The 112,911-nt window shown below is 33.6% G+C and carries 93 protein-coding genes and 2 riboswitches (1 of these 95 cut by a window edge); of the genes, 55 read left to right on the forward strand and 38 right to left on the reverse strand.

The features are described 5' to 3' along the window. On the reverse strand, window positions 1–281 hold the start of the coding sequence (surE, locus tag FLP_RS09175; protein WP_065449231.1) for a 5'/3'-nucleotidase SurE. Its footprint begins 499 nt before the window's first position; the window shows 281 of its 780 coding nt (coding positions 1–281); its start codon is at window positions 279–281; its stop codon lies off the left edge, out of view. A gap of 212 nt (window positions 282–493) precedes the next feature. Between surE and FLP_RS09180 the strand changes: the two genes are divergently transcribed. After that, the gene (locus tag FLP_RS09180; protein WP_065449232.1) at window positions 494–2,683 is read left to right on the forward strand and encodes a carboxy terminal-processing peptidase; all 2,190 of its coding nucleotides are present in this window, start codon (window positions 494–496) and stop codon (window positions 2,681–2,683) included. A gap of 146 nt (window positions 2,684–2,829) precedes the next feature. Further along, window positions 2,830–3,612: a DNA/RNA non-specific endonuclease gene (locus tag FLP_RS09185; RefSeq protein ID WP_065449233.1), complete on the forward strand. Its 783-nt coding sequence runs from the start codon at window positions 2,830–2,832 to the stop codon at window positions 3,610–3,612. A 124-nt stretch (window positions 3,613–3,736) separates the two neighbouring features. On the opposite strand, the gene FLP_RS09190 is transcribed toward FLP_RS09185, so the two are convergent. Then, on the reverse strand, window positions 3,737–5,272 hold the full coding sequence (locus FLP_RS09190; RefSeq protein ID WP_065449234.1) for an MFS transporter: 1,536 nt from the start codon (window positions 5,270–5,272) through the stop codon (window positions 3,737–3,739). Between the two features lie 84 nt (window positions 5,273–5,356). Between FLP_RS09190 and FLP_RS09195 the strand changes: the two genes are divergently transcribed. Continuing rightward, the gene (locus tag FLP_RS09195; protein WP_174548790.1) at window positions 5,357–6,196 is read left to right on the forward strand and encodes a helix-turn-helix domain-containing protein; all 840 of its coding nucleotides are present in this window, start codon (window positions 5,357–5,359) and stop codon (window positions 6,194–6,196) included. A gap of 128 nt (window positions 6,197–6,324) precedes the next feature. On the opposite strand, the gene rpe is transcribed toward FLP_RS09195, so the two are convergent. The 7 genes from rpe to FLP_RS09235 all read right to left on the reverse strand — a co-directional run bounded on the left by rpe (window position 6,325) and on the right by FLP_RS09235 (window position 13,080). Further along, window positions 6,325–6,987 carry a ribulose-phosphate 3-epimerase gene (rpe, locus tag FLP_RS09200; RefSeq protein ID WP_065449235.1) on the reverse strand — a complete coding sequence of 221 codons (663 nt, stop codon included), beginning with the start codon at window positions 6,985–6,987 and terminating at the stop codon, window positions 6,325–6,327. Window positions 6,988–7,404: 417 nt separating this feature from the next. Beyond that, window positions 7,405–8,268, reverse strand: a complete 864-nt coding sequence (locus FLP_RS09210) for a sigma-70 family RNA polymerase sigma factor (protein WP_007804760.1) — start codon at window positions 8,266–8,268, stop codon at window positions 7,405–7,407. A 157-nt stretch (window positions 8,269–8,425) separates the two neighbouring features. After that, on the reverse strand, window positions 8,426–8,677 hold the full coding sequence (locus FLP_RS09215; RefSeq protein ID WP_065449237.1) for a hypothetical protein: 252 nt from the start codon (window positions 8,675–8,677) through the stop codon (window positions 8,426–8,428). Between the two features lie 190 nt (window positions 8,678–8,867). Beyond that, window positions 8,868–9,614 carry a LytR/AlgR family response regulator transcription factor gene (locus FLP_RS09220; RefSeq protein ID WP_065449238.1) on the reverse strand — a complete coding sequence of 249 codons (747 nt, stop codon included), beginning with the start codon at window positions 9,612–9,614 and terminating at the stop codon, window positions 8,868–8,870. Then, complete coding sequence (locus tag FLP_RS09225) at window positions 9,607–11,145, reverse strand: tetratricopeptide repeat-containing sensor histidine kinase (RefSeq protein ID WP_083195841.1); 1,539 nt, start codon at window positions 11,143–11,145, stop codon at window positions 9,607–9,609. The genes FLP_RS09220 and FLP_RS09225 overlap by 8 nt, the downstream gene beginning before the upstream one ends. A gap of 314 nt (window positions 11,146–11,459) precedes the next feature. Continuing rightward, window positions 11,460–11,888 (reverse strand): hypothetical protein, encoded by a 429-nt coding sequence (locus tag FLP_RS09230; protein WP_065449240.1) that lies wholly within the window; start codon window positions 11,886–11,888, stop codon window positions 11,460–11,462. 229 nt (window positions 11,889–12,117) lie between these two features. Beyond that, the gene (locus FLP_RS09235; RefSeq protein WP_065449241.1) at window positions 12,118–13,080 is read right to left on the reverse strand and encodes a hypothetical protein; all 963 of its coding nucleotides are present in this window, start codon (window positions 13,078–13,080) and stop codon (window positions 12,118–12,120) included. A gap of 103 nt (window positions 13,081–13,183) precedes the next feature. Here FLP_RS09235 and FLP_RS09240 point away from each other — a divergent pair, with 103 nt between their 5' ends. Together FLP_RS09240 and FLP_RS09245 are read left to right on the forward strand one after the other, a co-directional pair. Further along, window positions 13,184–14,017 (forward strand): LA_2272 family surface repeat-containing protein, encoded by an 834-nt coding sequence (locus FLP_RS09240; protein ID WP_065449242.1) that lies wholly within the window; start codon window positions 13,184–13,186, stop codon window positions 14,015–14,017. A gap of 4 nt (window positions 14,018–14,021) precedes the next feature. Beyond that, window positions 14,022–14,621 carry a CDP-alcohol phosphatidyltransferase family protein gene (locus tag FLP_RS09245; protein ID WP_065449313.1) on the forward strand — a complete coding sequence of 200 codons (600 nt, stop codon included), beginning with the start codon at window positions 14,022–14,024 and terminating at the stop codon, window positions 14,619–14,621. A gap of 92 nt (window positions 14,622–14,713) precedes the next feature. Here the strand turns inward: FLP_RS09245 and FLP_RS09250 are convergent, their stop codons facing one another. The 4 genes from FLP_RS09250 to FLP_RS09265 all read right to left on the reverse strand — a co-directional run bounded on the left by FLP_RS09250 (window position 14,714) and on the right by FLP_RS09265 (window position 18,864). After that, window positions 14,714–16,849: a polyribonucleotide nucleotidyltransferase gene (locus FLP_RS09250; RefSeq protein WP_065449243.1), complete on the reverse strand. Its 2,136-nt coding sequence runs from the start codon at window positions 16,847–16,849 to the stop codon at window positions 14,714–14,716. A 221-nt stretch (window positions 16,850–17,070) separates the two neighbouring features. Then, a complete protein-coding gene (gene rpsO, locus FLP_RS09255; protein ID WP_041516556.1) occupies window positions 17,071–17,337 on the reverse strand; it encodes a 30S ribosomal protein S15 in 267 nt (88 codons plus the stop codon). Between the two features lie 88 nt (window positions 17,338–17,425). Then, window positions 17,426–18,370 carry an energy transducer TonB gene (locus FLP_RS09260; RefSeq protein ID WP_065449244.1) on the reverse strand — a complete coding sequence of 315 codons (945 nt, stop codon included), beginning with the start codon at window positions 18,368–18,370 and terminating at the stop codon, window positions 17,426–17,428. A 38-nt stretch (window positions 18,371–18,408) separates the two neighbouring features. Continuing rightward, window positions 18,409–18,864: a GAF domain-containing protein gene (locus FLP_RS09265; protein WP_065449245.1), complete on the reverse strand. Its 456-nt coding sequence runs from the start codon at window positions 18,862–18,864 to the stop codon at window positions 18,409–18,411. Window positions 18,865–18,934: 70 nt separating this feature from the next. Here FLP_RS09265 and xrtF point away from each other — a divergent pair, with 70 nt between their 5' ends. The 6 genes from xrtF to FLP_RS09295 all read left to right on the forward strand — a co-directional run bounded on the left by xrtF (window position 18,935) and on the right by FLP_RS09295 (window position 23,697). Further along, window positions 18,935–19,471 carry an exosortase family protein XrtF gene (gene xrtF, locus FLP_RS09270; RefSeq protein ID WP_065449246.1) on the forward strand — a complete coding sequence of 179 codons (537 nt, stop codon included), beginning with the start codon at window positions 18,935–18,937 and terminating at the stop codon, window positions 19,469–19,471. After that, the gene (locus FLP_RS09275; protein ID WP_065449247.1) at window positions 19,461–19,907 is read left to right on the forward strand and encodes an exosortase F system-associated membrane protein; all 447 of its coding nucleotides are present in this window, start codon (window positions 19,461–19,463) and stop codon (window positions 19,905–19,907) included. Before xrtF ends, FLP_RS09275 begins: the two co-directional genes overlap by 11 nt. A gap of 46 nt (window positions 19,908–19,953) precedes the next feature. Beyond that, complete coding sequence (locus tag FLP_RS09280; RefSeq protein WP_065449248.1) at window positions 19,954–20,352, forward strand: HYC_CC_PP family protein; 399 nt, start codon at window positions 19,954–19,956, stop codon at window positions 20,350–20,352. A gap of 106 nt (window positions 20,353–20,458) precedes the next feature. Next, complete coding sequence (locus tag FLP_RS09285) at window positions 20,459–22,465, forward strand: TonB-dependent receptor plug domain-containing protein (protein WP_065449314.1); 2,007 nt, start codon at window positions 20,459–20,461, stop codon at window positions 22,463–22,465. Between the two features lie 79 nt (window positions 22,466–22,544). Next, complete coding sequence (locus FLP_RS09290; protein WP_065449249.1) at window positions 22,545–22,886, forward strand: heavy-metal-associated domain-containing protein; 342 nt, start codon at window positions 22,545–22,547, stop codon at window positions 22,884–22,886. A 130-nt stretch (window positions 22,887–23,016) separates the two neighbouring features. Further along, the gene (locus FLP_RS09295; RefSeq protein ID WP_065449250.1) at window positions 23,017–23,697 is read left to right on the forward strand and encodes a DedA family protein; all 681 of its coding nucleotides are present in this window, start codon (window positions 23,017–23,019) and stop codon (window positions 23,695–23,697) included. 308 nt (window positions 23,698–24,005) lie between these two features. Here FLP_RS09295 and rodA read toward each other — a convergent pair whose 3' ends face one another. The 6 genes from rodA to purH all read right to left on the reverse strand — a co-directional run bounded on the left by rodA (window position 24,006) and on the right by purH (window position 31,243). Then, window positions 24,006–25,241: a rod shape-determining protein RodA gene (gene rodA / locus FLP_RS09300; RefSeq protein ID WP_065449251.1), complete on the reverse strand. Its 1,236-nt coding sequence runs from the start codon at window positions 25,239–25,241 to the stop codon at window positions 24,006–24,008. 14 nt (window positions 25,242–25,255) lie between these two features. After that, entirely contained in the window at window positions 25,256–27,205 is a 1,950-nt protein-coding gene (mrdA, locus tag FLP_RS09305; RefSeq protein ID WP_065449252.1) for a penicillin-binding protein 2, read from the reverse strand. Beyond that, a complete protein-coding gene (locus FLP_RS09310) occupies window positions 27,202–27,708 on the reverse strand; it encodes a rod shape-determining protein MreD (protein WP_065449253.1) in 507 nt (168 codons plus the stop codon). The genes mrdA and FLP_RS09310 overlap by 4 nt, the downstream gene beginning before the upstream one ends. Further along, a complete protein-coding gene (gene mreC / locus FLP_RS09315) occupies window positions 27,701–28,525 on the reverse strand; it encodes a rod shape-determining protein MreC (RefSeq protein ID WP_065449254.1) in 825 nt (274 codons plus the stop codon). Before mreC ends, FLP_RS09310 begins: the two co-directional genes overlap by 8 nt. 108 nt (window positions 28,526–28,633) lie before the next feature. Further along, the gene (locus FLP_RS09320) at window positions 28,634–29,662 is read right to left on the reverse strand and encodes a rod shape-determining protein (protein WP_007804822.1); all 1,029 of its coding nucleotides are present in this window, start codon (window positions 29,660–29,662) and stop codon (window positions 28,634–28,636) included. A gap of 54 nt (window positions 29,663–29,716) precedes the next feature. After that, window positions 29,717–31,243, reverse strand: coding sequence for a bifunctional phosphoribosylaminoimidazolecarboxamide formyltransferase/IMP cyclohydrolase (purH, locus tag FLP_RS09325; protein ID WP_065449255.1), 1,527 nt, complete (start codon window positions 31,241–31,243; stop codon window positions 29,717–29,719). Window positions 31,244–31,408: 165 nt separating this feature from the next. Here purH and FLP_RS09330 point away from each other — a divergent pair, with 165 nt between their 5' ends. Then, window positions 31,409–32,656, forward strand: a complete 1,248-nt coding sequence (locus tag FLP_RS09330) for an ABC transporter permease (RefSeq protein WP_065449256.1) — start codon at window positions 31,409–31,411, stop codon at window positions 32,654–32,656. A gap of 297 nt (window positions 32,657–32,953) precedes the next feature. Here the strand turns inward: FLP_RS09330 and FLP_RS09335 are convergent, their stop codons facing one another. The 4 genes from FLP_RS09335 to tamL form a co-directional block, all read right to left on the reverse strand. Next, a complete protein-coding gene (locus tag FLP_RS09335; protein ID WP_065449257.1) occupies window positions 32,954–33,556 on the reverse strand; it encodes a hypothetical protein in 603 nt (200 codons plus the stop codon). An 88-nt stretch (window positions 33,557–33,644) separates the two neighbouring features. After that, window positions 33,645–34,499 carry an acetyl-CoA carboxylase, carboxyltransferase subunit beta gene (gene accD / locus FLP_RS09340; RefSeq protein WP_056190173.1) on the reverse strand — a complete coding sequence of 285 codons (855 nt, stop codon included), beginning with the start codon at window positions 34,497–34,499 and terminating at the stop codon, window positions 33,645–33,647. A 74-nt stretch (window positions 34,500–34,573) separates the two neighbouring features. Beyond that, window positions 34,574–35,641: a class II fructose-bisphosphate aldolase gene (gene fbaA / locus FLP_RS09345; protein ID WP_065449258.1), complete on the reverse strand. Its 1,068-nt coding sequence runs from the start codon at window positions 35,639–35,641 to the stop codon at window positions 34,574–34,576. 59 nt (window positions 35,642–35,700) lie between these two features. Further along, window positions 35,701–38,262 carry a translocation and assembly module lipoprotein TamL gene (tamL, locus tag FLP_RS09350; RefSeq protein ID WP_078006310.1) on the reverse strand — a complete coding sequence of 854 codons (2,562 nt, stop codon included), beginning with the start codon at window positions 38,260–38,262 and terminating at the stop codon, window positions 35,701–35,703. A 37-nt stretch (window positions 38,263–38,299) separates the two neighbouring features. On the opposite strand from tamL, the gene FLP_RS09355 reads away from it, so the two are divergent. Continuing rightward, window positions 38,300–39,028 (forward strand): TrmH family RNA methyltransferase, encoded by a 729-nt coding sequence (locus FLP_RS09355; RefSeq protein WP_065449259.1) that lies wholly within the window; start codon window positions 38,300–38,302, stop codon window positions 39,026–39,028. 9 nt (window positions 39,029–39,037) lie between these two features. Here FLP_RS09355 and porT read toward each other — a convergent pair whose 3' ends face one another. The 4 genes from porT to FLP_RS09375 form a co-directional block, all read right to left on the reverse strand. Beyond that, a complete protein-coding gene (porT, locus tag FLP_RS09360) occupies window positions 39,038–39,748 on the reverse strand; it encodes a type IX secretion/gliding motility protein PorT/SprT (RefSeq protein ID WP_065449260.1) in 711 nt (236 codons plus the stop codon). A gap of 1 nt (window position 39,749) precedes the next feature. Next, on the reverse strand, window positions 39,750–40,481 hold the full coding sequence (gene ubiE, locus FLP_RS09365; RefSeq protein WP_065449261.1) for a bifunctional demethylmenaquinone methyltransferase/2-methoxy-6-polyprenyl-1,4-benzoquinol methylase UbiE: 732 nt from the start codon (window positions 40,479–40,481) through the stop codon (window positions 39,750–39,752). Window positions 40,482–41,061: 580 nt separating this feature from the next. After that, entirely contained in the window at window positions 41,062–41,544 is a 483-nt protein-coding gene (locus FLP_RS09370) for a dihydrofolate reductase (RefSeq protein WP_065449262.1), read from the reverse strand. Window positions 41,545–41,557: 13 nt separating this feature from the next. Then, the gene (locus FLP_RS09375; RefSeq protein WP_065449263.1) at window positions 41,558–41,902 is read right to left on the reverse strand and encodes a 2TM domain-containing protein; all 345 of its coding nucleotides are present in this window, start codon (window positions 41,900–41,902) and stop codon (window positions 41,558–41,560) included. A 236-nt stretch (window positions 41,903–42,138) separates the two neighbouring features. On the opposite strand from FLP_RS09375, the gene FLP_RS09380 reads away from it, so the two are divergent. Continuing rightward, a complete protein-coding gene (locus FLP_RS09380; protein ID WP_065449264.1) occupies window positions 42,139–42,435 on the forward strand; it encodes an isoamylase early set domain-containing protein in 297 nt (98 codons plus the stop codon). A gap of 53 nt (window positions 42,436–42,488) precedes the next feature. Here FLP_RS09380 and FLP_RS09385 read toward each other — a convergent pair whose 3' ends face one another. The 5 genes from FLP_RS09385 to FLP_RS09405 all read right to left on the reverse strand — a co-directional run bounded on the left by FLP_RS09385 (window position 42,489) and on the right by FLP_RS09405 (window position 46,553). Beyond that, the gene (locus FLP_RS09385; protein WP_065449265.1) at window positions 42,489–43,340 is read right to left on the reverse strand and encodes a thymidylate synthase; all 852 of its coding nucleotides are present in this window, start codon (window positions 43,338–43,340) and stop codon (window positions 42,489–42,491) included. A 5-nt stretch (window positions 43,341–43,345) separates the two neighbouring features. Further along, window positions 43,346–43,936: a hypothetical protein gene (locus FLP_RS09390; RefSeq protein WP_123921658.1), complete on the reverse strand. Its 591-nt coding sequence runs from the start codon at window positions 43,934–43,936 to the stop codon at window positions 43,346–43,348. Between the two features lie 38 nt (window positions 43,937–43,974). Further along, the gene (locus FLP_RS09395; RefSeq protein ID WP_042566126.1) at window positions 43,975–44,598 is read right to left on the reverse strand and encodes a bifunctional nuclease family protein; all 624 of its coding nucleotides are present in this window, start codon (window positions 44,596–44,598) and stop codon (window positions 43,975–43,977) included. A 165-nt stretch (window positions 44,599–44,763) separates the two neighbouring features. Next, the gene (locus FLP_RS09400; protein WP_065449267.1) at window positions 44,764–45,732 is read right to left on the reverse strand and encodes an electron transfer flavoprotein subunit alpha/FixB family protein; all 969 of its coding nucleotides are present in this window, start codon (window positions 45,730–45,732) and stop codon (window positions 44,764–44,766) included. A gap of 74 nt (window positions 45,733–45,806) precedes the next feature. Continuing rightward, window positions 45,807–46,553, reverse strand: a complete 747-nt coding sequence (locus FLP_RS09405) for an electron transfer flavoprotein subunit beta/FixA family protein (protein ID WP_065449268.1) — start codon at window positions 46,551–46,553, stop codon at window positions 45,807–45,809. Window positions 46,554–47,044: 491 nt separating this feature from the next. Here FLP_RS09405 and FLP_RS09410 point away from each other — a divergent pair, with 491 nt between their 5' ends. The 5 genes from FLP_RS09410 (at window position 47,045) to FLP_RS09430 (ending at window position 54,720) form a co-directional block, all read left to right on the forward strand. After that, window positions 47,045–48,025, forward strand: coding sequence for a pyruvate dehydrogenase complex E1 component subunit beta (locus FLP_RS09410; protein WP_065449269.1), 981 nt, complete (start codon window positions 47,045–47,047; stop codon window positions 48,023–48,025). Between the two features lie 77 nt (window positions 48,026–48,102). Then, on the forward strand, window positions 48,103–50,604 hold the full coding sequence (locus FLP_RS09415) for a DUF5686 and carboxypeptidase-like regulatory domain-containing protein (RefSeq protein WP_065449270.1): 2,502 nt from the start codon (window positions 48,103–48,105) through the stop codon (window positions 50,602–50,604). 211 nt (window positions 50,605–50,815) lie between these two features. Then, a complete protein-coding gene (locus FLP_RS09420; protein WP_065449316.1) occupies window positions 50,816–51,415 on the forward strand; it encodes a DNA-3-methyladenine glycosylase family protein in 600 nt (199 codons plus the stop codon). Between the two features lie 110 nt (window positions 51,416–51,525). After that, window positions 51,526–52,056, forward strand: coding sequence for an inorganic diphosphatase (locus tag FLP_RS09425; RefSeq protein WP_065449271.1), 531 nt, complete (start codon window positions 51,526–51,528; stop codon window positions 52,054–52,056). Window positions 52,057–52,170: 114 nt separating this feature from the next. Continuing rightward, window positions 52,171–54,720: a sodium-translocating pyrophosphatase gene (locus tag FLP_RS09430; RefSeq protein WP_065449272.1), complete on the forward strand. Its 2,550-nt coding sequence runs from the start codon at window positions 52,171–52,173 to the stop codon at window positions 54,718–54,720. A 203-nt stretch (window positions 54,721–54,923) separates the two neighbouring features. On the opposite strand, the gene FLP_RS09435 is transcribed toward FLP_RS09430, so the two are convergent. After that, a complete protein-coding gene (locus FLP_RS09435) occupies window positions 54,924–55,538 on the reverse strand; it encodes a deoxynucleoside kinase (protein WP_065449273.1) in 615 nt (204 codons plus the stop codon). After that, entirely contained in the window at window positions 55,538–56,353 is an 816-nt protein-coding gene (locus tag FLP_RS09440; protein ID WP_065449274.1) for a hypothetical protein, read from the reverse strand. The genes FLP_RS09435 and FLP_RS09440 overlap by 1 nt, the downstream gene beginning before the upstream one ends. Window positions 56,354–56,575: 222 nt before the next feature. Here FLP_RS09440 and FLP_RS09445 point away from each other — a divergent pair, with 222 nt between their 5' ends. The 3 genes from FLP_RS09445 (at window position 56,576) to FLP_RS09455 (ending at window position 62,514) form a co-directional block, all read left to right on the forward strand. Next, window positions 56,576–57,463, forward strand: a complete 888-nt coding sequence (locus tag FLP_RS09445) for a GLPGLI family protein (RefSeq protein WP_065449275.1) — start codon at window positions 56,576–56,578, stop codon at window positions 57,461–57,463. 39 nt (window positions 57,464–57,502) lie between these two features. Beyond that, a complete protein-coding gene (locus FLP_RS09450) occupies window positions 57,503–60,190 on the forward strand; it encodes a carboxypeptidase-like regulatory domain-containing protein (protein WP_065449276.1) in 2,688 nt (895 codons plus the stop codon). 92 nt (window positions 60,191–60,282) lie between these two features. After that, complete coding sequence (locus FLP_RS09455; RefSeq protein WP_065449317.1) at window positions 60,283–62,514, forward strand: hypothetical protein; 2,232 nt, start codon at window positions 60,283–60,285, stop codon at window positions 62,512–62,514. Window positions 62,515–62,572: 58 nt separating this feature from the next. Here FLP_RS09455 and FLP_RS09460 read toward each other — a convergent pair whose 3' ends face one another. Next, window positions 62,573–64,354 (reverse strand): DUF4153 domain-containing protein, encoded by a 1,782-nt coding sequence (locus FLP_RS09460; protein WP_065449277.1) that lies wholly within the window; start codon window positions 64,352–64,354, stop codon window positions 62,573–62,575. 181 nt (window positions 64,355–64,535) lie between these two features. Here FLP_RS09460 and FLP_RS09465 point away from each other — a divergent pair, with 181 nt between their 5' ends. Next, on the forward strand, window positions 64,536–66,002 hold the full coding sequence (locus FLP_RS09465) for a M28 family metallopeptidase (protein WP_065449278.1): 1,467 nt from the start codon (window positions 64,536–64,538) through the stop codon (window positions 66,000–66,002). Window positions 66,003–66,127: 125 nt separating this feature from the next. Here the strand turns inward: FLP_RS09465 and metK are convergent, their stop codons facing one another. Then, window positions 66,128–67,378, reverse strand: a complete 1,251-nt coding sequence (gene metK / locus FLP_RS09470; RefSeq protein ID WP_065449279.1) for a methionine adenosyltransferase — start codon at window positions 67,376–67,378, stop codon at window positions 66,128–66,130. 530 nt (window positions 67,379–67,908) lie between these two features. Here metK and FLP_RS09475 point away from each other — a divergent pair. From FLP_RS09475 to FLP_RS09535, 13 genes are all read left to right on the forward strand, one after another. Then, the gene (locus FLP_RS09475) at window positions 67,909–70,755 is read left to right on the forward strand and encodes a TonB-dependent receptor plug domain-containing protein (RefSeq protein WP_065449280.1); all 2,847 of its coding nucleotides are present in this window, start codon (window positions 67,909–67,911) and stop codon (window positions 70,753–70,755) included. A gap of 570 nt (window positions 70,756–71,325) precedes the next feature. Next, window positions 71,326–71,520, forward strand: coding sequence for a hypothetical protein (locus FLP_RS09480; protein ID WP_065449281.1), 195 nt, complete (start codon window positions 71,326–71,328; stop codon window positions 71,518–71,520). Window positions 71,521–71,663: 143 nt separating this feature from the next. Beyond that, window positions 71,664–72,968, forward strand: a complete 1,305-nt coding sequence (locus tag FLP_RS09485; protein WP_065449282.1) for an O-acetylhomoserine aminocarboxypropyltransferase/cysteine synthase family protein — start codon at window positions 71,664–71,666, stop codon at window positions 72,966–72,968. Between the two features lie 163 nt (window positions 72,969–73,131). Continuing rightward, window positions 73,132–74,220 carry a homoserine dehydrogenase family protein gene (locus FLP_RS09490; protein ID WP_065449283.1) on the forward strand — a complete coding sequence of 363 codons (1,089 nt, stop codon included), beginning with the start codon at window positions 73,132–73,134 and terminating at the stop codon, window positions 74,218–74,220. 616 nt (window positions 74,221–74,836) lie between these two features. Then, window positions 74,837–75,040, forward strand: coding sequence for a hypothetical protein (locus FLP_RS09495; protein ID WP_065449284.1), 204 nt, complete (start codon window positions 74,837–74,839; stop codon window positions 75,038–75,040). A 188-nt stretch (window positions 75,041–75,228) separates the two neighbouring features. Then, a riboswitch (SAM riboswitch) is annotated at window positions 75,229–75,337 on the forward strand. Between the two features lie 77 nt (window positions 75,338–75,414). Then, on the forward strand, window positions 75,415–76,398 hold the full coding sequence (locus FLP_RS09500; protein WP_243397519.1) for an alpha/beta fold hydrolase: 984 nt from the start codon (window positions 75,415–75,417) through the stop codon (window positions 76,396–76,398). A gap of 1 nt (window position 76,399) precedes the next feature. Next, entirely contained in the window at window positions 76,400–78,814 is a 2,415-nt protein-coding gene (thrA, locus tag FLP_RS09505) for a bifunctional aspartate kinase/homoserine dehydrogenase I (RefSeq protein ID WP_065449286.1), read from the forward strand. Window positions 78,815–78,868: 54 nt separating this feature from the next. Next, entirely contained in the window at window positions 78,869–79,564 is a 696-nt protein-coding gene (locus FLP_RS09510) for a hypothetical protein (protein WP_123921659.1), read from the forward strand. A gap of 33 nt (window positions 79,565–79,597) precedes the next feature. Continuing rightward, window positions 79,598–80,155, forward strand: a complete 558-nt coding sequence (locus FLP_RS09515) for a hypothetical protein (RefSeq protein ID WP_065449288.1) — start codon at window positions 79,598–79,600, stop codon at window positions 80,153–80,155. A 17-nt stretch (window positions 80,156–80,172) separates the two neighbouring features. Then, window positions 80,173–80,598, forward strand: coding sequence for an OsmC family protein (locus tag FLP_RS09520; protein ID WP_065449289.1), 426 nt, complete (start codon window positions 80,173–80,175; stop codon window positions 80,596–80,598). Window positions 80,599–80,766: 168 nt separating this feature from the next. Then, the gene (locus FLP_RS09525) at window positions 80,767–81,939 is read left to right on the forward strand and encodes a trans-sulfuration enzyme family protein (RefSeq protein ID WP_065449318.1); all 1,173 of its coding nucleotides are present in this window, start codon (window positions 80,767–80,769) and stop codon (window positions 81,937–81,939) included. A gap of 94 nt (window positions 81,940–82,033) precedes the next feature. Beyond that, the gene (locus FLP_RS09530) at window positions 82,034–82,573 is read left to right on the forward strand and encodes a hypothetical protein (RefSeq protein WP_065449290.1); all 540 of its coding nucleotides are present in this window, start codon (window positions 82,034–82,036) and stop codon (window positions 82,571–82,573) included. A gap of 179 nt (window positions 82,574–82,752) precedes the next feature. Further along, window positions 82,753–83,163 (forward strand): RrF2 family transcriptional regulator, encoded by a 411-nt coding sequence (locus FLP_RS09535; RefSeq protein WP_055097114.1) that lies wholly within the window; start codon window positions 82,753–82,755, stop codon window positions 83,161–83,163. A 105-nt stretch (window positions 83,164–83,268) separates the two neighbouring features. On the opposite strand, the gene FLP_RS09540 is transcribed toward FLP_RS09535, so the two are convergent. After that, window positions 83,269–84,051 (reverse strand): sulfite exporter TauE/SafE family protein, encoded by a 783-nt coding sequence (locus FLP_RS09540; RefSeq protein WP_065449291.1) that lies wholly within the window; start codon window positions 84,049–84,051, stop codon window positions 83,269–83,271. A gap of 314 nt (window positions 84,052–84,365) precedes the next feature. Here FLP_RS09540 and FLP_RS09545 point away from each other — a divergent pair, with 314 nt between their 5' ends. The 19 genes from FLP_RS09545 (at window position 84,366) to FLP_RS09630 (ending at window position 109,848) form a co-directional block, all read left to right on the forward strand. Beyond that, window positions 84,366–85,268, forward strand: coding sequence for a sulfite exporter TauE/SafE family protein (locus FLP_RS09545; protein WP_065449292.1), 903 nt, complete (start codon window positions 84,366–84,368; stop codon window positions 85,266–85,268). 25 nt (window positions 85,269–85,293) lie between these two features. Continuing rightward, window positions 85,294–86,004 (forward strand): phosphoadenylyl-sulfate reductase, encoded by a 711-nt coding sequence (locus tag FLP_RS09550; RefSeq protein ID WP_065449293.1) that lies wholly within the window; start codon window positions 85,294–85,296, stop codon window positions 86,002–86,004. Between the two features lie 241 nt (window positions 86,005–86,245). Further along, on the forward strand, window positions 86,246–87,151 hold the full coding sequence (gene cysD / locus FLP_RS09555) for a sulfate adenylyltransferase subunit CysD (RefSeq protein ID WP_065449294.1): 906 nt from the start codon (window positions 86,246–86,248) through the stop codon (window positions 87,149–87,151). Window positions 87,152–87,306: 155 nt separating this feature from the next. Then, complete coding sequence (locus tag FLP_RS09560) at window positions 87,307–88,551, forward strand: sulfate adenylyltransferase subunit 1 (RefSeq protein ID WP_065449295.1); 1,245 nt, start codon at window positions 87,307–87,309, stop codon at window positions 88,549–88,551. Window positions 88,552–88,635: 84 nt separating this feature from the next. After that, window positions 88,636–90,726, forward strand: coding sequence for a HEPN domain-containing protein (locus tag FLP_RS09565; RefSeq protein WP_065449296.1), 2,091 nt, complete (start codon window positions 88,636–88,638; stop codon window positions 90,724–90,726). Next, entirely contained in the window at window positions 90,719–91,495 is a 777-nt protein-coding gene (gene cobA, locus FLP_RS09570; RefSeq protein WP_065449297.1) for a uroporphyrinogen-III C-methyltransferase, read from the forward strand. Before FLP_RS09565 ends, cobA begins: the two co-directional genes overlap by 8 nt. Before the next feature lie 165 nt (window positions 91,496–91,660). Further along, window positions 91,661–92,242, forward strand: a complete 582-nt coding sequence (locus tag FLP_RS09575; protein ID WP_065449298.1) for a precorrin-2 dehydrogenase/sirohydrochlorin ferrochelatase family protein — start codon at window positions 91,661–91,663, stop codon at window positions 92,240–92,242. Window positions 92,243–92,404: 162 nt separating this feature from the next. Further along, window positions 92,405–93,457, forward strand: coding sequence for an NAD(P)/FAD-dependent oxidoreductase (locus FLP_RS09580; protein ID WP_065449299.1), 1,053 nt, complete (start codon window positions 92,405–92,407; stop codon window positions 93,455–93,457). A 1,058-nt stretch (window positions 93,458–94,515) separates the two neighbouring features. Beyond that, a riboswitch (SAM riboswitch) is annotated at window positions 94,516–94,630 on the forward strand. A 316-nt stretch (window positions 94,631–94,946) separates the two neighbouring features. Further along, entirely contained in the window at window positions 94,947–95,951 is a 1,005-nt protein-coding gene (locus tag FLP_RS09585; RefSeq protein WP_065449300.1) for a homocysteine S-methyltransferase family protein, read from the forward strand. 65 nt (window positions 95,952–96,016) lie between these two features. Beyond that, on the forward strand, window positions 96,017–96,619 hold the full coding sequence (locus FLP_RS09590; RefSeq protein WP_065449301.1) for a hypothetical protein: 603 nt from the start codon (window positions 96,017–96,019) through the stop codon (window positions 96,617–96,619). A 22-nt stretch (window positions 96,620–96,641) separates the two neighbouring features. Beyond that, window positions 96,642–96,845 (forward strand): hypothetical protein, encoded by a 204-nt coding sequence (locus FLP_RS25255; protein ID WP_123921660.1) that lies wholly within the window; start codon window positions 96,642–96,644, stop codon window positions 96,843–96,845. 14 nt (window positions 96,846–96,859) lie between these two features. Beyond that, the gene (gene metH / locus FLP_RS09595; RefSeq protein WP_083195839.1) at window positions 96,860–99,535 is read left to right on the forward strand and encodes a methionine synthase; all 2,676 of its coding nucleotides are present in this window, start codon (window positions 96,860–96,862) and stop codon (window positions 99,533–99,535) included. A 155-nt stretch (window positions 99,536–99,690) separates the two neighbouring features. Further along, a complete protein-coding gene (metF, locus tag FLP_RS09600) occupies window positions 99,691–100,647 on the forward strand; it encodes a methylenetetrahydrofolate reductase [NAD(P)H] (protein WP_065449302.1) in 957 nt (318 codons plus the stop codon). 242 nt (window positions 100,648–100,889) lie between these two features. Next, window positions 100,890–101,543 (forward strand): class I SAM-dependent methyltransferase, encoded by a 654-nt coding sequence (locus FLP_RS09605; RefSeq protein ID WP_065449303.1) that lies wholly within the window; start codon window positions 100,890–100,892, stop codon window positions 101,541–101,543. Between the two features lie 299 nt (window positions 101,544–101,842). Next, window positions 101,843–103,066 (forward strand): dicarboxylate/amino acid:cation symporter, encoded by a 1,224-nt coding sequence (locus FLP_RS09610; RefSeq protein ID WP_065449304.1) that lies wholly within the window; start codon window positions 101,843–101,845, stop codon window positions 103,064–103,066. A 129-nt stretch (window positions 103,067–103,195) separates the two neighbouring features. Further along, a complete protein-coding gene (locus FLP_RS09615; RefSeq protein WP_065449305.1) occupies window positions 103,196–104,605 on the forward strand; it encodes a pyridoxal phosphate-dependent decarboxylase family protein in 1,410 nt (469 codons plus the stop codon). Window positions 104,606–104,877: 272 nt separating this feature from the next. Continuing rightward, a complete protein-coding gene (locus FLP_RS09620) occupies window positions 104,878–107,247 on the forward strand; it encodes a TonB-dependent receptor (protein WP_065449306.1) in 2,370 nt (789 codons plus the stop codon). Between the two features lie 74 nt (window positions 107,248–107,321). Next, window positions 107,322–108,560 (forward strand): DUF4374 domain-containing protein, encoded by a 1,239-nt coding sequence (locus FLP_RS09625; RefSeq protein ID WP_065449307.1) that lies wholly within the window; start codon window positions 107,322–107,324, stop codon window positions 108,558–108,560. Window positions 108,561–108,681: 121 nt separating this feature from the next. Continuing rightward, window positions 108,682–109,848: a PepSY-associated TM helix domain-containing protein gene (locus tag FLP_RS09630; RefSeq protein ID WP_065449308.1), complete on the forward strand. Its 1,167-nt coding sequence runs from the start codon at window positions 108,682–108,684 to the stop codon at window positions 109,846–109,848. Between the two features lie 384 nt (window positions 109,849–110,232). On the opposite strand, the gene FLP_RS09635 is transcribed toward FLP_RS09630, so the two are convergent. After that, window positions 110,233–112,356 carry an outer membrane beta-barrel family protein gene (locus FLP_RS09635; RefSeq protein ID WP_065449309.1) on the reverse strand — a complete coding sequence of 708 codons (2,124 nt, stop codon included), beginning with the start codon at window positions 112,354–112,356 and terminating at the stop codon, window positions 110,233–110,235. Window positions 112,357–112,911: the final 555 nt, after the last annotated feature.

Genomic DNA, 112,911 nt, shown 5'->3' on the forward strand with positions numbered 1-112,911 from the left:
TCCGGTTTTCTTTTTAAAATTTCATTTACGGCCAGTTTTACACAGTCAACAGGAGTTCCGGAGCAGCTATATTCTGTTATAATATCTTCTTCTTTCGAAATTTTGTCAAGAAATAAAGTATTGTTTATGGTAATGGCGTGACCCATTGCGCTTTGAGGCTTGTCTGGTGCTACTACTATAACGTCTCCAATGGTTTCCATAACGCTGATTAAAGCCCTAATTCCCGGTGCAAGAATTCCGTCATCATTGGTGACTAATATTAAAGGTTTTTCATTTTCCATGCTGTGGTTCTTATCTCAATTTATCAAAATTAAAGCTTGTAAAAGCAAATGTAGTAACTGATTTTGGTAGAATACTAACAAATAAGCAAAAATTATAAACTTAATTCAAGAAGACTTTTGAGGTTCAAACATTTTTATATCTTTAACAAAAAATTATAGCGAACTTGGCAAGTTGGCACAATTTTTACCGTTAACTTAGATTAAAAAATTTGATGAATGCTATTATTAAGTTTATGAAAAGAAATTATAAAATACTTATAGCCGTATTATGCTTGTCTTTAACCTTATTTGCTTTTAAAATTAATGCAGATAAGTCAGTTGATCCGGACCCGAACAGAGATAAAACACTTTTAGAATTATTGGCATTTGTTATTGAAAAAGGACATTATAGTCCGGCAGAAATAAATGACGAGTTTTCTAAAGGAATTTTTAAAGATTATGTTGATGCATTAGATCCTTCAAAAAGATTCTTTTTGCAGTCTGATATTGATGAATTCAAACAATATGAGCTGCAATTAGACGATCAGTTTTTGAATAAGGATTTAACGTTTTTCAATCTTACTTATACAAGATTGATGAAACGTATGGAGGAAAGCAAAAAACGTTATAAGACTATTTTAGCACAGCCATTCAACTATGATGTTGATGAAACTTTCAATGCTGATTATGATAAGTTGCCTTATGCAAAAAATGCAACAGAAATCAATGAAAGATGGAGAAAACAAATTAAGTTATCTACCCTTTCTTCGCTCGTAACAAAGCAAAAGTTAGAAGAGGATAAAAAGAAAGCAGATTCTAACTATAAAGTAAAATCTTTTGAAACTTTAGAAAAAGAAACACGCGACAGTTCTCTAAAATCGCTGGATGATAACTTTAGTTTGATTAAAGATCTAAATAAAGAAGATTGGTTTTCTGTATATGTAAACTCAATCATGACTCGTTTTGACCCGCATACAAGTTATTTTGCCCCTGAGGAAAAAGATCGTTTTGATGTAAACATCAGTGGAAAACTGGAAGGTATTGGAGCACGATTAACGAAGAAAAATGATTTTACTCAAATTGATGAGTTAATTTCTGGTGGACCAGCCTGGAAAGGAAAACAACTTGAAGCCGGAGATTTAATTTTGAAAGTAGCACAAGGAAACGAAGAACCTGTAGATGTTGTAGGGATGCGTTTAGACGATGTTGTGAAAAAAATTAAAGGTCACAAAGGAACTGAAGTAAAACTTACAGTTAAAAAAGTAGACGGAACGATTAAAGTGATTTCGATTGTTAGAGATATCGTTGAAATTGAAGAAACATACGCTAAATCAAGTATTGTAGAAAGAAACGGTTTGAAATACGGAGTAATTTATTTACCGAAATTTTATATCGATTTTGAAAATAAAGATGGTCGTGATGCCGGAAAAGATATTGCGCTTGAAGTAGAAAGACTGAAAAAAGAAGATATCAATGGTATTGTACTTGACGTTCGTGATGATGGAGGTGGATCTTTATCTACAGTAGTGGACATCGCTGGTTTATTTATAGAAGAAGGACCAATTGTTCAGGTAAAATCAGCAGGTAAAAAGAAAGAAGTTTTATACGATAAAGATAAAAAAATTGAGTGGGACGGACCATTAGTAATTATGGTAAACAGCTTCTCGGCTTCGGCATCAGAGATTTTGGCTGCTGCAATTCAGGATTACAAACGTGGTGTTATCATTGGTAGTAAACAAACTTATGGTAAAGGAACAGTTCAAAACGTTTTAGACTTAAATCAGTTTGTTCGTAATGCAAATTATGGTGATTTAGGAGCTTTGAAAATTACAGGACAAAAGTTCTACAGAATCAACGGAGGTTCGACTCAGTTAGAAGGTGTTCATAGTGATGTGGTGATGCCGGATCGTTACGCTTACCTAAAAATGGGAGAACGCGATATCGACAATGCTATGCCGTGGGATAAAATAGATCCTGCAGATTATAGCACTTGGAAATCGAACGAGAATTTTACGAAAGCAATTGCAAATAGTAAAGATAGAATCGCTCAAAATGCACAATTCAAATTGATTGAAGACAATGCAAAATGGATTGATGTTAAAAATAAAGAAAACACCTATAGCTTAAATATTAATAGTTTTAAAGCTACTCAGGAACAAGTTGAAAATGAAGGTAAAAAATACAAGCCAATTTCTGATTATAAAAATAGTCTGGTTTTTAAATCTTTACCTTATGAAGAACTTGAAATGAAAAGCGATGCTACCTTAAAAGAGAAAAGAGATGCATGGCATCAGGCATTATCTAAAGACGTTTATGTTGAAGAAGCATTGAATGTTTTAGATGATTTGCAATCTAATAAAGGTGGTGTAGTAAAAGGATCTGTTTCTCCTAAAATGAAAAAGGATAAATTAGTAAAATCTTAGTTCTTTAAATAGAATTAATTTGTTAGAAAACGCTTCAGAAAATGTAATTTTTTGGAGCGTTTTTTTTTACCCTCTTAGGTTGTATTTTTGTAAGAACTGACTTTTTGCTGAAGTTGAATTTTAGAAGAAAAATAAATAGTAAAAGAATGAAGAATTATATTGTTTTAGGTTTAATTGGCTTTGCTTTATTGTCATGTAAAAAAGAAATCAGCAACGATAATGAATTAGGTCAGGAAGCACAAACTTCTCTTGCCTCTAATCAAAGCAGTACAGATTCGTTATATACTTATGCCTATTTACCCACTTCGACAACAAAACAAATTGTAAAACATCAATATTACACACTTTCTTATAATGAAAAGTTTGAGCAGGCAGAATGGGTGGCTTATGAATTAAAGAAAGAATACCTAAAAAACGGAAATTATAAACGTCCTTATTTTATTGAAGATCCAAGTGTAACGACGGGTTCTGCAGATTGGAGAAATTATAAAAAGTCAGGTTATGATAAAGGGCATCTTTGTCCTGCCGGAGATATGGAATTTGATCAAAAGGCATATAACGATACTTTTTATACCTCGAACATTTCGCCACAGGATCACGATTTTAATAGCGGAATCTGGAACAGATTAGAACAAAAAACACGTTATTGGGCTGATAAATACAATGACATTTATGTGGTAACAGGAGGAATCCTGAACGATTCAGATAAAAAAATAGGAACAGAAAAAGTAGCTGTTCCTAAATATTTTTATAAAATTATTTTGGCTAAAACAGGGAAAGAACATAAAGCAATCGCTTTTCTGGTTCCGAATCAGGATAGTGATCAATCATTGTATGATTTTGTAGTTCCTATTGAAACTTTAGAACAAATGACCGGAATTGATTTCTTTCCCAATTTAAAAAACTTAAAAAGCAGTAAGGATTTTTAGTTGCTAAAAAATAGATTTATAAATACTAGTCAAGAGTTGAGATGTGCCGTTAGGTACTAAATATTGGTAGAAAACAGGAATAGCAATATTTAGTGCTTAACGGCACAAATTATAGACCTTTCAATCATAACTTATTTTGCTTTTTTCGAGGATTAAACAATATAAAACTCATAATAGCTAAAATCCAGACACCAATTCCGCCGTAAAGTAATATCATTTCAAAACCATGAGCCAGTGCCGCATGTAAAATGGATTGAGACGAATCTAATGTTGCTAGCTGAGGAAAATCTTGGTTAAGGGATGAAAAGTTTCCTGCTGCAATTTTTTCTGAAAGAGATTGTAATGTTTTTGTATCGATAGCTGCTGAAAAGGCATTATTTAAATAGAAGAAAATTCCTTTTACCAGAATAAATCCCATTAAAGCAATATTGATAGATAAAGTAATCAATCGGGCACTCATGTCTATTCCTGATGCCATGCCCGAACGATTAGAAGGGACTGAGCCTGTAGTTGTGTTCGTGACGGGTGTATTCGTTAAGCCTAAGCCAATTCCTGCCAGTAAAGAACCAGGAAGCATCGTGAGCCAGCTGGCATGTTCTGCAATGCTGCCATATCTCATAACAATAAAGCCCAATCCTATTACAAACAAACCTAACGGAATTACAATTCCTGCGCGATAACGAACCGAAAGATATTCGGCAAAAGGCGGAATTATTAAGGTAGGAAGGGTATAAGCAAGTAAAGAAAGTCCGACTGTCACGACATCATATCCTAAACAACTTTGGAAATAAATAGGAAGATAAATGATAAAAGGCCAAAAGCTAAAATTCATACCAATTGATCCTAAAATAGCACCTGAAAAATTACGGATTTTAAATACCGTAAAATCAAACATAGGATAAGGATTGGTTTTTTCGACCCATAAAAACAACACAAAACTTAGTATTGTAATGGCTAAAATACCCAAAGCTATAAAGCTCGTAAAACCAAGATCAGGTCCTTGCGTAATATAATATGTTAATCCAAACACAGCTGCAGATAATGTGATCATACCCCAGAGGTCTATTTTTTTAGCATCAGGATCTTTAGATTCGTCTACATAACCGTAAACCAGAATCACGGCAAGAACAGCAATTGGTACATGGATTAAAAATACCCATTGCCAGGATAATATTGCTATAATCGAACCGCCTATTATGGGCCCAAATCCGAGTCCGACACCAAGGATAATTCCCCAGATACTAAAAGCCCTGCTGCGTTCTTTTCCTTCCTGAAATTGATGGGATAAAGTAGCGACCTGACAAATTAACATTGCGCCTCCGCTTATTCCCTGAAAGAAACGACTTATTACTAATAAAGTTACATCCTCTGCTAAACCGCAAATTAATGATGAAATACCAAATAAAATTAAAGTAATAATCAAAATACGCTTTCGGCCGTATCGGTCGGCCAGAGTTCCTGCTGCCATCAAAACAGTGGTGCATCCTATGGTGTAGATATTCATGATCCATTGCATGTCTTTGAGATTAGCGTTCAGTACATTTTCGAGTGTTGGAAGGATGACAGGAACACTTGAAATTTCAAGAGAGAACATTAAGGTTGCCAGACAAATAGCGATTAAAGCGATATTGTTTTTGCTGGAGTAAAATTTTTGCTTCATTTTTATATTTTATTTTTAGCAAAATTAAACTGAGTATTATTGTTTTTTCGGTACAATTAAATGATAAAAAAGTACTTTTGTGTTATGAGAAAAGAAAACATGCATCAGTCGGTAGAAGTGCTTTATAAAAAAGTAGATGAATGCCCAATTGTAAATTCGCAATTCAGTTTTTTTCAGATGGTTTATGTTATTTCAGGAAATGGATTTCTTAAGATCAATGGCAATTGTATTTCTTATCAAACGGGAAATTTGATGTTATTGACACCCAATGATTATCATAATTTTGATATTTTAACTACAACAGAATTTTTGTTGGTTAAGATTAATAGCGAGTATGTAAAAGAATACAAATCAAAAAGTATCGATCATATAGGATGTTTGCTGCATTATGCAACACATTTATCGGGTTGTATTTTAAAACGAAAAGCAGATGAATTTCTGGTAAAATCAATTTCAGATTCCTTGATTCATGCGATCGATAATAAAGATATTTACGATGAAGATTTAATTACGCATTATGTAAACGCGCTTATTGTAATTGCTGCCAGGAATATTGCAAAAATAAAACCAACAGGAGTAAAAGAAAGTGCCGATAAAAGAATTCTGGAAATCATCAATTACATTCAGGCTCATATTTTTTGTCCTGAAAAATTAAAAGCTTCGGCTGTAGCAAAAGAATTTGATATATCTGATACTTATTTGGGGAGTTATTTTAAAAATCATTCCGGAGAAACAATTCAGTCTTTTATTTCAAATTATAAAATAAGATTAATAGAACACCGATTGCGTTTTAGCGACATGAGAATCAATGAAATTGTAGAAGAATTTGGTTTTTCGGACGAAAGTCATTTGAATAAATTTTTTAAAAAGCACAGAAATATTAGTTTGACCGGATATAGAAAAGCCAACATTTTTCAGAATTGATTAAAGGATTATAAAGGTCTTTTTTCACGCAGATCTTGCAGATTAGAGCAAATTTAATTTTGAAAATTGAATCACATAAAAACAGCCGAAGATTTCTCTTCGGCTGTTTTTTTATTTCTTTTTAAAATTTAAAAAGTTGTCAAAGCTTTTAATTCTGCAATAGTCTGAGTTGGGTTTTCAGCTTTAAAAACAAAGCTTCCGGCAACCAAAACATCAGCTCCGGCTTCTACTAATTGTTTTGCATTTTTACTGGTTACACCACCGTCAATCTCAATAATTGTCGAAGCATTTTTACGAGTAATTAAATCTTTTAGTTTTTTTACTTTAGCATAAGTATTCTCGATAAAGGATTGTCCTCCAAAACCTGGATTCACACTCATGATACAAACTAAGTCAATATCGTTGATAACATCTTCTAATAAATCGATATTAGTATGAGGATTAATCGCAACTCCAGCTTTCATTCCTTCGGCTTTAATGGCCTGAAGTGTTCTGTGAAGGTGTGTACAAGCTTCGTAATGTACGCTCAGGATATTTGCACCTAAATCTGCAAAAGTCTTAATGTATCTGTCCGGATCGACAATCATCAAATGTACATCGATTGTTTTTTTAGCATGTCTTGAAATTGCTTCTAAAACTGGCATTCCAAAAGAAATATTCGGAACAAAAACACCATCCATAATATCAATATGAAACCAATCAGCCTGACTGTTGTTGATCATTTCGATATCACGTTGTAAATTGGCAAAATCAGCTGCAAGAACAGAAGGAGCGATAAGTGTATTCTTCATTGTGTAGTTGTGTGTAGTGTTATTTTTTGCAAAGATAGATTTTTTATGACTTACATTGAAATTTAACCGCAAAGTCCGCAAAGATTTACGCAAAGGTCACAAAGTTTTATGCTGAAGGTTTTGATGAATTTACAAAGTTCGCAAAGTTTGATCAACGCAAAGCTTTGCGAACTTTATGTTTTTACAAGATCCAAAAGATAAAAAACCTTTGCGGACTTTGCGGGTAAATGAATTTTCAATTAAGGCCAATAAAAAACTCCGGTAATCAGCCGGAGTTTCAATCATCAATCAAAAAACGAACAGTCAATCAAACTGTTGTTTGCTTTAAAGTCCAATATAAGCACTTTCGCAATAAATTCCAAATCCCAACAATAATTGGAATTTGGAATTCAAAAATATTGGAACTTATTTTTTATATTAACCTAAGTAAGTTTTAAGAATTTTACTTCTTGAAGTATGTTTTAATCTGCGGATTGCTTTTTCTTTAATCTGACGAACACGCTCACGAGTTAAGTCGAAAGTTTCTCCAATTTCTTCTAAAGTCATTGGGTGCTGATCGCCAAGACCAAAATACAAACGAACAACATCTGCCTCTCTTGGAGTTAATGTTTCTAATGAACGCTCGATTTCAGTACGTAATGATTCGTGAATTAACTCTCTGTCAGGGTTTGGAGATTCTCCGGAACGTAAAACGTCATAAAGGTTAGAATCTTCACCTTCAACAAGAGGTGCATCCATAGATAAGTGACGACCAGAGTTTTTCATAGACTCTTTTACGTCATTTACAGTCATGTCAAGTTCTTTTGCAATTTCCTCAGCAGAAGGCGGACGCTCGTTAGATTGCTCTAATAACGCATACATTTTGTTGATTTTATTGATAGAACCAATTTTGTTTAATGGTAAACGAACAATACGTGATTGTTCTGCCAAAGCCTGAAGAATCGATTGACGAATCCACCATACAGCATAAGAGATGAATTTGAAACCACGAGTTTCATCAAAACGTTGAGCCGCTTTAATTAAACCTAAGTTTCCTTCATTAATTAAATCCGGAAGAGTTAATCCTTGATTTTGATATTGTTTAGCAACCGATACAACGAAACGTAGGTTGGCTTTTGTTAATTTTTCTAAAGCTCTTTGATCACCAGCCTTTATTCTTTGTGCTAATTCTACCTCTTCATCAGCGGTAATTAGGTCAACTTTTCCAATTTCTTGTAGGTATTTGTCTAACGATGCAGTTTCACGATTGGTTACCTGCTTGGTGATTTTAAGTTGTCTCATGTTTTTTGTCTCCTCAATTTTTAAGTGTACAAGTAGTTATACGTAAAGAGATGCGAAAAAGTTACAAAAAAATAAATTTTTATTTAAAATAAAAAAACACCCAGACTTAAAAGCTTAAGTGTGAAGTGTTTTTTGTTGAAAAAGGGGCAAACTTTTTTTATTCAGATATGTCATCATAGACATCAAGCATATCGTCGAATATTTTTTTTAGCGATTTTATGTATAAAGGAAATGCTATAATCAATAAGATGTATTCCTTTCGTAATACTGTAACGTCATCAAGAATTTCGTATAAACTCGGAATTATTAAAGTCAGAGAAACAGCAATACCAATCCAAGGGTTGTTTTTTATTTTTTTTAAAATGGATAAAATTTTCATGTCTGGTGGTGTATTTACGGCAAGTCTCATTTATGTCTATAGCTTTTGGGTTCTGGCGTAAAAGTAATTTTGATTTACCTGTTTGAAATCAAAAATGTCACGAAAGCCATTTTTCTTGTCATGAAATTTGCTGAAGCTCTACGTACTTGGGATATTTCCTTCAAAAACAAAAAAATCCTCCCGGGATAGAGAAGATTTATACGGTTTTGACTTAATTGCCTTAAGACAGAATATTCATCTTTTTTAGGAAATCTTTATAAGTATCACTCAGGTTTATGTTGTGGTCTCCTTTTAAGATAATAAGATTGTCGGCCAAAATAATTTCTTCAATTTTATCTTTATTGACAATCGTATTGCGATGTGTTTTCACGAATTTATTTTTATCCAATAAATTACTGATTTTGGTGAGAGAGATCTGAATAACGAATTTCTCCTTTTCGGTAATAATATTGCAATAGCGTTCTTCGACTTCGATATATAAAATGTCGTTTATGGCGACTTTTTTTAGTGAGTTTTTCTTCTTTATAAACAAATAATCATTACTAACTACAGTATCTTGTTCTTCGCTCATAAAAACATTGATTTGAGCGTAGAATTTCTCAACAGCCATTTCTATAGCGTAGAGAATTTCGAGTTCATTAAAAGGTTTCATCAAAAAACTAAAAGGCTTGGTAAGTTTTGCTCTTTCAAAAATTTGACGATCCTGCGAACTGGTCAAAAACACAAATGGTTTCGAAGCGTTTGGAATTATATTAATAGATTCAGCAAAGGTAATTCCGTCTGGTTTTCCGTCCAGAAAAACATCTATAATAATGATATCTACCGTGTTCTCATAAAAAAGTTTTAATGCATCGGTAAAGTTGGCAGCAACGCCTGTAATGTTGTAATTGTTCTCTACCAGAACTTTAACAAGTGCATCGCTTTGTTCTGGAGTATCTTCTATAATTAAAACATTAATATTATCCATTTGTTTTTGTTTTCGGGAAGCTTAATATCATTTTAGTTCCCTTGTTAATTTCACTTTCTATAACTAAAGTTCCGCTATTTTTTTTGATCATTTGTTTGCACAACTGCAAGCCTAAACCGGTTCCTATAATTTCTGAGTTGCTTTTTTTGGCTAAAAGCTCTCCTTCTTGTAGTAACTCTTTAATAGTGTTTTCACTCATTCCAATTCCGTTATCTTCGATTATAAGATCGCAAAAATCAGGATTGGTTTCCTGGGTGTAAAAACTTATTTTGCCATTTTCATTAGAAAATTTAATAGCATTATCTAATAAATTTCGAAGTACAATTTTTAAAGAATCAAGATCTACAAAAATAAAAATATTTTTCGATACCGAATTTTCAAAAGTAATCGCTTTATCCAAAAGCAAAGGTTTGTAGTTGTATTCGATTTGCTGTACAATAGAATATAAATGAATAGATTCCTTATGAAAGTACAATTGTTTGGTTTGCAGCATCGCCCAATGCAGTAAATTGTCTAATAAACTGTAAGCGCCATTGGCAATAGTGCTATTTTGGATGATAAGCTGATGGAGCTCATCATAATTTTTAGTTTCGAGTGTTGCTGATAATTTAGCATTACTTGTTTTTAATGCATTTACAGACGATCTTAAATCATGACTTACAATAGAAAATAACTGATCTTTAGTAGCATTAAGTTCATCGAGTTTATTTTTTTGAAGTAAAATGGTTTTTGCATTTTTTACTTTTTGACCGTATAGATAAACTCCTCCCGTTAAAATTAATAGTAAGCCTATTGCTGCAAAAAACAAACTGTTACGTTGAGTGTCTTTTAACTTGTTTTCGACTTCTAATACTTTAATTTGTTTTTGTTTTTGAGCAACAGCAAACTTCTTTTCGAAATCAGCGACAGCCCATATTTTGTTTTGGTTGTTTAAGGAGTCTTTCCATTGAGTTGATTCTTTTCTATAGGCTAGTGCTCTCTTGTAATCACCTCTATTCTCTTCTACAACCGCCATGTTGAATGCTGTTGTATGTTTTAGGTCGAAATCATTTATATTTTTAGATAAATTGTAAGCTTTTAGGAAGTAATATATGGCTTGTTGATCTTTATATTGTAGATAATATAGGTTTGCAATGTTTATAATAGACTGAACGACACTTTTGTTAATTTGACTGGGATTTAAAAGGGCATCTTTTTTTAAATAAAATTCTGCTTTTGTATATTGATTTAAGTGTAAATAACAGATTCCAATATTGGTATATAAACTTGCTATTTCACTTTCGTCTTTATGATTTAATATTTCTTTTTCAGCTTTTAGATAGTAAATAATGGCTTTTTCGAAATTCTTTTCATAATAAAATAATAATCCAATATTATTATCAACCAGATAATAATATTGGAAAGATTTGTTTATTAATCGAAATTCAATGTGTGCTTGTTTGTAAAGTTCTTTTTTTCTCAGGGAATAAGCTCTAAAATAATGGCAATATTCTTTCGTTTCTTGGTCAGTATTCGAGTTTAGTTGCTTCATCGAATATACCAATGTAGAGTCCCATTCTTTTTTTAAAAAAAAATATTGCGCTTTGTTAAAGTTAATTTCACTTTTTAACTTATTTGATTTTTTTTTTACAGCTAATTCAAAATAATTAAGACCTTTTTCTTGTTGTGAAAAAGCTACTACAGGAAAAAAGAAAAAAAATATAATAAAAATATGTACTTTTTTTATCATTAAAGATATTTTGTGAAATTATCAGATCTAAACATATAATATTTATTGATTGTAGATTTAAAAACTACCGAATTTAAGATAATCTAAATCTATAGATTAACGCAGTTTTTTTTAGATTAATCTTTTGCGCTTGTCTTTGTTCCTCTTGAAGTTACAGGGTCTTCTCCTAAACCACCGCCTACAATTATTGTTGAATTTAAATTTTTCAAATAAGAGATAACTTGTGTTATATTTCCAACGGTTGTAGAAGTATAGTCAATTTCTACATACCAAACATCGTAAGTTTCAGGTGAAGCGTCATCCCAATCGTAGTCAAAATAAACTTCGAAAACATTACCATCTTCTGATAAACTTCCAACAACCGGAGTTTTTGAATCTTTAGAATTAATGTATATAGTAGCACATATTTTTAATGTGTCTACTCCGTTATTTGTGAAATGGTTTGCCGAAGCTAAAGGAGGAACCGGTAAAGTAAGATTTTCTGTGTCAGTGAATTTGAAATCTACGGTATTAATTTTTGTAATTTGGACAACTTTAAATTCCATAATAGGGGGGTTAGGGTTAATACGTTTATTTTTGGTAGGCTAAAGATATTTTTTTTCTTTGAATAAAAGAGTGAAAAAGATATGTTTTTTTAGTTTAATTCCCGTTAAAAATAAGGTTTGTTGATTTTTTTGTGATTTTCATTAATAGTACTGTTTGGTAATAAAATAAAAGCCCCAGTTCAAGTAAATGAATTAGGGTATTCTATGAAAGTCTTTGACAGAATTGGCGTTAAAAAAAGAGATCAACTTGCGAATTTATCTTTTCAATGTAATAATCTATCTTTCTGTTTGCTCTGTTAAAAAACAAATTTTGCTCTTTAATACCGGATTGTCCTAATGGTTTTGAGTTGCTAATTTGCTGCTTAAAAAACTGATGCACATTTTTGCAGCTGTCATCATTATCAGTAATAAAATAACCAAGTAAAGTATAAGGCACAAACATGGTCAATTTTTCATTGGTTTCAATGAGCATATTGTTGTTGAGTAAGATCAATTCATTGTAATAAATGGCAAAATTGGTGTTGGGTTTGTTGCATTTTTCCTGTATTAAATTGATGATTCTTTTTAGGTCTTTGCAAAGCGCATTCGCACTTTTTAAGTCCAGTAAACCAGCTTCGTAAAAATAAAGAATCTGCTGCAGGCTGCTGTTTATAGTAGTGTCATTCCAGATTTCATTTACAAAAGTGTTCTCATACGCTTTTTTTAGTTTTTGCATAAACTCGGTAAACGATTCTTCGATAATAAAATTCTCAAAAGAAACTTTTTTCTGATTGGAATTTAAGAGGTTCAGCCACACAAAAGCTTTGAATTTTGACAGAATGGTTCCATCCATAAAATAAAACAGCGGAATATCTTTTGCTGAATAATACAATATCGTTTCCGGATTCTTTGTGAGTATCTCCACTTGTTCTGCCGAGGATTTAAAGTACTGAAGCATATCTTTTAACGTCTCGATTTCGATTGTTTTTTCTACAATAACTTTTTCTTTTTTCGAAAAGAGATTGTCTAACGAGATATTAAAATGATTGGCGAGTTTAATGGCTTCATCGATAGAGAATTTACTTTTTTGAGATATTCTCCGGTGCGAAGCATCATAACTAATTTCTAAAATAGCTGCTATTTCATCTATTAAAGAAACCGAAGAAGAAACTTTAAGTCGAATGGCTTTTAATAATGATTCCTGATACTTCATAATTTGCGATAATCACAAATATAGAAAATAATTTTATTGATTTATGCAAATCCATATGTGATAATTGCAATAAGTTTGGTTTGTAATTTTAAAGAAAAATAATATGAAAATTATAAATCAGATTATGAATGTCAAATATTTTGGCAATTTTTACAGAGTACAGCTTATAGGTGTTTTATTGTTTAATGGCATTTGCTTTGGGCAGCATAATGTGCCAAAAGAAACAGATACTTTGGTAAACAATCTTCTTGCAGGTTCTTCAATAATATTTGGAGGTAATGATGTTGATCTGCATTATTTTAGATGGAAATCGAATAATAATTTAAGGAATGATAGTATAAAGATTTTTAGTTTATCTCCAATATCTAAAAGAGTCAATAAAGTAAATGGCTTTGCGTTGGGAGTAGGGCATTATGAAAACAAAAATATTAAGCTTCAAACCATTAATGGATTAAATGTTGAAGCCAGTCCTCTTTCAGTGGCTTTATTCACAATTTCAATTAATGTTCCTTTTGAATCTTTGGTTGTTGGGATTAATGACAATGCTATTAGTAATGTAGCTTTTTTTGATGATTGCACAGCTACTTATATTAGGATAAATGGTTTGAATATTAGTTCAGGCGGATTTACGGGTGGAGCAGAATTAAGAGGGATGAATATTTCGATAATTTCGGGAATGAATAAAATGAATGGATTCTCTGTTGGAGGAATATTAAGTACTAAGAGTTTTTCTGGTGTAAGTATTTCAGGTTTGGCTAACATATCTGATTCAGGTAATGGAATTCAGATTGGGACATCGAATGTTTCCAGGCGACATAACGGAATTCAAATTGGATTGTTTAATAATTCTAAAGAATTAAGAGGAATGCAATTTGGTCTTTGGAATACAAATGGAAAACGCAAACTTCCTTTTTTTAACTGGCAATTCAAAAAATAAACAAATGAAAAATATACCAATTTTGCTTATTGCTTTCAGGCTTTTATTAGGGCCTGTTTTAATAACTCTAACCTATAATTATGGTAGTGAAATTAGAAAAGAATTGATTGTTTTAATCTTTCTTGGATTATTGTCTGATATTTTTGACGGAATTATGGCGCGAAGATTAGGAACTTCATCAGAAAAACTTAGAAGAATGGACAGTCAGACCGATTTGGTTTTTTGGCTTTGTGTTGCGTGGTGTTCCTGGTTGTTGAATCCTGAAATAATAATAAATAATGCCTGGCCAATTACTTTGATTTTCATAATGGAGGCTTTAACGTATGTTTTTAGTTTTTGGAAATTTGGAAAAGAAACTTGTACACATGCGTTGTTGTCTAAATTATGGGGAATAACGCTATTGCTTGCTTTTGTTGGGATGATTGGTTTTGGTTATTCCGGGATTACTTTTTCGTTGGCCATTATTTTTGGAATTATCGGTCATATTGATGTGTTGCTTATTATCCTGATTCTCCCAAAATGGACTTTTGATGTGCCAAGTTGTTACCATGCTTATTTAATTCGAAGTAAAATTCCCTTCAAGAAGAATAAACTTTTTAATTGATTTAATGTTTAAGTATTTTAAACGAAAAACCCCAATTCAAGCAAATGAATTGGGGTTTTCTATGAATAAACCTTTAGTAAACTAAGATCTGATTACTCTTTTTTCTCCTCACGTGGAGGTCTTGGTAAAAGTGCTTTTCTTGACACTTTTTCTTTTCTTGTTTTAGGATCAAGACCTAAATATTTAACCTGAAATACATCTCCCATGTTTACTACATCAGTAACATTTTCTGTACGTTCCCAAGCTAATTCAGATACGTGAAGTAAAACTTCGTTTCCTGGTGCAGCAGTATATTCTACTACAGCTCCAAAATCAAGCATTTTAATTACTTTAACTTCGTAAGCTTCGCCCATTTGAGGTTTGAAAGTAATAGATTGAATTTTAGCTAATACTGCTTCAATTCCTGCAGGATCTGTACCTAAGATTTCGATAACACCTTGCTCATCAACTTCGTTGATTACAATAGTTGTTCCTGTAGCTTTTTGTAATTCCTGAATTACTTTTCCACCAGGTCCAATTAATGCTCCAATAAAGTTTCCAGGAATAGTTCTGGTGATGATTTTTGGAGAATGCGCTTTAACGTCTGCTCTTGGAGCAGCAATAGTTTCAGTCAGTTTTCCTAAAATATGTAAACGTCCTTCACGTGCTTGCCCTAAAGCCTGCTCCATAATGTCGTAACGTAAACCATCAATTTTAATGTCCATTTGACAAGCTGTAATACCGTCAGCAGTTCCGGTTACTTTAAAGTCCATGTCTCCTAAGTGATCTTCATCACCTAAAATGTCTGACAGTACAGCAAATTTCTCACCATCAGTAATCAATCCCATAGCAATTCCAGAAACTGGTTTTACCATTTGAACTCCAGCATCCATCAAAGCCATTGTTCCAGCACAAACTGTTGCCATAGAAGAAGAACCGTTAGATTCTAAAACTTCAGATACAATACGAATTGTGTAAGGACAATCAGCAGGAATCATGTTTTTTAAAGCTCTTTGAGCTAAGTTACCGTGACCAACTTCTCTTCTTGAAGTTCCTCTTAATGGTTTTGCTTCACCAGTTGAGAAAGGAGGGAAGTTATAATGTAAGTAGAATTTCTCTTCACCTTGTTCAGATGGAGAATCAATTTGATTCGCTTCTCTTGAAGTTCCTAAAGTTACTGTAGCTAAAGCCTGAGTTTCTCCACGTGTAAATAAAGAAGAACCGTGAACTCTTGGTAAATAATCAGTTTCACACCAGATTGGTCTGATGTCTGTAGTTTTTCTACCATCTAAACGAATACCTAATTCTAATACTACATTACGAACAGCTTCTTTGTTTGTTTTGTAGAAATATTTAGAAACTAAATCTCCGTCAGCAGCTAATTCTTCTTCAGTAAATAAAGCTTTTACTTCTTCTTTTACTTCAGCAAATGAAGCTGTTCTTTCGTGCTTAGCCGATCCAACTTTTGCAATAGCATAAATTTTATCGTAAGCTGCAGCTTTTACTTTTTTGTAAATTTCTTCGTTTTCTTTCTCACCTTCGTAAGTACGAGTTTCTTTTTTACCAAAAGCAGCTTGTAAACGTAATTGAGCCTGAATTTGAACTTTTATAGCTTCGTGAGCAAATTTGATAGCTTCTACCATTTCTGCTTCTGAGATTTCTTTCATTTCTCCTTCAACCATGGCAACTGAATCCATAGAAGCACCAATCATCATGTCGATGTCAGATTTTGCTAAGTCTTCTCTGCTTGGGTTAATTACAAATTTACCGTCGATACGTGCAACACGTACTTCAGAGATTAAGTTGTAAAAAGGAATATCCGAAACAGCTAATGCAGCAGATGCAGCTAAACCAGCTAAAGCATCAGGCATAACTTCTTCGTCATGAGACATTAATTGAATCATAACTTGTGTTTCAGCGTGGTAATCGTCTGGGAAAAGCGGACGTAAAACACGGTCTACTAATCTCATTGTTAATACTTCGCTATCGCTAGGGCGAGCTTCTCTCTTAAAGAAACCACCTGGAAAACGACCAGCTGCTGCAAATTTTTCGCGATAATCTACCGTTAATGGTAAAAAATCAACATTTGGGTTAGCGCTACGTGCAGATACTGCTGTTGCAAGTATCATCGTATCGCCCATTCTTACTACTACAGAACCATCAGCTTGTTTGGCTAAACGTCCTGTCTCGATTGTGATGCTTCTGCCATCACCTAAATCGATTTTTTCTACAAATAATTGTGGAATCATAATTTTTCCTTATTGGTTATACAATGGGTTTTAGTTGTGTTGTAGTTGTTGTGTGTGTAGTTGTTGTTAATCTAAAACCCAATGAAAAACCAAACTTTTTTTAATGTCAATATCAATTTCAAAAATCAATATTTAAGCGTTTGTAAAGTTAAAAATCTAAAAATCTGATTTTTAATTTAAAATAAAAAAAGAGGCACTTTCGCACCTCTTTCCTATATTGATTATTTTCTGATATTCAATACTTTGATAATCTCACGATATCTGTTGATCTCTTTCTTTTTCAAGTAATCAAGCAACGATCTTCTTTTACCTACTAATAGTACTAATGAACGCTCAGTATTATAATCATGACGATTTTTTTTCAAGTGCTCAGTTAAGTGACTAATTCTGTAAGTAAACAATGCGATTTGAGCTTCTGCTTTTCCAGTGTTTGTTGCTTCACCGTGTTGTGCAAAAATCTCTTCTTTCTTCTCTTTAGTTAAATACATTCCAATATTATTTAATGATTTTTATGTATGTCATACATCTTTTGTAAGACGGGTGCAAAATTAGAACTTTTTTTTGGAAAAACGAATTTTATTGATTGTTTTTTACAATTCTGATAGGTATTGTATAGCTCCCCTGTGCCGGTATGCCTCTTATTAGTCCCGGATTCCATTTTCCAGCATTTATTATTGTAGTTATCGCTCTTTCGTTTATAACGGTAGTAAGTCCTTTTAAAACTCTTAGTTCAATCAGGTTTCCTTCTTTATTGATGATAAAATAAATATACACACTTCCAAATGTTTTGTTTTCAGGAAGATATAAATTTTGGGAGATGTTCCTGTAAAAAGATTGCATGCCGGATTTTGGTTCGGCTTTCTGAAATATAATTTTATAATGATGACCAATGTTTAAAGAGTCAATGCTTATGCCGGATATTAGTTTTCCGTTTTCATAATTCTCTGTAAATGCGCATTGAGTCTCTATGCCTTTTCCTTTCCAGATTCCATCAGGGAAACCATCTTTTATTTTTCCGCTTTGTTCAACTTCCTCGTTTACTTCTTTAAGGTGCCCGTTACCATTAATTACCGTTTGTTCTTTTTCTGGATTCCAAAAGCTATTTACTTTAAAAACGACTTCGCCTTTTTTCTCAAAATATTCAAGTTCAGATTTTGGGTTTCCATCTTCATACCAATTAAACTCTTTTCCGGTTTTCTTACTATTTGAATAACTGACCGCTAGTTTTTTATTGCCATTTTCGTAATAATACACAAAAGGCCCTTCTTCTTTAAGAATGTCCCTATCGGATGATGTACCAATCATCTGTAATTTTTGTGATTTAAAGTAATCCTTAACCGTATAAGTTTTTTTATTACTGGAATAATATTCTTTAATTACCCTTATGTATTTGTAGTCTTCATCTGTTGTTTCTATAGAGCTAGAATCTAGATAAATAACTTTGTCTGAAGTGACAGTATTTTGAGAAAATAATTTTGCTGAAATGATGAAGAAAAGAAAAACGCGTAAAATTAGTTTCATGAAATGGTTAAAAGTAAAGTTACGCGAATGTATTATTTTTAGTACAATTTAGCAACTTCTTGATTTACAAATTCTAAAAAGCGTTCGTCAGCTTCTGTAAAAGGATCTATAACGTGACTGTCAATGTCAATTTGACCAATATTTTGTCCGTTTACAAATAAAGGAACTACGATTTCAGACTTTACCGTAAAACTACAGGCGATATAATTATCTTGAGCTGCAACGTCCGGCACTACAAAATTAGCATTGCTTTCTGCAACTTGTCCGCAAATTCCTTTTCCAAACGGAATTACGGTATGATCTGTTTCTGCGCCTACGTATGGGCCCAAATGCAAAGTTTTGGCTTCGTGATTGGCAAAATAAAAACCAACCCAGTTATAGTATTCTACATTTGCATTTAAAAGTTGGCAAATGGCTAATAATTTTTCGTTTCTAACTAATTTTGTGTCAGCTACAATAGCACTTATTTTTGGTTCTAATTCCTGAAATGTCATAATCTTAAAATTTTATACAAAAGTATTTAAAGCTAATCTCAAAAATACATAAATTTGAAAAAAAATTCTGTTGAAAAAATACCTCATTCAATTTAAGCCTTTCCTTATATTTATAAGCACTTTTTTTGCTGCTTATATTGTACTTACATTAATTTATAAATTATATCTCAATACTTTTGAAGCAATTGATGTTGATGGGATAACAAACATTGTAGGTAAAAATGTGGCGCAATTAATGGATTTATTTAATTGTGACATTAAAATTTATAAAAGCATTACCGATTCATGGTTAGAGGTTTGGTATAATAAAAAATATCTTGTTCGAATTGTTGAAGGTTGTAATGCTGTGAGCGTTATTATTTTGTTTGTTGCTTTTGTAATTGCTTTTTCAGGCAAACTTAAAACAACACTACTTTATATATTGTTTGGTATTTTGTTTATTTATACTCTCAATGTTATTCGAATCGCTTTGCTGGTTGTGCTGTTGTTTTATTTTCCGCAGTATAATCATTTTTTGCACGGTACTTTATTTCCGCTAATTATTTATGGTGCAGTTTTTATTTTGTGGATTATTTGGGTAAATAAATTTTCAAAATATGCTAAATAAATTACTTCAAAATAAAACTAAAATTCTAATTGCAATCTTTATTATATTGTGTTTCGGGATAATACGGACTTTTGAAAGCAAATTGTTTTATGATCCTTTTTTGGTTTATTTTGAATCTGATTTTAAAGATGCACCTTTTCCCCACATAGATTCTTTTAAACTTTTTTCAGGGCTTTTGTTACGTTACTTATTAAATGCTGTTTTGTCGCTAATTCTTATTTATGTACTGTTTCAGGAAGTTGATATTTTGAAGTTTAGCTTATTTTTGTATGCATTTTTTTTGATATTGCTTTTAGGGATGTTTGTCGTAATAATTAATTATTTTCAGGATTGGAACTGGCTTCTTTTTTATGTAAGAAGATTTATTATTCAGCCCATCTTTGTATTGTTATTTATACCCGCATTTTATTATCAGCAGCAAAATCTTAAAAAATAACATTTCATTAGATCTTTTTTTAACTCTTTTTTGGTAGTTTTGCATCATGAATCTAAAAAAGTGCACAGGATTATTTTTAGCGTTCCTATTGTTGGTTTCCAACATTGGGTTTGCTTTTGATGTGCACTATTGCGGTGGCGAAATTGCTTCTGTTTCATTAAATACTTCAGTTACTGCATCGCCCGAAAAAAAATGTTGTGGTGCATCTGAAAAAAAATCTTCCTGTTGTAAAGACAAAGTAGTTCATTTTGAGAAAAAATCTGATAATGCTACTATTAAGTTTTTCTTTTTTCAATTTGCTTTTCCGGCTGTAATTCAGGAATTTAAACCAGTTGCTTTTTTATCAATTCCAAATTTTAAAAGCAATCAGATTATTTCGTATTATTCTGATGCGAATGCACCCCCTTTATTTAAGCTGTATAGCCAATATATTTTTTATTCCTGATTTTAATGTTTAGAATCAAGCCTTTTATGGTTTGTACTATGCTGTTTTTTATTTAGAAAAAATTCTACAAAACAGCCTTTTTCTAATTACATTAAAATCTTTTTTTATGAAAAAAAATATCATGCTTTTGGGTATGGTTTTACTTTCTGTTGCCGCTTTTTCGCAAGAAGATCTGGAGGAAGTAAAAATCACCAAAAAGCAAAAAGGAATTAAAAAATCCTATACTCTTACTGCCAATACAAGTGTTATTACAAGCAAAGAATTGCTTAAAGCCGCCTGCTGTAATCTGGCTGAAAGTTTTGAGACAAACCCATCAATCGATGTGAACTTTTCTGATGCTTTAACCGGGACGAAGCAAATAAAAATGCTGGGTCTAACGAGTCCTTATTTAATGATTACCGAAGAAAATATTCCTTCGGTTCGTGGGGCTTCTCAGGCTTATGGATTATCATTTACGCCTGGAACCTGGATCGAAAGTGTCCAGATTACCAAAGGTGCCGGAAGCGTTATCAATGGTTACGAAAGTATTTCGGGCCAAATCAATACAGAACTTTTAAAACCTCTAAACGACATTCCGTTCTTTTTGAATGTTTACGGTTCTACCGATGCGCGTTTTGAGGTAAATACTCATTTTAATAGAAAGTTGTCAGACAAATGGGCGACAAGTTTGTTTGTGCACGGAAATGCCCGTGTTGCTAAAAACGACATGAACGATGATGGATTTCTGGATAATCCGCTAGGGAAACAAATCAACGTTTTAAACCGTTATCAATATTATAATCCTGAAAGTGGTTTGGTTAGTTTTATAAATTTCAGGTACATGAATGATAAAAAACAAACCGGAGAAGTTGATTTTGATAAAGACAGAGATCGCGGAACAACCAATTATTGGGGTTCAGAAATCAATACAGAACGTTTTGATGTTTCTACAAAAATTGGCTATGTTTTTAAAGATATGCCTTATCAAAGTATAGGATTTCAGAATGCTTTTAACAGTCATAACCAAAACTCCTATTTTGGTTTGAACTTGTATGATATTAAGCAGAATAGCTTTTATTCGAATTTAATTTTCAATTCGATTATCAATAATACCATGCACAAGTTCTCAACCGGTTTAAATTTTACATATGATCAGTATCAGGAATTCGTAAATGTGAATGACTACAGCAGAATTGATAATTCGGTTGGGGCATTCTTTGAATATACTTACGACAATACCGATAATTTCAGTTTAATTTTAGGAGGAAGGGTAGACAATCATAATCGTTTGGGATTTTTTGTAACGCCTCGTTTGCATATGAGATATAATCCTTGGAAAGATGGAGTAATTCGTTTTTCTGCAGGAAGAGGAAAACGTTCTGCGAATATTTTTGCAGAGAACCAGCAGCTTTTTGCTAGTTCAAGAACGTTCTCTATTTTAGACACAAACGGAAAGATTTACGGACTGAATCCGGAAATTGCCTGGAATTATGGTGTGAGTTTTTCTCAGAAGTTCAAACTTTTTAATAAAAATGCCGAAGCCGGATTTGATTTCTATCGTACCGATTTTCAAAATCAGGCCGTTGTAGATTTAATGCAAAGTCCGCAGGAAGTTTCTTTTTACAATCTTAAAGGAAGTTCTTTTGCGAATAGTTTGCAGGTCGAGTTCAATTATGAACTTATTCATAATTTCAATCTTAGAACGGCATATAAGTATTATGACATTCAAACCGATTATTTAACAGGCACTTTTCAACGTCCGTTACAGGCCAAGCATCGTTTTTTAGGAAACCTGGAATACGAAACAAATTTAAACGATGGTAAACAATGGAAGTTTGATTATACTTTTAACTGGTCAGGAAAACAGCAATTGCCTTACACAGCATCGAATCCTGTAGAAGATCAGTTTCCTGATTTTTCACCTTCATATGCTGTTATGAATGTTCAGGTTACAAGAGTTGTTTCTCCTGTTTTAGAAGTCTATGTAGGTGGAGAAAACATAGGGAATTATAAACAACAAAAAGCGATTTTAGGTTCTGAAGATCCTTTTGGTCCTAACTTTGATGCTTCTATTGCATATGCACCAATTTTTGGACAAATGTATTATGCAGGATTACGATTTAAAATAAAATAAAATCAATATCAATTTCAAAAAACAATTTCAAAAAACAATTTCAAAAGTCAATTTTAATAACAATAAATAATAGATAAAAATGAAAAATATAATTTTAATTGCATTAGTAACTTTTTTAGGATTTTCGGCTCAGGCTCAAACTAAAAAAAATAAGAATTTAAAATATACTACAGAGGTAAACGGTAATTGTGAGCAATGTAAAAAACGAATCGAAAAAGCAGCTTTTGCTGTTCCCGGTGTTAAGTCAGCAACATGGGATATTAGCTCACATCAGCTTGCCGTGATTTTAAATGAAGAAAAGTCATCTCCTGAAGATTTAAATAAAGCGATTGCTAAAGTAGGGCATGATACTAAGGATGTTAAAGCAACAGATACTGATTATGAAAATTTACATTCTTGCTGCAAGTATGTAAGAGAATAATTATCTTACGAGCCCAAGTGTAATCTTGGGCTTTTAAATAGTTAATTTATCTTTAAAATATAGCAATTTATTGGTGTTGAAGCAAATTATTGTTAATTTCACGAACTTATAAATATAACCAAAAGCATTTATGAATAATTTTGATTGGAGTCAATTAATTAACCCTGAATTTTACATTACATTAAGCATCGGAGGTGTTCAAATTGGTTTATTTATTGTTTTGTTTATAGTTTTTGCTGAAACAGGACTTTTCGCGGGTTTTTTCCTTCCGGGAGACAGTTTACTTTTTTTGGCGGGTATTTATAGCCGTGATCTAATGTTGAATGTAGTTGATATTCCAGCTGATTTTATAAATGTATTTGTGCTTTCTACTCTTGTTGCCATAATGGGGGTTTTGGGAAATATGACAGGATATTGGTTTGGAGCTAAAAGCGGATATTATTTGTTTAAAAAAGAAGATTCATTTTGGTTTAAGAAAAAATATCTTTTACAATCTAAAGATTTCTTTGAAAAGTATGGTGGTAAAGCGATTATTTATGCGCGTTTTCTTCCAATTTTCAGAACATTTGCTCCAATCATTGCGGGTATAGTTTCTATGGATAAAAAGAAGTTCATGTTTTATAATGTCCTGAGTTCTTTTTTATGGTCCTTTATCCTAATTTTTGCAGGTCATTATTTATATGGAGTGTTTTTAAAGCAAGGAATCGATTTAAAGCACCATATCGAATATATCATTATCATAATTGTTATTATCTCTACGTTCCCGGTTTTAGTAAAGCTTTTAAAGAAAAGACCAAGCGAAAAGATATAATTAATATATAAATACAAAAAAGTCCGAAGTTCTGAACTTCGGACTTTTTTTATGCCTGAATATGATTTTTAAACATTGTCAACATTGAAGTGATTTGAAATGCACGATTATCTTATTATGATACTTAATCCTAGGTTGAAGCTTTGCACAGCTCACAGCTATATTTAAAATTATTCTTTTTTTAATTTAAGTTAATGTGTTTTTTAGGCGTGAATGTATTAAATGCTATAGAAACGACTTAACTTAAAATCCTAAATTTTCAATTGGAATTTGGAATTTTTGTATTGAATTTTTTCAAAAAAAAAAGCCTACCATTCATTTACCTTATTAGCATCCATTTTTAAGAAGATAAACAATAAAATGGTGAATCCCCAAAGTCCGGAACCTCCATATGAAAAGAAGGGAAGAGGAACCCCAATAGTTGGAAAAATCCCTATAACCATTGCAATGTTTACAAAAAAGTGCGTAAATAAAATTCCTGCAACACAATACCCGTAAACTCTGCTGAATTTTGTTTTTTGTCTTTCGGCCAAGTAAATTACTCTTAGTAATAAACCAACAAAAAGCGCAATAACAACAATTGAACCTGCAAAACCCCATTCTTCACCAACAGTTGTAAAAATATAATCTGTATGTTGCTCAGGAACAAATCCTCCTTTGGTTTGTGTTCCTTCTAAGAAACCTTTTCCAATCCATCCTCCGGATCCAATAGCAATTTCTGATTGGTTGGTGTTATATCCAATACCTTTCATATCGACTGTTTTTCCTAATAATATATTAAAACGGTCACGGTGGTGCTGTTTAAAGATATTATCAAAAACATAATCTACAGATAGTACAAAAGCCGAGATGACAGCGAGTAATATAGCACTTAAAATAATGTTTCGGTCAACGGCCCGGCCTTTAAAATGTATGATAATTAAAACCCCCAGCGCAATTAATATAACCGCGTAAGGTTCTAAGATAAGCGTTAAAACGAATAATATAATAGTTATAAAACCAGTCCAGACATACCATGATGGTAATCCTTCTCTGTAAAGAACCACAATAAAAATACTGTAGATCAAAGCACTTCCGGGATCGGGTTGAGGTAAGATCAATAATACTGGTAGAAAAACAATAGCCAAAGCCTGAACCTGTCTGTTTACTTCTTTGAGGTTAATCTGTGTATCACTTAAATATTTTGCTAATGCCAATGCTGTAGCGGCTTTTGCAAACTCGGAAGGCTGTATTGTAAAACTCCCTATTGCATACCAGCATCTTTGGCCGGCAATGGTTTTTCCAAAAAGAAACAAACCGGCTAACGAAAGTAAAGAAACCCCAAAAATGATACTGGCGTATTTTTCGTAAAATTTTCCGTCGACAAAAAGTACAATAAAAATCAAAGGAATTGTACAGCCAATAAAAATTAATTGTTTTTGATAGGTTCCGTCTGTTGATAATAATGATGACGAATAGATATTTAACCACCCTAGTATTACTAACGCACTGTAGATAAAAACACTTATCCAGTCAATGTTATTTTTTACACTTTGATTTCTCATTTGAAATAATATTGTTAGTTTTCTTTAGTGGTGTCTACAGGCGTAGATTTAATTTCTACTTTTTGTTTGATCATTTTAGCTTTCATCACAGAGTCTTTAGGAGTAGATTCAATGGCGCTGGCTTCATTCATTCCACCTAATTTTGCATATTCACTTACAAGACTTTTGTTTAAAACCCTGATTTCTAAATCTGTTCTTGTGATTTTTTTTCTTAAATATTTTTCAATCATCAAACTTGCAATTGGTCCGGCAACTGTGGCACCAAAACCTCCATTTTCAATCATAATTGCAATAGCAATTTTGGGATTGTCTTTTGGGGCAAAAGCAACAAATATCGAGTGATCTTTAAGCTGTGTTCTTTTTCCGTTAATTTTGGCAAAGTTTTCTGCCGTACCTGTTTTTCCGCAAATATCAATTCCTTCTACTCTAAGAGCATAAGCCGTTCCTTTATTATAAACATCAAATAAACCGCTAATTACTGGTGGAAAATATTTTTGATCAACAGTTGTAACGTGTTTATTGGTGAATTTAGCATCAATTTTTTTTCCTTCAATTTTTTTAATGATATGAGGGGTGTAATAATAACCCTGATTGGCAACTGTAGCCATCATGTTCGCTAACTGAATTGGGGTCATTAAAACCTCTCCCTGACCAATAGCGTTAGAAACGATTGTTGTACTTCTCCATCCGCCGTTAGGATATATTTTTTTGTAGGTTTTAGATGTCGGTATGTTTCCTCTTTTACCAGTTGGTAAATCATAACCCATAAACTGACCTAACCCAAAACTTTTAATGTGATCACTCCAAACATCAACTGCCTTGCCAGGATTTGCATATTTATTAATTGTAAGCATATAAGCTTGCGCAAAATAGGTATTGCATGAATTATAAATTCCATTATGCAATTGATGAGGTCCAAAACCGTGACATTTCATAAAACGGCCTCTACCATAACTAAATCCGTGGTGACACATAAAAGTCGTTTGCTCATTGATAACACCTTCTTGTAAAGCTACTAAGCCAGTTAAGATTTTAAACGGAGATCCTGGAGGATATTCTGCTAAAAGTCCTCTGTCGTATAATGGTTTTGCTATAGAATCATGATATAAAAGTGTATAGTTTTTTGATCTTTGTCTTCCAACTAAAATACCCGGATCATATGATGGGGCGGTAACTAATGCTAATATTTCACCTGTTTTAGGTTCGATGGCAACAATTCCTCCTCTTTTGTTGATCATCAATTCTTCACCGTATTTTTGAAGTTCGGCATCAATAGTTAAATTAATGTCCTCTCCGGCAACTGCAATGGTATCATATTTCCCATCTTTATAAGATCCAATTTCACGATTGTATTTATCTTTCTGAATATATTTCACGCCTTTTATTCCTCGTAAAATATTCTCGTAGCTTTCTTCAACTCCTTGTTTTCCAATTAAATCTCCACTATTGTAGTAAGGGTTTTTTTTAATTAAGTTTTCGTTTACCTGAGTAATAAAACCAAAGATATTGGCACCGTAGTCTACTTCATAATCACGAAGAGAACGTTTTTGAAAATAAAAACCTTCATATTTTCTGATTTTTTCCTGAAAAGCGGCAAATTCATTTTTGTTTAATTGCGGTAAAAATACAGAAGGTAATCTTGGGCTGAATACTTTAGCTTTAGCAATTCTTTTATCGTAATCCTCCTTTGTGATATTTAGTAAAGTGCAAAATTCATCAACATTAAGGTCTTCTTTGATTTCTCTCGGAATTACCATGATATCGTAAGAAGCCTGATTGGCAACTAATAATTTTCCGTTTCGGTCGTAAATATAGCCTCTTTCAGGATAGTCATACAGCTTTTTTATTGCATTATTATCTGATTTTAATTTAAAAGAATCATCTATAATTTGCAAATAAAATACCCTCATCACAAGCAAAGATGCTGCAATAATAATTAAAGAGGGCAGCAGAATTTTTCTCATCGTTTATTGGGCTTAATAAGGTAAATTATGATAATTGAGGTGATTATTGTAAATATTGAACTAAATAATGTTCGGAGTAAAATATCCCAAATAAATTTAAACTGAAAGGCTTCTAGTATAAACAATACGATATGATGTAATAAAACAGATACCAGAATAAAAGAAAATCTTTCAGGTGTTAATGAGTCGTTTAGCTTAATGGTCTGGTATTCATAACTCAGTCCAAATGAGAATTTAAAAATGTAAGGTCTGTAATAGGCGAGGATAACGCAGGCCGTTGCATGAATTCCTCCTGAATTACAAAACATATCCATTGTAAGTCCCAGCAAAAAACTGGAAAATATTAATCCGGCTCTATTGCTGTTTACCGGATACAAAATAATGTATAAGATGTATGGGAAGGGACTTATGTACCCTAAAAAATTCATATTATTAAAAATAACAATCTGAATTGCTAGTAAAATAATAAATCGAAAAATATTGACTAACAAAGCGCTATTCATCTTTTTTCTTTTTTTCTAAATTAATAAGTTCTTCTCTGTCCTTACTCTTAATAATATAAACGTGACCTAAATTTGTCATATCATTAAATAGCTTAACATTTATGACATAATAGCTGGTGCCTGATTTAACATATATATTGTTTACTGTACCAATATTAATTCCTTCTGGAAAAATTACAGATTGGCCGCCGGTAACAATTGTATCGCCTTTTCTAATAGAAGCTAGTCTGGGAACATCTTCAAGCTGAACAAATCCTGTGCTTTTTCCATCCCATGTTAATGAACCAAAATGATTTGACTTTTTTAGTTTTGCATTAATGTGCGATTTCATGTTCAAAATACTTACTACTGTTGAGTATCTTGGCGATGTATTATCAATAACCCCTATAATCCCTAAACTATTGATTACTCCCATATCCTGTTTGATTCCGTCATTTGATCCGGAATTTAAAGTAATGTAGTTTTCGTGCGTACTGTATGAGTTATGAATTACTTTTGAAACTATGATATCTGCAGGTTTTACTCCTTTTACACTATCTGCTAAAGGAACTTTTGTAGTGTCTTCCTTATTGAATAAAAGACTTTTTAATCTTGCGTTTTCAAGTACAAGTTCGTCGTTTTCAGTTCTTAAATTCAAATATTCATTTACATGATTGATTCTTTCATAAACACCTCCGCTTAAAAAATTAGCTGAACTGATTACTTTACTTCTATGAAAAGAATGCGATTGAATTGTGAGAGCCAACGAAATACCTAAAAGCAGCAAAAACAGCAATCGATTACTGTTTCTTATAATAAAATTAAAAATTTGCTGCATTTCTTGTTTGGTTATTTTGTTTCAGGATATGCTATTAAGTTTCAAATTTTATAAGAGTCAGATAAATTAAATCTGACTCTTATAAAAACATATTGATTATTTTGAATCTTATTTAATTAAGATACTTTTAAATTTTGCAATATTTTTAAGTGCCATTCCGGTTCCACGAACTACAGCTCTTAACGGGTCTTCAGCAATATAAACAGGTAAATCTGTTTTTTGCGAAATACGTTTGTCAAGACCTCTTAACATAGATCCACCACCGGCTAAATAAATACCAGTGTTGTAAATGTCTGCCGCTAATTCAGGAGGAGTTTGAGATAATGTTTCCATTACAGCATCTTCAATACGCTGAATTGATTTGTCTAATGCTTTAGCAATTTCACGGTAAGAAACATCAACTTGTTTTGGTTTACCGGTAAGTAAATCTCTACCCTGAACTGACATATCCTCAGGAGGACCATCTAAATCTTCGATAGCAGCTCCAATTTGAATTTTTATTTTCTCTGCAGTACTTTCTCCCACAAAAAGATTGTGTTGAGTACGCATATAGTAAACGATATCATTTGTAAAAACGTCACCTGCAATTTTTACAGATTTGTCGCATACAATACCGCCTAATGCAATTACAGCAATTTCTGTTGTACCACCTCCAATATCAACAATCATGTTTCCTTTTGGCTGCATGATATCAATACCAATACCAATTGCTGCTGCCATTGGCTCATGAATTAAGTAAACTTCTTTTCCGTTTACTCTTTCACAAGATTCTTTTACAGCTCTCATCTCAACCTCAGTAATTCCAGACGGAATACATACTACCATTCTTAAAGCTGGAGTAAACATTCTTTTCTTTAATGCAGGAATACTTTTGATGAACATGTTGATCATCTTTTCCGAAGCATCAAAATCTGCAATTACACCATCTTTCAAAGGCCTTATGGTCTTGATGTTTTCATGCGTTTTACCTTGCATCATATTGGCTTCTTTACCAACAGCAATGATTTTGCCTGATATTCTGTCACGTGCAACGATTGACGGACTATCAATAACAACTTTATCATTATGTATGATTAAAGTGTTTGCGGTACCAAGGTCTATCGCAATATCCTCGGTCATGAAATCAAAAAATCCCATAAGTTTTTTAGGGGTTTAAAATGTTATAAATTATTTTGAACAAAGTTAAACAAATTAATGTTTAAAATGACGTGTTCCTGTAAATACCATTGCAACATTATTTTCGTTGCAATAATTTATGCTTAATTCGTCTTTTATCGAACCTCCGGGCTGAATTACAGCTGTTATTCCTGCTTTTTTAGCTAATTCTACACAATCCGGAAAAGGGAAAAATGCATCACTTGCCATAGAAGCGCCGGTTAAATCAAAACCAAAAGCTTTTGCTTTATCTACAGCTTGTACCAAAGCATCAACTCTTGATGTCTGGCCGGTTCCTGAAGAAATTAATGTTCCGTTTTTTGCAAAAACAATCGTGTTTGATTTGGTGTTTTTACAAATTTTTGAAGCAAATATCAAGTCTTCTATTTCCTGAGCAGTCGGCTCAGTGATAGTAACGGTTTTTAAATGCTCTTTAGTATCTGTAATATTATTTCTGTCCTGAATTAACAAACCGTTAAGACATGTTCTTACTTGTCTTGAAGGTAATTCAACTTCATTTTGAACTAATATAATTCTGTTTTTCTTTTCTTGTAAAACGGCAATTGTATCATCATCATAACTTGGAGCAATTACTACTTCGCAGAATAATTTATTGATTTCCTGTGCTGTAGCCAAATCAATTTTAGTGTTTGCAATCAAAACTCCACCAAAAGCAGATGTTGGATCGCAAGCCAATGCTGCTAAATAAGCTTCGCTGATTGTTTTTCTTGAAGCTAAACCACAAGCATTATTATGTTTTAAAATAGCAAATGTTGGTCCGTCAGTTTTAAACTCATTAATTAAGTTTACTGCCGCGTCAACATCTAACAAATTGTTATATGATAATTCTTTTCCGTGAACCTTTTTAAACATCGCATCAAAATCTCCAAAAAAGAAACCTTTTTGATGTGGGTTTTCACCATATCTTAAAACCTGGCCACCTGCAATACTTTCTTTGTAGATAGTTTCGTCAGTATTAAAATAATTAAAAATAGCACCGTCATAATGAGAGGAAACGTGGAATGCTTTTGTAGCAAACAATCTTCTGTTTTCAAGAGTTGTTGCTCCGTTTTGTTCTGTAATTAAATCCAAAAGCAAACTGTATTCATTAACAGAAGCTACAATTACAGTGTCTTTGAAGTTTTTTGCACCGGCACGAATCAATGAAATTCCGCCAATATCAATTTTTTCAATAATATCCTGTTCGCTTGCGCCAGAAGCAACCGTTTTTTCAAATGGGTACAAATCAACAATAACCAGATCAATTTGAGGAATATCAAATTCCTTCATTTGCTGAACGTCACTTTCGTTATCCTGACGGTTTAAGATTCCGCCAAAAATTTTCGGGTGCAAAGTTTTTACCCTTCCGCCAAGAATTTCCGGGAATGAAGTAATATCTTCAACAGGAACTACAGGAATTCCAAGGTTTTTTATAAAATCTTCGGTTCCTCCAGTCGAATAAAGCGTTACGTTTTGTTCGTGTAATTTTCTAACGATTGGCTCTAAGCCATCTTTCGAAAAAACAGAAATTAATGCTGATTGTATTGTTTTAGTTGTGCTCATTGTGTAGTTATGATTTTCAGACTGCAAAAGTAGTTTTTTTAAATATTATTTTAAAGAAAATTAATGTAACATTATGCTAAAAAAATCTACTGATGAGTAAGTTAACTTTTATTAGGATTTTGATTTTAATTTATTGAATTTTACTTTTATGAAAAATACACGTATATGCTGGTTTATCTAAGGTTATTAAAAGAAAGTTTCCGCTTTGCCATAAACGCTTTGCGAAATAATAAACTGCGTACCTTATTGTCGCTGTTAGGTGTTACGATTGGTATTTTTTCGATTATTGCTGTTTTGGCAGCGGTAGATTCTTTAGATCGAAAGATTTCAAAAGATTTGAGCAGCTTAGATAAAAATACGATTTATTTAATGAAATATTGTTTTGGTCCTTCTGAAATTCCACAATGGAAAAGAGAGCAATTTCCAAATGTAAAATATGATGAATACATCAGTTTAAAAAATTCCCTTAATAATACAGATCAGGTCGCTTATCAGCTTTTTGTAAATCATGAAACTTTAAAATATGATTCAAAAACTGTTAGTGATGTTAATATAGTTCCTTCGTCCAGCGAAATGGTCGATATTGAAGGATTAAGTTTCGATAAAGGAAGATTTTATAATGAATCTGAATCCAATTCCGGAAGCGCAGTTATTGTTCTGGGATACGATATTGCTGAGGGACTTTTTGAAACTAGCGATCCTATTGGTAAAAATATTCGTTTATACGGACAGCGTTTTACCGTAATTGGTGTAATAAAAAAACAGGGTGCGGGTTTTTTTGGCGATAGTAATGATACATCGGTTTATTTACCAACGAACTTTTTGCGCAGAATGTATGGTGATAATGATGCAATGACACCGGTTATTGTTTTAAAACCTGTAAAAGGAGTAGATATGGAGGCGTATAAAGCCGAAGTTGCCCAAAAACTAAGAGCAATTCGCGGAATGAAAGCAGGCGAGTCTGATAATTTCTTTATTAATGTACTTTCTGGTTTTACTGATTTTGTAGATGGAATTCTGGGAAGTTTAAGGTTTGGAGGTATATTTATTAGTTTCTTTTCTTTTTTGGTTGGAGGTTTTGGTGTGGCAAATATTATGTTTGTTTCGGTAAAAGAGCGAACTAATTTAATAGGGATTCAAAAATCTTTAGGCGCAAAAAATCGTTTTATATTGTTTCAGTTTTTGTTCGAAGCCGTTATTCTTTGTTTGATAGGCGGAATAATTGGTTTGTTGATTGTTTGGTTGATGTCCCTGCTTTTAACTAATTTATTAGATTTCGAATTCGTATTAAGTTTCTGGAATGTTATTATCGGGGCAGGATTATCGATTCTGGTTGGTATAATATCCGGAATTTTACCGGCAATTTCGGCAGCAAAATTAGATCCGGTTGAAGCGATTAGAACGGGAATGTAATTTTAAGGATCTAAGATGCTGAGTTGCTAAGGTCCTGAGATTTTTTTTTTTTTTTTTTTGAAGGTGAAAAGAAACAAACATTGGAGTTCGTTGGTGATAAAGTTCCAGGGAAACAATTTCTGTTGTAGATATGGAATTATTCCGTTGAATATAAAATTTATTCTTTTGAATAGCCTCCAGCTTTAGCTGGAGATTTAAATAAAGATTAGAAATTAGGCTTTAGCCAAATAATTAATGCTTAGTAAACTTGCGAAAGGTTTCTAAAAAAAATCCGAAGAAATATTCTTCGGTTTTTTTTTAGTTCTTATTTGGGAATTTAATTTTAGTTCGATCCCATTTAATAGAATCAGAATAATAGTAATCATTATTGGTTTTGTATTTCAAAACAGTATCCTCTTCTTGAGTGGTTCTTCTGATTGCATAAGCCTGTAATTGATTTTTGTTTAGGAACTTGAAAAAGGATGTGTTTTTTATAGTGTCATTTTGAGACGCAATAATTAATATTCGTCTGTTTTTCTCTTTACTTAGAATGTTTTCTGATAAAAAATCATTTAAGCTTACTTCTGGAATTTTAACAATATCTTTTGGTTGTAGGTCAAGAAAATGGGGAAGTGTATCTTTTTCACTGCCGTAACTACATAATTCAAGGAAATATCTTTTTTGATAAAAATAGAAACTTCCTTTTTTGTCAATTAATAACTGATGCTCTGCATAAAAACCTTTTCTTGGAGGAGGAGCAAATCTGTCCGTATGTTTTTTTATGGAATCGTAATATTTTTCAAGTTTTTCATCTTCATATGAGATGATGTAGGTTTTGTTTCTCTCAATAATTTTTTCTTCTTTCTTAGTACAATTCAAAAGAAACAAACAAATTGCAAAACCAACTAAAACTCTTTTCATAAAACTAAGATTTCAAATAAAGATATAAAAAAATCTCACCTGCAAATTAAGCGGATGAGATTTTATATGTTTAAGAAAGTTTTTAAAACTATCTAATTGTATTGTTTTGAATCAAATCGATATATAAGTTAATCTTATCTTTCAATTCTTTTCTTGGCGTGATAAAGTCAAGGAAACCATGCTCTAAAAGAAATTCGGCAGTTTGAAAACCTTCTGGTAAATCTTTTCCTGTAGTATCGCGAACAACACGAGGACCTGCAAAACCAATTAAAGCCCCAGGTTCAGAGATGTTGATGTCTCCTAACATTGCATATGATGCAGTTGTTCCTCCTGTAGTTGGGTCAGTACAAAGCGAGATGTATGGTAATTTAGCTTCAGCTAACTGAGCTAATTTTACTGATGTTTTAGCTAATTGCATTAATGAATAAGCAGCTTCCATCATACGAGCTCCACCTGACTTAGAAATCATTACAAAAGGTAGTTTGTTTTTGATCGCGTGATCAATACCTCTGGCAATTTTTTCTCCAACAACCGCTCCCATAGATCCGCCAATAAAGGCAAAATCCATACAGCAGATAACAAGTTCTTTTCCTTTAGATTTCCCCACTCCTGTACGCACAGCGTCTTTCAGGTGAGTTTTCTCCATTACATCCTTCAATCTTTCTGCATATTTTTTTGTATCCACAAAATGCAAAGGGTCTTTTGATGTCATGTTTTTATCCAATTCAACAAATTCGTTATTGTCGAATAAAATTTCAAAATAGGTTGCGCTTCCAATTCTAACATGAAAATCATCTTCAGGACTAACAAATAAGTTTCTGGCTAATTCATCAGCATCAATAATTTTTCCTGTAGGAGATTTGTACCACAATCCTTTAGGAACGTCCATTTTATCTTCGGTCGCAGTCGTAATCCCTTTTTCTTGTCTTTTAAACCAAGCCATATTTTTTGTTTTTTTTGTTTCAGGTTTAAAGTTTGAAGTTGAGAAACTTGAAACCTGAAACTTTAAACTTTTAATTATAGAGTATTCACATTATTCAAGTCAGCAAAAGCTTGCTCAAGTCTTGTATTGAATGTCACTTCACTTTCACGTACCCATTTTCTTGGGTCATAATATTTTTTGTTAGGAACATCAGCACCTTCTGGGTTACCAATTTGAGATTTTAAATAGTCAATGTTTTTAACCATGTAATCACGAATTCCTTCAGTAAATGCAAATTGCAAATCTGTATCAATATTCATTTTGATAACTCCGTAGCTAATTCCTTCTCTGATTTCTTCAAGTGTAGAACCTGAACCTCCGTGGAAAACGAAATCTACTGGGTTAGGACCTGTTTTGAATTTGTTTTGAACGAAATCCTGAGAATTTTTTAAGATTTTTGGAGTCAATTTTACGTTTCCTGGTTTGTAAACACCGTGAACGTTTCCAAAAGCGGCAGCAATTGTAAATTTAGGACTAATTTTAGATAATTCTTCGTAAGCGTAAGCTACTTCTTCTGGCTGAGTGTATAATTTTGAACTATCAACATCAGAGTTGTCAACACCATCTTCTTCACCACCTGTAATACCAAGTTCGATTTCTAATGTCATTCCCATTTTGCTCATTCTTGCCAAATACTGTTTACAGATCTCAATGTTTTCTTCGATTGGCTCTTCAGACAAATCGATCATATGAGAACTAAATAATGGTTTTCCTGTTTCTGCAAAATGTTTTTCAGAAGCATCTAATAAACCATCAATCCAAGGTAATAATTTTTTTGCACAGTGGTCAGTGTGTAGAATTACGGTAGCACCGTAAGCCTCTGCCAAAGTATGAATGTGTTTTGCTCCGGCGATTCCTCCAGCAATTGCTGATTTCTCGTTAGCGTTAGATAATCCTTTTCCAGCGTTAAATTGTGCTCCTCCGTTTGAAAATTGAATAATAACTGGCGCATTTAGTTTCGCTGCAGTTTCAAGAACTCCATTGATTGTGCTAGACCCCGTAACATTTACTGCTGGTAAAGCAAAACCTTTTTCTTTTGCATAATTAAAAATTTCCTGTACTTGATCTCCTGTAGCTACTCCGGGTTTAATATTGTGTGCCATTGTAATTTTTTTTTAGTTGTTTTTAGTTTTTAGGTTGCAAAAATAAGAATTAATTAGCATTAGAACGGATAATTTATCCCAAAATTTAAAACCGAATGGCCAAAATTGTATTCTTTGAACCAGCGGTCTCCCTTCTCATGCGCCGGATTATAAGTCTTGAAGCCTAAATCTAACCGAATCACAAAAAAGCTTAAATCGTAACGCAAACCAAATCCTGAACCCAAAGCAATTTCAGCTAAATCGTTTACGCCAGAGAATTTTGCCTTCTCATCGATGACATTATCGAGTACATTCCAGATATTTCCGGCGTCTGCAAAGACTGCTCCCTTGACATCGCCAAAAACTTTAAAACGGAATTCGGCACTCAATGCAATCTTCATATTGGCCTCATTAAAATCATTCGCTGCATTTGTACTTCCCGGACCCAAAGAGTAAGGTTGCCATGCACGGTTGTCGTTTGAGCCTCCTGAATAATAACTTCGTGAGAACGGAATGTAATTTGAATTTCCAAAAGGAATAGCTATACCAAAGAAACTTCTCACCGCTAATACCTTTTCTTTTCCAAAATCCCAGTGTTTGATGTAATCAAATTCTGTTTTAATGTACTCTGAATATTCTAAATTGAAAATTTCATAATTGCCATTTGAATTTTTAGGTAAACTGGCAATACCTGAAATGGCAGTTAATAAGGTTCCTGCAGATTCTATTTTAGTTTTAAACTGATAAAAAGTATTGTCAGCAAGATCTTTTTTGGTGGTTTTTGTAAAGGTGTAACTTGTTGCTAAAATAAAGTCATTTTCGGTCAAACGAATCCTTCTTTCTTCGATACTTTCTACATCTTTATATTGAGGATCTCCTGGAAGTAAGTCGGTTTGGTTAGTTAATACATCGTTGGTAAAACCTGTGGTTCCTGTTGGTATAGTAAGGTTTTTATTAAAAGAATTATCGAAATAGGATTCGTTTGTATTGTGATCTTTACCAATATTATTTAATTCGTTATAAGAAGAAGTATAAACGTTAAAATAATTATTAGGATTTAAATTTCGTACAAACTGAGCATTAAGTAATTCAAGTTTGGCAGTATTATATCTTTTTGGAGACCAATTATAGGCAAGACCTCCTGTAAAATTTTCTTTATCCAAACCGATGTTTCTTTGTTTTGAGAAACCCGCGGTAATGCTGGTAGAAGGAATCATTCTTTTTGGAATAATTTTTTCAGTACCAAAAGGCAATAAAATTCTCGGAAAATTTAATTTTAAATCAAGACCATATTCAGAAACATTAAAGAAATTATCATTAGGGTTAGCCATGTCTTTAGACGAACCTACGTTTAAACGTGCAGAAATTTCCAACGTTTCGGCTCTGTTAAATACATTTCGGATAGTTTCAGAAACACTGGCTCCAATACCAAAATCCTGAATGTTAGAATGGGTTACGTCAAGAGAGGCACCAAAACTATATTTCTTTCTGGGAGTCAGGTACACATTCGCAATTAAGGATTGTGCAGTTGAGTCGCGTTTGTCAACTTCATATTGAATCGAAGGATAATTAAAGATTTTTAAATTATTTAGATATCTTGAAGAGAGAGTAGTTCTCGTATCAGAAAAATAATTTCCTTTGGTGATAAAAATGGCGTCAGTAATGGCTCGCGGTTTGTATTTTAATTTTTTGTGACTGTACAGATTAAAGTTGTTGTACGTTGTACTGTCTGTTATTTTTGTTTTTGCATTGGCAGGAGAATAATCCGTATAAATGTTAACATCGCTTATTTTATATAATTTAAAAGGCTCTGTTCTGCTGGAGTCTCTTTCCTGAATATTATTATTGTTGATGATTAAAGTTACATCAGCCTTATTCTTTTTGCCTATCGTGTCAATATCAAAAGTAACATAAGTGGGTTGAAAGAAATAAGCACCATGGTTTCTAAAATAAGTAGTAAGACGATTTTTTTCATCCTCAAAATCAGCAGTTTTGTATTGTTTTCCGGATTTTAAAAATGAAGGTTCATTGTTAGTTTTGTATAATGAATCCAAAGCAGGAGTCTTGATATTGGTGTTAATAGTGTCCAGGGTATAAGCAGGACCTGTGGTAATGAGGTAATTAATTTTAGCTTTTTTTCTGGCAACACTATCAATGCTGTAATCTGTTGCTACATTAAAATATCCATTATTAAAATAATAAAACTTTAAACGCAAAAGAGATTTTTTTGTCTTAGCAGTATCAATAACAACAGGAGGTTCGCCTGTGCTTTTTAAGAATTCATGAATACCTTTGTACAGAAAAGATTGTCCAAGTCGGTCAACTTGCTTTGCTGATAATATTTTAGCCTGACGCTCATATAAACCAGGGTGATTTTTAAATTTAGCCTGATAAGTAGAATCCGGATTTAAGTTGGCTAAGTTGTATAAATTTAAGCGTAAACGATATCCTAACAAAGTACCATTTGGTTTTTGATACATCTGGTTAGAAGCTATTTCGTCGTTCGTAGCCTTTCCATTTACAAGAATAGTATTTTTTACAAGAAGGTTTTTTCCATCTGGAACTCTTTTTACAGCATTACAACCGCAAATAAATATTGCTATTAGAATAAATGCTGTTATTTTTGTGGAATTCTTTTTCAAGTGTTCTTAAATATTTAATTCAAAAGTACATTATTTTATGGTTAGTAAAAACCAAATAAAACTTATATCAAGTTTACATCAAAAAAAGCAACGTTTTGCAAATCAATTATTTTTCGCCGAGGGAGTAAAAGTAATTCAAGAATTGTTGTTATCCAACTTTGAATTAGAGCATTTATACACGACTCTAAATGATTTTGAAGAAGTCCATTCTTCAAAACGTACGCTTATTTATGAGCAGGAACTTAAAAAAATTAGTGCCTTATCAACTCCAAATTCATGTTTAGCGGTTTTTAAAATTCCGTCCGAGAATGAAATAACCAACTCTGGTTTGATTTTAGCTCTTGACGATATTCGCGATCCCGGAAATTTAGGGACGATTTTACGTCTTTGTGACTGGTTTGGTATCAAACAAATTATTTGTTCTAAAGAAACTGTCGATATTTATAATCCAAAAGTAGTTCAGGCAACGATGGGGTCTATCGCCAGAGTAAATGTGAATTATGTTGATTTGAAAACTTTTATTACCGAAGCTAATATTCCTGTTTTTGGAACTTTTATGGATGGCGCGAATATTTATCAATCTAATTTACCTCAAAGCGGAATCATCATCATGGGTAATGAAGCCAATGGAATATCATCAGAGATTGAAAAAATAGTTACAAGCCGACTCACAATTCCAAGATTTGGAGAACTGCAAAAAACCGAAAGTTTAAACGTAGCTACTGCAACAGCAATTATTCTTAGTGAGTTTAAACGAAATAGTTAGGAATTTGTTTTAATGAAAAGTGAAATTAATCAAAATAGCCCTCGATTTCATAGAATCAATGTTGTCTGTCCATGGGCTAGGGCCTTTTGCCGGATTGTCGCGAATTAATTCATCTGTAATACCAAACATACCTCTTATCGAAGGAGAAAAGATAAAGTATTCAGAGAAAAAGTCAATTCCAAAACCTACTTCATAAGCGGCAGTCCATTGTTTTGTTCTGAATTTGCCTTCAAAATTGTCATCTTTTGATTTTGAGTTGCTCGATAAATTCAATGTTGTAGACATTCCTCCAACCAAATACGGGCGAATGTTTCCTGTGCGCAGTGAAGAAAATTTCAATAGTAATGGAAAATGAATATAAGTACTGTTTACTTCTCGTAAATAATCTTTTTCTAAAGGTAAATTTGGATAATACAAATCGCGTTTAGAATAATATAATCCTGGCTCAAAACGCAAGTTGATATATTCCTGTAGTCTTAAGTCAGCCACAACCCCCACATTAAAACCGGTAGTTTTTTTTACCTGAATGTCCCGGCCCGGAGTTTTGTAGTCAAATTTAAAATCGAAACTATTAAATCCAAGATAATAACCAAAATACAGGCGTTGTTTTTGCCAGTTTTCAAGATTTATAATAGGATCCTTGCTAAACATACTTTTAGCAAATTGAGAATATCCGTTTGTCGTTAAGACTAGTAAAAGTAAGACTACAGTTTTTTTCATACTATTTTTTAGATGCAGAATAAATGGTGGCAACCCCAAAAGTTTGAGGCATGGATACAACATCTATAAACCCAATTTTTCTCAAAATATTGTTTAATGCTTCTCCATAAGGAAAAACAGCAGCAGATTCAGACAAGTAACCATAAGCGGCATTGTCTTTAGAAAATAATTTACCAATGATAGGAAGTATGTTTTTGCTGTAAAATTTATAGCCTTGTTTGTAAGGTGTTTTATCAGGAACCGAAGTTTCCAGAATTACAAAAACACCATTAGGTTTTAGAACTCTCAAAATTTCAGCAAAACCTTTTTCTAGATTTTCAAAATTTCGAACACCAAAACCAACAGTTATAGCATCGAAATAGTTGTCTTCAAAAGGAATTTTTTCAGAATCGCCCAAAACCATATCAATCAAATTTGATAATCCTTTTTCTGCGATTTTCTTTTTTCCAACTTCCAGCATGCCTGCAGAAATATCCAGTCCAATTATTTTTTCGGCATTTGTTTGCGCCATTAAAATAGCCAGGTCGCCAGTACCTGTTGCGATATCAAGAATAACTTTGGGTTTTTTATCCGAAACTATTTTTAATACTTTCTTTCGCCATTTAATATCGATTCCAAATGAAATTACGCGATTCAAATTGTCGTAGTTCCCCGAGATGTTATCAAACATTTGGGCAACCTGCTCTTTTTTACCTAAAGAAGAGTCTTTATATGGGGTTATTTTTTCAGACATTTTTTTTATTTACGCAAATATAATACAATCTGACTTAACTGTAATTGAGTTTTTGAATTTGTAAATTAATTGTTTTAGCAGAAGGCTTTTAATTGATATTGTATGTTGGGTTTTTGCTATCACCAAAAGTGGGTATTTTGATAAAATCACTAAAAGTGGGTATTGTGGGACATGGATTTTATGGCCAACTTTGCTACAGTTAAAAAGATAGAATTTTAATGATTGATTGAATTTTTGACTTAATCAGATGAAGATTTTTTTCGCACTGGTAATTTCATTTGTTCTTGTAAGTAGTTTTGAAAGTATTGTTCTTGGGGCCAATACTCTTTAAAGTGCGAAATACGTTCTTAGGATTAAATTTGTTTTTGGAAATTTTAATTTTCTTGCCTTTAATATCTTAGTGGTATTTGTTATTAAAGGCTCTTTGAGATTCGTTCTCATTTAACAGTAAATGTTATTCAGTTATTCAAATGTTTTATAACATTTGTGATTTTTTTTCCAAAACTATTACTCGAATGAGTCAAATCTAATCAATCGTTTTAAAAAACATCCTTCACAAGAGGATGTTTTTTTTGTTTTCTTATTTTCTAATGTATGTTTCGTAAGTATAATCAAAAAGATGTTTCTCGTCCTTAAAATTTTCTTCAGATTCTACCAGTTGCCACTCACTTTTACTGATTTTAGGAAAAAAAGCATCAGCTTCAAAAGTATGGTGAACTTTGGTTATCTCAATAATATCGGTATAAGGTAAGGCCAGATTATAAATTTCGCCTCCGCCAATGATATAAGAATCTTCGTTTTCAGGGCATGCGGCAATTGCTTTTTCGATACTGTCAACTATGATGCATCCTTCCGGATGATAATCTTTTTGTCGTGTTATTACAACATGAACTCTGTTTGGGAGAGGTTTCGGAAAACTTTCAAAAGTTTTTCTGCCCATAATAATATGATGATTCGTTGTAAGCGATTTGAATCTTTTAAAATCATTTGGTAAATGCCAAACTAATTCATTGTTTTTTCCAAGTGCGTTATTTTCGGCAACAGCCGCTATCATTATAATCATAGCAATCTAGTAACTAAAATTTATTTTCGGTATCCTCAATTATTCTGGATTCTAATTGACTAATTCTTTTTTGCTGCAAGCCAACAAGTCGGTCAATTTGTTCTCTTTCCCATTTTTTATTCATGAACCTGTCTGTAATGTACACCTTTATAAAATGTAAAATAAAGATAAAGAACCATATCGTAATTCCCCAAACACACCAATTTTGTTCTGTGTTAGCACCTAAATCGAAAAATCTATTAGCAATAAATAAAAATAAACTTCCCAGTAGAAAAAGTACAAAATGAAAATATAAGATCTTTTTTTGTCTAAGTCTTCTTCGGGCGTATTCGTATTGTTCGTGAACTTCTTTTTCCATATGATATAAATGAGGTTATAAAGTTAAAATTTATTTTGTAACGACCCTATTTAGATACTGGAATATTTCTTTTAAAATCCGCTGAGAGTTTGAATTCCAAAATTTTATGCAGATTAAATTGCTAAATAGATAAAAAAATATTCGGTTTTTGATATTATCATAAATCGGTTCTGAAGGTATCGAAAATTCAGCTGAATTTGTGTAATTTCGTCTATAAATCTAAAAACTAAACAGTTATGTCTCTAAAGAAACAATTTATAAAAACGAAGCCTGTAGTAAAAGTTACATTTTCTATAGATGCTAAAGATGCAAATTCTGCAGCGGTTGTTGGTGATTTTAACAACTGGAATGTTGAGGAAGGAACTTTAAGTAAATTGAAAAATGGTACTTTTAAAGCTACCTATGACTTAGTTAAAGATGCAATTTACGAGTTTAAGTACGTAATTGATGGAAGTTATGTTAATGATCCGGAAGCAGATTCTTATAAATGGAATGATTTTGCAGGAAGTGAAAATAGTGTTTTAGTAGTATAAAATATAAGTATAAAAAAATCCGCTTAAAAAACTTAAGCGGATTTTTTTATACTTTATACGGCAACACTACCTTTTATTCCCGCATGCGGTTCATAATCTAAAAGAGTAAAGTCATTATAATCAAAATCAAAAATGTTTTTTATCTCTGGATTTAAGATCATTTTTGGTAATGGTTTTGGCTCACGTGTTAATTGCAATTCTAATTGTTCGAAGTGATTGTTGTAAATATGTGCATCTCCAAAAGTGTGAATAAATTCACCATACTCCAGATCACATACCTGAGCAATCATCATGGTTAACAATGCGTAAGAAGCAATATTAAAAGGAACTCCTAAAAATATATCAGCACTTCGTTGGTACAATTGGCAGGATAATTTTCCTTTTGTTTCTCCTTTTTCAGGATCAGGGCTGGTTACATAAAACTGAAAAAAAGCATGGCAAGGAGGTAATGCAGCCTTATTATTCGCAACATTTTCTTCAAATGACTTTTTTGTATCTGGTAAAACCGATGGATTCCATGCTGAAACCAACATTCTTCGACTGTTAGGATTTGTTTTTAGTTCTGTAATCAATTCAGAAATCTGATCGATTTCTTCACTGTTCCAATTGCGCCATTGGTGTCCGTAAACAGGTCCTAAATCTCCATTAGAATCTGCCCAGGCATCCCAAATTTTTACTCCGTTTTCTTGAAGGTACTGTATGTTGGTATCACCTTTTAAGAACCAAAGAAGTTCATAAATAATAGATTTTAAGTGTAGTTTTTTGGTAGTAACCATTGGGAAACCTTCACTTAAATCAAAACGCATTTGGTAACCAAAAACACTTTTGGTTCCCGTTCCTGTTCGGTCTCCTTTTTGATTGCCGTTTTCTAAAACGTGTTTTACCAGGTCTAAATATTGTTTCATGGGTCTTATTTTATTTCTTCAATACTAATTTTAAATTTCCCTCCTATAGATGACTTAATGTTTATTGTCATCGGGACTGGAGTAGTTAAAAACTTGTAAAGACTTTGATCTAGATTCGTATTGTTTGATGCCACATACAATTTATAGTTGCCATCTGCTGTATTGTTTATTATCCAGGTTTTGTTCAGTGAAAGAGGTCCGTTTCGATAATCAAAGTTATCCGGTAATTCTTCCATTTTTATAGTTCTTCCGTTTTGATCTAAAATTGATGCTAAAGGAATGAAAATATATTTTTTAAACCCAAAACAATCACATATGCTACTTATAGTTAATCGATATTTTTTATTAGATTTTAAGTCAAAATTATAGCCTTTGTAGTTGGTGTAAATTTTTTCCTTTTCTCCATAAGTCATTACTGAATCACTAATTTTTAATTCAAATTCATGACTTTCATTTAATACTATCGGGCTGGTAGGTATGTGCGAACTTAGAGTTCTGTTTTCTTTTAAGATCTTATAAGATTCAATTGGGGTAGTTTTTCTGGAACACCCACAAGTAATAAATAATACTAAAACAATAATAAGTTTGTAATTCACTTTTTAAACTGGATTAGTTTTATAATAATAGAATCTATTTATCTTTTCGAAATTTCGTCTCTAATTTTTGCTGCCTTTTCATAATCTTCCTGAGAAACCGCCTGATCTAAAAGTTCATTTAGTTCCTGCAAACTATGTTTTGCGTAAACATCTCCGGATTGATTACTTTCTTCTTCATGACCAAAAGTTTCCGGATTAGAAAGCACATCATCAATTTCCTGAGAACCCTGATCAGTTTCTGCAGTATTTGATTTTAAATAGATACCAGCCTTGTCTAAGATGTTTTTATAAGTAAAAATCGGAGCATTGAAACGCAAGGCCAATGCAATTGCATCAGAAGTTCTGGCGTCGATAATTTCTTCGATTTTATCTCTTTCGCAAATTAAACTCGAGTAAAAAACGCCATCGACAAGTTTATGAATAATGACTTGTTTTACTACAATATCAAACCTTTCGGCAAAGTTTTTGAATAAATCGTGTGTTAACGGACGAGGAGGTTTTATTTCTTTTTCTAAGGCAATAGCAATCGATTGGGCTTCGAAAGCACCAATAACTATTGGTAATTTTCGTTCGCCATCAACTTCGTTCAAAATTAAGGCATAAGCGCCATTTTGAGTTTGGCTGTATGAAATTCCTTTTATAGATAATTTTACTAGACTCATATATATGGGTAAAAAAGGGCAATTATTGCCTCATTTTAAGACTTTTTTTGATTGAAAAATAAAGGTGCAATTTTAATCAAAAAATATGGAACAAAAAAGCCACCTAAAACAAAGATACGATTATCTTGTTTTTAGGCAGCTATATTTTTATAGAGAATTTTTAAATTAAGAATGTTGTGCTTTAAAAGCTTTTAATTTCTCAATTAATTCAGGAACAATTGTAAATGCATCTCCAACTATACCATAATCTGCCACTTTAAAGAAAGGAGCTTCAGGATCATTATTGATAACCAATTTTACTTTTGATGAGTTGATACCCGCAATATGCTGAATAGCACCAGAAATCCCTACTGCAATGTATAAGTTGGTTGCAACTGGTTTTCCTGTTTGTCCCACGTGTTCGCCGTGAGGTCTCCATCCTAAATCAGAAACGGGTTTAGAACATGCAGTTGCAGCACCTAAAACAGCGGCTAAATCTTCGATTAATCCCCAGTTTTCTGGACCTTTTAATCCACGTCCGCCAGAAACTACGATATCAGCATCAGCAATAGATACTTTTCCGCTTACTTTCTCTACAGATTCTACTTTTACTCCAAAGTCATTATCACCAATTGATGGATTAAAATCTTCTTCGGTTGCGGATCCTGCACTTTCGAAAATTCCGTAAGAGTTTTTAGCAAGGCCAAGAACTTTTACATCGGTATTGATTTCTGTAATATTGAAAGCTTTGTTTGAGAAAGCATTTCTTTTTACCTGAAAAGGAGAAGTACTAACCGGTAATCCAACAACATTTGATGCGAAACCGGCATTTAAAGCCACGGCAACTAATGATGAAAGGTAAATACTGTCTGTAGTCGAAGAAAGTAAAACTACTTTTGTGCCTTCTTTTTCAGCAGCTTGCTTGATAACATCGGCGTAAGCCTTAGCTGTAAAACCTGCTAATTTATCGTTGGTAACTTTTAGTACTTTATCAACTCCGTATTTAGCCAATTCGCTAACGTCACTGGTGTTTACAGTTAAAGCTGTAACAGTTGTTCCAAGTGATTCTGCTACTTTTTTAGCGTAAGAAGCTAATTCAAAAGCAACTTTTTTAAATTTTCCTTCTGCAGATTCTGCATATATTAATATTGACATAATTTTTTTGTTTAAAAGTTTAAAGTTTCAGGTTTCAAGTTGCTAAACTGAAAACTGCGACTGAAAACTGATTACTAGATTACTTTCGCTTCGTTGTGTAATAAATTGATTAACTCATCTAAATTGTCTGCAGGAATTAATTTTACTGCTGATTTTGGAGCTGGTTTTTCAAATTTTACCGCTTTTGTATTTACAGGAGCATCAACCGGCTCAAGAATAGTCAGAGCTTTTGTTCTTGCAGTCATGATTCCTCTCATGTTTGGTATGCGAAGATCTTTTTCTTCAACAAGACCTTTTTGACCACCAATTATTAAAGGTAAAGAAGTGCTTACTGTTTCTTTTCCTCCATCGATTTCACGAACTGCTTTTACGTTGTTCCCATCAACAGTAATAGCTGTACAAGAGTTTAAAAAGTTAGAACCTAAAATTCCTGCAATCATTCCAGGAACCATTCCACCATTATAATCAAGAGATTCTTTTCCTGCAATTACAAGATCATAACCTCCGTTTTTAATTACTTCAGCCAATTGTTTTGCAACAAAAAAACCATCAGTTGGGATAGCATTTACACGAATAGCTTCATTTGCACCAATTGCCAAAGCTTTACGTAAAGTAGGCTCAGTATCTGGTCCGCCAACATTTACTACGGTTACAGTAGCGCCTTGTTGCTCCTGAAACCAAATGGCACGTGTCAAACCAAACTCGTCATTAGGATTAATTACATATTGAACACCGTTGGTATCGAATTCTGAGTCACCATTGGAGAAGTTGATTTTTGAAGTAGTATCAGGCACGTGGCTGATGCAAACTAATATTTTCATAAGTATATATTTTATATTTATAATATGCTTTTACAAATTTAGAAATTAAAATCGGAATAAAATACTATGCATGCATAATGTTTTTTAAAAACTATTACGATTTCGCAGATTCTGAAATTTAGAGACCGTTTTCTTAGGTCGAAAAAGAAATAATGCATTCATTTCTTCTGATTCTTAGGAATTTTGTAAATCAGGCAATCGGGACAAGTGTTAAAAATTACACTAAAAATACTGTTTTTTTTGCTTCTTTACGTTTTAGTAGGAGTATTTTAGAAAATAAAAATTAACAAAAAGACCAGAGTTTGTAAGATAACCAATTTATGAGGCAAATAATCGCAATTACATCGATTTCGTAAATGTCACAATAATTTTTAAAAAGTTAAAAGGAGAAGGCAGAATGAAGTTCATGTGATTTTAAACTTAATTTATGCTTTTAAGTTATTTAAAATAATTATTTTTGCTCTTCAGAAAATTCAACATACAATATAAATATGAGAACAATACAATTTAGAGAGGCCATTTGCGAAGCGATGAGCGAAGAAATGCGTCACGATGAATCCATATATTTAATGGGCGAAGAAGTTGCAGAATACAACGGGGCATACAAAGCTTCAAAAGGAATGCTTGCTGAGTTTGGCGAAAAAAGAGTAATCGATACTCCAATTGCTGAGCTTGGTTTTACAGGAATTGCAGTAGGATCAGCTATGAACGGTTGTCGTCCTATTGTGGAGTACATGACTTTCAACTTCTGTTTAGTAGGTATTGATCAAATTATAAATAACGCTGCTAAAATGCGTCAAATGACTGGTGGACAATTTAATGTGCCTATCGTTTTTCGTGGACCAACTGCTTCTGCAGGTCAATTAGGAGCTACTCACTCACAAGCTTTAGAAAACTGGTTTGCAAATACTCCGGGTCTTAAAGTTGTTGTGCCTTCAACTCCTTACGATGCAAAAGGACTTTTAAAATCTGCAATTCGCGATAACGATCCTGTAATTTTTATGGAATCTGAGCAAATGTATGGTGATAAAGGTGAAGTGCCGGACGGAGAATACACAATTCCATTAGGAGTTGCTGATATCAAACGTGAAGGAACTGATGTTACTATCGTTTCTTTTGGTAAAATCATCAAAGAAGCTTTTATTGCTGCTGATGAATTAGCTAAAGAAGGAATTTCTTGCGAAATTATCGATTTAAGAACAGTGCGTCCTATGGATAATGAAGCGATCTTAAAATCAGTTAAAAAAACTAACCGTTTAGTAATTTTAGAAGAAGCGTGGCCATTTGCAAGTATTTCATCTGAAATCACTTATATCGTTCAGGAACAAGCTTTCGATTTTCTTGATGCGCCAATTCAACGTATTACAACAGCGGATACACCTGCGCCTTACTCTCCTGTTTTACTAAAAGACTGGTTGCCAAATGCAGCAGATGTAGTAAAAGCAGTTAAAAAAGTATTGTACAAAAAATAATACAAATTTAAAATACTCACAAAACTTCATCAGTCATATTTAATTGATGAAGTTTTTTTTTGCCACACGCCAAGACGATGAAAAGAATAATTTTACTCAGCCTATTTTTTGTATTTGCATTTGCGAATATTGGTACAGCACAAACAAAAGTGAGTGGAATTGTTTTGGACAAATCGAATCAGCCTGTTCCCTTTGCCAATGTTGTTTTTAAAGGATCAAATACAGGAATAGTATCCAATGAAGATGGACGTTTTTATCTGGAATCTCCAACTACTTATACTGCTTTATTGGTAAGTTCAGCAGGATTTTCAGATCGCGAAGTTCCATTAGAGAAAGCAGTAAACTATGATTTTAAAATAGTTTTAAGCGAAGCTGAGGCACTTAATGAAGTGGTGATTTTTACCGGAAAAACATCTAAAAAAAATAATCCTGCATTGGATATATTGAGGAAAATCTGGGAACGCAAACGTAAAAACGGTTTGTACCAATTCAATCAATATCAAATGCAAAAGTACGAGAAAGTTGAGTTTGATATGAACACAATCGACAGTGCTTTTATGAAAAACAAACTCTTCAAAGGAATGGAGTTTGTTTTTAAACATGTTGATACGTCTGATGTTACGGGTAAAACGTATCTGCCAATTTTTATCAACGAATCTGTTTATGATGTTTACGGTGATAATAAATTAAAGAAAGTAAAAGAGAACATTACCGGAAATAAAATGTCAGGTTTCAACGGAAATCAGCAGATTCTTTCCTTTGTAAAAGATCTTTATTCAGATTATAATATTTACGATAATCACCTTAAGTTTTTCGATAAAAGTTTTACAAGTCCGCTTTCAAGAACCGGAATTGACGTTTACAATTATGTCTTAAAAGACAGTGCTTTTATTGATAAAAAATGGTGTTATAATATTGTTTTTTATCCAAGACGTAAAAACGAATTAACCTTCAAAGGAGACTTTTGGGTAAACGATACTACTTTTGCAATCAAGAAAATTAATATGGGCGTTACTAAAAGTGCCAATATTAACTGGGTAAAAGATATTTATATCGAACAGGAATTCGAGGTAGAAAATGATTCAACTTTTTTGTTGACCAGGGATTATATGATGTCGGATTTTGCTTTAAATAAAAAAGAAAAATCAAAAGGAGTCTACGGAAAACGAACGACTCTTTATCGCAATCATAAATTTAATATTCCAAAACCGGAAAAGTTCTATAAAGAAGAAGTCAATTTTATTGATAACGCTGTTTATGACCGACCGCCTGAATTCTGGGAGGAAAATCGTTTTGAGAAATTAAATAAAGATGAAGCCGGTATTTACAAAATGCTGGATACACTGCAAACCGTCAAGCGATTTAAACAATTATATAGCCTTGTCTCGATTTTAGGAAGCGGCTACGTCGAATTTAAAAACTTTGATTTCGGGCCAATATTCTCGACATTTGGTTATAACGAGGTCGAAGGCCTAAGGGTTAGAGCAGGAGGAAGAACTTATTTTGGACCAAATGACCCTTGGCGTATACAAGCGTATACAGCATACGGGTTTGATGATAATAAATTCAAGTACGGAGTTTCAGGAAAATGGATGGTCGACAAGAAAAAACGAGTTATTATCTCCGGAGGAAACAGGCGAGACATCGAACAAATTGGTGCCAGCTTAACCACAACAAATGATATTTTAGGTCGAAGTTTTGCTTCCTCAGCCTTATTTACAACAGGAAGTAACGGAAAATTAACCAATATTAATCTAAGCAATATTTCGGTTGAAATGGAGCCCTTAAAAAACTTTGTTGTCCAGGCAGGGGTTTCATACAGGACATTAGAATCTGCTTCACCAACGTTTAGTCTGGATTATTACACAACGCTGCCAACGGCTGCAAATCCTGCAGGAGTCATACAAAGTGCAGTAAAACAGTTTGAAGCCAATGTTCAGTTTGAATTTATGCCCAATCGTAAAACTATTGGTTTTGGTGTAGAGCGTAGCATTGTAGACAGCCCGTTTAGTCATTTCTTTGTTAACTTTAGTTATGGACTAAAAGGAGTTATGCAAAGTGATTTTGCTTACGAAAAAATACAATTATTTTACAAACAGCCTATTATAATTGGACCATTAGGAAGATCAAATATTATCCTTGAAACCGGAAAAACCTTTGGTACAATCCCGTTAGGATTAATGAGCGTAATTCCTGGTAACCAGACTTACTTTACCATCGAAAACACGTTTAGTAACTTAAATTTCTACGAATTTATTACTGATCAATATACTACTCTGCAATGGAATCATGATTTTGGAGGAAGATTATTCGCCAGAATTCCATTTATGAGAAAGTTAAACTGGAGAGAATTTGTTGGAGTAAAAGGAGTTTACGGAACCATCTCAGATGCTAACAGAGCAATCAATGCATCGGCGCAACCCTACAATGCCCCAGAAAACGTATATTGGGAATACAACGCCGGAATCGGGAATATCTTCAAAGTATTCCGTATCGATTTCTCCTGGAGAGGAAGTTATTTAAATACTCCGGATGCCAATAAATTTGCAGTAAAAGGATCGTTCGGATTCTATTTTTAAGATAAAATAAATTGCCACAAAGACGCCAAGTCGCTAAGTTTAATTTCTAGCAACTTGGCGTTTTTTATTGATTAAAATTATTTCACGCAGATTTAGGCAGATCAATAAAATAGATTGAAAAATAAATCTGCTCTATCTGCAAAATCTGCGTAAAAAAAATTTTGCGACTTTGTGAGATTCTTTTTTAATTTTGAAAGACTTAAATCAAGCCATGCAAGAAGCCATCGATTTTCTATCAGCCAAAAATCCAATTTTTCTTGAAATCATAGAAAAATATGGATTACCTCAAATACCAAAACGCCCGCAAGGTTTTGAAACTTTGGTATTATTGATCCTCGAGCAACAAGTCTCTATAGATTCGGCGAAAGCCACCTTCTTAAAAATAAAAGGCTACACAATGTGCAATCCGGAAACAATGTCTGTTTTATCTGATGAAGAATTTCGCGCTTTAGGTGTAAGCCGTCAAAAAACAAAATACATTAAGATATTAGCGAATGCCGTTTTAAATAAAGAATTAGATATCGAAAGTTTAACAGCAAAAACCGCAACACAAGTTCGGGAAGAGCTCATTAAATTAAAAGGAATAGGAAACTGGACTATCGATATTTACTTAATGTTTTGTCTTCAGGAGCCTGATTTAATTCCGTTAGGTGATATTGCAGTTGTTAATACAATCAAAGAATTACTTGATATTCATGACAAAAACGAAATGGAAATCCATGCCCAACAATGGAGTCCGTATCGATCTTATGCAACATATTTGCTGTGGCATTATTACTTAAACAAGAGAAACAGGAAAATTACATATTAACTGTCTGTTATTTAAAAGAAAAGTAGGTATATAAATGAAGTTTTTTATTGTAAAAAAGGATTGTTTAGTTACTTTTGCAATCGAAATTATAGAAATAATAAAAAACGAAAATGACCGCAGACAAATTAACGACTTTCGATGTATTAATCGAAATACCACGTGGAAGTAGAAATAAATACGAGTACGATTTTGAAATCAAAAGAATGCGTTTCGACAGAATGTTATTCTCTTCGATGATGTACCCGGCTGATTACGGATTTATTCCTGAAACATTAGCACTTGACGGAGATCCTCTTGATGTATTAGTTTTAATAAACGAGCCAACTTTTCCTGGTTGTGTTATAGAAGTAAAACCAATTGGGGTTTTCCATATGGCAGATGATAAAGGACCAGACGAAAAAATCATTTGTGTACCGGTTTCAGATCCAATCTGGAATTCACTAAATGACCTTTCAGATATTAATGGTCACTTATTGAAAGAAATAGAGCACTTCTTCCAAGTATACAAAGACCTTGAAAACAAACAAGTAGATGTTGAAGGTTGGGGAGATGTAAACGAAGCATTTGCAATTATTGCTGAGTGTACAAAGCGTTTTGATGATATTGAAAATAAACCAGAGGGATTATTTAGTATTAAATAATTTTTACCCTATTCTATTATAAAAAAAGCAATACTGCCGTCAGGAGTATTGCTTTTTTGTTTAAATTCGTTTTACATAGTTTATTGAATATTAACCAATAACCATTATAATATTATGAACGAATTTATGATTTACTTGCCAATTGTTATGGCAATTATAGGATTACTCTTCATGGCGATAAAAAGGACTTGGGTCCTGAAACAAGATGCTGGCGACGGCAAGATGAAAGAGATCTCAGATTACATCTACGAAGGCGCATTAGCATTTTTAAAGGCAGAATACCGATTACTGACTTTTTTCGTAATTGGTGCCAGTATAGTTTTAGCCGGAATTTCTTTTATTGTTCCTACTACACATATATTAATAGTAGTGGCGTTTATTTTTGGAGCGTTTTTCTCGGCTTTGGCCGGAAATATGGGAATGAAAATAGCCACTAAAACAAACGTTAGAACCACTCAGGCGGCCCGCACAAGTTTGCCGCAAGCCTTAAAAGTTTCTTTTGGTGGTGGTACCGTAATGGGGCTTGGAGTTGCAGGTTTAGCTGTTTTAGGTCTAACAGGATTTTTTATCGTTTTCTTTCAAATATTTATGAATGGGGTTTGGACTTCATCTGAAGATATGACTAAGGTTTTAGAAACTTTAGCAGGATTTTCATTGGGAGCAGAATCAATCGCTTTGTTTGCCAGAGTTGGTGGCGGAATCTATACAAAAGCTGCCGATGTTGGAGCAGATTTAGTAGGTAAAGTAGAAGCCGGAATTCCGGAAGATGATCCTCGCAATCCTGCTACAATTGCAGATAATGTAGGAGATAATGTTGGAGACGTTGCAGGTATGGGAGCCGATTTATTTGGTTCGTATGTAGCAACAGTTTTGGCAGCTATGGTTTTAGGAAATTACGTGATCAAAGATATGGGGGGAAATATCCAGGATATTTTTGGCGGTATTGGTCCAATTTTATTGCCAATGGCCATTGCCGGTTTCGGAATCTTATTCTCTATTATAGGAACTACATTAGTAAAAATATCTGATGACAACGCAAAAGAAGCACAAGTACAAAAAGCATTAAATATAGGAAACTGGGTTTCGATTGTTTTAACTGCTATTGCTTGTTTCTTTCTGGTAAAATACATGCTGCCGGAAACTATGCAAATGAGCTTTTTTGGCGAAGGTTCTAAAGATATTTCGTCAATGCGTGTTTTTTATGCCACTTTAGTTGGGCTAGTGGTGGGTGGAGCTATTTCATCTGTTACGGAATATTATACAGGATTAGGTACAAAACCCGTTATGGCAATTGTACAAAAATCATCTACAGGGGCAGGAACAAACGTTATTGCAGGATTGGCAACGGGAATGATTTCTACTTTTCCAACTGTAATTTTGTTCGCAGCGGCAATCTGGATTTCGTATGCACTGGCAGGATTTTATGGAGTAGCGTTGGCGGCTTCAGCTATGATGGCAACTACTGCTATGCAATTGGCAATTGATGCTTTTGGGCCAATTTCTGACAACGCGGGAGGAATTGCCGAAATGAGCGAATTACCAAAAGAAGTACGTACCAGAACAGACATTTTAGATTCAGTAGGGAATACAACTGCAGCAACCGGAAAAGGATTTGCAATTGCTTCTGCAGCCTTAACATCATTGGCTTTGTTTGCAGCATATGTAACGTTTACAGGAATAGATGGAATCAATATTTTTAAAGCGCCGGTTTTAGCGATGTTATTTGTGGGTGGAATGATTCCGGTAGTATTTTCAGCCTTGGCGATGAATTCTGTTGGAAAAGCCGCTATGGATATGGTGTACGAAGTACGTCGTCAGTTTAAGGAAATTCCTGGAATAATGGAAGGAACCGGAAAACCGGAATACGGAAAATGCGTTGAGATTTCTACAAAAGCCGCTTTACGCGAAATGATGTTACCAGGAATTCTTACTATTGGTTTCCCAATTGCGATTGTACTTTTAGGTAAATTAGTTTATGCAGACAACAATCAGTTAATTGCTGAAATGTTAGGAGGATATATGGCTGGAGTTACTGTTTCTGGTGTGCTATGGGCTGTTTTTCAAAACAATGCCGGAGGTGCCTGGGACAATGCTAAAAAATCTTTTGAAGCTGGAGTTTTAATCAACGGAGAGATGACTTACAAAGGTTCTGATGCACATAAAGCTGCCGTAACCGGAGATACAGTAGGAGATCCGTTTAAAGATACTTCAGGACCATCTATGAATATCCTGATCAAATTAACTTGCTTAATAGGTTTGGTAATTGCGCCTATATTAGGTGAAGGACATGCTACAGCTGGTTTGGCTGAAAATGGTTCCTGTTGTGCTAAAACTGAAATGCATGCAGGAGGAGTTTCTAAATGTGGAGATTTGTCAGGTATGACCAAAGAAGAATGCATAAAAATGTGCAAAGAAAAAGGATGCACAGCCGAAGAAACGGCAAAATGTCTCGCACATTATGATGCCAACGGAAAATATGCCTACCAAAAAACAGATTGTTTTGATACAAGAAAATATAGCAAAAACAGACTTGAGGTGAATTTGTCTACTGTTAACGGCGTTACAACCGGAACTGTGACAAAAACAGCAAATGGTAAAACAACAACCGAAGTTTATGAAGGAACAGAAGCTGAGGTAAAAGCTAAAATTGAAGCTGCGAAGTAATTTGGCGATGTATCCTAACAGGTTTTCGAAACCTGTTAGGTATTTGTTTGACTGCAAATTAAAAATGAAATATCATACCAACAGGTTTTGAAAACCTGTTAGGATAATAAAAAATGCCTCTAAATAATTTTAGAGGCATTTTTTATTTCGTGTAAATTCGTGACCCGAGATCGTAAAGTCGAATAGACGAAGTAAATCAGTGTTTAAAACAACCCATTCAATTCAGCATCAATTCTATTAATGATGTTTCCTAAATCTTCCGGATTATCAACGAAATTAATATTATCAACATCAATAATTAATAATTTTCCTTTAGTATACGTTTGTACCCAGGCTTCGTATCTTTCATTTAATCGGCTTAAATAATCAATAGAAATAGAGTTTTCGTAATCACGTCCGCGTTTGTGAATTTGCCCTACTAAATTAGGAATAGAGCTTCTTAGATAAATTAATAAATCAGGCGATTTTACTAATCCTTCCATTAATTCAAAAAGCGAAGTATAGTTTTCGAAATCGCGACTCGTCATTAATCCCATCGAATATAAGTTGGGAGCAAAGATATAAGCATCTTCATAAATCGTTCTGTCCTGAATGATTTTCTTTCCGCTTTCGCGAATTTGCAATACCTGACGGAAACGGCTGTTCAGGAAATAAATCTGCAAATTAAACGACCAGCGCTCCATTTGATGGTAAAAATCATCTAAATACGGATTATCAACTACATCTTCATAATGAGGTTCCCATTTGAAATGTTTGGCCAATAATTTAGTTAAAGTTGTTTTCCCTGCTCCTATATTTCCTGCTATTGCTATGTGCATTACGGTGTTACGATTTTATAATTTATTATTTCTTTAGCTGTAAAAATAGATAAAATTTGGTCTTTGTAGCAGAATTTGTCAAACGATTTTTCTAAAATTTCAATTTCAGAAAATGCATTTGAATTTGTACTTGTAATGTCTTTAAAATACAACAAATTAGCTTTGCTAAAAAGATATTGATGATTATTGATTATTTCGATGGCATCAAAATCAGACACTTTTCCTAACGAAGTTGTTTTTCCGAAAATATCACAGGAAAACCAGTTGTTTTTTTTATCAATCCAATAAAAGGTATTAAAGTCGGTTTGGTAATATTTTATGGTTTCTATTAATGGAGTAGAAACGGTTTTGTATTCATTTTTTAAATAATCAAAAAGACTAATTTGCTGGTTTAAGGCATTGTAAATCCAAAGCTGATTTTGTGTAGACATTCCGATCGCCGAAACAACAATAGGTGTATTATTGAGAGAAAAATTAATCTCAGTCACTTTATTGAGCTGATTATCTAATAATATAACGGTATTAAAATCTTCATAAAATAAAACGATCTTAAGCGGATTTTGCAAATCGACTTTGGTGATTTTTCCCAGTGATACATTTTTATACTCAAATCGCTCTTTGTCTTTGATTTTGCTGAATACATTATTTTTAATCTGATAAGAATATCCAAAAGAATCGTAACCTGAAAAATCATCAGCATCAGTTGAGAGACGAGAAAGAGAGTTTGCTTTTATTTTTTGGTTTTGCGAAAAAACAGCTGAAAAAGAGCAGGCAATAAAAAGAAAAAATAAAAAAATATGTGCCGTTTTGCTCATAATACTTGGTTTCTAAAGAGCCAAATTACAAAAAACTAAAGTAGAAATTACTTAAAGATAAAGATTTAGTTCGTTAGTCCTATTGTATCGTAATAGTCTAAGCAATAGTCGATTTTGTCTATATCTTCTCGCTATTGATATATTTAACTTTCGGAATTTTAAAATAAACAATACATTTGAGTGTAAGTTTTATCGGCTTTACTCAATTTTAAAGAAAACGAAATGAAAAAAGTAATTTGTTATATGTCTTTGCTGTTTGTATTTACTCAAGTGCAGGCTCAAAAAGATTTTCAGGGAATGGCTGTTTATGAGTCAAAAACGCAGGTACCAAAGTTTGAAGGCATGCGGGGCAATCGTGATATCACACCGGAAATGCAAAAGAGTATGGAAGAGCGAATGAAAAAAATGCTGGAAAAAACGTTTATTCTGAATTTTGATAAATCGGCTTCTATTTATAAAGAAGAAGAAAAACTGGAAGCTCCGGGACAACAAGGTGGTTTTCGTGTTATGGTGAGTTCAATGATGGGAGGCGGAGGCACTTTCTATAAAGATGTTAAAACAAAATCATATACCGTTGATAAAGAATTTATGGGTAAAGAATTCCTGGTTATAGATTCGCTGCCCAAATTAAACTGGAAATTAGAGCAGGAGACCAAACAAATTGGAGGATATAATTGCTTTAAAGCCACTGCAGTAAAAGAACCAAGTAAAACCGATTTTAGAAATTTCAGACCTAAAAAAACAGATGATAAAAAAGAGGAATCTAAAAAAACTTCCGGAGAAACTAAAACCAATTTTGAAGACAATTTTGAGTTGCCAAAAGAAATTGTTGTAACTGCTTGGTATACGCCTGAAATTCCAGTAAACCAAGGTCCCGAAAATTATTGGGGACTTCCTGGTTTAATTTTAGAAATAAATGATGGAACAACTACAATTTTATGTTCAAAAATTATTTTGAATGCAAAAGACAAAGTGGATATTAAGCCTTCTAAAAAAGGAAAAGTAGTCTCGCAGAAGGATTATGATGAAACAGTAGTTAAAAAAATGGAAGAATTTAGAGAAATGAATCGTGGTCGTTCAAGCGGACCAGCACAAACAATTGGAAGATAAGTCTTTAATCAGTAAAAATTTTATTCTAATCATTTCTTGATGAACAAAACACTTTTTATATTCGCCTTTTTATTTACTTCTATATGCTTTTCTCAAAGTGTTCGTTTTGACGGATTTATTCAGGATGAGCAAAAAAATCCGTTAGAGATGGCCAATATAATGGCCGTAAATACTGCTACCAAAGCAATGGATTCTTATGGAATTACCAACGATAAAGGAAAATTTCAGCTTACATTGAAGCCTAACACTTCTTACTCAATTAAAGTAAGTTATCTGGGAATGAAATCGAAAGAAATCGCCGTTTCTACGCAAAGCGTAAACATCGTTCAGAACATTGTCATGGATGATGCCGGAATCGAACTTCAGGGTGTTGAGATTGTGCGTGAAATGCCGGTTTCTATAAAAGGAGATACTATTGTGTACAATGCTGATTCGTTTAAATCCGGAACCGAAAAAAAGCTGGAAGATGTACTGAAAAAATTGCCAGGAGTTGAGGTAAATGCCGATGGAGAAATTGAAGTGGAAGGTAAAAAAGTAAGTAAGTTAATGGTTGAGGGAAAGGATTTTTTTGACGGAGACACCAAACTTGGCGTTAAAAATATTCCTGCCGATGCGATTGATAAAATTCAGGTATTAAGAAATTATAATGAAGTAGGCGCTCTAAAAGGTTTAGGAAACGATCAGGATAATGTAGCGATGAATATTAAACTAAAAGAAGGTAAAAAGAACTTTTGGTTTGGAGATGTAACAGCCGGAACAGGAGTTGGAGAACTCGATAGCCGTTATATTATTAATCCTAAATTGTTTTATTACAGCCCGAAATACAGCATCAACGTAATTACCAATTTTAATAATATTGGCGAACTACCGCTTACAGCTCAGGATTATTTTAAGTTCACAGGAGGATTTAAAAATATCATGCAAAAGGGCGGAAGTAATTTTAATATTTCATCAAACGATTTAGGAATTTCGATTTTAAGAAACAATCGCGCTAAAGAAATTGAGACGAAATTTGGAGCCACAAACTTTGCTTATTCTGTTACCAAAAAATGGAATATTAGCGGTTTCGGAATCTTATCGACTTCAAAAACAGATTTGGAAACGAAATCGCAAACGACGATTTTAGAATCCGGAGATGAGCAAAAAAGAGAAGAAGAAACACATCAAAAAAATAATCTGGGACTTTTTAAACTGAGTTCCACGTATAAGCCCAATGATAAATTTCAGTTTGATTATGATATTTTAACGAAATTATCCAAACAAAATGAAGATACCGATCTATTGCGTGAGTCTGTGGTGAATAAAGTTTCGACTTTGGAGACTATCCTTACGGGTAAAAAACAGGATCCAACATCCATAAAACAAGATCTTAGTTTGTATTATACACAAAGCGATAAAAATATTTTTGCTTTTGAAATGCAGCATTTGTATCAGGACGAAAACCCATTTTATAATGCTAATTTACGCACACAACCTTTTGATTTAGCAGGTTATACTTCGGGACAGGAAAGAAATGACCTCAATCAGGATCGATTTGTAAAAACAAATAAGTTAGACGCTAAATTGGATTACTATTATATGGTAACACCAAAAAGCAACATCAATATTACACTTGGAAATACATTCTCATATCAGGATTTTAATTCCCATATTTTTCAAATGTTGGATAACGGAGACCGAAATGATTTAAATGATCCCGACAACAACAATAAGGTCAACTATAATTTTAATGATGTATTTCTTGGATTTCATTATAAAATTCTGGCAGGGAAATTTACTTTAACTCCCGGAGTTAGCGTACATTCCTATAACATGAAAAACACACAGCTAGGAACAGATTATTCTCAGAATTTCATAAAAGTACTACCTGATTTTTTTGCTCTGTATCAAATTAAAAAAGCAGAAACACTAACGTATAATTTTTCTTTAACCAATGATTTTACAGATATTAATCAGTTGGCTGCGGGTTTTGTTTTGTCTGATTACAGTAGCTTGTTCCGCGGAAATCGTTTGTTGGAGAATGCTACTTCGCAAGTTCATACGCTTCGTTATTTCAAATACAATATGTTTAATTTTGAGAATATTTTTGCCAATGCAACCTATACTAAAAAAGTAGATGCCATTAAAACCAGTGCAGATTTTACGGGAATTAACCAGTCATCCTCACCGTATAATTCTAATTTGGCAGATGAAACTTTTAGCGGAATGGGAAATTACGGGCGTTCGTTTTTAAAGAATTATAAAGCATCTGTAAATGCAAGTTTCAATTGGTCAAAATTCAACAATATCCAGAATAATGAATTGGCCACGACAGAAAGTTTTGTGCAGAGCTACACGGTAAAAGCTTCAACGAATTATAAAAACATGCCTAATATCGAGTTTGGTTATAATGCTTTGATTAACAAATATAGCGGCTCAACGTATTATACCGATAAACCTTTTGCAAGATTAGATTATTATTTCCTAAATAGTTTTTCGTTTGTTTCAGAATATGAGTTTTACCATTATTACAATGGCAATAAAACAGTCGATAACGAATATGATTTTTTAAGTGCAAGTTTAATTTATCAAAAAAAGAATAGCAAATGGGAGTACAAATTATCGGCTACCAACTTACTAAACACTAAATATCTTAATGATGACAGCTTCTCGCAGTTTTCTACAAGAGTTTCACAATATACTGTACAGCCTCGTTATATTATGTTTTCGATGAAATACAATTTATAGTATTTTAATTACAATTCCTTATCTTTTTGATGTTTTTTTTAAATAAGAAAGAAATATCTTTGTTTGAAATAGTAACAACTAAAATTTTAAGCATGCGTAATTTTATATGGAGTTTATTAGCTTTCTTTTGTTTAATATCTGTTTCTTTTTCTCAAACAAAAAATATTGAAAAAGGATCTTATTTATCGACCAATAAAGGTCAAAAAATCAAACTGAATTTATTAGAAGATAATAAATACGAATTGGTTTTTTATTCGGGTAATTATGAAATCAAAGGCGATTCATTATTGTTTACTCCAACTGCAAAAGCAGAAAGTGGTTTTGATCTTGCTTTTAAAAATGATAAAAAAGCAAAAAAAGTAAAAATAAAGTTTGTTGATGCTGTTTACTATTACTCTTTCTACGTTGGTACACAAAAAGGCTCAGGTGAGGTGGAATATCAAAGACTATCAGATATTAAAACCAGAGTAAATCCTCAAGAGGATAAAACTGATGTAGATTTTGAGATTGATAAAGCAGATTATTTGTATTTGGTTTATGAAGAATATGGTGGAAATAGCATGGTTTCTAAATTTGCTTTGCCAAAAGATGTTTCAGAAATTACGATTAAATATCAATCGGATGTTGTAGGGAATTTAAATATTAAAGGTTTTTTCAATCAGAAAACAACTGAGCTGATGATTTCTGAACAATCAGGAAAAGATCCTTTAGTATTTCGTAATGCGAAAGATGCGCAGCCTGAAAAAGTTTCGGTGATTCCACTAGAAAATAAGACAGTTGCAAATTGGACGTATGCAGGAAAAGAACCTTTAGTAAGTGATGATTTTGGTACCGCAGTCGATTCTACTGTTGTAGGAGTAGATTCATATCCTCCAGCATTTGATTTTAAATTAAAAATCGAAAATAATCTTAAAAATGCAATTTCATCTATTAAACAAAGCAAAACTAAATTTTTAGTAGTTGGCGTTGACAGTAAAAATGCTTCGGCAAAAACTGATTTTGATGCTTTTACTAAAGACCAGGAAACGCAGATTGCTTATACCATGTATGATGCATACAACCCTGAATATGATTTGTACAATTATTATTTGGCTACAGCCGATGATAAAAAGTGGCTTAAAACGAATAAAGTTACAGCTGATCCAAGTGTGATTATCCTGAATAATAACGGAGAGGTTTTAGCCACTGCAAAATCTAATTTTAAGGACAAACAGTATCAGTTCAATTATTATGATGCTCTCTATAAAAAATTGCAAAGAACGGATGGATTGTTGACTTTTAGTAAAACATTAAAAAACAAAAAAGCAACAGATGCTGATTTGATCCAGGCTTTTAATAAAGTTGCAGTTTTGGAAATACCATATGATTATGATACAGATTATACAGTAACAACTGATGATAATGCCGGAGAATTTAAGTTTGCAAATGCAGCCTTAGATAAAAAAGAAGTGGCTCAGGTTTGGAAAAAACTGATTGAAGCCCATCAAAAAGATACAAAACCGAATATGTATTTGGTCGAAACCATTTTGAAAGAAATTAAAAATCAGGGATTTTCGAAACAGTTTTTTAAAGATGATAAAGTTTTAAATGATACTGATTTTCTTGCTATAGATTATTTGATAAAACACTATGATGCAATTGATGCAGAACGTGCAGCTTTTACTGCTAAAGAAGGTGAGACACATGTAATAGGAAATTTAAATACAGAGATTGCAACAGCTTTACAGCAAAATAATTATGTTGTTGAAAATAATGCTTCAAGAGTAAAAGATGACAGTAAAACGATTGCAGTTTATAAAAAACTAATTGCTGCTGGAAAAGGTAATTTTGAATCTTATCAAAATTACTTTGCATATTTGGCTGAGATTCAAGATAGAGACGGCTCAAATACAAATTATTTAAAAGAGTTTAGTACTTATTTTAATGCTAATCTCGCGACAGATAAAGGAAGCGTTATCGAAAAACTAGATACAATGTTTACTTCGATCGATCCTAATTCTGAGTATTCATACAACGGATGGAATGCTTTTAAGGAATACCATTCGAATTTATGCAATGAAGCTGCGTGGACCGTAGTTTCAAAACCTGGCAATACTGGTTTTATAAAATCAGCAATTACGTGGTCAGAATATAGTTTGATGATCAGTAAAAACAATCCATATTATTTAGATACTCTGGCACAGTTGTATTATAAAGACGGACAAAAAGAGAAAGCGATTACAACACAAACTCTGGCCGTAAAATATTTAACCGATTATGTAGAGGAAGAAACTGCGACAGATATTCGCGAAACATTAAGTAAAATGCAAAACGGAACGTACTAAATGATTTAAAAAAGCATAAATAAAAAAGCCTTTGAAAAATAATTCAAAGGCTTTCTTTTTAGTTTTTAATTTTCACCAGTACTTTTATGTTATAGCTGTCTAATACTTTTTTATTGTTTTTGATTTTACCATTCGCATTAAGATAGGTAATTAAAACTTTATACTTTGGAGTTTCTATTTCCTGCGTTACCTTTTTATTTAAATTATAATTGTTTTGGTCAAAAGCAGGGTTTTTATTCACAAAGGCGCTAATTTCTAACGGAATAGTATCCTGATTAATCTCTAGTTTTAAACCATAATCTTTAACTGTAGATTTTATGGAATAGTTCTTATTGTCAATCGTTACACAATCTTTGCATTCAAAATTGTTATCATAAGAAGAAAGATTAAATGAGAGATCGTATCCATGAATATTCTCTACAGCATTTTGGTTATTCTCATAATAGTAGAAGTAGAAATCAGTTTTGTTTTTTTCTTTCTTATCATATGGAGATCTATATTCATAACCGAGAGCTTCCATTATTTCGTAACGACTAGGAGTTTTATTTTTTCTAAGAAGACTTTCAAGTTTTGTCTTTGCATAGGGAACCATAATTTCTATACCATAATTATCCTCCAGAAAAGAAACAATACTGCTTAAATCTTGTTCCTGTTCGAAAGTCATCTTCTTATGATCTGCGTTTTTCATAAAAGTTTCAAATCGGGATAACTGACTGTGTTTAGATATCGCATTAGCACTTTGAGGACCAATAATAGAAAACAATCCTGCCAGACACATACTTATTGGAATGAATTTTATTTTAGGGTTTTTTTGAATTAAAAAATACGCCACAACAATAGAAAGCCATATTGATAAGAGTAAAACATAATAGCGTTCGTGTGTAAATCCGTAAAGATTGATTCGGTATAAAATCGCCCAAAAAAGCAATCCCAATAACGGAATCAATAGAAAATAAAACCAACGACTGAATGTTCTCATCCAAAGATTCCCGGTTTCTGTCGCAATGGGATGAACCAGTAAAAAAGATAGAATTCCGAAAATGGCGAATACCAAAACGAGATAGGAAACCCAGCCCACAGGCAAGGAAAGCGTCAATACTATTTTGGTTTCATAACAAATTAAAATGACCAGGTAAAGGCTTATTAAAGGTAATAACACAAATTGCGTGAAGTTTTTAAGCGCTTTTGGATAATTTAAAATCAAAGGATTCTGATTGTTATTGGTTTCAGGAACTCCGTTCAAGAAGAATAGTGTATTAAAAATTCCAGCAATTACAAAAAAGACATGAAAGTAAATATGATCATAGAATTCGACTTTAAAAAGTTTGTCAATGGCTAAGATAGCCAATGCCAGACCAGAATAAATTACAATGCTGTACAATGCAGAAGTTAGAATTCGAAGGAAAAGCTGTTTGTTGAATTCCCAAAATTCATCCTGATTATAGGTTCTCGGCAAAAATCCTGCAAACGAAACCAGTAAATGCAAAGCAATGTTAAGTACAAGAAATTGTTGTATTTCTGTCTCAGTAATATATTGATGAAAATTAAAAACAAAAAGAATAATACAGCCGCCAAGAACGAAACTGGTTATCAAACGCCAAATCAGGTTCTTTTTTGAGGCCAGGAAGAATAAACTAACAGAAAGAAATAAAACCAAACACAAAGAACAGCTCATTAATGCTTTTTGATAAAGTTCTTTGTTAGGATCATTGTATTCTTTCTCATTAAGAACTATAGCTATAATAGTTCCTAAAATTACAGTTATAGTTTCTAACGGAAATCTGAGAACTGTTTTTAGTGTGGAGTTTAGAACATTTTTTAAAGAAGGAAGTCTGCTCATTTTTTAATCAGTTATTTTGTATAAAGTAAGCTAAATTGTAAGGGATAACCAAATAAAAATAATAATGCAAAAAAAAATGTTCCTGCGATTTTATTGATTTGGCATTTCAGTAGTATTTCAAATCCAAATAAGCATTTTTTACTCTATAAATTACTAAGTTTGGGATACTAAATTAAAACGTATGAAAAATAAAATGATGCTCGTTTTGATTGCTTACGGAGGAGTAGTTTTTGCGCAGGCAATAAAAAAACCACTAGTTTCAGCAATTACAGACAAAGACCTTAAAACCGATATGTACCAGATGGCTGGTGATCATTTTAATGGTCGTGAAGCAGGAACCCTTGATGAATTAAAGGTATCGATGTGGCTGGCCAATAAGGCGAAAGAGGCGGGAATGGCTCCGGCAGGTGATGACGGAACTTATTTTCAGTTTTTTGATATGTACAGGCATCAGGTAACTCCTAATACAAAATTTAAAATTGGATCAAAAGAATATAAATTGTGGAAAGATGTTCTTGTTGCAGAAACTACCAATATAAAAGTAGATGCACCATTAGTATATTTGGGAGCAGCAACAAAAGAAGAGATTGAGAAAGCCGACGTAAAAGGAAAAGCGGTTGTTTTATTGGCTTCGAAAGAAGGAATTGCAGATGATATTTCTCTTTTTGACAGACGTTATCCGGGTCTTGTTCGAAATAAATACTATGAACTTGTAGTAAAAAAAGGAGCCTCAGCACTTATTTTCGTAGCAGATGCATTGGCAGAAGAAAGCTGGTCTCAGGTAGAACCACAAATGACAAGAGGTATTTACGGAATTGAAGGAGTTCGCGATAAAATTGGATCAACTATGCCGGTTTTCTGGGTGCATAATGATCAGTTAGCCTATTTAAAAACAACGAAAGATCTTTTGTCTACTGAAGTAATTTCTGAAACTTATAAATATCCATCAGTAAATGTAGTAGGAACAGTAGAAGGAACAGATCCTAAATTAAAAAAGGAATACGTTCTTTTTAGCGGACACCAGGATCATGATGGTGTAAGGCAAAAATACGGTCAGGATTCTATTTATAATGGTGCTGACGATAATGCGAGTACTTGTGTGGCACTGCTGGCTATTGCAAGAGCGTATAAAAAGCAACCGGGAAAAAGAACTTCTCTATTTGTATTTCACGGTGCAGAAGAACGCGGTCTGTTAGGATCAAGATGGTACGCATCGCACCCAACAGTTCCGGAAAAGGATATCATCGCAGTTTTAAACGGAGATATGATTGGTCGAAATAATGTAAATCAGGCTGCTCTTTTAGGTTCGAGCTCTCCTCATGAAAACTCATCAGATTTGGTAGCGATTGCTAAAAAAGCCAATGATGAAGGTCCTAAATTCGATCTGGATAAACTTTGGGACAGACCAGAACATCCGGAATATTTTTATTTCCGTTCAGACCATTTACCTTATGCAAAAAGAGGAATTCCATCTGTTTTCTACACCAGTGTTTTACACAGTCAGTACCACACTCCAATGGACGAATCTGAAAATATTGATTTTGTAAAATTGCATAAAATGACTGAGTGGATGTACCGTACAGGATGGATTTTGTCAAATGATGCTTCTCGTCCTAAAACATTACCAAATGTACAATTAGAGCGATAAATTTATAGGTTTAAAAGAAAAATCCGTAAAATCAGCGTCGAATTAATAGACAGATAATTATTAAAAATAAAAAAGGCTTTCTAAAATTTTAGAAAGCCTTTTTGTTATGTATGATTCAGATCGAATTACAATCCAAATTCTGCTTTTACTTTGTCTACGAAATCAAGTTTCTCCCAGGTAAATAACTCAACAGTAACTGTTTTTACATTTCCTCCCGGAGCAGAAAAAGTTTTAGTTACCACTTCTGGTTTACGTCCCATGTGTCCGTAAGCAGCAGTTTCGCTATAAATTGGGTTTCTTAATTTCAAACGTTGCTCGATGAAGTAAGGACGCATATCAAAGATAGCTTCTACTTTTTTAGCAATTTCACCGTTAGTTAAGTTTACTTTAGAAGTTCCGTAAGTATCAATAAAAATACCCATTGGTTCAGCAACTCCAATTGCGTAAGAAACCTGAACTAAGATTTCGTCGGCAACACCTGCAGCCACTAAGTTTTTAGCGATATGACGAGTTGCATAAGCAGCACTTCTGTCTACTTTACTTGGATCTTTTCCAGAGAATGCACCACCACCGTGAGCACCTTTTCCACCGTAAGTATCCACAATGATTTTTCTTCCTGTTAAACCAGTATCTCCGTGAGGTCCTCCAATAACGAATTTTCCTGTTGGGTTAATATGGTAGTTGATTTTATCATTGAATAAATGCGCGTGAGCTGGATTTTTTGCAATGATTCTTGGAATCAAAATTTCGATGATATCTTTTTTGATTTTAGCCAGCATAGTAGCTTCTTCATCAAAATCATCGTGTTGAGTTGAAATTACAATCGCATCAATACGAGTTGGTTTGTTATCATCACTATATTCTAAAGTTACCTGAGATTTTGCGTCAGGACGTAAATAAGTGATTTCGTTATTCTCACGTCTTAAAATTGCTAATTCCTGTAATAATTTATGAGATAAATCAAGTGCCAGTGGCATGTAGTTTTCAGTTTCGTTAGTTGCATAACCAAACATCATTCCCTGGTCTCCTGCACCTTGCTCTTCTGGCTTAGCTCTGTCAACCCCTTGATTAATATCTGCAGATTGCTCATGAATTGCTGAAAGAATTCCACAAGAATTTGCTTCAAACATATACTCGCTTTTTGTATATCCAATCTTACGGATTACATCACGGGCAATTTGCTGCACATCAAGATAAGTATTCGATTTTACTTCACCAGCTAAAATTACCTGACCTGTAGTAACAAGAGTTTCGCAAGCTACTTTTGAGTCAGCATCAAATGCCAAAAAGTTATCAATTAATGCATCCGAAATTTGATCTGCAACTTTGTCTGGATGCCCTTCACTAACAGATTCTGACGTAAATAAATAAGCCATAATAATTTATTAAATTAAAATTAAGTGAGGAAAAAAATTGCTTAAAAAGGGCTAAAGGAGATAGTCTGCTTTAGCATTTTTTAATGCCGAAATTTATCTTTCAGCATTCATAACGAACCATTTCATTATGAAGAGGTTGCAATCAGTTCAAATTTTTCCTCCGTATTCGGGTGCAAAAGTACAAAACCATTTTGATTTGCAAATTAAAGTTCAACTTTTTTTATTTTTTATAGCATAAATTTAACAGTAATATACTAATTTGATAGGGTAATTGAAAATATTTCGGTTTTTGTTTGGCCGATAAAAAAATAGTTCGCAAATTTGCCTCACGAAAATTAAAAAAATGAAATTTACAGTTTGCAATATGATGTCTTGTAAGATGCCGGAGTTCTCCGCAGAGACGCTATTGTAATTTTTTTTCAAAAATATATATAGAAACCTCTGCAGATCGCAGAGGTTTTTTTTTGTCCAGATAAAAAATAACTGCAAATAATTTTTAAGCCAAAACCACTAAATTAATCTTAAAAGCAATGAAAAAAAATGTACTAATCGCTTTAGGTCTTCTCACGTTTTCAGGTGTTTATGCTCAGGAAAATAAAAAAGAACAGGATAGTCTGAAAAACAATGAATTATCTGAAGTAACAATAGTGGGATCGAGAAGTAAAAATCGGGTAAAAACTGATGTTCCTGTTCCTGTAGATGTTTTTAATATTTCAGACATTACAAAAGGTTCTCCGCAAACGAGTGTTACTCAGATCTTAAATTACGTTGCGCCTTCTTTTACCAGTAATGCGACTTCTACCGCAGATGCTACAGATCACGTCGATCCGGCGCAATTAAGAGGTTTAGGACCTGATCAGGTTTTGATATTGGTAAACGGTAAACGCAGGCACTCAAGCGCATTGGTAAACATAAACGGATCTCCGGGAAGAGGATCTGTTGGAACAGATTTAAATGCAATTCCGTCATTTGCTATTGAAAGAATCGAAGTTTTACGTGATGGTGCAGCCGCACAATACGGCTCAGATGCTATTGCTGGAGTTATTAATATTGTATTAAAAAAGAATGCTAATTTTATTTCGGGAGGTATTCAATATGGTACCAACTTATCTTCAGGATCTAATAATTTTAAAGGCGGAGCTGACGGACAAACCGTACAAGTAGATTTGAATTACGGAACCTCTTTAGGTAAAGAAGGAAGTTTTCTGAATGTTACCGGAACTGCGGTAACAAGACAGGCCACAAGCAGAGCCGGAATTAGAAACGGTCCTATTTTTAATGCTTACAATGCTGTAGAAAACAGAGCAGCTCAAAATGGTGTTGCTATCAATTCATTGTTTAGCAATATTAATAATACTTCAAATTCAGCGCAAATTATTAGCTCATTACAGCAATATGCACCACAAGTAAGTTATTTTACACCGGCGCAGCAAACTGCAATTTCTTCGGCAACAACATTGGCTCAAATGCAGACGGCTTTGAATTTTGATGTTACTAATAATGAAATTGCTTACAGAGGTCAGGAAAGAAGTGATTATAATATGAGTGTTGGTCAGTCAGAACTGGCTTCTGGACAACTATATTATAATACAAAATATCCATTATCTGATATTACATCTTTGTATTCTTTTGGTGGAGTTTCGTATAGAAATGGTCAATCTTATGCTTTCAACAGATTACCAAACGGTGCCAATACTTTCACGCAAGTGTATGAAAACGGATTTTTACCAGAAATAGAATCATCTATATTAGATGCTTCGGCGGCACTTGGAGTTACTACCAATATATTAGGTTTTGATACTGATTTAAGTACTAACTTGGGCTCAAACTCTTTTCAATATGATGTAAACAATACCATCAATGCAACTTTAGGAGTAAATTCTCCTTCTAGTTTTGATGCTGGTAAAGTTTCATTTTTGCAAAGCACAACCAATTTAGATTTCAGTAAAAAGCTTGATGTTTTAGAAGGACTGAATGTTGCTTTTGGTGGAGAGTTCAGATATGAAAATTATCAGATTAAAGCAGGAGAAGAAGCTTCTTATGGATTGTATGATATAAACGGAAACATAGTTCCTGGAATTTTGCCAAGTAACTCACCATTAATAGTAACAGACTTTTTTGGTAACAAGCGTGGCGCAGGAGCACAGGGATTTTCAGGTTTTCAACCATCTGATGCTAAAGAAAAAGACAGAAAAAGTGGTGCTGCTTATCTTGATTTAGAATTGAATGCGACTAAAAGCTGGCTTTTGAACGGAGCAGTTCGTTATGAAAATTATTCTGATTTTGGAAGCACGGTTATTTTTAAAGTAGCTTCTCTTTTGAAAATAAACGATAATATCAACTGGAGAATTTCGGGTCAAACCGGTTTTAGAGCGCCATCATTACAGCAAAAATATTTTGAATCAAGTTCTACTCAGTTCATAAATGGAGCACCTTACCAGGTAGGTTATTTTACAAACGATTCTCAGGCGGCTAAAAGCATTGGGGTTGAAAGCCTAAAACCTGAAAAATCTAAAAGTATTAGTACAGGATTTACATTTAAAATTCCTGAAGCAAACATTACGATTGCAACAGATGCCTATTTTACAAGAATCGACGACAGAGTCGTGCTAACGGGACAATATTCAAGACCAACAGATGCTCAGATAAATGCAGCTACATCTGCTACACAAAAAGATGCATTGACATTGTTTCAGCAAGCATTTGATTTAAAAGGTGTTGAAAGAGCTTCGTTCTGGACCAACGGAATCGATTCTGAAACAAAAGGTATAGATGTAGTGATTTCTCAAAAATACGATGTAATTCAGGATTTTACCATCAGAAATGATTTTGCATTAAGTTACAATACCACCAAAAGAGTAGGGAAGTTAAATGTTCCTCAATCTATTATTGATGCCGGTGGGGATCCTTATGTGTATTCATTTTTCCCGGAATCGAGCAGAGTTTATTTAGAAGAAGCGATTCCTAAACTAAAAGCGAATTTGATGACGACATTCAGCATCAAAAAGCTGGATATTTATTTAAGAAACAGTTATTTCGGAAAAGTGACTGATCCGGGAGCGACAGATGTAAATTTGGACGGATCATCATCAGTTTACGAGCATCCGGAATACAGCGCAAAAATTGTTACCGATTTATCTTTAGGATATCAAATCAATGAGAAATTCAGATTTACAATTGGTCTTAATAATATAGGAGATGTTTATCCGGACAGAAACAATCCTTCAACTCCGGCATTTACCAATACAACGCCAACATTATCTCCTGCGCCAAGTACAGATTTGACGAATGCAAATCAGTTTGCTTATTCAAGAGCGGTATCACAATTTGGATTGAACGGAAGATTTGGTTTTGCCAGATTAAGTTTTAAGTTCTAAAAATAAAAGATTGGCCCACGGGTTTTACGGATTTGAGCGGGTTTACGCGGATTTTTTTTGTAATCATTTAAACTGTGGCTTAACTTTTTTTATTTTGGCTTCAATTAAACATGCCACAGATTAAAAGATTTTCACAGATTTTTTTGATCGTTTTAATCATTCAATCTGTGGCTAAATTTTTGAGACAATAGAAGAGGATAAAAAGAATCTGTGTAAACCCGCTCAAATCCGTAAAACCCGTGGGCTAATCTATAAAGAGAAGACCTGTATTCTCAGGGATTGTTAAAAAATGTATTAATTATCAATTTTTAATTTGGTAGATCTAATAATACTTTATATATTTACTCTATCAAATTAGTCGAATTTTAAAAAGCATTAATTTAAAATAATATAAAATGAAAACAATAGCGAATAATATGATGATATGTTGTGAGATGATGCAAATGTGCATCCCAATTCGTTGTTGCCAAAAGTGAAAGATAAAATCTTTGTTATAGTTAGAACTATAAGCCCTTTTGGTAGCCATCCGAAAGGGCTTTTTTTTATTTCAACTTTTTTAAATTTTATATTATGAAAACATTAAACTCAATCGCAATAGAATATTTGTTGAGAAACGATTCTCAAAAAAACAATAATAAATCCGAAGACCTAACTAAGGAAGTTACAAGACTAAATGCAGAGCAGGAGGTAATAAGAAGTCAAAAATCATTACTGCTCTTAATGTATAATCTCGAAGAAGAAGGAGAAGACTTTTTTATACAATAAGTAACAATATCAATAACAATATCAATAACAATATCAATTTCAAAAATCAATTTTAATTGCGATTTCACGTAAAGATTACCATCAAAAATCAATTTCACATAACAATATATAATAGTATTCACAATACCTAAAAAACTAAGATCATGAGCACACAAAAATTTGCAACAAACGCACTACACGCAGGACACGATGTTACTAAAAATGCAGGAACAAGAGCAGTGCCTATTTACCAGACATCATCTTATGTATTTAACGATTCAGATCACGCTGCCAATTTATTTGGTCTTGCCGAAGCCGGATTTATTTACACGAGATTAAATAACCCGACAAACGATATTTTAGAGCAACGACTGGCTGCACTCGAAGGCGGAATTGGAGCTGTAGTGACAGCATCTGGAGCATCGGCAATTTCTACAACATTATTGACTTTGCTAAAAGCGGGAGATCATATTGTGGCTTCGAATAGTTTATACGGCGGAACTTATAATTTGCTAAATGTAACTTTACCTCGTTTAGGCATTACAACGACTTTTGTAGATCCTTCTCAACCTGAAAATTTTACAAAAGCAGCTAAAGAAAACACAAGAGCCTTTTTTGTAGAATCTTTAGGGAATCCAAAATTAGATGTATTAGACCTGAAAGGAATTTCGGCGGAAGCCAAAAACTTCAAAGTGCCTTTTATTGTAGACAATACGGTTGCTACACCTTATTTATTGAATCCAATTCAGTACGGAGCAGATATCGTAATTCACTCTTTAACCAAATATATTTCAGGAAACGGAACTTCATTAGGAGGCGTTATTATAGATGCAGGAAAATTTGACTGGTCGAACGGAAAATTCCCTGAGTTTACAGAGCCTTCTGCAGGATATCACGGATTAGTGTATCATGAAGCGTTAGGAAATGCAGCTTTTATAGCAAAAGCCAGAATCGAAGGTTTGCGTGATTTTGGAGCAGCTTTGAGTCCATTTAATGCTTTTCAGATCATTCAGGGATTAGAAACTTTACCAATCCGAATCCAGAAACATAGCGAAAACGCTTTGGCTCTGGCCTCATGGTTAGAAAAACAAGATGAGGTAGTTTGGGTAAATTATCCAGGTCTTAAAAACAATAAATATTATGATTTAGCACAACAATATTTGCCAAAAGGACAAAGTGGCGTGATCACTTTTGGACTAAAAGGTGGTTTTGATGCCGCTAAAAAAGTGGTAGATCAAACTAAGTTGTTCTCGCTTTTGGCCAATATTGGTGATACAAAATCATTAATTATTCATCCGGCAAGTACAACGCACCAACAATTGTCTGATGCAGACCAACTGGAAACAGGAGTTTCAAAAGATTTAGTTCGACTTTCTGTCGGAATTGAAGATATCGAGGATTTAATAGCTGATTTGCAAGCTGCTTTCGCCAGCATTACCCAATCGCAATATAGTATTAATAAAAATTAGGTTTTTTTGTTTTTTGTTTGAAAAATTGCCTTTAGCAGCGTGAGTTCTGCTAGAGGTGATTTTTTATAGAAGAAATTCAACATAAAGATTTCACCATATATGTAGAGGCGCACAGCAGTGCGTCTATCTCATATGGGTTAATTAACCCCAAAAAATTAAAATTATGTCAAAGCTTAAAATAAATATCATCCTTTTTGGAATTGGAAATATAGGAAGTACTTTGATCAATCAAATTATCGAAAGTCAGGAGTTTTTTCTCGAAAGTAAAAATATTGATTTTCATTTTCCAATTATAACCAATTCAACAGTAGCGTTTTTCGAGAAAGAAGGCGTTGGATATGCCTGGGAAACCAATTTCTTAGAATTGGCCGTTCCGTTTAAAGTGCAGGATATTATTGAATTTGCCAAAGAAAACGAATTTGAGAACTTAATAGCCGTTGATGCAACAGCGAGCGACGAGCTCATTCATCACTATAATACTTTGATTGAGAATGGTTTTAACATTGTAGCGGTAAATAAAAAAGCCAATACACTGCCAATTGATTTGTATAAAGGAATCAGGGAGAATCTTAAAAAATACGACAAAGAATTTTTGTACGAAACATCAGTAGACACAGGTTTTCCGGTATTACAAACCTTAAGAGATTTGTATTCTTCAGGCGAGAAAATTACTAAGATACGAGGTGTTTTCTCAGATAATCTGAGTTATGTTTTTAATAGGTTTGCGACAGAAGATAGTTCTTTTTCATCTCTGCTCAAAGATGCAAGTTTATTGGGTTTAATGCGGTCAACCTTTAAGGAAGATTTGTCAGGAAATGATACAGCAAGGAAGTTATTGATTTTGACAAGGGAAATTGGAAAAGATTTTGATTTCTCTGATATAAAAATTAATTCGCTTATTACAGAAGAACATCTGGAGAAAAACGGCATTCTTAATAAAGAAGCGATCGACAAATCATTTAAAATTGCAAAAATTGCCCAGGCAGACAATCATGTGCTAAGATACGTAGGAGAATTTGATTTAGAGAAAAATACATTAGAAGTAAAAATAGTTTCAGAACCAGTCTGGTCTGCCATAGGACAGCTAAAAGGCTCAGATACTATTTTTGAAATTTATACACAATCGTATGCGGATGTTCCAATAGCAATTCAAAGCGCTTCGGCATGTAAGCAGGCTATATCAAGAGGTATAATAACTGACATTTTAAAAGTGGCCGAAAAAATTAAAAATAAAGAAGCAGTTTGGCTGTAAGTGGTTTCGAATAGTAGTTAGTTGGTCTTTGATATAATGAAACAGGAAAGTTCGTGATGTGTTTTTTTTGTAAGTTTTAACGTTCTTTTTTTGAGATCTTTAATTTGTAGGATGTTTTTTAACGTTAAAAAGATGTTTTTTGACGTTTTTTACGATTAATTTGCTGATCCTCACTTGCATAATTGAAAAAATATTCGCACATTTGTAATACCTCAAAATTACCAGTAAAATAAACTTAGTATTCTGAATATAGTTATGTCGATCGGGACAAAAGTTGAAACAACTTTCTTTCTTAATTGATTTTAAAAAAAAGATAAAAGTTAAAATATTTGGCAGTTTCCGGGAAGCTTATTAAAATAAAACAAATGCAAGAATTTTTTAAAATAGCAAGTAAATCCAAGATGAATAAATCCCTACAGATGAACAAGATGTTTAACGTCGCACGTATTTGTGTACGCGTCTGTTGATACTAAAAGTATATATAAGTTGTATAAAACTTAAACCCTTTTGGTATTGTGATCCAAAAGGGTTTTTTTTATTCCATTTGGTTGCCATAACAAAAAATTAAATAAACAATAAAGATTATAAAACGCAAACTAACATAAACTTAAATATCATGAGCAAATTAAACTACATAATAAAAACGTTTTCTACATTGAAAAACTTAAGAGCTAAAAGAAACAATCCGCCACCACCAACAAATGAATTGGTACACCCAAGATTTGGAATCACGGAGGCAGATAAAGTAGCGGAAAAAAAAGAACCAAATTCATTATTATTTTTGATGTATTCAAAAGAGAATGAAACACTTTTTATCTAAATCAAAAAGTATCATAAAATAGGGGAATACCTGCTTAATTTTACTGGGCTAATTGTTCGGTAATTTTTTGCGTACAATAGTTTTTGTTTGAATTATGTTTAAGAAATTAAGCAATCAGTTTCGATAAAATTTGTTAGTTTAAGAAATAAGTAGTTAATTTGCACCTTTAAGTTCAAAAACGTATTGAAATGTTATAAAGAAAGGACGAGGGATTAGACCCGATGAATCCTTAGCAACCCTTCGTTAAATCGAAGAAGGTGCTGCATTCTACCACGCCCAAACGTGGAAAGATAACAACAAGAATTTTCTAGTTTCACTCTAGTACTTTCTTTCTAATATTTCCACATACAAATCAATAATAAAAAGATTTGAAATTGGAAAATATACCAAGTCCCATTATAATTCAAAATTTCATCACCGAGAGTGGTGCAGCATATCCATTATTACCATTGAGTTTTGCACTTTTTGGTTTGCCATTGCATAGCGCGCCTATAGTTTTGGTCAATCACGCTTTGACCGGAAATGCTCAGGTTACTGGCGAAAATGGTTGGTGGAATGATTTAATTGGCGAAGAAAAAACAATAGATACCCACAAATATACCGTATTGGCATTCGACGTTCCCGGAAACGGAAACGATTCGTTTATAATAGAAAATTATAAGGATTTCACCACAAGAGATATTGCCAGAATTTTTATTAAAGGCTTAGAGGCATTAAATATCTTGCAATTACACACCATTATTGGAGGATCTGTTGGCGGAGGAATTGCCTGGGAAATCCTGGCATTAGAACCTAATATTACGCAGAACTTAATCCCAATTGCAACCGACTGGAAATCGACCGACTGGATGATTGCCAATTGTTATTTGCAAGAGCAAATCCTGAACAATTCTTCAAGACCTATCGAAGATGCCAGAATACATGCCATGCTGTGTTACCGCTCTCCTGAATCATTCAAGGAAAAATTTCAACGTACGATCAACAACGAGCAGCTAATTTTTAATATCGAAAGCTGGTTGGCGCATCACGGTGAAAAATTACAAAAGAGATACCAATTGTCATCTTATAAACTGATGAACCAATTGCTCAAAACCATAGATATTACCAGAAATAGTGATGATTTCGAAACTTTAATGTCGAGAACAAATGCAGCGATTCATATTATCGGAATCAACTCTGATTTATTTTTTACACCAAAAGAAAATCGCGAAACTTTTCAGGAATTAAAGAAGTTCAAAGACAATGTTTTTTACAGCGAAATAGATTCGGTTCACGGACATGACGCTTTTTTAATCGAGTACAAACAATTAGATCATTTACTTGCCGATATTTTTAAGGCAGAAACAATAGAAAAATAAAATGAAAATATTAAAATTTGGAGGTAAATCGTTATCAAACGGAGAAGGACTTAACAAGGTAGTTTCAATCATTTCTGATAAAGTAAATCAAGGAGAACAAATTGCAGTCGTAGTTTCTGCCCGCGGAAATGCTACAGATGAATTAGAATATATTTTAAAACTTGCTTCCAAAAACGGCAATTACAAACCATTATTTGAGAACTTTAAAACCTACCAGGTTTCAGATTATCCTCAGGTAGACTTGTCTGAAGAGTTTACTATTTTAGAAAAACTTTTTGAAGGTGTAAGCTTAATTGGCGATTACAGCAATAAAATAAAAGATCAGATTTTATCGAAAGGAGAATTGCTTTCGGCTAAATTATTGACGGCAATTTTAAAAGAGAAAGGAATTCCGGCAAACTTTGTCGATTCACGTGAATTACTGAAAACCGACTCTAAATTTGGTGATGCACAGCCATTAGAACAGCTTTCTAAAAAAAATGTTGTCAATTATTTTAAAGAACACAATGGTTCAACGGTAAATATCGTAACTGGTTTCATTGGTTCAAACAATAATAATGACACCACAACTTTAGGAAGAAACGGAAGCAATTATACCGCATCTTTAATCGCTAATTACTTAAATGCCGAAGAGTTACAAAACTTCACGCACGTTGACGGAATTTATACAGCAAATCCTGATTTGGTGGCTGATGCTAAAAAAATTGAATTTCTTTCGTTTAATGAAGCGAACGAATTAGCGAACTTTGGCGCAACAATCCTGCATGCCAAAACGATAATCCCTTTATTAGAAAAAAATATTCCACTTCGTATTTTAAATACATTCAATCACGAAAATCGCGGCACATTAATTACTTCAGATTCGGCTAAAGAAGGAATCAAGACACTTTCGGTTTTAGAAAATTTATCATTGGTAAATCTTGAAGGACGCGGATTATTAGGAAAAGCAGGGGTTGATGCCCGTATTTTTAAAGTAATGGGCGATCACAATATTAGTGTAAGTATCATTTCTCAAGGATCTTCAGAAAGAGGAATTGGGTTGGTTGTAGCTACAGATAAAGCAACAACAGCGATGATCGAATTGGAAAAAGAATTCGAAAATGATTTTTATTCTAAAGATGTAAACCAAATTACAGTTACCGACAATGTTTCGGTTATTTCGATTATTGGTCAGGATTTGAGTACTTTTCATAAGCCTTACACTGCTTTAATCAAAAATAAAATAGTTCCAATTTTGTTTAACAACACCGTTACGGGTAAAAACGTGAGTTTGGTGGTTAAAAAATCAGAACTTAATAAAGCGTTGAACGTAATTCACGGAGAGATTTTTGGAGTTTCAAAGAAAATCAACATTGCCATTTTTGGTCACGGATTAGTTGGCGGAACTTTAATCAATCAAATATTAGAATCGGCTGCAGCCATCGAAAAACGTAAAGATATCAAGTTGAATGTTTTTGCAATTGCCAATTCTAAGAAATTACTTTTAAACAAAAATGGAGTAACTTCAAACTGGAAGAATGACATTGCAAAAGACGGTCTTGATTATACCATCAATGATGTAATTGCTTACGCGAACCAACATCATTTAGAAAACTTAATTGCGATTGATAATACGGCAAGCGCGACTTTCGTAGAAAATTATATTTCGTTGATCGAGAGCAGTTTCGACTTGATTTCATCTAATAAAGTGGCCAATACACTAAGCTATGGTTTTTATAAAGAACTAAGAAAATCTTTAACAGAAAACCAAAAAAACTATTTGTACGAAACCAATGTTGGTGCCGGATTGCCATTAATTGATACTATAAAATTATTGCATCTTTCGGGTGAAAATATCACAAAAATAAAAGGCGTTTTCTCAGGAACGTTAAGTTATTTATTCAATAATTTTTCTGCGAAAGACGCTCCTTTTAGTGAAATTCTAAAAGAAGCAATTGATAACGGATATACAGAACCGGACCCGCGTGAAGATTTATGCGGTAATGATGTGGGAAGAAAATTATTGATTTTGGCCAGAGAACTGGATTTACAAAATGAGTTCGAAGAAATCTCAATTCAGAATTTAATTCCGGAACATTTGCGTGAAGGAAATGTGTCTGATTTCTTAACCAAGCTAAAAGAATTCGACCCAATTTACGAGAAAATAAAAGCCGATCAAAAAACCAATCACGTACTAAGATACATTGGCGAATTGTCTGGAGATTTACAAAATGATAAAGGAATTCTGGAAGTAAAATTAGTTTCGGTACCATCTGATACTGCTTTGGGCGGATTAAAAGGATCTGATTCTTTCTTCGAAATATATACAGAATCTTACGGAGATCGTCCAATTGTAATTCAGGGAGCCGGTGCAGGTTCTGCAGTAACAGCAAGAGGCGTTTTTGGAGATATTTTAAGATTGTCGGATAAAGGGTAAAAAAGAATTTTAAATTTGTTAAGAATACTAAAAAAAACAAATAAACAAAATAACATGAAAAAAATTATTATCCTTTTTTGTCTAATCTCTATGAGTATGCAGGCTAAATATTATAAAGCTACACTTACTCTGGAAAATGGAGAAACAAAGAATGGTTTTGCCGAAATGGTTGAAATCAATGATTCGAAAGTAAAATTTAGGCTGACAGAAAAAGGTGATACTGAAAAGATTTTAAGTCAAGAAATAAAAAAAATTGAATATACAGATAAAGACGAAAATTCATTTATAGCCGAAAGATTATTTATACATACCAATAAAGGTGAAAAAGGGATAAAAGAAGGCACAAAAAAATACTGGTTATACGTTGCTTATTCTAACGGAATAAAATTAGCAGTGGATGCTGTTCGATCTACAATGCGATTCAATGCTATAAACGGAACAACGACAGGTTCTAGCGGAGGAACAGTACTTTATATGGGGAAAGAAAAAGCAGATGGTGTTTTTTTTATTTTCTATTTATCTGATATGATGTCTATTAATGTTGGGATGGATAAAGCCGTTAGAAATCATTGTGAATTATTGTTTAAAGAATGCCCTAAATTTTTAGAAGCAGTAAATGCCGAAAACTTTAAGAAACCGACATTGTTAAACAGACTTATAGAATTGTATGAGACAAATGATTGTAATAAACCTGTAGTAACAGCAAAAGCAGAGGTGAAGAAAAAAAGTAGTCCGAAAAAGAAAAAATAAAATCTTAACTAACTATTTTTTAGACAAAAAAAAATGAAAAATATACTAATCTTACTATTGTTCTCCAATATTCTAACAGCACAAATTTCAAATGTCATTAGAAATAAAGATAGTTATACACAGGAAGTTTTTCCGTATAAGGGCGTTAGAGCAATCCAGGTAGATGAAGTAAGTTCTCCAGGAAATGAGGATAATGTATTTATTTTTTCGAAGATTGAAAAAAATGCCAATCCTGATAAAATGTATTTTCAAAGATTTACAAAAGTCAATAGTAAATGGATCGTAAAATCTATTCTTGAAGTAAATCATAACGGAATTATTTCGGCCTGGGGAAGCAGAAAAGCTTTTGGAGATTATAATAAAGATAAAAGTGTTGATGCACTTTTTATTTACGGACTTTATGATGCTGATTTTAAACAACAATCTGTTCATTTAGTGTTTTCGCAAAAAGATCAATTTTACACCATTGAATCCAGTGTTTCTGATGATTTTAAAACAGATAAATTATCTCCTAATTTTAAATCTTTAGATGCAGAATCTAAAAAACAGGTTTTAGAATATTGGGAGAAATTAGATAAAAAAGACAAATAACTTACGAATATAATACCATGAAAGTAACCTTAAACAGAGTAAACGACGCGTTTCATTTCAAACTCAAAAATGAACGTGGTCATGTAGTGGATGTTGATAGCAGAGCCGAATTTGGCGGAAGCGATTTAGGTGCAAGTCCAATGGAATTAGTATTGATGGGAGTTGCAGGATGCAGTGCTATTGATATGATTTCGATTTTAAAGAAGCAACGTCAGGAAATAAAAGCATTTAATGCTGAGGTAGAGGGAGAACGCGTAAAAGTTGGAGAAGCAACACCTTTTAAAGAAATCAATGTGGTTTTTTATTTAGAAGGTGATATCAATCCGGAAAAGGCAAAAAAAGCAGCACAGCTTTCTTTCGAGAAATACTGTTCAGTTGCCAAAACAGTTGAACCTACGGCTACAATTAAATACAAAGTTGTCCTAAACAACGAAGCATTATAAATTAGAAAATGAGTCAATTAGAAAATGAGAAAATTCTTTTGGCTTGATAAGTAATAAATATTTACATAAAGACTTAGTGAATCTCTGAGTTCTTTTGTGAGTCTTTGTGAAATTATAAAAACAGGCGAATTGGTGCTAATTAGTGCAATTCGTGTTAAAACAAAAAAAATGAACGAACAAGAATTTGGTTTTGAAACCCAAGCCATAAGAACACATCTGGAAAAAACACAATTTCAGGAACATTCTACCCCATTATATTTATCATCGAGTTTTGTATTTGAAGATGCAGAGGACATGAGAGCATCTTTTACGGAAGAAAAAGTACGTAATATTTACTCTCGTTTCAGTAATCCAAATACAACAGAATTTGTTGATAAGGTTTGCGCAATGGAAGGTGCTGAATCCGGTTATGCTTTTGCAACCGGAATGGCGGCGATCTATTCGACTTTTGCAGCATTGCTGGATTCAGGTGATCATATTGTTTCTGCAGGAAGCGTTTTTGGCTCTACACACGCGTTGTTTATGACTTATTTTCCTAAATGGAATATCGAAACGACTTATTTTGACATTAATAAACCAGAAACGATAGAGGGATTTATTAAACCTAATACTAAAATTTTATATGCAGAAACACCAACAAATCCTGGTGTAGACGTTGTTGATTTAGAATTGTTAGGTCAAATTGCAAAAAAACACAATCTGATTTTAATTATCGATAATTGTTTTGCTACACCGTATATTCAGCAGCCAATTAAATACGGTGCAGATATCGTAATTCACTCGGCAACAAAATTAATCGACGGACAGGGTCGTGTTTTAGGAGGAGTTGCAGTTGGAAATGCAGAGCTAATTCGTAAAATATATTTATTTTCAAGAAATACAGGTCCGGCAATGTCACCATTTAACGCTTGGGTTTTATCGAAAAGTTTAGAAACTTTGGCAGTTCGTGTAGACAAACATTGCGAAAATGCTTTAAAAGTGGCTGAGTTTTTAGAAGCACATCCAAATGTTGAAAGCGTGAAATATCCATTCTTAAAATCACATCCAAAGTATGAAATCGCCAAAAAACAAATGCTTTTAGGCGGTAATATTATTGCAATTGAAATAAAAGGTGGTCTTGAAGCAGGACGAAAATTTTTGGACAAAATTAAATTATGTTCGCTCTCTGCAAATATTGGAGACGTAAAAACAATCGTAACACATCCAGCCTCAACAACACACAGTAAATTGTCTATTGAAGAAAAATTGGCAGTTGGAATTACAGAAGGTTTAGTACGTGTTTCTGTAGGTTTAGAAACAGTGAAAGATGTAATTGCCGATTTGGATCAGGCTCTTTCTTAGATAATTTTAATGATATATTTGTCAGGCTGAGCGAAGTCGAAGCCCATTTAGTGACTTCGACTTCGCTCAGTCTGACAATTATTGTTTTTTATATATGAAGCCAAGATTACTCATTTTATCAGATTTATTTGGAGGAAAAGATCCGGAATGGGTTAAAATCTACATGAATTTATTGCAATCTAAATTTGAGATTCATTATTATGATGTTCTTGAATTGGCAAATATTGATTCTGATAATTTTGTCGAAAGTGAGATTCATAATCAATTTCTTAATGGAGGAATAGATAAAGCTATCCAAAATTTACTTCAGTTAGAAACAGGAAAAATACTTGTTTTAGGATTTAGCATTGGAGGTACAATTGCCTGGAAAGCATCTTTACAAGGGCTGAAAATCACACATTTATTCGCTGTTTCATCAACAAGATTACGATACGAAACTGAAGTGCCAAATGGTATTGTAAAATTATACTTTGGAGAAAAAGACCCAAATAAGCCTAACCCACAATGGTTTTTAGATTTAAATATAGATAATCAGATTCTCAAAGACAACAATCATCAACTCTATTTGCTAGAAGATAATATACCCGTAATTTGTAACGATATTTTAAAACTGTACCACAATAATGATTTTTGATTGTAAATTATACAGTTAAAAATCTTTTTTTATTTAAACCATACTAATTTAGTCGAACTTACTTTTTTATTGTGTTATTTTTCTCATTCAAAAAGCTTATTTTTGTTGCAGAAAAATATTTAGCTGTTATTTTAGCAAGAAATCTAAAATCAACAATCTAAAATCTAAAATATATATAAGTGCTTTCAAAGAAAACAAAATACGGAATTAAGGCTTTAACTTATTTGGCTAGACGTGAAAATAATGAACCTGTACAGATTGCCGAAATTGCTAAAAGCGAACATATTTCGATAAAATTCTTAGAAAGTATATTGTTGTTACTTAGGAATTCCGGTTTCCTGGGAGCAAAAAAAGGAAAGGGCGGAGGTTATTACCTGATAAAAGATCCAAAAGATATCAGTATGGCCAAAGTGTACCGTATTCTTGAAGGACCAATTGCTTTGTTGCCTTGTGCAAGTCATAATTTTTATGAAAGGTGCGATGACTGTGACGATGAAACTACTTGTGCAGCAAGACGTTTAATGATGGAAGTGAGGGATAATACCTTAAAAATATTAGAAAGTAATTCTTTGGCAGATATTGCCTTTTAATTGTAGACCATATCATTCATGTAAGGCAATATAAAGTCTTGCTTTATATAAGTAGTTTTATAAGCTTTTATTAAATGAACTTATATAACTTATATGGCGGAGAAATTAAAAAATCAATTTATATCCGGCTAAGAAAAGCATTACTGCGATGGCGTTTCTTAAAAATAAATCAGGCACTTTTCCGCTTAACATACTTCCCATAAAAATTCCCGGAAGGGATCCCAGTAATAGTTGCCCTAATAAGGCTAAATCTAAATTTCCCATTGAGGCATGCCCAATTCCGGCAACGAGAGTTAGCGGAACGGCGTGGGCAATTTCGGTTCCTACCAAACGAGGCGTTGGTAAAAGCGGATATAAGAAAAACAAAGTAACTGTGCCTAAAGCTCCGGCACCAATAGAGGTTAGTGTCACGGTTGCGCCTAATAATACACCAATGCCAATTGTCAGCATGTTTTGTGTATGACTTTCAGTGTGAAATTTATCTCCGGCATGTTTTTGAGAATATATTAATAGTTTCTTTTTGAACAGAATTGCGATTGATGTAAAAAGCAATGCCCAGCCTAAACTGTATTTTATAACTGCATTTATTGTCGAAATATCTGTTTTTATACTGTTTAATATCCATAGCGTTATTAAAGCTGCAGGAACACTGCCTAGAGTAAGCCAACCTGTAATTTTCCAATTAATATTTCCTTTTTTATGGTGTACAAATACGCCTCCCATTTTGGTAAAAGCAGCATATAATAAATCAGTTCCAACGGCTGTTGTTGGGGGAATACCAAAATACAATAAAATTGGTGTCATCAAAGAACCACCTCCCACACCTGTCAAACCTACCACAAAACCTACTACTAAACCGGCAATTACAAGACCTATTTGAAAATCCATGAATAAAAATTTGCTGTAAAAATAAGAACAATTTTATAATAATCCGATGGATTTGGTAGACTTTAAAATACTATATTTGCAAATGAATATCTTGAATGTTTTATCTCGCTGAAATACAATGCGATACGGTTTTTAACTTAGAAATCTAATTTGTTATATTTTTTAAAGTTGCTGTTTACTTAAACAAAAGAGGATTAGAGTTGTAAAAAAATTAAATAATGTTTTGATATTTAGAAATAAGTACTAATTTTGCGTAGTAATCTATTAAGCCGATAGGGTAATGGATTTCTAGGCTAAAAACCAAGCCAGTAAATATGGAAAAAGAATTGAAAATAGATAGTGTTAGTATTAAATCGGATGTATTATTAAAAGAAAAACTGTGGGTTATAATTCCGGTTATATTAATAATAGGTTTGTTATCTACGTTGATATACAAGCATCATGCTGAATTTTCGATAGATGGATTAGTTTCGGGATTTGATACAGATTTTTTAATATTTTTCGCTATTGGAGTTTTTGCACAATTGGTAGATGGAACATTAGGAATGGGGTACGGAGCAACTTCAACTTCATTTTTATTAGCTTACGGAGTTCCGCCAGTAATTAGTAGTACAGGCGTTCACGTTGCAGAAATGTTTACTACGGGAGCATCGGCAATTTCGCATCATAAATTTGGAAATATCAATAAAAAGCTCGTAAAACATTTATTGATTCCGGGAGTTTTAGGTTCTATTGCAGGAGCTTATTTATTATCAGATGTCATTAATGGAGACGTTATAAAACCGTTTATTGCGGTTTATATGATTGTTTTGGCAATTATCATTATTAAAAAAGCATTAGCAAAAACAATAGTTAAAAAGAAAACTAAAAAATTAGGAATTTTAGCCACTTTTGGAGGTTTTATGGATGCTGTTGGCGGCGGTGGATGGGGTCCCATTGTAACATCTACATTATTAGGAAGAGGTAGAAATCCTCGTTACACTATTGGATCAGTAAATGCAGCTGAATTTGCTATTTCATTTGCAAGTGGAATTACCTTCATGCTTTTTGGAGGAATTCACGGATGGCAGGTTATTATAGGGTTAATTTTAGGAGGCGTAATTGCAGCGCCATTAGGAGCTTATTTGGTAAATAAAATCAAAAGAAAACCAATGATGGTTGCGGTTGGAGTTTTAATTATATTATTGAGTTTAAAAACATTATCTAAATTATTGTAAGCAGTTTTTTAGAAAGGAAAAGATTATGAGTGCACCAATTATAGAATCATTATTAGAGGTAACGAAAGATTTTTCGCTTGACGAAACTTTAGTTTTTCTAGCTAAAGAATTTCCGGGAAAAGTGATTTTTTCGACTTCTTTTGGTCAGGAAGATCAGGTAATTACAGATTTCATTGCAAAAAGCAATACTGATATTACCATTTTTACGCTGGATACCGGAAGATTATTTCAGGAAACGTATGATGTTTTTCATAAGACATTAAAAAAATATAAAAGACCAATCGAAGTTTATTTTCCGGAAGCAACGGCAGTGGAAAATTTATTAAAAGAAAAAGGTCCGAATAGTTTTTATGATTCGGTTGAGAACAGAAAAGAATGTTGTTTCATTCGAAAAGTAGTTCCCTTAAGAAAAGCTTTGGCAGGAAACTCAGTTTGGATCACAGGTTTAAGAGCGGAGCAATCGGAAAACAGACAAGATTTGAATTTATTTGAATACGACGGAGGTTTCGAAATCATCAAATTCAATCCATTATTAAAATGGTCTTTAGAAGAAGTTGAAACGTATTTGTCAGAAAACAATGTCCCTCAAAATGCATTGCACAAACAAGGTTTCGTAAGCATAGGATGCGCACCATGTACAAGAGCAATTTTTCCAGGAGAAGATATCAGAGCCGGAAGATGGTGGTGGGAATCAAGTCATAAAGAATGCGGATTGCACAGCGCTAAGAAAGAGTAAAGAGAATAGAGTAAAGAATAAAGAGCAAAGAGTCAAGAATATAGATTTAAAGTTCCGGAGGAACGATTTATATTGTAGCGCCGGATTTTAATCCGGGGATATTGATGAAAGCAACGGATTAAAATTCGTTGAAAAAAGACAAAAATAAAAAACACAAAATAACGATAGTTTATAGGTTTTAGATTAAACTCACATCGATCTGAAACTAAAAAAAACTGTCAAGCATTAAACAAAATATCAAATGAGTTCAAGTTCAGTATTAAAAACAAACGCTTTAGAGAGTGAAGCAATATACATTTTCAGAGAAGTAATTTCACAGTTTGACAAACCGGTTTTACTTTTCTCTGGAGGAAAAGATTCTATAACATTAGTGCGTTTAGCGCAAAAAGCTTTTTTCCCTGCAAAGATTCCGTTTCCTCTTTTGCACGTTGATACGGGACATAATTTCCCTGAGACAATTGCTTTCAGAGATAAATTAGTTGAAGAATTAGGATTAGAGTTAATCGTTCGTAATGTTCAGGATGCTATTGATGAAGGAAAAGTGGTGGAAGAAACTGGAAAATATTCTAGTAGAAACAGTTTGCAGACGATCACACTTTTAGATGCAATTGAAGAATTTAAGTTTGATGCTTGTATTGGTGGTGCGCGTCGTGATGAAGAAAAAGCAAGAGCTAAAGAACGTATTTTTTCAGTTCGTGACGATTTTGGTCAATGGGATGAAAAAAATCAACGTCCGGAATTATTTGACATTTTGAACGGAAAAATAGAAAATGGCCAAAACGTTCGTGTTTTCCCAATTTCAAACTGGACTGAATTAGATGTTTGGAGTTATATCGAAAAAGAACACATCGAGATTCCATCAATCTATTTTTCACATAAAAGAAAAGTTTTTTTGAGAGACGGTTTAATCTGGTCGCATTCTCCTTTTGTGTATCAGGAAGAAGACGAACAAATCGAAGAACGAATTGTTCGCTTCAGAACCGTTGGAGATATGAGTTGTACAGCCGCTGTTGAATCGTATGCAGCAACAATTCAGGAAGTTGTTGGAGAAATCAGAACTTCGACTATTTCTGAAAGAGGAGCCAGAATCGACGACAAACGTTCTGAGGCTGCAATGGAGAAAAGAAAACAACAAGGGTACTTTTAATTAATTATTAATTGTGAATTGTAAATTATTAATGCAATTCGGAATGTAATTAAAAACGAAATCAGAAAAACAAAAACATACAGTTTTAAATTTTAGTTCAAAGGGAAGCAACTTGAAACTTGAAACAAAATTAAAACTTGAAACAAAATATAGAAATGGAAGTTTTAAAAATAGCAACAGCAGGAAGTGTAGATGACGGGAAAAGTACTTTGATCGGGAGATTATTGTACGATACAAAATCATTGACTACAGATAAAATTGAAGCAATCGAAAAAAGCAGTAAACAAAAAGGGTACGATTATCTTGATTTTTCTTTGGCAACTGACGGATTAGTAGCAGAGAGAGAACAAGGAATAACAATTGACGTAGCGCATATTTATTTTTCGACTGCAAAGAAAAGTTACATCATTGCCGATACTCCGGGTCACGTAGAATATACAAGAAACATGGTTACGGGAGCTTCGACTTCTCAGGTTTCTATCATTTTAATTGATGCCAGAAAAGGCGTAATTGAGCAAACGTACCGTCACTTTTTTATCAATAATTTATTGAGAGTAAAAGAAGTAATTGTTGCGATTAATAAAATGGATTTAGTTGATTATTCTGAAGAAGTATACAATAAAATCAAAGCCGATTTTCAGGCATTAAATGCTAAAAGTACTTTCAAAGAACAAAGCGTAAGTTACATTCCGTTAAGCGCAATCAATGGTGGAAACGTAGTGGATCAATCTAAAGATATGCCTTGGTATACAGGTCAAACGGTTTTAGAGCATTTAGAAGGATTGCATTCTTCAGATGTATTTGAAGCAGGAAAAGCACGTTTTCCGGTTCAGACGGTTATTCGTCCAAAAACAGAAGAATACCATGACTTTAGAGGGTATGCCGGAAAATTATACGGAAACTCTATTAAAGTTGGAGATGCTGTAACCGTTCTTCCTTCTTTAACCGAATCAAAAGTGTCAAAAATTCACTTTTTCGATAAAACATTTGATGAAGCTGTTGCAGGTTCTTCGATCACAATCGAATTAGAAAATGATATCAATGTTACAAGGGGCGATATGATTGTAAAATCATCAGAACTTCCAAAAATTGAAAAAGAAATCACAACAACAGTTTGTTGGATGGACAGTAAAAAACTGGTTGCAGGAACAAAATACCTAATACAGCATAATACGAATAGAGTTTTAGCTAAAGTAGAAAGTATTAAAAATACAATCTCAACTGATTATTCAGGAACAAAAGAAGCATCACAATTGGCGATCAACGAAATTGGAGAAGTAACCATCAAATTAAGCAAGCCTTTATATTTTGATGCCTACAACGAAAATAAATCAAACGGAGCTTTTATCTTAATTGATACAGCAACGAACACGACAGCAGGAGTAGGATTTATTCGATAGTTGATAGTTTTTGGTTTTTAGTTGATAGTTATCCTGCCAACAACCAACCATTAACAACCAACCATTAACTATAAACTAAAAGAAATGGAAAGTTTTAGAACAGAAATAGAAAATCCGATAGTTCAAAAAGAGATTATCGATTTAGAAAAAAAGATTCATTTATTCCGTGGAGGAAAAATTGATGATGAGCGTTTTCGTAGTCTTCGTTTAGCACGTGGAATTTACGGACAACGTCAGGAAGGCGTTCAAATGATTCGTATTAAATTACCTTACGGTAAAGTAACCAGCGAACAATTGGTGCGTATTACTAAAGTTTCTGACGAATATTCTACAGGACGTTTGCACATTACAACACGTCAGGATATCCAGATTCACTATGTGAGTTTAGACAGAACACCGGAACTTTGGGCAAATTTGGCTAAAGACGATGTTACGTTGCGTGAAGCTTGTGGAAATACCGTTCGTAATATTACAGGAAGTGAATTGGCCGGTGTAGACGTAAACGAACCATTTGATGTTACGCCTTACGCACACGCTTTATTTCAATATTTATTGAGAAATCCTATTTGTCAGGAAATGGGACGTAAATTCAAAATTTCGTTCTCATCATCTGATGAAGATACCGCTTTGAGTTATTTGCACGATTTAGGATTTATCCCAAAAATTGTTGACGGACAACGCGGTTTCAAAATCATGTTTGGTGGAGGTTTAGGATCGCAGCCAGCACATGCTGAATTACTTTCAGAATTTGTACCTGCAAACGAAATCATCCCGACGGCAGAAGGAATCATCCGTATTTTTGACAGATACGGTGAACGTGCAAAAAGAATGAAAGCGCGTATGAAATTCTTAATCAAAGAAATGGGAAGAGATGTTTTCCTTGATTTAGTTGAAAAGGAGAAAAAAGCAATCGCTTTTGAAACATACGAAATTGATACAACCGCTTTTGACGGACCAATTGCAGAACCTTTATTAGAAGTTCCGCAAGTTATAATTGAAGATACTGCAGCTTATGAAGCCTGGAAAAAATCGAATGTAATTGCTCAGAAACAAGCAGGTTATTACGCGATTGGAATCAAAGTTTTATTGGGAGATTTTTATACTGATAAAGCCAGATTATTAGCCGCTTTAATTAAAAATTACGCAGCAAATGAATTACGTTTTTCATTGCGTCAAAATATTGTAATACGTCACGTAAAAGAAGAGAATCTTCCTTTCTTTTATCAGGAATTAGCCAAATTAGACTTTGTTCATTTAGGGTATAATTCTACTGTAGATATTACGGCATGTCCTGGTACTGATACTTGTAATTTGGGGATTGCAAGTAGTACCGGTATTGCAGAAGAATTGGAAAAAGTGATTAGTGCAGAATATCCGCAGTACTTAAATAACCGTGAAATCGAAATTAAAATTTCTGGTTGTATGAATGCTTGTGGACAACACAATATGTCTGCAATTGGTTTTCAGGGAATGTCTATCAATTCAGGAAAATTAGTAGCTCCGGCTTTGCAGGTATTATTAGGCGGAGGAAGATTAGGAAATGGAGAAGGACGTTTTGCAGATAAAGTAATCAAAATTCCAAGCAGGAGAGGACCAGATGCTTTGCGTACCATCTTAAATGATTTTGATGCCAATGCAAACGGAGAAAAATTCCTGAACTATTACGATCAAAAAGGAGAAAAATATTTCTATGAAATTTTAAAGCCTTTCGCAGATGTAACCAATTTAACAGAAGCCGATTTTATTGACTGGGGAAATGCTGACAACTACGTAAAAGCAGTTGGAGTTGGAGAATGTGCCGGTGTTGTGATCGATTTAGTAGCTACTTTATTATTAGAAGCTAAAGATAAATTGACTTTCGCACAAGAATCATTCGACGAAGGAAAATGGTCAGATGCTATTTACCATGCGTACGCTGGGTTTGTAAATGGAGCCAAAGCTTTATTACTTTCAGAAAACGAAAAAACAAACAATCACGCAGGAATTGTTGATTTGTTTGATAACGTTTTTATCGCAACTAATAAAATTGGATTGCCTTCGACATTCAGAGAATTGGTATATCAGATCAATCAAAACGAACCAAGTGAAGCGTTTGCAAAACAATATATTCAAGAAGGAATTGCGTTTTTTGCAATTATAGAAAAATATAGAGCTCAAGAATTAGCAAATGCTTAATACAATAAAACCCAAAGTAACTTTAGTCGGTGCAGGTCCCGGCGATCCGGATTTGCTTACGCTGAAAGGTGTGAAAGCATTGGCTGAAGCGAGTGTGGTTTTGTACGATGCATTGGCCAATGACGAAATATTAGCGCATGCTCCCAAAAATGCCATCAAAATTTTTGTTGGAAAAAAGATAGGGAATCACGCTTATACGCAAGATCAGATCAATCAATTAATTGTTGATAACGCTTTGACTTACGGAAATGTGGTTCGCTTAAAAGGCGGAGATCCGTTTATTTTTGGACGTGGAAGCGAAGAAATAGAATTTATTGAAAGCTTCGGAATCGAAACAGTTGTAGTTTCTGGAATTTCTTCGGTAGTGGCAGTTCCTGCAAGTCTGGGAATCTCAATTACAAAAAGAGGCGTTTCAGAAAGTTTCTGGGCGATTACAGGCACAACTTCTGACAGAAAATTATCTACAGATGTAGCTTTGGCCGCACAGTCATCCGCAACAGTTGTAATTTTGATGGGAATGAACAAATTGCCTCAAATTATCGATTTGTTTCAAAAAGAAGACAAAGGAGATTTGCCCGTAGCGATCATTCAAAACGGAACAACCTCAGAAGAAAAAATAGGAGTTGGAACCGTAAATTCAATTTTAGAAATCGTAAAAGAGAAGCAACTGAGTTCGCCAGCGATTATTGTTCTTGGAGAAGTGGTGAGAGAAAGCAATAAATTAAAAGGTTTTTACGAAGAATTTCTATTAAAAGAAATCGTTCGATAAAAGCCCAATAAAATCCCGGAGGGATGAACAATATTGTAGCGTCGGGTTTCAACCCGATGAAAGAGAAAGTAATAAATTAAAAGGCTTTTACGAAGAATTTCTATCAAAAGAAATTGTTCGATAAAATATAAATCATCTAATTTTGATTGGATAAAATTAAATGAAATGGAACAAAACGAATTATATCCAATATTCTTAAAGCTTCACAATCTAAATGTGTTGATTGTGGGTGGAGGAAATGTCGGATTAGAGAAGCTTTCTTTTTTGCTGAAGTCAAGTCCAAATGCAAATGTTGAGGTGGTAGCGCCCGACTTTCATTTAGAAATTAAAGTTTTAGCCGAAAATCATCCTTCAATTAAATTGACGGAATCGAAGTTCAAAAAGAAAATGCTCAAAAAGCGCCATATGGTAATCGCTTGTACCGATGATCTAAAAGTCAATAAAAGAGTATACGATTTGTCTAGAAAGCGTTATTTGATTTGCAATATAGCCGATACGCCGGATTTATGTGATTATTATCTAGGCGGAATCGTGACAAAAGGAAATGTAAAAATCGCCATTTCGACTAACGGAAAATCGCCAACAACAGCTAAAAGATTGCGGGAGTTTTTCGAAGAAGTAATTCCTGAAGATATCAATCAAATGGTTGAAAATCTGAACGAATACCGGAAAACTTTAAAAGGCGATTTTGAAGAAAAGGTTAAAAGAATGAATGAAATAACCAATTCATTAAAGAATAAAGAATAACAAAAGTCCCGGAGGGACGAATTATATTGTAACGTCGTCCCGAAGCTTCGGGATTAACCCGATGGAAAATTAGGCAAAGAAATCAATGACAAAAATCATTGGCAGTAGAATAAATTATTCGTTTCTTTGTATTATTAAGAATGATTATAAACAACAACCATAATGATTAAAACAGATATACTTATAATTGGAGCAGGCCCTACAGGTTTATTTGCCGTTTTCGAGGCAGGATTATTGAAATTAAAATGTCATATTTTAGATGCTTTACCACAAGCAGGAGGACAACTTTCAGAATTGTATCCAAAAAAGCCTATTTATGATATTCCTGGTTTCCCGGAAGTTTTAGCAGGAGATTTAATTGATAACTTACAAGAACAAATTAAGCAGTTTGAGCCAGGTTATACATTAGGAGAAAGAGCTGAAACAATCGATAAACAAGAAGACGGAAGTTTCATTGTAACCTCAAATAAAGGAACTAAATTTCACGCGCCTGTTATTGCTATCGCTGGAGGTTTAGGAAGTTTTGAGCCACGCAAGCCACTTATTGAAGATATTGAGTTTTACGAAGATAAAGGAGTAAAATACTTCATCAAAAATCCAGAGAAATTCAGAGATAAAAGAGTTGTAATTGCAGGAGGAGGAGATTCAGCTTTAGACTGGAGTATTTTCTTAGCGAATGTAGCTTCAGAAGTAACTTTGATTCACAGAAGAAATGAATTTAGAGGAGCTTTAGATTCTGTAGAAAAAGTGCAGGAATTAAAAACGTCTGGAAAAATTAAATTAATTACACCAGCAGAAGTAATCGGAATCAATGGTGCTGAGCATGTTGAATCGTTAGATATCGAAGAAAACGGAGCACACCGTAAAATCGAAACCGATTTCTTTATTCCACTTTTCGGTTTGACACCAAAATTAGGTCCAATTGGTGACTGGGGATTAGAGATCGAAAAAAATGCGATCAAAGTAAACAACGCTTTAGATTACCAGACGAATATTCCGGGAATCTTTGCCATTGGAGACGTAAATACCTACCCAGGAAAATTAAAATTGATTCTTTGTGGTTTCCACGAAGCAACTTTAATGTGCCAAGCTGCGTACCAAATCATCAATCCAGGTAAAAAATACGTATTGAAATATACAACAGTTTCCGGAGTAGACGGTTTCGACGGAACACGTAAAGAAGCACCGAAAGCAGTTGTGAAAGCGATTGTTTAATTTGAGGGGCTAAGGTTCTAAGATACTAAGGCACTAAGATTTTTTATATAGGAAGCTCAAACTAAATAGTTTGAGCTTTTCTTTAATCCCGTAGGGATGCCATGTTTATAGAATAAGGATGCCTAATGAAAAAAAGCTCCAGCGGAGCGACATATAATTATTTATAAAGATATGTCGCTCCGCCGGAGCTTTGGTTAAACGTATAATTGTTTGCTATAAACATGACGCTCCGCCGGAGCTTTGTTAAAAAGGTATTATTAGAATTTAAATGAAGGTTCTAAACAATTTTTATAGTAAATATTTTAAAACATAGCCGGTGGTTTCAACCACTGGAAGGCAATGCATATCACGACGCATATCACGACGTAAATTGCAACGCTGTTGTGGTGGATGATCACAACGCGTATATTAATATATGATCACAATACATAATCACGAACCGTCTCCCACGGTTGAAACTGCGGGCTATATTTGAAAAAACATAAACTATAAATATGATGCTTCGCTGGGGTATTATTCAACAAACAATACTAATTGTTTTTTTTTTAAATCCCGTAGGGATGTCATGTTTATAGAATTACGCATATCTATTGGTAAAAGCCCCATGGGGGCGACATATAATTATTTATAAAAATTATGTCGCTTCGCTGGAGCTTTGGTTAAACGTATAATTGTTTGCTATAAACATGACGCTCCGCCGGAGCTTTGTTAAAAAGGTATTATTAGAATTTAAATGAAGGTTCTAAACAATTTTTATAGTAAATATTTTAAAACATAGCCAGTGGTTTCAACCACTGGAAGGCAATGTATAGACACAACGTATAATTAATATACATGGTCACAACACAAACGAATTATCACAATACGTTCCCCGTGGTTGAAACCGCGGGTTATATTTGAAAAATAAAAGACAAACTTAGCTCCTGATTATCTTAGCATCTCAGCACCATAAAAAAAATCCTTAGAACCTTAGCAACTCAGCTCCTCAGAACCTTCAAAAAAACATTTGCAAATCGCAACGCTATTTCATACCTTTGCACCGTTCCTAAATTTATTGAAAGTTATCACGAAAGGCGGAGGGATAGACCCGATGAAACCTTAGCAACCCTTTATCATAAAGAAGGTGCTAAATTCTACTTTACACTAATTCATAGTATTAAAGATAGATAACACAAATACATAAAGTATTTCCTCAACTTTTCCTGACAACCTTACAATATTATTTTACTGAATTCACAGTTTAATGAGCGAATTATTGGCGCATTTATGCCAACATCGTTCCCGCTTTCGCCTATATCTCTCCGTTTCACTGCGAGGATACCGGCTCAATCGGGGCTAGTTAGCCGGCAATAGTGAATTCTTGGAATCAATGTGAATCAAAACACGTATCCTAACAGGTTTTCAAAACCTGTTAGGTATGTTTCAAATAATAGAATAAAAACTTAGCATCTTAGTGCCTCAGCACCTTAGCAGCTAAAAGACAAAAAAAATGGCAATAACAATTCAGGAAGCAATTAAAAAAAATATCTTAATCCTTGACGGAGCAATGGGAACAATGTTGCAGCGCTATAATTTCTCGGAAGAAGATTTCAGAGGAGAGCGTTTCAAGGATTTTCCGCATCCGTTAAAAGGAAACAACGATTTACTATCCATAACACAACCACAAGCGATCCGCGATGTTCACGCCGCCTATTTTGATGCTGGCGCAGACATCGTAGAAACCAATACTTTTTCAGGAACTACGATTGGTATGGCCGACTATTTCCTGGAAGATTTGGTTTACGAATTAAACTACGAATCGGCTAAAATTGCCCGTCAGGTAGCGGATGAATTCACGGCTAAAAATCCAGACAAACCACGTTTCGTTGCGGGTTCAATCGGGCCGACAAACAGAACGGCAAGTATGTCTCCAGACGTAAACGATCCGGGTTACAGAGCTGTAACTTTTGATGATTTGCGTATTGCATATAAACAACAAGTAGAAGCGTTAATGGATGGCGGCTGCGATTTACTTTTGGTAGAAACGATTTTCGATACGTTAAACGCAAAAGCAGCACTTTTCGCAATCGAAGAAGTAAAAGACGAACGTAATCTTGATATTCCAATCATGGTTTCAGGAACGATTACCGATGCTTCAGGAAGAACACTTTCCGGGCAAACGGTTGAAGCATTTTTGATTTCAGTATCACATATTCCGTTATTGAGTGTTGGTTTCAATTGCGCTCTTGGAGCCGATTTGTTGAAACCTTATTTAAAAACATTATCACAGCATACACAGTTCAACGTTTCAGCACATCCAAATGCGGGATTACCAAACGCATTCGGACAATATGATGAAACACCAGAACAAACTCAGGCGTTAATCAAAGAATATTTAGAGGATAATTTAATCAATATCATTGGCGGTTGTTGCGGAACAACTCCGGATCATATTCGATTGATTGCTGAGGTTGCGAAGGATTATAAGCCGAGAGTGGCACCGGTTTTGGCATAACGTTTATGTTTCCTGCAAGGTTTTCAAAACCTTGTAGGTGTTTTTAATTATTTTTTTGAAGATTAATGAGGATAGTATTTATAGTAATTGGTGTAGTTGTTTTAGCAATAATAATTTTCGGTATTTATAGATATATCGTTGTTAATATTCAAAACAACAGAATAAATAAAGTAAGGCTGAGTAGAATTGAACCAATATTTGAGAAGTTAAGAAATCAAGAAGAGGTAACTCAGGAAAAAGTTTTGCCTTTTGCATCAAATATATTAACAAGGGAAACTACATTTCAGTTGTTGAAACAATATAATAAAGTCGAATTGTTTCCTCAAAGCTATAATTCAATTGAAAAAGGAGCAGAAAGCAGTTTAGCAAATTGGCTCGAATTTCCGACTGAGCTTGATGCTTGTCCAGATGAAATGGAATTAGAGGAAAAAGTAACAATCGATTTTGATGGTAATAATGTTTATTACTATGTATTTAAATTTCGAACGAATGAACCTCATTGGGCATCAAAAGATGGGTGGATGTTAGGAGTTGTTGGGCCATATTTTGACGATAGTCAACCTTATGACTTTACCTCAACATTTAGTAGGCTAACATCTAAATTAGATGAAATTTCCGCATTAGAAGAGGCAAAATGGGTTCATGAAAATATAGCAATGGCGAGATAATTTCTTATGAAACCGATACCGCGTGAGGGATAGAAGTGAAAAGCCCGCAGACCAATGCAGTGATAACGAAATTGGTCGAGGACTTGTGACGGATAGCCCGGTTCGCCGCGGCGAACACGCCCAAAGTAAAATTATTGAAAACGAAATATACCTACAAGGTTTCGAAAACCATGCAGGAAAACAAAGAATAAAAAAAACTCAGAACCTTAGAATCTCAGGATCTTAGTAACTTAAAAAAAAATGGCAGAAAAAAGAAGAGACCTTGTATTAGCAGGATTAGAACCATTGATTATTACGCCCGAAAGTGTTTTTGTAAACGTTGGGGAACGTACGAATGTAACGGGTTCACGAAAATTCCTTCGATTAATCAAGGAAGAGAAATATGACGAGGCGCTTGATATTGCAAGACAACAAGTAGAAGGTGGAGCACAAATCATCGATATTAATATGGATGAAGGAATGCTTGATGGTGTTCAGGCAATGACAAAATTCCTGAATTTAATTGCATCAGAACCGGATATTTCCAGAGTGCCGATTATGATCGACAGTTCGAAATGGGAAATCATCGAAGCGGGTCTTAAAGTAGTACAGGGAAAAAGTGTTGTCAACTCGATTTCGTTGAAAGAAGGCGAAGAAGCCTTTATTCATCACGCCAAATTAATTAAACGTTACGGAGCGGCGGCCATTATTATGGCTTTTGACGAAGTAGGTCAGGCCGATAATTTTGACCGAAGAGTAGAGATTTGCCAGCGTTCGTATGATATTTTGGTTAACAAAGTTGGATTTCCTCCACAGGATATCATTTTCGATTTAAATATTTTTCCCGTTGCAACCGGAATGGAAGAACATCGCTTAAATGCTTTGGACTTTTTTAGAGGGACAAAATGGGTTAGAGATAACTTGCCTCACGCGCATATTAGTGGTGGAGTAAGTAACGTTTCGTTTTCTTTTAGAGGAAATGATCACGTTCGTGAAGCGATGCACTCGGTGTTTTTATACCACGCGATTAAGAACGGAATGACAATGGGAATCGTGAATCCGGAGATGCTTTCGATTTACGATGATATTCCAAAAGATTTGTTGGAACATGTTGAAGATGTGATCTTGAACAGACGCGACGACGCTACAGAGCGACTTTTGGATTTTGCTGAGAACGTAAAAGGCGAAGTAAAATCAGATGAAAAAGCGATTCAGGAATGGCGTTTAGGAACGGTTCAGGAAAGAATTACGCATTCATTGGTAAAAGGAGTTGATGCTTTTATTGAAGAAGATGTTGAAGAAGCTCGTTTGGCAGCAACGAAACCAATCGAGGTTATCGAAATCAATTTGATGACGGGAATGAATGTGGTTGGAGATTTATTCGGAAGCGGAAAAATGTTCCTGCCTCAGGTGGTAAAATCGGCACGTGTAATGAAAAAAGCAGTTGCTTATTTATTGCCTTATATCGAAGCCAGCAAACAAGCCGGAGACAAACAAGGAAACGGAAAAATCCTGATGGCGACTGTAAAAGGGGACGTTCATGATATTGGTAAAAATATTGTTTCGGTGGTTTTGGCTTGTAATAATTACGAGATTGTAGATCTTGGTGTTATGGTGCCTCCGGAAAAAATTATTGCTGCTGCGATTGAACATAATGTTGACATTATTGGTTTAAGCGGATTGATTACACCTTCGCTTGACGAAATGGTGTATCTGGCCAAAGAATTAGACAAACAAGGAATTAAAATCCCGATTATGATTGGTGGGGCAACAACTTCGCGCGCACATACTGCCGTGAAAATCGCGCCTCAATATAGAGAAACTGTAATTCACGTAAACGATGCTTCGCGCGCCGTTACTGTTGCAGGAAATTTATTAGATCATAACCGTAAAATATATGCAAGCGATATTCGTGCAGAATATGATTCGTTTAGAGAAACGTTTTTAAATCGTTCGAGAGATAAAAATTTCTTGAGTATCGAAGATGCGCGTAAAAATAAAATGCAGTTAGATTGGAGTGAATACACTCCAACAAAACCAAAATTTATTGGAAAACAAACCGTCGAAGTTGATTTAGATGTTTTTGTTCCGTATATAGACTGGACGCCATTTTTTCAAACCTGGGAATTGCACGGAAAATATCCTGCGATTTTAACGGATGAGGTTGTGGGTAAAGAAGCAACTTCTCTTTTTGCAGATGCTCAGGCGATGCTTAAAATAATTTTGGCTGAGAAAAAGTTAAAAGCAAAAGGTATTTACGGAATTTTTCCTGCGAATCAGGTTGATGATGACGATATCGAATTGCGTGATGAAAACGGAAAAGTTTTAGAGAAATTCTTAACGCTTCGTCAGCAATCACAAAAAACAAAAGGCGCACCGAATATTGCATTGTCTGATTTTATTCTGCCAAAAGAAAGCGGAATAGAAGATTATATGGGAGCTTTTTGTGTGACAACCGGTTTTGGTGTTGACGAATGGGCTGCAGAATTTGAAAAGGATTTGGATGATTATAATTCGATTATGGTTAAGGCATTGGCCGACCGTTTTGCTGAGGCTTTCGCCGAATATCTTCATGAAAGAGTTCGTAAAGATTTCTGGGGTTATGATAGAGAAGAATCTTTAACCAACGAAGAATTGATTAAAGAAAATTATAAAGGAATTCGTCCAGCGCCAGGATATCCAGCTTGTCCGGATCACCTGGAAAAACCAACCATTTGGAAACTTTTAAATGTAGCCGAAGAAATTGGTGTAACACTTACAGAAAGTATGGCGATGTGGCCGGCTTCCTCTGTTTCCGGGTATTATTTCGGAAATCCGAAAAGCAGGTATTTCGGACTCGGAAAAATAAAAGAAGATCAGGTGGTAGATTACGCCAAACGACGCAGCGTCTCAACTGAATATGCAATGAAATGGTTAAACCCTAATATAGCAGATTAAGAAAAGTTTCTTTTGTTTCAGGTTTCAAGTTATCCAAAGCAACCTGAAACCTGAAACTTGAAACAAAAAGAAGATTATTTGATTACGTTTTTTGATTTCAGATTTTTTACAGAAACCAACTCAAAACTCATAATTCATCACTCATAACTTAAAGAATGAAAGTAACACAACATATAGAAAACGCAAAAGGGAATACCTTATTCTCATTTGAAATTATTCCGCCTCAGAAAGGGAAAAGCATTCAGGAATTGTACGATAATATCGATCCGTTGATGGAGTTTAAACCACCGTTTATTGATGTAACAACTTCTCGTGAGGAGTATATTTATATTGATAAAGGCAACGGGCTTTTAGATAAAAAACTAACTCGTATGCGTCCGGGAACGCTTGGGATTTGTGCTTCTATAAAACATAAGTACAACGTAGATACCGTACCTCACGTACTTTGCGGAGGATTTACAAAAGAAGAAACTGAATACCTTTTGGTAGATTGTAACTACTTAGGAATTGACAATGTGATGGCTTTACGTGGTGACGCCATGAAAGACGAACAATATTTTATCCCAAAAGCGGGAGGAAATGATTATGCTGTAGATTTAGTAAAACAAATTAATTTATTGAATCAGGGAAAATACCTTCACGAAGTTATGGACGCTGATAACAAAGCTGATTTTTGTATAGGTGTTGCAGGATATCCGGAGAAACATTTGGAGTCTCCGTCGTTACAATCTGACTTAAAAAGATTAAAAGAAAAAGTAGATGCGGGAGCTGATTATGTGGTAACACAGATGTTTTTCGACAACTCAAAATATTTTACGTTTGTAGAAAAAGCAAGAGAAATGGGAATCACAATCCCTATTATTCCGGGAATTAAGCCAATTGCGGTTCAAAGGCATTTACAGGTTTTACCTCAAATTTTCCGTATCGATTTGCCGGAAGATTTAATTCATGCCGTAGATCAATGCAAGAATAATGCAGAAATCAGACAAGTAGGTATCGAATGGGCAATTCAACAATCATTAGAGCTAAAAGCTGCCGGAGTTCCAGTATTACATTATTATTCAATGGGGAAATCTGAGAATATTCGTCAGATTGCGAGCCATCTTTTTTAAGTTTCTTTCAGCATTAAGAAATTAAGATTATTAAGTGTCAGGCTTAATTTTTTAATAATAAAGAGAATAAAAGTTTTTAGGAGCTATTTCCAGCTGTCCACTATATCTTTTGTGGCGAACCCCGCCACAAAAGGATGCCGTTCCCATCTGGGCTAGGATATCAGGAGTTAAATTGAGATATTTAGTAGTTATTCGTGGAGTTGGAATTTGGAATTTTTTAATTGGAATTTAATTTTAAAGTTATGAAACAAGAAGAATTACAAGCAATAGCTTCTCAGCTTAAACACCCAACTGGAGAAAAAGGAATCGAAATGGGCAATATGATGAATGAAACGAACATCAACATGACGCGCCATTCGATTCAGAATCTACAGATAGAAGCAGGAAATAAAATTCTGGAATTAGGTCACGGAAACGCAGGACACGTTGAATTTATATTCGAACAAGCTGAAAACATTAAATATTACGGACTTGAAATGTCTAAATTAATGTTTCAGGAAGCGCGTCAAATCAACAGAAATTATGTTTCGCAAAAACAAGCTTTCTTTTCGATGTATGAAGGAAATATAATTCCGTTTGAAGATGATTCATTCCATAAAGTATTTACTGTAAATACTATTTATTTTTGGCAGGAACCTGAAAAATTGCTATCGGAAATCTACAGGGTTTTGCAACCAAAAGGAATTTTATGCATCACTTTTGCTGAAGAAAGTTTTATGAAACAGCTTCCTTTTACGCAATTTGAATTTGAACTTTATAGCACTGAAAAGGTCGAAAAGCTAATTGAAAAATCGTCTTTCAAAATAATCAACAAAGAGACTTTAACAGAAAAGGTAAAAAGTAAAATCGGCGAATTGGTTGACAGAGCTTTTACTACTTTGGTTTTAGAAAAATAATGATTAATACAAATCAGGATTGCGTAGTTAAAATGTGCCGTCAGGCACTAAATATTGGTAGCCATTGCGTACCTACGGCACACTAAATTTATTTTAATTCATGATTTCTACCAACATTTAGTGCCTGACGGCACATTTTAATTGTTCATTCGCCTACAATTAAAAAAATTATATAAAATCTATTTATCCTGATAGGTATCGGGAGTGGAATAAAAAAATAATTTCAGCACTCTTTTTTTGAGTAATTTAATTGATTTTTATTTCACGTTTCTATTTCCAAATTCTAATACGGCTTAATTATGGAGGTTAAAAAAATCAATTTTCTAAAAAGTTACAGCAGTGTCTTACTGCTGCTGGGCGGAATCATAATTGGAAGTATTTTCGGATTAGTTTTTAAAGAAAAAGTTGCCGTTATAAAACCTGTTGGAGATATATTCCTCAACTTGCTTTTTACAGCGATTATTCCGCTTGTTTTTTTTACCATTACTTCTTCCATTGCCAATTTAGAGAGAACAGAAAAGTTAGGAAAGCTATTTGTTATCATGATAGCAGTGTTTTTAGGGACACTTTTGATTTCGGCTATGGTGATGATTATAGCGGTTTATTTTTTTCCTATTCATGAAAATATTATAATTACCAAAATTCCGTTGGAGAAAATCCGATCTGGGAATGTTGGCGATCAAATAGCGCAATTGCTTACGACCAATGACTTTTACGAATTATTATCCCGAAAAAGTATGTTGGCGCTCATTATTTTTTCCTTTTTAATAGGATTTGCAACTTTGCAATCAGGAGAAAAAGGGAATGCTTTCAAAAGTTTTCTGGATTCCGGAAACGAAGTCATGAAACAACTTTTGACTATGATTATGAAATTGGCTCCAATAGGTTTAGGTGCTTATTTTGCGTATCAAGTGAGTTATTACGGTCCGCAATTATTTGGTGTTTATGCCAAACCACTAGGTGTTTATTATGTAGCTTGTATCTTTTACTTTTTTGTCTTTTTTAGTTTATATGCTTTTGTAGCCGGCGGTAAAAAAGCTTTTAAAGTTTTCTGGAGTAACAATATCACACCTTCGCTGACAGCAATAGGAACTTGTAGTAGTATTGCCACCATTCCTGCAAATTTAGATGCTGCCGAAAAAATGGGCATTCCTAAACATGTCCGCAATTTGGTTATTCCTTTGGGAGCACCTTTACATAAAGACGGTTCGAGCATGTCGTCTATTCTAAAAATCACATTTCTTTTTGCCATGTTTGGTAAAGATTTTACTTCACCATCAACCATACTTTTAGCATTGGGAATTACGGTAATTGTTTCGATTGTAGAAGGCGGAATCCCGAACGGTGGTTATATAGGAGAAGTTTTGGCCATTACCGTTTACGGACTACCAATGGAACAAGCTTTACCTGTAGCCATGATTTTAGGAACTCTCGTTGACCCAATTGCTACTTTATTAAATGCCAACGGCGATGTAATTTCGTCTATGATGGTCTCGCGATTCTCTGAAAAAACCAAGTGGTAAAAAGTAAGTTTTCAAAACAAATCCATCTACTTTAAATTAAAAATCAGTATTAATCTGCTTAATCTGTATGATCTGTGAGCTATTTTTAGCAACAGAGAATTTACAGTCAGGCATTAAAAATAATATATAATGAATGTAATCCTTCAACACGATCTAAATGATCTCGAAAATATACTTAATCACGCAAAACGACAAGGATTAGATTTTTTGAATGACCTTGAAAATATTCCAACCTCAACTAAATATACCATCGACCCAACCCGAGATTTAAATGAAAAGGGTTTAGGATCATTAGCAGCTTTGCAAGAATTTAAAGAAAGATTAGCACCATTGATGGTTGCTTCGTCCGGACCAAGATATTTGGGTTTTGTAACTGGTGGTTCAACTCCGGCTTCGATTGTGGGAGATTGGTTAGCATCAGTTTATGATCAAAATACGCAAGCAATAAAAGGGCAAGGTGGAGTTTCGGCTTTAATAGAATTTGAAACCATCAATTTATTGTTGCAGTTATTAGACTTGCCAAAATCATTTTTAGGAGGCTTTGTAACGGGGGCAACAATGTCAAATTTTACGTGTTTGGGAGTCGCAAGACAATGGTTTGGAGCACAATCAGGCAAAGACTTTGCAAAGACCGGAATAACCGAAACCATTCATGTTTTGTCCGCAACGCCACATTCTTCTTCAATAAAAACATTATCAATGTTAGGCATTGGAAGTAATAATTACACAACAATTAAAACCATTGAGGGTAATCGCGAAGCCATTGATATAATTGATTTAGAAGAAAAAATTAAAGAATTAAACGGAAAACCTTTTATTCTGATTTCGAGTGCAGGAACAGTAAATACAGCTGATTTTGATGATTTTGTGGAAATTGCAAAACTTAAAGAAAAATACAATTTTTGGTGGCACATTGATGCTGCTTTTGGTGGTTTTGCCGCGGTTTCAGAAAAATTTAAACATCTTATAGAAGGATGGGAAGGTGCAGACAGTATTACGATCGACTGTCATAAATGGCTTAATGTTCCTTATGAAAGTGCTTTTTATCTAATTAAAGAAAAGCATGTAAATCTTCAAACAGAAACGTTTCAGAATTCGAATGCACCTTATTTAGGAAATCCGTTAGAAAACTTTAATTACCTGAATGTATTACCTGAAAATTCACGTCGTTTACGAGCTTTACCAGTTTGGTTTTCTTTAGTCGCGTACGGAAAAGAAGGTTTTCAGGATATTGTAGAAAATAGTACGGCATTGGCATTGCATTTTGCAAATGAACTTATCGAAGATGATAATTTCGAGCTTTTGGCACCAATTCGGCTTAATAATGTTTGCTTTACTTTAAAAGGAGATCATAATCAGGAAAAAGTAAATCAGTTTTTGACCCTTTTGAATGATAAAGGGAAAGTTTTTATGACCCCAACTGTATATCAAAACCGAAAAGGAATCAGAGCTTCTTATGTAAATTGGAGAACATCCGAAGCTGATATTAAAATAATAATAAAAGAGTTAAAAGAAACTATTCTGGATTTAGAAATATAGCTCATTTTTAATTTTTTAAAAGCCCGCTTTACTATTTAAAGCGGGCTTTTTTATGTTTTTTATGAAATGAAACTTGGATTTTAACTTTTGAAGTATTAAAATTTAAGCAAATCTTAAGTTAAAACTAATTATTCATTAAGAAATCTGTCGTTTTTTTATTGATTTGTCTATTTCAAAGTTAATCACTGTATTTATTTAGAATAATTAAAAATAACTTGCAATTGCTATTTATTGATGTTAATTTTGTGCCAAATTAATTTCAACATTAGGTAATGAAAATAAATAGAATATTCGTCTTAATCCTGGTACTGTTAAGTTCAATTCAAGGTTTTTCACAAAATAACAAAACAAAATTAACTGGAATAATTCTAGGAAATGACAGCCAGCCTGTCGAAGGTGTTTCAGTAGCATTAAAAGGTACCGCTTATTCCACACTAACGAATGAGAAGGGAGAATACGAAATTTTAGCAGAACCGCAGAATTATATTTTATCTATTGCTTACATTGGATATAAACCAAAGCAAATTAAAATTAATTTAAAAGAAGCAGATCAAACAATTCCAACCGTAACTATTGAAGAAGATATGGCTGCGTTGGATGAAGTTCAGGTAAAAGGAAAATCAAAAGTGCAGCGAGTTAAAGAAGAGGCATTTAATATTACAGCTGTTGATTTAAAACAGTTGTATAATACTTCTGCTGATTTGAATCAGGTTTTAAATAGAACAACTGGTGTTAGGGTTAGAGAAACAGGAGGAATGGGATCTGCTTTCAATTTTTCATTAAATGGCTTTTCAGGAGATCAGGTTAAGTTTTTTATGGACGGGATTCCGTTAGATAATTATGGACCATCATTTACATTGAACAATATTCCAACTAATATGGCAGAAAGAATTGACGTCTATAAAGGAGTTGTGCCAATTGAATTAGGAGGAGATGCTTTAGGTGGTGCTGTTAATATTGTTACTAATAAAAGTGTTAGGAGATATATTGATGCTTCTTATAGTTATGGATCTTTCAATACTCATAAGGCTGCGGTAAACACACGTTTTACAAGTAAAAATGGTTTTGTAACCAATATTAATGCATTCCTTAATTATTCTGACAATAGTTATAAGGTTGAGGCTCAGGTTCCTGATCCTGTTTCTGGGCTTTTTGGTCCGTTAGAAAAACTTAAACATTTTCATGATGGTTATAAACAAGCAACTGTTATAGCAGAAGTTGGAGTAAAAGATAAAAAATATGCAGATTATTTATTAGTAGGTGTTACAGGAAGTGCCAATAAAAAACAAATACAACAAGGGCCAACAATGTTTAGAGTCGTAGGTGATGCTTTTGAAGATAGTCAGAATTTTGTGTCTTCGTTAAAATATAAGAAATCAAATTTGTTTACTAAAGGCTTAACAGCAACTTGGGCTGCGTCTTATAATATTGCAGAAGAACGTAAAGTAGATACTTCGTCGAGAAGATTTACCTGGCGAGGAGTGCGAACTGACGTTCCTGCTTACAGTTCCGCTGGTGAGATTAATACAGTTAAAACTTTAATGGTATATGATGTAAAATCTCTTCAAAGTAATGCTAATCTTAAATATGAACTAAATGAAAATAATTCATTTGCTTTAAATTATACTTATGTTGGTTATAAACGAACTGAAGACAATGAATATATAACTACAGACAAGCCAACAAAACCATTTCTAAATAAAAACATCTTAGGTTTTTCATATAGCTTATCAGCACTTGAAAAAAGGCTGTCTTTCACCGCTTTTGGAAAAATGCTCGATTTAAAAGGGGAAGTTATAACAAATCCTGGTACAACTTCAGAGCAAAAAGTGAATCCTTCTTTTAACAATTTTGGTTATGGTACTGCTGCGGCTTATTTCTTAATTCCTGAGGAGTTTCAGGTTAAAGCATCTTTTGAACATGCTTATAGAATGCCATCAGCTCTTCAATTATTGGGAGATGGACTTAGAGTAAGTCCAAGTCCGAATCTTCAGCCTGAATCTAGTGATAACTTTAATTTTGGACTTTCTTATAAAAAAGCTTTTACAGTTCATTCTTTCGGAGTAGAAGGAAATTTCATTTACAGAAGAGCGAATGATTTTATCCAGGATAGGCAAGATCAAAGTAACCCATCAAAAAGTAAAGCAGTTAACTTTAAAAATATACAGGTAAGCGGATTTGACGGAGTTGTTCATTATGGTTATAAAGATTGGTTGGTTTTTGATATTAATGCAACTTACCAAAAAACTCTAAATAAAGATGCAACTGTTTCACCTGGGACGAATCAAATTAATTATTTATACAATAAGCAATTAGCAAATGTTCCTATTTTTTACGGAAATGCCAATGTTGGATTTAACTTCAAGAAAATCAAATTCGATGATGACTTTCTTACGATTAACTTATTGACTAATTATTCAAGCAGTTATTATCTGAGAAACCCAAATCTTGGCGAGACAGGTAAAAAAGAAATTCCAGAGCAACTTTTTTACTCTGCGTCTATTGCTTACTCACTTAAAAACGGTCGCTATAATATTGCAGTAGAATGCTTTGATATAACAGACGTAAAACTATATGACTATTTTAATGTACAAAAACCTGGAAGGTCGTTTACATTGAAACTTCGTTATTTCTTTATGTAATAAAAATAAAAATAATATCTCATTCAAAAATCTGTGTTTCTAAGGCAGATGATAATTAACTAAATTAAAGTAATATGAAAACAATTAAAATTAAAAATCTATTAGCTCTTGTGCTAATGTCGGGTACTATATTTTCTTGTAGTAGTGATGATTCTCCTTCAGATGATACAATTCCGGGAAGTAAATATGTAATAGGATATCAAACAGATACCTGGAATGAAAATTATATGTGGAGTTTTAATTCGCTAGACGAGTTAATGACAGGGACAATTGATATGAATGGAAAAGGAATTGAGCAAGGTGGTTCATATATTCCTATTGCAAATACAATGTTTGCATTAGATAGTGAAGCAGAAGGTGCAGCTCCCTTTTCTTTAAATGCAGCAGGTCAATTAGTAGCCGGAAGTCGTGTTTTTATTGAGTCTCCATATGCTTACGGTGTTACAGATGATAATAAACTATTAATAGTTGGTGCTTCATGGGAAGGTACATCTACAGATAATGAACTAATTGTTTACGATCCTGTAAAACAATTTATTACAAGTCGTAAATTTAATAATTTTGCTACATCTACCGGACGTTTTGACTTCCCAACAGGAGTAACAGTAGTAGGAGATAAAGTATTTGTGTCTGTTTTCAACAGAGATGCAAGTGATGACTGGGATATCGATCAAACTAATGCTTATGTAAGAGTTTACGAGTATCCATCATTAAACTTTGTAAAAAGAATAGCAGACCCGCGTACGACAGCAGTTGGAATGTATTATACAAATACAGGTATTATTCGTACTGATTCTGGTAACGTATATACTTTTTCATCAAATGCGTTATCAGCTGGTTACGATGTAAACAATGAGGCACATTCTGGGATTTTACGTATCAACAAAGGTCAGACAGATTTTGATGCTTCTTATTTCTTCGATATTCAGGCAAGTTCACTTAACGGTAAAGTAGTTGCTGCTTATCCTATTGGAGGAGAAAAAGCTTATATCATTTATATACCTACAGCAGATGATACAATTTCATGGGGATTCTTAAGACATTATTCATTCAAATTTAAATCAGCAATCATAGACTTACCATCTAAAAAAATTACTCCGGTTACAGGATTACCTGGACATGCTGGTGATAACTATTTTGGAGTTGGAAGTTTATTCTACGAAGATGGTTTTGCTTACAAAGCTTTTGTAACTAATGATGAGGTTCGTGTTTATAAAATCAATCTTGAAACAGGTGCTGCTACAGCTGGTGCAAAAGTAACTGGTGGAGGAACAGATATTTCTGCTATAACGAAGCTATCGCCAAAACAATAATTACATTTTTTTTAGTAAATAACCATATAATCATTGCTTTTGAGAGTACTGATTATATGGTTTTTATATATAAATGCTTCTTTACGTATTGTCTGACGTAAAATAAATTAAAATTAAAACCATGACTGTTATCAAAAATCAGAATCTTAAACCACCCAATAAAGGAAAATCACGGTTTAGTAAAATCAATGCCTGGTTGCATTTATGGCTCGGACTGGCTTCCGGAATAATCGTGTTTATTATGGGAATTACTGGTTGTATTTTGGTTTTCGAACAAGAAATCAAAGCCCTGACATCACCCTATTTAAATGTTGAAGCTGAAGGTCAGGAGAAATTATTACCGCCTTCAAAAATTTACGCTGCTGTTCATAAAGCATTGCCTAATAAAGAAATTCATGGCGTTTGGTATAATGGTTTAGATAAATCAATTAAGGTCGATATCGAGTCGGATTCGTTGATTTATGTAAATCCGTATAACGGTAAAATTACCGGAATGGTACATCATGAAGATTTCTTTCATTTTATGGATGAAGGGCATCGTAACCTTTGGTTAGAGCGGGAAATTGGTTCTCAAATAACAGCCTGGGCAACGGTTGTATTCTTCTTTTTACTGATAAGCGGACTGGTACTTTGGTTTCCGAAAAAATGGAATAAAACAACCCGAAACGCTAGTTTTAAAATAAAATGGGATGCCAAATTCAAACGTCTTAATTATGACTTACATAATGTTATGGGATTTTATACATTGATTTTGGCCATGCTGATCGCTTTTACAGGATTGTTGATGAGTTTTCATTGGTTACGTGAAAGTACCTATTGGATAGCCGGAGGATGGACTGACGAAAAAGACAAGAAAGAACAAGTTGTTGCAGTAAAAAAAGATACTTTATCACAACAGCAATTGGATAAATTGGCTGGAGCCGATATTATTTGGAAGAAAGTAAGAACAGAAATTGCGAAGGAAAATAAAGAAGCCGTTATTATTCATTTTCCGGATGAACCTAAAGATGATTTTTACGCCTGTACAGATATGAATAAGGGAGTCTGGAGAGATTTATATTTTAATTCCAAAACGTTAGAATTACTTCCAAGTTCGCAGGACTACATTGGCGATGCCCGTTTTTCAAAATGGTTAATGCGCTCCAATTATAGTCTTCATGTTGGTGCAATTGGAGGCATACCAACCAAAATTGTCTATTTTTTAGGCAGCTTGATATGCGCCAGTTTACCTGTTACCGGATTTTATATCTGGTGGGGAAGAAAGAAAAAACAAAAAACCAAAGCATAATTAAGTTTTAATTTTATTTACTTTTTTGTTGGTTAGTGCTTAAAAGTCTTTTGGTAGAAGTAACATTCTTCAAAAGACTTTTTTATGCGTTTTTAGATATAATAGAAATCTCAAAATCTCTCTCATTGTCAGACTGAGCGAAGTCGAAGTCCCTCAAAGTGATTCAGTATACGGGACTTCGACTTCGCTCAGTCTGACATTCGTGTAGTATAAAACAGTAAAAATAAACCAGCGTAAATCTGTTTAAACCTGTGTAATCCGTGTGCCATTTTCGCCAACATTCGCAAGTGATTTATCAACTAAAAACAGAAAGAGCCCGCTAACTACAACAGGCTCTTTTCCATCAAAAAAAAACAAAAACAAGGAAACTAAAGATCCAAAATATTAAATTCTATATGTAAAAGCTATTGTTGCAATACGGTTATCCAGGTCATACCTTTTGTTGATACTCGTTTGTGCAATAACTGAATTGATGTGGAAATTATTGGTGTTGAAAATATCAGTAACATTCAGTTTGATAGTACCTTTTTTGGCAAGCACTTGTTTCGAAATTCCGATACTGAAATCAAAGAAAGCATCTCGTTCATATATACCAAGATTTGATTTTGACTGATACTGTGCGTTAGCTTCGGCTTTCCAGCTTTCTGTAATTGTAAAGGAGTTTTGTACGCTTAAATTCAAGGTAATAATTGGGTCAATTTTGTCTGTATTCACCACATTGCCCATAAATTTATTTTCGAAAATATTAAAAAGCGTATTTACAGACCACCATTTATAAATTTCGGCTGTATTGGTAATATTGGCTCCGTAATTATACGATTTGTCAACATTAATCTGAGACGTTACTGTTGTGTTATCGGCAGGATTGTAAACATACACTTCGGTAAAAACATCTTTGGTTTTGCTAAAGTATAATGAAGCCATAAAAGCGCTCTTCCAGGAATAACCAATTTCTGCAGAATGTGTGATTTCAGGAACCAGATTCGGATTTCCCTGAGAATAGTTAAACGAATCATCATAAAAACGAAACGGATTCAGATCGAACTGGCTTGGTCTGTTGATTCTTTTACTATATGAAGCATGTATCGAATGATTGCTGGTCAATTCATATTTCATAGAAACACTCGGAAACCATTTTAAATAATCGTCTTTATGTTCTTCATTCAACGTTTTTTGTAAAATGTTTATCGCAGTATATTCAGAACGCAAACCTCCCTGAATATTCAGCTTTTCCATCTGATATTTATAGTTAACATAAGCCGCATAAATTTGTTCTTTGTATTCAAAATGATTGGTCGAATTAACATCTACAATCCATTGATTGTTTTCGTTGTATTGGTAAACCGATGGGTTGTCATTGTTTTTTACGCTGGCTTTAAAACCCCACTCGATAGATTGTTTTTCTTTTAATGGATTTGTAAAATCAACTTTTCCGGTAAAAACCTTCAATTGCGACGGAATAAAACCTCTTCGGTCATTAATGTTATTGGTGCTCAAAGGATCTATATTCGTAGCACTCTGAAACTGATTCGATCTGAATTTCGAAGTTTCATATTCAAAATCAAAATACATATTTTTTCCTTCGGTATTAAATTTATGAACCCCTGAAAAAGCATACGTATAATCATTCCATTTCTCTTTGCTGTCATTATAGGTCGAGGCATCAAATTGTACCTGATCCATAGCGTTAAGCAACGTATTTCTACCGTTGGCCATGTTTTCGTAACGACCTAATTTAGCATCAACATAAACTTCTAAATTCGTTTTAGGAGAAACTTCATAAGTTGTTCCTATTTTAAAATTGTTCGAAGTCAATGGCTCATCAGTAGTTGAGATTTGATGGTTTTTTGTCGAAATGGTCTGGCGGGTTGCATCAGTATATTGATTTTGGTCAAATTCTTTACGTTCTTCTTCGCCCCTAAAAGTATAGCTGTAGTTTCCGTAAACACCAAATTTTTCTTTATTGTAACTTAAGTTGGCGCCAGAATTGGTTCTGTTTTTTCGGCCTCTTCCATAATTGGTAAAAACAGTTCCTTTAAGTCCGCCCGCATTTGGTTTCTTTAAAATAATATTGATAATTCCGGCTTTTCCGGTGGCATCATATTTAGAAGAAGGATTGGTAATCACTTCTATTTGTTTGATGTTTGATGAGGTGGTCGATTTTAAATAATTGGCTAGTTCTTTTTGCGAAAGCTGCGTTAATTTGCCATTTATCATTACACCAACGCCTTGTTGTCCGCGAATCGATAATTCGCCATCCTGAGACACGACAACACCCGGAGCGCGCGATAAAACATCCAATGCCGTTCCGCCTTCAGAAACAATACTGTTTTCAACATTAAAAATTAGTCGATCTGATTTTTGAGTATATAGAACTTTCTTTTTTGTAATTACAATTTCATCTAATGCATTGATAGAAGTTTCGACGATACTATCAGTTTCTTTTTCTGTCTGCGAGTAACCGTAGACCGAAAAAGCGAGCATAAGAGATGTTATAATATTCTTCATGATATTTGGATTTGATTTTTTTGGGAGTAAGGCTTTTAATGTGATGCTAGATTTGTGGGGAGGAGGACTTTATCATTTAAGAAGAAATGCTCAGTCTAAAACGATTTGTTCTAATTTATCAGAAAGTAATTTTAGAAGATAAAAAAAATACTTAGATAGTTTCAAAAAATAATATGAAATAAAGCTGAATACAGAGAACATTTTAGTGGTATTTTGAAGTTTCAATGTTCAAATATAATACTATTTATAACAAGTCTAAATAAAAATAGTTAAAATTTGCCTGTGATATCATAACAAATTGATAATTAGCCTTTCGCGATTTATTAAAAATGGATATAAATACTCTGAAACCAAATTTTGACAATAAAGCCAGCATAAGCAAGCCTGCGTTTAAAAAAGTAATCGATCAATTCCAAACCTGTAAAGTGGAAAAAAAATTTACCCAAAGCTCGCGAGGTTTTGCTATTAGCTTTTAAAAAGTAAAAGTTCGCAATCCCGATAGCTATCGGGATTGGATTAACTTAGCTTTGCGAACTCCTATGTTTGCATAGTTAG

The sequence above is a fragment of the Flavobacterium piscis genome, from assembly GCF_001686925.1.
Lineage (GTDB): Bacteria > Bacteroidota > Bacteroidia > Flavobacteriales > Flavobacteriaceae > Flavobacterium > Flavobacterium piscis.

Bases quoted from the DNA above. Each gene is read 5' to 3' on its own strand.
- FLP_RS09180 (WP_065449232.1), top strand. From the start codon at position 494: ATGAATGCTATTATTAAGTTTATGAAAAGAAATTATAAAATACTTATA.
- FLP_RS09185 (WP_065449233.1), top strand. From the start codon at position 2,830: ATGAAGAATTATATTGTTTTAGGTTTAATTGGCTTTGCTTTATTGTCA.
- FLP_RS09190 (WP_065449234.1), bottom strand. From the start codon at position 5,272: ATGAAGCAAAAATTTTACTCCAGCAAAAACAATATCGCTTTAATCGCT.
- FLP_RS09195 (WP_174548790.1), top strand. From the start codon at position 5,357: ATGAGAAAAGAAAACATGCATCAGTCGGTAGAAGTGCTTTATAAAAAA.
- rpe (WP_065449235.1), bottom strand. From the start codon at position 6,987: ATGAAGAATACACTTATCGCTCCTTCTGTTCTTGCAGCTGATTTTGCC.
- FLP_RS09210 (WP_007804760.1), bottom strand. From the start codon at position 8,268: ATGAGACAACTTAAAATCACCAAGCAGGTAACCAATCGTGAAACTGCA.
- FLP_RS09215 (WP_065449237.1), bottom strand. From the start codon at position 8,677: ATGAGACTTGCCGTAAATACACCACCAGACATGAAAATTTTATCCATT.
- FLP_RS09220 (WP_065449238.1), bottom strand. From the start codon at position 9,614: ATGGATAATATTAATGTTTTAATTATAGAAGATACTCCAGAACAAAGC.
- FLP_RS09225 (WP_083195841.1), bottom strand. From the start codon at position 11,145: ATGAAGCAACTAAACTCGAATACTGACCAAGAAACGAAAGAATATTGC.
- FLP_RS09230 (WP_065449240.1), bottom strand. From the start codon at position 11,888: ATGGAATTTAAAGTTGTCCAAATTACAAAAATTAATACCGTAGATTTC.
- FLP_RS09235 (WP_065449241.1), bottom strand. From the start codon at position 13,080: ATGAAGTATCAGGAATCATTATTAAAAGCCATTCGACTTAAAGTTTCT.
- FLP_RS09240 (WP_065449242.1), top strand. From the start codon at position 13,184: ATGAAAATTATAAATCAGATTATGAATGTCAAATATTTTGGCAATTTT.
- FLP_RS09245 (WP_065449313.1), top strand. From the start codon at position 14,022: ATGAAAAATATACCAATTTTGCTTATTGCTTTCAGGCTTTTATTAGGG.
- FLP_RS09250 (WP_065449243.1), bottom strand. From the start codon at position 16,849: ATGATTCCACAATTATTTGTAGAAAAAATCGATTTAGGTGATGGCAGA.
- rpsO (WP_041516556.1), bottom strand. From the start codon at position 17,337: ATGTATTTAACTAAAGAGAAGAAAGAAGAGATTTTTGCACAACACGGT.
- FLP_RS09260 (WP_065449244.1), bottom strand. From the start codon at position 18,370: ATGAAACTAATTTTACGCGTTTTTCTTTTCTTCATCATTTCAGCAAAA.
- FLP_RS09265 (WP_065449245.1), bottom strand. From the start codon at position 18,864: ATGACATTTCAGGAATTAGAACCAAAAATAAGTGCTATTGTAGCTGAC.
- FLP_RS09275 (WP_065449247.1), top strand. From the start codon at position 19,461: ATGCTAAATAAATTACTTCAAAATAAAACTAAAATTCTAATTGCAATC.
- FLP_RS09280 (WP_065449248.1), top strand. From the start codon at position 19,954: ATGAATCTAAAAAAGTGCACAGGATTATTTTTAGCGTTCCTATTGTTG.
- FLP_RS09285 (WP_065449314.1), top strand. From the start codon at position 20,459: ATGAAAAAAAATATCATGCTTTTGGGTATGGTTTTACTTTCTGTTGCC.
- FLP_RS09290 (WP_065449249.1), top strand. From the start codon at position 22,545: ATGAAAAATATAATTTTAATTGCATTAGTAACTTTTTTAGGATTTTCG.
- FLP_RS09295 (WP_065449250.1), top strand. From the start codon at position 23,017: ATGAATAATTTTGATTGGAGTCAATTAATTAACCCTGAATTTTACATT.
- rodA (WP_065449251.1), bottom strand. From the start codon at position 25,241: ATGAGAAATCAAAGTGTAAAAAATAACATTGACTGGATAAGTGTTTTT.
- mrdA (WP_065449252.1), bottom strand. From the start codon at position 27,205: ATGAGAAAAATTCTGCTGCCCTCTTTAATTATTATTGCAGCATCTTTG.
- FLP_RS09310 (WP_065449253.1), bottom strand. From the start codon at position 27,708: ATGAATAGCGCTTTGTTAGTCAATATTTTTCGATTTATTATTTTACTA.
- mreC (WP_065449254.1), bottom strand. From the start codon at position 28,525: ATGCAGCAAATTTTTAATTTTATTATAAGAAACAGTAATCGATTGCTG.
- FLP_RS09320 (WP_007804822.1), bottom strand. From the start codon at position 29,662: ATGGGATTTTTTGATTTCATGACCGAGGATATTGCGATAGACCTTGGT.
- purH (WP_065449255.1), bottom strand. From the start codon at position 31,243: ATGAGCACAACTAAAACAATACAATCAGCATTAATTTCTGTTTTTTCG.
- FLP_RS09330 (WP_065449256.1), top strand. From the start codon at position 31,409: ATGCTGGTTTATCTAAGGTTATTAAAAGAAAGTTTCCGCTTTGCCATA.
- FLP_RS09335 (WP_065449257.1), bottom strand. From the start codon at position 33,556: ATGAAAAGAGTTTTAGTTGGTTTTGCAATTTGTTTGTTTCTTTTGAAT.
- accD (WP_056190173.1), bottom strand. From the start codon at position 34,499: ATGGCTTGGTTTAAAAGACAAGAAAAAGGGATTACGACTGCGACCGAA.
- fbaA (WP_065449258.1), bottom strand. From the start codon at position 35,641: ATGGCACACAATATTAAACCCGGAGTAGCTACAGGAGATCAAGTACAG.
- FLP_RS09355 (WP_065449259.1), top strand. From the start codon at position 38,300: ATGGTTAGTAAAAACCAAATAAAACTTATATCAAGTTTACATCAAAAA.
- porT (WP_065449260.1), bottom strand. From the start codon at position 39,748: ATGAAAAAAACTGTAGTCTTACTTTTACTAGTCTTAACGACAAACGGA.
- ubiE (WP_065449261.1), bottom strand. From the start codon at position 40,481: ATGTCTGAAAAAATAACCCCATATAAAGACTCTTCTTTAGGTAAAAAA.
- FLP_RS09370 (WP_065449262.1), bottom strand. From the start codon at position 41,544: ATGATTATAATGATAGCGGCTGTTGCCGAAAATAACGCACTTGGAAAA.
- FLP_RS09375 (WP_065449263.1), bottom strand. From the start codon at position 41,902: ATGGAAAAAGAAGTTCACGAACAATACGAATACGCCCGAAGAAGACTT.
- FLP_RS09380 (WP_065449264.1), top strand. From the start codon at position 42,139: ATGTCTCTAAAGAAACAATTTATAAAAACGAAGCCTGTAGTAAAAGTT.
- FLP_RS09385 (WP_065449265.1), bottom strand. From the start codon at position 43,340: ATGAAACAATATTTAGACCTGGTAAAACACGTTTTAGAAAACGGCAAT.
- FLP_RS09395 (WP_042566126.1), bottom strand. From the start codon at position 44,598: ATGAGTCTAGTAAAATTATCTATAAAAGGAATTTCATACAGCCAAACT.
- FLP_RS09400 (WP_065449267.1), bottom strand. From the start codon at position 45,732: ATGTCAATATTAATATATGCAGAATCTGCAGAAGGAAAATTTAAAAAA.
- FLP_RS09405 (WP_065449268.1), bottom strand. From the start codon at position 46,553: ATGAAAATATTAGTTTGCATCAGCCACGTGCCTGATACTACTTCAAAA.
- FLP_RS09410 (WP_065449269.1), top strand. From the start codon at position 47,045: ATGAGAACAATACAATTTAGAGAGGCCATTTGCGAAGCGATGAGCGAA.
- FLP_RS09415 (WP_065449270.1), top strand. From the start codon at position 48,103: ATGAAAAGAATAATTTTACTCAGCCTATTTTTTGTATTTGCATTTGCG.
- FLP_RS09420 (WP_065449316.1), top strand. From the start codon at position 50,816: ATGCAAGAAGCCATCGATTTTCTATCAGCCAAAAATCCAATTTTTCTT.
- FLP_RS09425 (WP_065449271.1), top strand. From the start codon at position 51,526: ATGACCGCAGACAAATTAACGACTTTCGATGTATTAATCGAAATACCA.
- FLP_RS09430 (WP_065449272.1), top strand. From the start codon at position 52,171: ATGAACGAATTTATGATTTACTTGCCAATTGTTATGGCAATTATAGGA.
- FLP_RS09435 (WP_065449273.1), bottom strand. From the start codon at position 55,538: ATGCACATAGCAATAGCAGGAAATATAGGAGCAGGGAAAACAACTTTA.
- FLP_RS09440 (WP_065449274.1), bottom strand. From the start codon at position 56,353: ATGAGCAAAACGGCACATATTTTTTTATTTTTTCTTTTTATTGCCTGC.
- FLP_RS09445 (WP_065449275.1), top strand. From the start codon at position 56,576: ATGAAAAAAGTAATTTGTTATATGTCTTTGCTGTTTGTATTTACTCAA.
- FLP_RS09450 (WP_065449276.1), top strand. From the start codon at position 57,503: ATGAACAAAACACTTTTTATATTCGCCTTTTTATTTACTTCTATATGC.
- FLP_RS09455 (WP_065449317.1), top strand. From the start codon at position 60,283: ATGCGTAATTTTATATGGAGTTTATTAGCTTTCTTTTGTTTAATATCT.
- FLP_RS09460 (WP_065449277.1), bottom strand. From the start codon at position 64,354: ATGAGCAGACTTCCTTCTTTAAAAAATGTTCTAAACTCCACACTAAAA.
- FLP_RS09465 (WP_065449278.1), top strand. From the start codon at position 64,536: ATGAAAAATAAAATGATGCTCGTTTTGATTGCTTACGGAGGAGTAGTT.
- metK (WP_065449279.1), bottom strand. From the start codon at position 67,378: ATGGCTTATTTATTTACGTCAGAATCTGTTAGTGAAGGGCATCCAGAC.
- FLP_RS09475 (WP_065449280.1), top strand. From the start codon at position 67,909: ATGAAAAAAAATGTACTAATCGCTTTAGGTCTTCTCACGTTTTCAGGT.
- FLP_RS09480 (WP_065449281.1), top strand. From the start codon at position 71,326: ATGAAAACATTAAACTCAATCGCAATAGAATATTTGTTGAGAAACGAT.
- FLP_RS09485 (WP_065449282.1), top strand. From the start codon at position 71,664: ATGAGCACACAAAAATTTGCAACAAACGCACTACACGCAGGACACGAT.
- FLP_RS09490 (WP_065449283.1), top strand. From the start codon at position 73,132: ATGTCAAAGCTTAAAATAAATATCATCCTTTTTGGAATTGGAAATATA.
- FLP_RS09495 (WP_065449284.1), top strand. From the start codon at position 74,837: ATGAGCAAATTAAACTACATAATAAAAACGTTTTCTACATTGAAAAAC.
- thrA (WP_065449286.1), top strand. From the start codon at position 76,400: ATGAAAATATTAAAATTTGGAGGTAAATCGTTATCAAACGGAGAAGGA.
- FLP_RS09510 (WP_123921659.1), top strand. From the start codon at position 78,869: ATGAAAAAAATTATTATCCTTTTTTGTCTAATCTCTATGAGTATGCAG.
- FLP_RS09515 (WP_065449288.1), top strand. From the start codon at position 79,598: ATGAAAAATATACTAATCTTACTATTGTTCTCCAATATTCTAACAGCA.
- FLP_RS09520 (WP_065449289.1), top strand. From the start codon at position 80,173: ATGAAAGTAACCTTAAACAGAGTAAACGACGCGTTTCATTTCAAACTC.
- FLP_RS09525 (WP_065449318.1), top strand. From the start codon at position 80,767: ATGAACGAACAAGAATTTGGTTTTGAAACCCAAGCCATAAGAACACAT.
- FLP_RS09530 (WP_065449290.1), top strand. From the start codon at position 82,034: ATGAAGCCAAGATTACTCATTTTATCAGATTTATTTGGAGGAAAAGAT.
- FLP_RS09540 (WP_065449291.1), bottom strand. From the start codon at position 84,051: ATGGATTTTCAAATAGGTCTTGTAATTGCCGGTTTAGTAGTAGGTTTT.
- FLP_RS09545 (WP_065449292.1), top strand. From the start codon at position 84,366: ATGGAAAAAGAATTGAAAATAGATAGTGTTAGTATTAAATCGGATGTA.
- FLP_RS09550 (WP_065449293.1), top strand. From the start codon at position 85,294: ATGAGTGCACCAATTATAGAATCATTATTAGAGGTAACGAAAGATTTT.
- cysD (WP_065449294.1), top strand. From the start codon at position 86,246: ATGAGTTCAAGTTCAGTATTAAAAACAAACGCTTTAGAGAGTGAAGCA.
- FLP_RS09560 (WP_065449295.1), top strand. From the start codon at position 87,307: ATGGAAGTTTTAAAAATAGCAACAGCAGGAAGTGTAGATGACGGGAAA.
- FLP_RS09565 (WP_065449296.1), top strand. From the start codon at position 88,636: ATGGAAAGTTTTAGAACAGAAATAGAAAATCCGATAGTTCAAAAAGAG.
- cobA (WP_065449297.1), top strand. From the start codon at position 90,719: ATGCTTAATACAATAAAACCCAAAGTAACTTTAGTCGGTGCAGGTCCC.
- FLP_RS09575 (WP_065449298.1), top strand. From the start codon at position 91,661: ATGGAACAAAACGAATTATATCCAATATTCTTAAAGCTTCACAATCTA.
- FLP_RS09580 (WP_065449299.1), top strand. From the start codon at position 92,405: ATGATTAAAACAGATATACTTATAATTGGAGCAGGCCCTACAGGTTTA.
- FLP_RS09585 (WP_065449300.1), top strand. From the start codon at position 94,947: ATGGCAATAACAATTCAGGAAGCAATTAAAAAAAATATCTTAATCCTT.
- FLP_RS09590 (WP_065449301.1), top strand. From the start codon at position 96,017: ATGAGGATAGTATTTATAGTAATTGGTGTAGTTGTTTTAGCAATAATA.
- metH (WP_083195839.1), top strand. From the start codon at position 96,860: ATGGCAGAAAAAAGAAGAGACCTTGTATTAGCAGGATTAGAACCATTG.
- metF (WP_065449302.1), top strand. From the start codon at position 99,691: ATGAAAGTAACACAACATATAGAAAACGCAAAAGGGAATACCTTATTC.
- FLP_RS09605 (WP_065449303.1), top strand. From the start codon at position 100,890: ATGAAACAAGAAGAATTACAAGCAATAGCTTCTCAGCTTAAACACCCA.
- FLP_RS09610 (WP_065449304.1), top strand. From the start codon at position 101,843: ATGGAGGTTAAAAAAATCAATTTTCTAAAAAGTTACAGCAGTGTCTTA.
- FLP_RS09615 (WP_065449305.1), top strand. From the start codon at position 103,196: ATGAATGTAATCCTTCAACACGATCTAAATGATCTCGAAAATATACTT.
- FLP_RS09620 (WP_065449306.1), top strand. From the start codon at position 104,878: ATGAAAATAAATAGAATATTCGTCTTAATCCTGGTACTGTTAAGTTCA.
- FLP_RS09625 (WP_065449307.1), top strand. From the start codon at position 107,322: ATGAAAACAATTAAAATTAAAAATCTATTAGCTCTTGTGCTAATGTCG.
- FLP_RS09630 (WP_065449308.1), top strand. From the start codon at position 108,682: ATGACTGTTATCAAAAATCAGAATCTTAAACCACCCAATAAAGGAAAA.
- FLP_RS09635 (WP_065449309.1), bottom strand. From the start codon at position 112,356: ATGAAGAATATTATAACATCTCTTATGCTCGCTTTTTCGGTCTACGGT.